At 66.4% G+C, this 115343-nt stretch carries 87 protein-coding genes and 17 pseudogenes (2 of these 104 cut by a window edge); 59 read left to right on the forward strand and 45 right to left on the reverse strand.

Features of this window, described 5'->3' with window-relative positions; translation table 11 throughout:
• On the forward strand, window positions 1–952 hold the 3' portion of the coding sequence (locus PIB19_RS21545; RefSeq protein ID WP_271238969.1) for an AtzE family amidohydrolase. 428 nt of this gene lie to the left of the window's left edge; the window shows 952 of its 1380 coding nt (coding positions 429–1380); its start codon lies off the left edge, out of view; its stop codon occupies window positions 950–952.
• 57 nt (window positions 953–1009) lie between these two features.
• Window positions 1010–2367 (forward strand): annotated as a pseudogene (locus PIB19_RS21550) (NCS2 family permease).
• Here the strand turns inward: PIB19_RS21550 and PIB19_RS21555 are convergent.
• On the reverse strand, window positions 2364–2993 hold the full coding sequence (locus tag PIB19_RS21555; RefSeq protein ID WP_271238970.1) for a TetR/AcrR family transcriptional regulator: 630 nt from the start codon (window positions 2991–2993) through the stop codon (window positions 2364–2366). The pseudogene PIB19_RS21550 and the gene PIB19_RS21555 overlap by 4 nt on opposite strands.
• Before the next feature lie 141 nt (window positions 2994–3134).
• Here PIB19_RS21555 and PIB19_RS21560 point away from each other — a divergent pair.
• The 14 genes and pseudogenes from PIB19_RS21560 (at window position 3135) to PIB19_RS21620 (ending at window position 17479) form a co-directional block, all read left to right on the forward strand.
• Window positions 3135–4702: pseudogene (locus PIB19_RS21560) on the forward strand (gamma-glutamyltransferase family protein).
• The gene (locus tag PIB19_RS23345; protein WP_336297218.1) at window positions 4699–4920 is read left to right on the forward strand and encodes a hypothetical protein; all 222 of its coding nucleotides are present in this window, start codon (window positions 4699–4701) and stop codon (window positions 4918–4920) included. The pseudogene PIB19_RS21560 and the gene PIB19_RS23345 overlap by 4 nt, the downstream one beginning before the upstream one ends.
• The gene (locus tag PIB19_RS21565; RefSeq protein WP_336297219.1) at window positions 4869–5930 is read left to right on the forward strand and encodes an allantoate amidohydrolase; all 1062 of its coding nucleotides are present in this window, start codon (window positions 4869–4871) and stop codon (window positions 5928–5930) included. The genes PIB19_RS23345 and PIB19_RS21565 overlap by 52 nt, the downstream gene beginning before the upstream one ends.
• On the forward strand, window positions 5920–7149 hold the full coding sequence (locus PIB19_RS21570; RefSeq protein ID WP_271238971.1) for a pyridoxal-phosphate-dependent aminotransferase family protein: 1230 nt from the start codon (window positions 5920–5922) through the stop codon (window positions 7147–7149). Before PIB19_RS21565 ends, PIB19_RS21570 begins: the two co-directional genes overlap by 11 nt.
• Complete coding sequence (puuE, locus tag PIB19_RS21575) at window positions 7146–8015, forward strand: allantoinase PuuE (RefSeq protein ID WP_271238972.1); 870 nt, start codon at window positions 7146–7148, stop codon at window positions 8013–8015. The genes PIB19_RS21570 and puuE overlap by 4 nt, the downstream gene beginning before the upstream one ends.
• Entirely contained in the window at window positions 8012–8392 is a 381-nt protein-coding gene (gene hpxZ / locus PIB19_RS21580; RefSeq protein WP_271238973.1) for an oxalurate catabolism protein HpxZ, read from the forward strand. The genes puuE and hpxZ overlap by 4 nt, the downstream gene beginning before the upstream one ends.
• Complete coding sequence (uraD, locus tag PIB19_RS21585; protein ID WP_271238974.1) at window positions 8389–8868, forward strand: 2-oxo-4-hydroxy-4-carboxy-5-ureidoimidazoline decarboxylase; 480 nt, start codon at window positions 8389–8391, stop codon at window positions 8866–8868. Before hpxZ ends, uraD begins: the two co-directional genes overlap by 4 nt.
• Window positions 8865–10255 (forward strand): annotated as a pseudogene (locus PIB19_RS21590) (FAD-dependent oxidoreductase). The gene uraD and the pseudogene PIB19_RS21590 overlap by 4 nt, the downstream one beginning before the upstream one ends.
• Window positions 10252–10584, forward strand: a complete 333-nt coding sequence (uraH, locus tag PIB19_RS21595) for a hydroxyisourate hydrolase (RefSeq protein ID WP_271238975.1) — start codon at window positions 10252–10254, stop codon at window positions 10582–10584. The pseudogene PIB19_RS21590 and the gene uraH overlap by 4 nt, the downstream one beginning before the upstream one ends.
• A 1-nt stretch (window position 10585) precedes the next feature.
• Window positions 10586–11995 carry a xanthine dehydrogenase small subunit gene (xdhA, locus tag PIB19_RS21600; protein ID WP_271238976.1) on the forward strand — a complete coding sequence of 470 codons (1410 nt, stop codon included), beginning with the start codon at window positions 10586–10588 and terminating at the stop codon, window positions 11993–11995.
• Window positions 11988–14297 carry a xanthine dehydrogenase molybdopterin binding subunit gene (gene xdhB, locus PIB19_RS21605; RefSeq protein WP_271238977.1) on the forward strand — a complete coding sequence of 770 codons (2310 nt, stop codon included), beginning with the start codon at window positions 11988–11990 and terminating at the stop codon, window positions 14295–14297. Before xdhA ends, xdhB begins: the two co-directional genes overlap by 8 nt.
• Entirely contained in the window at window positions 14294–15226 is a 933-nt protein-coding gene (gene xdhC / locus PIB19_RS21610; protein WP_271238978.1) for a xanthine dehydrogenase accessory protein XdhC, read from the forward strand. The genes xdhB and xdhC overlap by 4 nt, the downstream gene beginning before the upstream one ends.
• A pseudogene (gene guaD / locus PIB19_RS21615) lies at window positions 15223–16502 on the forward strand (guanine deaminase). The gene xdhC and the pseudogene guaD overlap by 4 nt, the downstream one beginning before the upstream one ends.
• A gap of 3 nt (window positions 16503–16505) precedes the next feature.
• Window positions 16506–17479, forward strand: a pseudogene (locus tag PIB19_RS21620) (bile acid:sodium symporter family protein).
• Here PIB19_RS21620 and PIB19_RS21625 read toward each other — a convergent pair.
• On the reverse strand, window positions 17476–18402 hold the full coding sequence (locus tag PIB19_RS21625) for a 5'-methylthioadenosine/S-adenosylhomocysteine nucleosidase (protein ID WP_271238979.1): 927 nt from the start codon (window positions 18400–18402) through the stop codon (window positions 17476–17478). The pseudogene PIB19_RS21620 and the gene PIB19_RS21625 overlap by 4 nt on opposite strands.
• A 303-nt stretch (window positions 18403–18705) precedes the next feature.
• On the opposite strand from PIB19_RS21625, the pseudogene PIB19_RS21630 reads away from it, so the two are divergent.
• The 11 genes and pseudogenes from PIB19_RS21630 to PIB19_RS21680 all read left to right on the forward strand — a co-directional run bounded on the left by PIB19_RS21630 (window position 18706) and on the right by PIB19_RS21680 (window position 33956).
• Window positions 18706–19673: pseudogene (locus tag PIB19_RS21630) on the forward strand (purine nucleoside permease).
• 72 nt (window positions 19674–19745) lie between these two features.
• Window positions 19746–23051 carry a TonB-dependent receptor gene (locus tag PIB19_RS21635; protein ID WP_271238980.1) on the forward strand — a complete coding sequence of 1102 codons (3306 nt, stop codon included), beginning with the start codon at window positions 19746–19748 and terminating at the stop codon, window positions 23049–23051.
• Between the two features lie 244 nt (window positions 23052–23295).
• A pseudogene (locus tag PIB19_RS21640) lies at window positions 23296–24471 on the forward strand (aminotransferase-like domain-containing protein); the annotation flags it as partial.
• 307 nt (window positions 24472–24778) lie between these two features.
• Window positions 24779–25411: an FMN-binding negative transcriptional regulator gene (locus tag PIB19_RS21645; protein WP_271241055.1), complete on the forward strand. Its 633-nt coding sequence runs from the start codon at window positions 24779–24781 to the stop codon at window positions 25409–25411.
• Window positions 25408–27096: an amidohydrolase gene (locus PIB19_RS21650; RefSeq protein ID WP_271241056.1), complete on the forward strand. Its 1689-nt coding sequence runs from the start codon at window positions 25408–25410 to the stop codon at window positions 27094–27096. The genes PIB19_RS21645 and PIB19_RS21650 overlap by 4 nt, the downstream gene beginning before the upstream one ends.
• A gap of 88 nt (window positions 27097–27184) precedes the next feature.
• Window positions 27185–29419, forward strand: coding sequence for a TonB-dependent receptor (locus PIB19_RS21655; protein WP_271238981.1), 2235 nt, complete (start codon window positions 27185–27187; stop codon window positions 29417–29419).
• A gap of 68 nt (window positions 29420–29487) precedes the next feature.
• Window positions 29488–30150 carry a TolB family protein gene (locus PIB19_RS21660; protein ID WP_271238982.1) on the forward strand — a complete coding sequence of 221 codons (663 nt, stop codon included), beginning with the start codon at window positions 29488–29490 and terminating at the stop codon, window positions 30148–30150.
• On the forward strand, window positions 30039–31034 hold the full coding sequence (locus PIB19_RS21665; protein WP_271238983.1) for a hypothetical protein: 996 nt from the start codon (window positions 30039–30041) through the stop codon (window positions 31032–31034). Before PIB19_RS21660 ends, PIB19_RS21665 begins: the two co-directional genes overlap by 112 nt.
• A 50-nt stretch (window positions 31035–31084) precedes the next feature.
• Window positions 31085–32689: an amidohydrolase family protein gene (locus PIB19_RS21670; protein ID WP_271238984.1), complete on the forward strand. Its 1605-nt coding sequence runs from the start codon at window positions 31085–31087 to the stop codon at window positions 32687–32689.
• A complete protein-coding gene (locus PIB19_RS21675; protein WP_271238985.1) occupies window positions 32686–33792 on the forward strand; it encodes a PepSY-associated TM helix domain-containing protein in 1107 nt (368 codons plus the stop codon). The genes PIB19_RS21670 and PIB19_RS21675 overlap by 4 nt, the downstream gene beginning before the upstream one ends.
• Window positions 33789–33956: a hypothetical protein gene (locus PIB19_RS21680; RefSeq protein ID WP_271238986.1), complete on the forward strand. Its 168-nt coding sequence runs from the start codon at window positions 33789–33791 to the stop codon at window positions 33954–33956. The genes PIB19_RS21675 and PIB19_RS21680 overlap by 4 nt, the downstream gene beginning before the upstream one ends.
• A gap of 131 nt (window positions 33957–34087) precedes the next feature.
• Here the strand turns inward: PIB19_RS21680 and PIB19_RS21685 are convergent, their stop codons facing one another.
• The 3 genes from PIB19_RS21685 to PIB19_RS21695 form a co-directional block, all read right to left on the reverse strand.
• Complete coding sequence (locus PIB19_RS21685; RefSeq protein ID WP_271238987.1) at window positions 34088–34591, reverse strand: SRPBCC family protein; 504 nt, start codon at window positions 34589–34591, stop codon at window positions 34088–34090.
• On the reverse strand, window positions 34575–34931 hold the full coding sequence (locus PIB19_RS21690) for an ArsR/SmtB family transcription factor (RefSeq protein WP_271238988.1): 357 nt from the start codon (window positions 34929–34931) through the stop codon (window positions 34575–34577). The genes PIB19_RS21685 and PIB19_RS21690 overlap by 17 nt, the downstream gene beginning before the upstream one ends.
• Window positions 34932–35234: 303 nt before the next feature.
• A complete protein-coding gene (locus tag PIB19_RS21695; RefSeq protein ID WP_271238989.1) occupies window positions 35235–37388 on the reverse strand; it encodes a TonB-dependent siderophore receptor in 2154 nt (717 codons plus the stop codon).
• Between the two features lie 93 nt (window positions 37389–37481).
• Here PIB19_RS21695 and PIB19_RS21700 point away from each other — a divergent pair, with 93 nt between their 5' ends.
• The 3 genes from PIB19_RS21700 to PIB19_RS21710 are packed head-to-tail and all read left to right on the forward strand — an operon-like array spanning window position 37482 to window position 39659.
• A complete protein-coding gene (locus PIB19_RS21700) occupies window positions 37482–37784 on the forward strand; it encodes a hypothetical protein (RefSeq protein ID WP_271238990.1) in 303 nt (100 codons plus the stop codon).
• Window positions 37785–37807: 23 nt separating this feature from the next.
• The gene (locus tag PIB19_RS21705; protein WP_271238991.1) at window positions 37808–39349 is read left to right on the forward strand and encodes a PepSY-associated TM helix domain-containing protein; all 1542 of its coding nucleotides are present in this window, start codon (window positions 37808–37810) and stop codon (window positions 39347–39349) included.
• Complete coding sequence (locus PIB19_RS21710) at window positions 39339–39659, forward strand: DUF3325 family protein (protein WP_271238992.1); 321 nt, start codon at window positions 39339–39341, stop codon at window positions 39657–39659. The genes PIB19_RS21705 and PIB19_RS21710 overlap by 11 nt, the downstream gene beginning before the upstream one ends.
• A gap of 57 nt (window positions 39660–39716) precedes the next feature.
• Here PIB19_RS21710 and PIB19_RS21715 read toward each other — a convergent pair whose 3' ends face one another.
• Both PIB19_RS21715 and PIB19_RS21720 read right to left on the reverse strand, forming a co-directional pair.
• Entirely contained in the window at window positions 39717–40841 is a 1125-nt protein-coding gene (locus tag PIB19_RS21715) for an enolase C-terminal domain-like protein (RefSeq protein WP_271238993.1), read from the reverse strand.
• A 148-nt stretch (window positions 40842–40989) separates the two neighbouring features.
• Window positions 40990–41730 (reverse strand): FadR/GntR family transcriptional regulator, encoded by a 741-nt coding sequence (locus PIB19_RS21720; RefSeq protein WP_271238994.1) that lies wholly within the window; start codon window positions 41728–41730, stop codon window positions 40990–40992.
• A gap of 175 nt (window positions 41731–41905) precedes the next feature.
• Here PIB19_RS21720 and PIB19_RS21725 point away from each other — a divergent pair, with 175 nt between their 5' ends.
• The 5 genes from PIB19_RS21725 to uxaC are packed head-to-tail and all read left to right on the forward strand — an operon-like array spanning window position 41906 to window position 47573.
• On the forward strand, window positions 41906–43855 hold the full coding sequence (locus PIB19_RS21725; RefSeq protein ID WP_271238995.1) for an MFS transporter: 1950 nt from the start codon (window positions 41906–41908) through the stop codon (window positions 43853–43855).
• Window positions 43852–44172 (forward strand): SAF domain-containing protein, encoded by a 321-nt coding sequence (locus PIB19_RS21730; RefSeq protein ID WP_271238996.1) that lies wholly within the window; start codon window positions 43852–43854, stop codon window positions 44170–44172. Before PIB19_RS21725 ends, PIB19_RS21730 begins: the two co-directional genes overlap by 4 nt.
• Complete coding sequence (locus tag PIB19_RS21735; RefSeq protein ID WP_271238997.1) at window positions 44165–45115, forward strand: UxaA family hydrolase; 951 nt, start codon at window positions 44165–44167, stop codon at window positions 45113–45115. Before PIB19_RS21730 ends, PIB19_RS21735 begins: the two co-directional genes overlap by 8 nt.
• On the forward strand, window positions 45088–46143 hold the full coding sequence (locus PIB19_RS21740; protein ID WP_271238998.1) for an SDR family oxidoreductase: 1056 nt from the start codon (window positions 45088–45090) through the stop codon (window positions 46141–46143). The genes PIB19_RS21735 and PIB19_RS21740 overlap by 28 nt, the downstream gene beginning before the upstream one ends.
• A gap of 5 nt (window positions 46144–46148) precedes the next feature.
• Window positions 46149–47573: a glucuronate isomerase gene (gene uxaC / locus PIB19_RS21745; RefSeq protein ID WP_271238999.1), complete on the forward strand. Its 1425-nt coding sequence runs from the start codon at window positions 46149–46151 to the stop codon at window positions 47571–47573.
• A gap of 131 nt (window positions 47574–47704) precedes the next feature.
• On the opposite strand, the gene PIB19_RS21750 is transcribed toward uxaC, so the two are convergent.
• On the reverse strand, window positions 47705–49072 hold the full coding sequence (locus PIB19_RS21750) for a glycoside hydrolase family 28 protein (protein WP_271239000.1): 1368 nt from the start codon (window positions 49070–49072) through the stop codon (window positions 47705–47707).
• On the opposite strand from PIB19_RS21750, the gene PIB19_RS21755 reads away from it, so the two are divergent.
• The 3 genes from PIB19_RS21755 to PIB19_RS21765 all read left to right on the forward strand — a co-directional run bounded on the left by PIB19_RS21755 (window position 49043) and on the right by PIB19_RS21765 (window position 53560).
• Window positions 49043–49852 (forward strand): TonB-dependent receptor plug domain-containing protein, encoded by an 810-nt coding sequence (locus PIB19_RS21755; RefSeq protein WP_271239001.1) that lies wholly within the window; start codon window positions 49043–49045, stop codon window positions 49850–49852. The two genes, PIB19_RS21750 and PIB19_RS21755, sit on opposite strands and share 30 nt — an antisense overlap.
• A complete protein-coding gene (locus PIB19_RS21760) occupies window positions 49837–52074 on the forward strand; it encodes a TonB-dependent receptor (RefSeq protein WP_271241057.1) in 2238 nt (745 codons plus the stop codon). The genes PIB19_RS21755 and PIB19_RS21760 overlap by 16 nt, the downstream gene beginning before the upstream one ends.
• Before the next feature lie 79 nt (window positions 52075–52153).
• Window positions 52154–53560: an alpha-L-fucosidase gene (locus tag PIB19_RS21765; RefSeq protein WP_271239002.1), complete on the forward strand. Its 1407-nt coding sequence runs from the start codon at window positions 52154–52156 to the stop codon at window positions 53558–53560.
• On the opposite strand, the gene PIB19_RS23875 is transcribed toward PIB19_RS21765, so the two are convergent.
• The 3 genes and pseudogenes from PIB19_RS23875 to PIB19_RS21780 form a co-directional block, all read right to left on the reverse strand.
• A complete protein-coding gene (locus PIB19_RS23875) occupies window positions 53557–53907 on the reverse strand; it encodes a glycoside hydrolase family 95-like protein (protein WP_443018761.1) in 351 nt (116 codons plus the stop codon). The two genes, PIB19_RS21765 and PIB19_RS23875, sit on opposite strands and share 4 nt — an antisense overlap.
• A pseudogene (locus tag PIB19_RS23880) lies at window positions 53896–55916 on the reverse strand (glycoside hydrolase family 95 protein); the annotation flags it as partial. The gene PIB19_RS23875 and the pseudogene PIB19_RS23880, both read right to left, overlap by 12 nt.
• A complete protein-coding gene (locus PIB19_RS21780; protein ID WP_271239005.1) occupies window positions 55913–57310 on the reverse strand; it encodes a hypothetical protein in 1398 nt (465 codons plus the stop codon). The pseudogene PIB19_RS23880 and the gene PIB19_RS21780, both read right to left, overlap by 4 nt.
• 169 nt (window positions 57311–57479) lie before the next feature.
• Here PIB19_RS21780 and PIB19_RS21785 point away from each other — a divergent pair, with 169 nt between their 5' ends.
• The 3 genes from PIB19_RS21785 to PIB19_RS21795 all read left to right on the forward strand — a co-directional run bounded on the left by PIB19_RS21785 (window position 57480) and on the right by PIB19_RS21795 (window position 61483).
• Entirely contained in the window at window positions 57480–57998 is a 519-nt protein-coding gene (locus PIB19_RS21785; protein WP_271239006.1) for a hypothetical protein, read from the forward strand.
• 115 nt (window positions 57999–58113) lie between these two features.
• Complete coding sequence (locus PIB19_RS21790) at window positions 58114–58713, forward strand: alpha/beta hydrolase family protein (RefSeq protein ID WP_271239007.1); 600 nt, start codon at window positions 58114–58116, stop codon at window positions 58711–58713.
• A gap of 4 nt (window positions 58714–58717) precedes the next feature.
• Window positions 58718–61483, forward strand: a complete 2766-nt coding sequence (locus PIB19_RS21795; protein WP_271239008.1) for a glycoside hydrolase family 2 TIM barrel-domain containing protein — start codon at window positions 58718–58720, stop codon at window positions 61481–61483.
• Window positions 61484–61515: 32 nt separating this feature from the next.
• Here the strand turns inward: PIB19_RS21795 and PIB19_RS21800 are convergent, their stop codons facing one another.
• The 6 genes and pseudogenes from PIB19_RS21800 to PIB19_RS21825 form a co-directional block, all read right to left on the reverse strand.
• The gene (locus PIB19_RS21800) at window positions 61516–61872 is read right to left on the reverse strand and encodes an L-rhamnose mutarotase (RefSeq protein WP_271239009.1); all 357 of its coding nucleotides are present in this window, start codon (window positions 61870–61872) and stop codon (window positions 61516–61518) included.
• Window positions 61869–62596, reverse strand: a pseudogene (locus tag PIB19_RS21805) (SDR family oxidoreductase). The gene PIB19_RS21800 and the pseudogene PIB19_RS21805 overlap by 4 nt, the downstream one beginning before the upstream one ends.
• 14 nt (window positions 62597–62610) lie before the next feature.
• On the reverse strand, window positions 62611–62736 hold the full coding sequence (locus tag PIB19_RS21810; protein WP_271239010.1) for a hypothetical protein: 126 nt from the start codon (window positions 62734–62736) through the stop codon (window positions 62611–62613).
• The gene (locus PIB19_RS21815; protein ID WP_271239011.1) at window positions 62733–63620 is read right to left on the reverse strand and encodes an aldo/keto reductase; all 888 of its coding nucleotides are present in this window, start codon (window positions 63618–63620) and stop codon (window positions 62733–62735) included. The genes PIB19_RS21810 and PIB19_RS21815 overlap by 4 nt, the downstream gene beginning before the upstream one ends.
• A gap of 48 nt (window positions 63621–63668) precedes the next feature.
• Complete coding sequence (locus PIB19_RS21820; RefSeq protein WP_271239012.1) at window positions 63669–64475, reverse strand: amidohydrolase family protein; 807 nt, start codon at window positions 64473–64475, stop codon at window positions 63669–63671.
• A 44-nt stretch (window positions 64476–64519) separates the two neighbouring features.
• Window positions 64520–65260: a FadR/GntR family transcriptional regulator gene (locus PIB19_RS21825; RefSeq protein WP_271239013.1), complete on the reverse strand. Its 741-nt coding sequence runs from the start codon at window positions 65258–65260 to the stop codon at window positions 64520–64522.
• Window positions 65261–65405: 145 nt separating this feature from the next.
• Here PIB19_RS21825 and PIB19_RS21830 point away from each other — a divergent pair, with 145 nt between their 5' ends.
• From PIB19_RS21830 to PIB19_RS21840, 3 genes are all read left to right on the forward strand, one after another.
• Window positions 65406–66560 (forward strand): mandelate racemase/muconate lactonizing enzyme family protein, encoded by a 1155-nt coding sequence (locus PIB19_RS21830; RefSeq protein WP_271239014.1) that lies wholly within the window; start codon window positions 65406–65408, stop codon window positions 66558–66560.
• Window positions 66557–67813 (forward strand): MFS transporter, encoded by a 1257-nt coding sequence (locus PIB19_RS21835; RefSeq protein ID WP_271239015.1) that lies wholly within the window; start codon window positions 66557–66559, stop codon window positions 67811–67813. Before PIB19_RS21830 ends, PIB19_RS21835 begins: the two co-directional genes overlap by 4 nt.
• A 76-nt stretch (window positions 67814–67889) precedes the next feature.
• On the forward strand, window positions 67890–70640 hold the full coding sequence (locus PIB19_RS21840) for a TonB-dependent receptor (protein WP_271239016.1): 2751 nt from the start codon (window positions 67890–67892) through the stop codon (window positions 70638–70640).
• Window positions 70641–70650: 10 nt separating this feature from the next.
• On the opposite strand, the gene PIB19_RS21845 is transcribed toward PIB19_RS21840, so the two are convergent.
• Together PIB19_RS21845 and PIB19_RS21850 are read right to left on the reverse strand one after the other, a co-directional pair.
• Window positions 70651–71715, reverse strand: a complete 1065-nt coding sequence (locus PIB19_RS21845) for a glycoside hydrolase family 28 protein (RefSeq protein ID WP_271239017.1) — start codon at window positions 71713–71715, stop codon at window positions 70651–70653.
• Window positions 71658–72272: a glycosyl hydrolase family 28-related protein gene (locus PIB19_RS21850; protein ID WP_271239018.1), complete on the reverse strand. Its 615-nt coding sequence runs from the start codon at window positions 72270–72272 to the stop codon at window positions 71658–71660. The genes PIB19_RS21845 and PIB19_RS21850 overlap by 58 nt, the downstream gene beginning before the upstream one ends.
• A gap of 115 nt (window positions 72273–72387) precedes the next feature.
• Between PIB19_RS21850 and PIB19_RS21855 the strand changes: the two genes are divergently transcribed.
• Both PIB19_RS21855 and PIB19_RS21860 read left to right on the forward strand, forming a co-directional pair.
• Window positions 72388–73002, forward strand: a complete 615-nt coding sequence (locus PIB19_RS21855) for a hypothetical protein (RefSeq protein ID WP_271239019.1) — start codon at window positions 72388–72390, stop codon at window positions 73000–73002.
• Entirely contained in the window at window positions 72999–74417 is a 1419-nt protein-coding gene (locus PIB19_RS21860; protein ID WP_271239020.1) for a hypothetical protein, read from the forward strand. Before PIB19_RS21855 ends, PIB19_RS21860 begins: the two co-directional genes overlap by 4 nt.
• Window positions 74418–74476: 59 nt before the next feature.
• On the opposite strand, the gene PIB19_RS21865 is transcribed toward PIB19_RS21860, so the two are convergent.
• From PIB19_RS21865 to PIB19_RS21905, 8 genes and pseudogenes are all read right to left on the reverse strand, one after another.
• Window positions 74477–75286 carry a kinase gene (locus tag PIB19_RS21865; RefSeq protein WP_443018662.1) on the reverse strand — a complete coding sequence of 270 codons (810 nt, stop codon included), beginning with the start codon at window positions 75284–75286 and terminating at the stop codon, window positions 74477–74479.
• Complete coding sequence (locus PIB19_RS21870; protein ID WP_271239021.1) at window positions 75270–76226, reverse strand: 2-hydroxyacid dehydrogenase; 957 nt, start codon at window positions 76224–76226, stop codon at window positions 75270–75272. Before PIB19_RS21870 ends, PIB19_RS21865 begins: the two co-directional genes overlap by 17 nt.
• Entirely contained in the window at window positions 76223–77389 is a 1167-nt protein-coding gene (locus PIB19_RS21875) for a fumarylacetoacetate hydrolase family protein (protein ID WP_271239022.1), read from the reverse strand. Before PIB19_RS21875 ends, PIB19_RS21870 begins: the two co-directional genes overlap by 4 nt.
• A gap of 2 nt (window positions 77390–77391) precedes the next feature.
• Entirely contained in the window at window positions 77392–78162 is a 771-nt protein-coding gene (locus PIB19_RS21880; RefSeq protein WP_271239023.1) for an enoyl-CoA hydratase/isomerase family protein, read from the reverse strand.
• The gene (locus PIB19_RS21885; RefSeq protein ID WP_271239024.1) at window positions 78159–79277 is read right to left on the reverse strand and encodes an extracellular solute-binding protein; all 1119 of its coding nucleotides are present in this window, start codon (window positions 79275–79277) and stop codon (window positions 78159–78161) included. Before PIB19_RS21885 ends, PIB19_RS21880 begins: the two co-directional genes overlap by 4 nt.
• A pseudogene (locus PIB19_RS23885) lies at window positions 79274–80463 on the reverse strand (CaiB/BaiF CoA transferase family protein). The gene PIB19_RS21885 and the pseudogene PIB19_RS23885 overlap by 4 nt, the downstream one beginning before the upstream one ends.
• A 14-nt stretch (window positions 80464–80477) precedes the next feature.
• Complete coding sequence (locus tag PIB19_RS21900; RefSeq protein ID WP_271239027.1) at window positions 80478–81224, reverse strand: SDR family NAD(P)-dependent oxidoreductase; 747 nt, start codon at window positions 81222–81224, stop codon at window positions 80478–80480.
• Window positions 81221–82402, reverse strand: a complete 1182-nt coding sequence (locus PIB19_RS21905; RefSeq protein WP_271239028.1) for an aldose 1-epimerase family protein — start codon at window positions 82400–82402, stop codon at window positions 81221–81223. The genes PIB19_RS21900 and PIB19_RS21905 overlap by 4 nt, the downstream gene beginning before the upstream one ends.
• A 153-nt stretch (window positions 82403–82555) precedes the next feature.
• On the opposite strand from PIB19_RS21905, the gene PIB19_RS21910 reads away from it, so the two are divergent.
• Window positions 82556–84133, forward strand: a complete 1578-nt coding sequence (locus tag PIB19_RS21910; protein ID WP_271239029.1) for a DUF5060 domain-containing protein — start codon at window positions 82556–82558, stop codon at window positions 84131–84133.
• 33 nt (window positions 84134–84166) lie between these two features.
• Here the strand turns inward: PIB19_RS21910 and PIB19_RS21915 are convergent, their stop codons facing one another.
• The 3 genes from PIB19_RS21915 to PIB19_RS21925 all read right to left on the reverse strand — a co-directional run bounded on the left by PIB19_RS21915 (window position 84167) and on the right by PIB19_RS21925 (window position 86744).
• Window positions 84167–84934 carry an IclR family transcriptional regulator gene (locus PIB19_RS21915; protein ID WP_271239030.1) on the reverse strand — a complete coding sequence of 256 codons (768 nt, stop codon included), beginning with the start codon at window positions 84932–84934 and terminating at the stop codon, window positions 84167–84169.
• Window positions 84931–85929 carry a sugar phosphate isomerase/epimerase family protein gene (locus PIB19_RS21920; RefSeq protein ID WP_271239031.1) on the reverse strand — a complete coding sequence of 333 codons (999 nt, stop codon included), beginning with the start codon at window positions 85927–85929 and terminating at the stop codon, window positions 84931–84933. The genes PIB19_RS21915 and PIB19_RS21920 overlap by 4 nt, the downstream gene beginning before the upstream one ends.
• A 71-nt stretch (window positions 85930–86000) precedes the next feature.
• Window positions 86001–86744: a DeoR/GlpR family DNA-binding transcription regulator gene (locus PIB19_RS21925; protein WP_271239032.1), complete on the reverse strand. Its 744-nt coding sequence runs from the start codon at window positions 86742–86744 to the stop codon at window positions 86001–86003.
• A gap of 501 nt (window positions 86745–87245) precedes the next feature.
• On the opposite strand from PIB19_RS21925, the pseudogene PIB19_RS21930 reads away from it, so the two are divergent.
• The 4 genes and pseudogenes from PIB19_RS21930 to PIB19_RS21945 all read left to right on the forward strand — a co-directional run bounded on the left by PIB19_RS21930 (window position 87246) and on the right by PIB19_RS21945 (window position 90351).
• Window positions 87246–87931: pseudogene (locus PIB19_RS21930) on the forward strand (transketolase).
• Window positions 87928–88884: a transketolase family protein gene (locus PIB19_RS21935; protein ID WP_271239033.1), complete on the forward strand. Its 957-nt coding sequence runs from the start codon at window positions 87928–87930 to the stop codon at window positions 88882–88884. Before PIB19_RS21930 ends, PIB19_RS21935 begins: the two are co-directional and overlap by 4 nt.
• Window positions 88884–89546: pseudogene (locus PIB19_RS23890) on the forward strand (FGGY family carbohydrate kinase); the annotation flags it as partial. The gene PIB19_RS21935 and the pseudogene PIB19_RS23890, both read left to right, overlap by 1 nt.
• Window positions 89547–89619: 73 nt before the next feature.
• The gene (locus tag PIB19_RS21945; RefSeq protein ID WP_271239035.1) at window positions 89620–90351 is read left to right on the forward strand and encodes an FGGY-family carbohydrate kinase; all 732 of its coding nucleotides are present in this window, start codon (window positions 89620–89622) and stop codon (window positions 90349–90351) included.
• Between the two features lie 3 nt (window positions 90352–90354).
• Here PIB19_RS21945 and dld read toward each other — a convergent pair whose 3' ends face one another.
• On the reverse strand, window positions 90355–92064 hold the full coding sequence (dld, locus tag PIB19_RS21950; RefSeq protein ID WP_271239036.1) for a D-lactate dehydrogenase: 1710 nt from the start codon (window positions 92062–92064) through the stop codon (window positions 90355–90357).
• A gap of 132 nt (window positions 92065–92196) precedes the next feature.
• Here dld and PIB19_RS21955 point away from each other — a divergent pair.
• Together PIB19_RS21955 and PIB19_RS21960 are read left to right on the forward strand one after the other, a co-directional pair.
• Window positions 92197–92718 (forward strand): annotated as a pseudogene (locus PIB19_RS21955) (MFS transporter); the annotation flags it as partial.
• Between the two features lie 178 nt (window positions 92719–92896).
• Window positions 92897–93487: an MFS transporter gene (locus PIB19_RS21960; protein WP_271239037.1), complete on the forward strand. Its 591-nt coding sequence runs from the start codon at window positions 92897–92899 to the stop codon at window positions 93485–93487.
• 78 nt (window positions 93488–93565) lie between these two features.
• Here PIB19_RS21960 and PIB19_RS21965 read toward each other — a convergent pair whose 3' ends face one another.
• The gene (locus PIB19_RS21965; RefSeq protein WP_271239038.1) at window positions 93566–93796 is read right to left on the reverse strand and encodes a hypothetical protein; all 231 of its coding nucleotides are present in this window, start codon (window positions 93794–93796) and stop codon (window positions 93566–93568) included.
• A gap of 262 nt (window positions 93797–94058) precedes the next feature.
• Here PIB19_RS21965 and PIB19_RS21970 point away from each other — a divergent pair, with 262 nt between their 5' ends.
• A complete protein-coding gene (locus PIB19_RS21970) occupies window positions 94059–94382 on the forward strand; it encodes a hypothetical protein (protein ID WP_271239039.1) in 324 nt (107 codons plus the stop codon).
• A 149-nt stretch (window positions 94383–94531) separates the two neighbouring features.
• Here the strand turns inward: PIB19_RS21970 and PIB19_RS21975 are convergent, their stop codons facing one another.
• Both PIB19_RS21975 and PIB19_RS23895 read right to left on the reverse strand, forming a co-directional pair.
• Window positions 94532–95950: a TonB-dependent receptor domain-containing protein gene (locus PIB19_RS21975; protein ID WP_271239040.1), complete on the reverse strand. Its 1419-nt coding sequence runs from the start codon at window positions 95948–95950 to the stop codon at window positions 94532–94534.
• A 1132-nt stretch (window positions 95951–97082) separates the two neighbouring features.
• Window positions 97083–97586 (reverse strand): annotated as a pseudogene (locus tag PIB19_RS23895) (TonB-dependent receptor plug domain-containing protein); the annotation flags it as partial.
• A gap of 323 nt (window positions 97587–97909) precedes the next feature.
• Between PIB19_RS23895 and PIB19_RS21985 the strand changes: the two are divergent.
• From PIB19_RS21985 to PIB19_RS22010, 5 genes and pseudogenes are all read left to right on the forward strand, one after another.
• The gene (locus tag PIB19_RS21985; RefSeq protein WP_271239042.1) at window positions 97910–99313 is read left to right on the forward strand and encodes a glycoside hydrolase family 140 protein; all 1404 of its coding nucleotides are present in this window, start codon (window positions 97910–97912) and stop codon (window positions 99311–99313) included.
• 56 nt (window positions 99314–99369) lie between these two features.
• A pseudogene (locus PIB19_RS21990) lies at window positions 99370–102050 on the forward strand (family 78 glycoside hydrolase catalytic domain); the annotation flags it as partial.
• 3 nt (window positions 102051–102053) lie between these two features.
• Window positions 102054–102440, forward strand: a complete 387-nt coding sequence (locus PIB19_RS21995) for an alpha-L-rhamnosidase C-terminal domain-containing protein (protein WP_271241059.1) — start codon at window positions 102054–102056, stop codon at window positions 102438–102440.
• Window positions 102441–102451: 11 nt separating this feature from the next.
• Window positions 102452–103120 carry an aspartate/glutamate racemase family protein gene (locus tag PIB19_RS22000; RefSeq protein WP_271239043.1) on the forward strand — a complete coding sequence of 223 codons (669 nt, stop codon included), beginning with the start codon at window positions 102452–102454 and terminating at the stop codon, window positions 103118–103120.
• Between the two features lie 62 nt (window positions 103121–103182).
• Window positions 103183–104375 (forward strand): annotated as a pseudogene (locus PIB19_RS22010) (MFS transporter).
• A gap of 179 nt (window positions 104376–104554) precedes the next feature.
• Here PIB19_RS22010 and PIB19_RS22015 read toward each other — a convergent pair.
• The 11 genes and pseudogenes from PIB19_RS22015 to PIB19_RS22065 all read right to left on the reverse strand — a co-directional run.
• A complete protein-coding gene (locus PIB19_RS22015) occupies window positions 104555–105838 on the reverse strand; it encodes a four-carbon acid sugar kinase family protein (protein WP_271239046.1) in 1284 nt (427 codons plus the stop codon).
• Window positions 105839–105958: 120 nt separating this feature from the next.
• Window positions 105959–106864 (reverse strand): RuBisCO large subunit C-terminal-like domain-containing protein, encoded by a 906-nt coding sequence (locus tag PIB19_RS22020; protein WP_271239047.1) that lies wholly within the window; start codon window positions 106862–106864, stop codon window positions 105959–105961.
• A gap of 80 nt (window positions 106865–106944) precedes the next feature.
• A pseudogene (locus PIB19_RS23900) lies at window positions 106945–107232 on the reverse strand (ribulose 1,5-bisphosphate carboxylase); the annotation flags it as partial.
• A complete protein-coding gene (locus tag PIB19_RS22030; protein WP_271239049.1) occupies window positions 107232–109055 on the reverse strand; it encodes a beta-L-arabinofuranosidase domain-containing protein in 1824 nt (607 codons plus the stop codon). The gene PIB19_RS22030 and the pseudogene PIB19_RS23900, both read right to left, overlap by 1 nt.
• A gap of 280 nt (window positions 109056–109335) precedes the next feature.
• Window positions 109336–110340, reverse strand: a complete 1005-nt coding sequence (virB11, locus tag PIB19_RS22035) for a P-type DNA transfer ATPase VirB11 (protein ID WP_271239050.1) — start codon at window positions 110338–110340, stop codon at window positions 109336–109338.
• Complete coding sequence (locus PIB19_RS22040) at window positions 110337–110951, reverse strand: TrbI/VirB10 family protein (RefSeq protein WP_271239051.1); 615 nt, start codon at window positions 110949–110951, stop codon at window positions 110337–110339. Before PIB19_RS22040 ends, virB11 begins: the two co-directional genes overlap by 4 nt.
• A gap of 183 nt (window positions 110952–111134) precedes the next feature.
• Window positions 111135–111320 (reverse strand): hypothetical protein, encoded by a 186-nt coding sequence (locus PIB19_RS22045; protein ID WP_271239052.1) that lies wholly within the window; start codon window positions 111318–111320, stop codon window positions 111135–111137.
• An 82-nt stretch (window positions 111321–111402) separates the two neighbouring features.
• Window positions 111403–112041, reverse strand: coding sequence for a TrbG/VirB9 family P-type conjugative transfer protein (locus PIB19_RS22050; protein ID WP_271239053.1), 639 nt, complete (start codon window positions 112039–112041; stop codon window positions 111403–111405).
• Between the two features lie 38 nt (window positions 112042–112079).
• A complete protein-coding gene (locus PIB19_RS22055; protein ID WP_271239054.1) occupies window positions 112080–112898 on the reverse strand; it encodes a virB8 family protein in 819 nt (272 codons plus the stop codon).
• The gene (locus PIB19_RS22060; protein WP_271239055.1) at window positions 112895–114043 is read right to left on the reverse strand and encodes a type IV secretion system protein; all 1149 of its coding nucleotides are present in this window, start codon (window positions 114041–114043) and stop codon (window positions 112895–112897) included. The genes PIB19_RS22055 and PIB19_RS22060 overlap by 4 nt, the downstream gene beginning before the upstream one ends.
• 55 nt (window positions 114044–114098) lie before the next feature.
• Window positions 114099–115343, reverse strand: partial view of a VirB4 family type IV secretion/conjugal transfer ATPase gene (locus PIB19_RS22065; protein ID WP_271239056.1) — the 3' portion only. Its footprint extends 1128 nt past the window's final position; 1245 of the gene's 2373 nt are visible here — the last part of the coding sequence; its start codon lies beyond the right edge, outside the window; its stop codon occupies window positions 114099–114101.

Raw genomic sequence — 115343 nt, forward strand, 5'->3', positions numbered from 1 at the left:
TTACGGTTTCGCGACGATCAACGCGGCGTTCGGCACGACGCGCAACCCGCACGACCGGGACCGGATCGCGGGAGGATCGTCCGGCGGATCGGCGGCGGCGGTCGCGGCGGGAATGCTGCCGCTGACGCTGGGATCGGATACCAACGGGTCGATCCGCGTTCCGGCCGGACTTTGCGGAGTCTATGGTCTCAAGCCGACGCATGGCGGCCTGCCGATGGACGGCGTGTTTCCGTTCGTCGACAGCTTCGACGATATCGGTCCGTTCGCGAAGTCGGTTGCCGACCTGCGGCTCGCCTGGCAGGTCCTGGGCGGATCGGCGGAGCAGGCAAATCCGACGCCGCGCGTGGCCAGGCTGGGCGGATGGTTCGCCCGCAATGTCGCGCCCGAGCTTGCCGGGGGCATCGACGCGATCGGCGCCCATCTCGGCGGCGTGCCCATTGTGGAACTGCCCCAGGTCGACACCGCGCGCTCGGCGGCGTTCCTGATGACGGCAGTGGAAGGCGGGACGCGGCACCTGCCCGAACTGCGCCGCCGCGCGAGTGGCTTCGATCCACAGACGCGCGATCGGCTGATCGCGGGTGCGCTGATGCCCGGTTCGGCCTATCGAGCCGCCGAGCGGTTCCGCGCGTGGTTTGGTGCCGAGGCGGAGCGGCTGTTCGAAGCATATGACGTCCTCATTGCTCCCTCGGCGGGCGTCGAGGCGCCGTTGGTCGATGATCCGATGATCGAGGTGGACGGCGCGCGCGTGCCGGCGCGCGCGCATCTGGGCATCTACACCCAGCCGCTGAGCTTCATCGGACTGCCGGTAATCGCCGCGCCGTTGCTGCGCCCCGGCAAGCTTCCGCTCGGCATCCAGCTCATCGGCAAGCCCGGCGCCGAGGGGACTCTGTTTGCCTTTGCCGAGCATCTCGAGGCCGCGGGCCTGACAGGATTTTCGCCGCCGCCATCGTGACGCTTCCGTTACGCGCGCTTCCGGTTATGCTGCACTGCGAAACAACCGGGGGCGCAAATGACCAGCGAAGCAGCCGACGACCGAACGGAGCAGGCGGGCGGCGTGCTCGAACGGCATTTCGGGCTCGCCGCGGCCGGCACGAATCTACGCACCGAGGTGCTTGCCGGCTCCACTACCTTCCTGACCATGGCGTATATCATCCTGGTCAACCCGGCGATCCTGGGCCAGGCGGGAATGCCGATCGCGGCCGTCGCGGCGGCGACGTGCCTGGCTGCGGGTATAGCCAGCATCCTCATGGGGATGTTCGCAAACATGCCGCTGGCGCTGGCTCCAGGCATGGGACTCAACGCTTATTTCAGCTTCACGGTGGTCCAGGCGATGGGCGTGCCCTGGCCGGTGGCGCTGGGCTGCGTGTTCGTCTCGGGCGTGGCCTTTCTGGTGCTGACCGTTGCCGGGATCCGCCAGATGATCATCGCGGCGATTCCGCAATACCTCTTCGCGGCGGTAGCGGGCGGGATCGGGCTGTTCATCGCGTTCATCGGCTTGCGCAATGCCGGGATCGTGGTGTCCAACCCAGCCACGTCGGTCGCGCTCGGGGACCTGCGCGCACCCGGCGCGGTGCTCGCGCTCATCGGGCTGGTGCTGGTCGCCGCGCTTTCGGCATGGCGCGTGAAGGGTGCCATCCTGATCGCCATCCTCGCCACCACCGGCCTGGGCTGGGCGATGGGCATCGTCCAGTTCGCCCCCAGCCTTATGATCTCGGCGCGATCGCGCAGACCGCTTTCCAGCTCGACCTTGGCGGCGTGTTCGGTTTCTCGGGGCACGGGCTTGCGCTGTTCGAGATCCTGTTCGTGTTCCTCTTCGTCGATCTGTTCGACAATATCGGCACCCTGGTCGGCGTCACGCGGCGTGCGGGGCTGATCGACGCTGACGGACGCATCCCACGCCTCAACCGCATCCTCGTCGTCGACTCCTTCGCGACGATGTTCGGCGCGCTGGTGGGGACGAGCACGGTCACCTCCTATGTCGAGAGCGCCGCAGGCGTGCAGGCGGGCGGGCGCACCGGGCTGACCGCGATCGTCACCGGCGTGCTGTTCCTCGTCGCGATGCTGGCCGCACCCTATGCCCAACTGATCCCCCTGGCCGCGACGGCCCCGGCGTTGGTGCTGGTCGGCGGGTTGATGATGGCGCCGCTCGCCGATGTGCCGTGGGACGAGCCCGAAATCGGGCTACCCGCCTTCCTGACGTTGATAATGATCCCGCTGACCTTCTCGATCGCCAACGGACTGGCGTTCGGGATCACGGCGCACGCGCTGCTCAAGCTGGTCCGCGGCAAGATCTCGAAGAGCGACTGGCTGCTGCTGGTGCTGGCCGCGTTGTTCGTCGGCCGCTTCGCCTGGCTGGCCGGCGGCTAAGGCGTAAGCCAGGCGCGCAGCATCGCGGCGCAATGCTCGAGCCGCTCGGCGCGCCACGCCGGGCTGGTCAGATCCTGGTCGAGCCCGATCGCCAGCGACCAGGCATTGCCGATGTGGAAACGGCTGAGCGCCGCGATCGTGACGTAGAGCTGGAGCGGGTCGATGCCGGGCCGTATCGTGCCCTGCTCGGCGCCGGCGGCGAGCACCGCCTCGATCCGCGTGTGCAGCCCCGCGCCCTCGCCATGGACCTGGCGCGATTGCCGGATGAAGCGTCCCTGAAGGGCGTTCTCGGCGCGGAGCAGGCCGTCCAGATCCGGGTTGCTCTCAAAATAGGCGAAGGTGAAGCGGAGCAGCCGGTCGATGCAACCGAGCGGATCGGCAAGATCGAATTCCAGCGCGGCCTCGCGGTGACGGAGGTCGGCATACGCTGTCTCGATCGCGGCGCGGTACAAGCCCTCCTTGCTCTCGAAATGATGGTAGAGCAGCCGGATGTTGCACTTGGCGGCGGCTGCGATGCGCTCGGTGCGCGCGCCTGCGAAGCCGTGCGCGGCGAAATCGCGCGTCGCCGCCTCGAGCAGTGCCGCGCGGGTGCGGGCCGGATCGCGCTTTGCCGTCTCGCTCGCCATCCCGAACGATGTAGCGCGGCCATGCTCCGACGGTAAGTAAGTAATTACTGAATCCTATGTTGCGCTGCGGAAACGACGTGTTAGGCTGCTCGCCGGAGGTTCGATGCGACACGCCGACGCCAATGCACCGGGGAGCTGTTGATGCTGCACAGCGTCCGGGCGCATCGCGGCATGGTGACGGCGCCGCATCATCTCGCGGCCCAGGCTGGTCTCGGCGTGCTCCAGGACGGCGGCAACGCGATCGAAGCGACCGTGGCGGTCGCGGCCACGCTGGCGGTGGTATATCCCCATATGACCGGGATCGGCGGCGACGGCTTCTGGCTGGTCGCCGAGCCCGATGGGACGACCTGGGCGATCGACGCATGCGGTGCCGCTGCCGCAGCTGCGGACCTGGCGCTCTATGCGGGGCTGGACGCGGTGCCCAATCGCGGACCGCTGGCGGCCAACACCGTGGCGGGTACCGTCTCCGGATGGCAAGCGGCGTTGGCGCGGAGCGGCGGCACGCTGCCGCTTGCCCGGCTGCTGCGCGACGCGATCCACCACGCCGAATGCGGGGTCGCCGTGACCAAAAGCGGCGCGGACATCCTCAGCGCCAAGGGTGCCGAGCTGCGCCACCAGCCGGGGGCATGGGCCGCGACCTATGATGGCTGCGCGGAGGGCGCGCTGCTCCGCCAGCCTGCGCTTGGTGCGACGCTGCGGCGGCTGGCGGAGGAGGGTCTCGACGCCTTCTACCGCGGCAGCCTCGCGGCCGATATCGCGCGGGAGCTTCAGGCGCTCGGCAGTCCCGTAATGCTGTCGGATCTGCAACTTCACGCGGCGGCTATGTCCGATCCCTTGCATGTGCGCGTCGGCGATGTAGCGCTGTTCAACACCGCGCCGCCGACGCAAGGAATAGCCTCGCTGCTGATCCTCGCGCTCGCGCATCGGCTGCCGACGGCGCAGGCGGAAAGCTTCGCGCACGTCCACGGCCTGGTCGAAGCGACCAAGCAGGCCTTCCTGTATCGCGATCGGCATGTCGGCGATCCCGCTTATATGCAGGTCGATCCGCAGGCGCTGCTCGGCGATGCCGCAGCGCTCGACGCGATGGCCGCGCGGATCGACGGCGAACGCGCACTGCCCTGGCCGCATCCGCCGCAGCTCGGCGACACGTGCTGGTTCGGCGCGGCCGATGCCGCGGGGCGCGTGGTCAGCTGCATCCAGTCGACCTATTTCGAGTTCGGGTCGGGGTGGTGCTCCCCGAGACGGGGATCACCTGGCAGAATCGCGGCAGCAGCTTCCGCCTGATTCCCGAGGGCTGGAATGCGCTCAAGCCTGGCCGGAAGCCCTTCCACACGCTCAACCCGGCGCTGGCGCGGTTCGATGACGGGCGCGTGATGGCCTATGGCACGATGGGCGGCGAGGGCCAGCCGCAGACGCAGGCGGCGATCTTCAGCCGCTATGCCTGGCACGGCGTGCCGCTGCAGGAAGCGATCACGCGGCCGCGCTGGCTGCTCGGCCGGACCTGGGGCGAGGAGAGCATGACGCTCAAATTCGAGGATCGGTTCGATGCAGCGCTCTACGCGCAGCTGCGCGAGGCGGGCCACCAGGTCGAGCTTGTCGACGCCTTCACCTCGATGATGGGCCATGCCGGCGCGATCGTCCGCCACGCATCGGGGGCGCTCGAAGGCGCGACCGACCCGCGCAGCGACGGGCAGGTGGCGGCATGGTGAGCGGGGCGCGGGCAGTGTCGCGCTGCGACGAACTCGGTGTCGCCCCGTACAGCGATGCGCCCGACATGCTGTTTCGCGCCTATCTGACCCCCGGCTTCGCCGCTGCTCAGCGCGCGATCGCGGAGTGGATGCACGAGGCGGGGATGCGCACGCGGATCGACGCGGCGTGCAACCTGATAGGCCGCTACGAGGAGCGCGGCCCGACGCGCCGCCGCTGATCCTCGGCAGCCATATCGACAGCGTCCGCGACGCCGGCCGCTACGATGGCCCGCTCGGCGTGATGCTTGCGATCGAAGCGGTCGCGGCGCTGCATGCAGCGGAGCGGCGGCTGCCCTTTCCGATCGAAATCTATGCGTTCGGCGACGAGGAGGGATCGCGCTTCCCCGTCGCGATGCTCACCAGCCGGGCGGTGGCGGGAAGTCTCGATCCGGCGATGCTCGAAAGCGAGGACCGAGCCGGCCTGTCGCTCGACGAGGCCCTCGCCCCGTTCGAGCTCTCGACACTGACCTATGCCGAGGCGCGGCATCCCGGCGCGCTCGCTTATTTCGAGGTGCATATCGAGCAGGGGCCCGCACTCGAGGCGGCAGGCCTGCCCGTCGGGATCGTGACCGGCATTGCCGCGCAACTGCGCTACATCGTCACCGTTACCGGGACCGCCGGGCATGCGGGGACCACCGCGATGGGCCTGCGCCGGGATGCGCTGGCCGCCGCCGCCGAGATGGTGCTCGGGGCCGAGACAGTGGCGCGAGACGATGCATCCGATCTCGTCGCGACGGTTGGCAAGCTCGATGTCGCGCCAGGGGCCTCCAACGTCATTCCCGGGCGGGTGTGCTTCACGCTCGACATCCGCGCGGGGGATCAGGCACGTCGCGATGCTGCCGCAGAGGCGATCCTGGATCGGATCCATGAGATTGCCTCTGCGCGTGGCGTCGACTTTGCGGTTCAGCAGACCAACGACCTCGCCGCCTCGCCTTGCGACAAGCGCCTTTCCGCCTTGCTGGAGCAGTCGGTCGCCGCGCAGGGCATCGCACCGTTTCGCCTGGTCAGCGGCGCGGGGCACGACGCGATGATCATGGCCGCGCTCTGCCCCACGGCGATGCTGTTCGTCCGCTGCAAGGGCGGCGTCAGCCACAACCCCGCCGAGCATGTCGAACCCGAGGACGCCGATGTCGCGCTGCGGGTGATGCTCGGTTTCCTCGATCGCCTGGGAGAGCGACATGACGCCTGACCTTTTCGGCGAGATCGATCCGCCGCACCGGCTGCTGATGGGCCCGGGCCCGGTCAACGCGCATCCGCGCGTGCTGCGCGCGATGAGCGCGGATCTGCTCGGCCAGTTCGACCCCGAGATGACGGGGTATATGGAGCAGGTGATGGCGCTCTATCGCCCCATCTTCGGAACGGAGAATCGCTGGACCTTCCTGGTCGACGGCACCGCGCGCGCAGGGATCGAGGCGGCGCTCGTTTCGCTGCTCGCGCCCGGCGACACGCTGCTGGTGATCGATTTCGGCCGCTTCGGGCTGCTGCTGCGCGAGATCGGCGAGCGGATCGGCGCGAAGATCGAGATGCTCTCGGCGCCCTGGGGCGAGACCGTGCCGATCGACCAGATCGCCGCGGCGATCGAGCGCGTCGGGCCCAAGGTCGTCGCCTGCGTCCATGGCGATACCTCGACCACGATGGCGCAACCGCTCGACGGGCTGGGCGCGCTGTGCCGCGCGGCCGGGGCGTATTCCTATGTCGATGCCACCGCGACGATCGGCGGCATGGCGATCCGAGCCGACGAATGGGGGATCGACGTGGTTACCGGCGGGCTGCAGAAATGCCTGGGTGGGCCCTCGGGCTCGGCGCCGATCACGATCTCCGACCGCGCAGCCGAATACATCCTGTCACGCCGCCACATCGAAAAGGGCATTGCGCGCGCCGATCTCGCCAACGGCTCCGGCGCGCGGATCGGCTCGAACTATTTCGATCTGGCGATGGTCATGGACTATTGGTCCGACAAGCGGCTCAATCACCATACCGAAGCGACGACGATGCTCTACGGCGCGCGCGAATGCGCCCGCGTGGCGCTGGGCGAGGGACTCGAGGCGCGCTTCGCCCGCCACGCCGCGGCGGGCCGCGCGGTGACCGCGGGGGCGCGGGCGCTGGGGCTGCAGGTCTATGGCGACGATCGTTTCCGGATGACCAACGTCACCGGCATCCTGATCCCCGAAGGGATCGACGGCGAGGCGGTGCGCCGCCGGATGCGCGAGGATTTCGAGATCGAGATCGGCACGGCCTTCGGCCCGCTCGCCGGCACGATGTGGCGGATCGGCGCGATGGGATACAATGCGATGAAGCACAAGGTGGCGATCACGCTGAGCGCGCTCGAGGCGGTGCTGCGCGCCGAGGGCTTCACGGCGCCGGCGGGGGCGGGGGTCGACGCGGCGCTGGAGGCCTGGGCGGCATGACGCGCGACCTCATCGGCTACGGTGCGACGCCGCCCGATCCGCAGTGGCCCGGAGGCGCGCGTGTGGCGGTGAACTTCGTGATCAATTACGAAGAAGGGGCGGAGAACAGCGTGGTCAACGGGGACGCGGGAAGCGAGGCGTTCCTGTCGGACATGGTGGGGGCGGCGAGCCACCCGGCGCGGGCGATGGCGATGGAAAGCCTGTACGAATACGGCTCGCGCGCCGGCTTCTGGCGGCTGCACCGGTTGTTCGCCGACCGCGGCGTTCCGGTCACGGTGTTCGGCGTCGCAGCGGCGATGGCGGCGAACCCGGCAGCGGTGGACGCGATGCTGGCGACCGAGTGGGAAGTCGCCAGTCACGGCTATCGCTGGATCGACTATCAGAACGTCCCCGAGGCAGTGGAACGCGAGCATATCGCCCGCGCGATCGAGATCCACCGGCGGCTCACCGGTGAGCGTCCGCTGGGCTGGTACCAGGGCCGCACCTCGCCCAACACCGGCCGGCTGGTCGCGGAGGAAGGCGGGTTCGTCTACGATGCCGACAGCTATGCCGACGACCTGCCTTATTATGCAGGCGGCCAGCTGATCGTGCCCTACAGCCTCGACGCCAACGACATGAAGATGGTCGCGCTCAACGGCTTCACCGAGGGAACGCAGTTCTTCCGCTACCTGGTCGATACCTTCGAGCAGCTGCGCGAGGAGGGCGGGCGGATGATGTCGATCGGCCTGCACGGCCGCATCGCCGGCCGACCCGGGCGAACGATCGCCGTCGCCCGATTCCTCGACCATGTGCTCCAGAGCGGCGATGCGTGGATCGCGCGCCGCATCGACATCGCGCGCCACTGGATGAAGGTCCACCCGCAATGATCATCGACGATCCGCAGGCGCTCGCCGAGGTGACCGCCGCGTTCCACGAATATGAGCGCGCGCTGATGGCCGACGACGTCGCGGCGATGGACCGGCTGTTCCACGACGCGCCTACCACGGTGCGCTATGGTGTCGGCGAAACACTCTACGGGATCGAAGAGATCCGCGCGTTCCGCAAGGGCCGCGGCGGATCGCCGCAGCGCCGCCTCGGCCGAGTCGCGATCACGACGTACGGGTCCGACCTCGCCAGCGCCAACGCCGAATTCTTCCGCGAAGGGACCGAGCGGCGCGGACGCCAGAGCCAGATTTGGGTCCGGTTCGCCGATGGCTGGAAGGTGGTGGCCGCCCACGTCTCGCTGGAAGGAAGCACCTCGTGACCGGGAGCGCCGAGCGTGCAGCCTTCATCGCGCGGCACGGCGCATTGTTCGAGCACAGCCTTTGGGTGGTGGCGCGCGCTGCCGAACGGCTGCCCTTGCCCGATCTCCATGCCGGGCTGATGCAGGTCGTCCGCGACGCGACGCACGACGAGCAACTCGCATTGATCCGCGCGCACCCCGAACTCGCCGGCAAGGCCGCGGTCGACGGCAGCCTCACCGAGGCTTCCGCCGCCGAGCAGGCGAGCGTGGGCCTCGACCGGCTGACCCGGGACGAGTTCGATCGCTTCCACGCGCTCAATCGCGCTTATGTCGACCGGTTCGGCTTTCCCTTCATCCTCTGCGTCCGGCTGACCGACAAAGCGGGGATCCTCGCCGCGATGGAACGCCGGCTGGGCAATGATCGCGACACCGAGATCGCCACCGCGATCGAACAGATCGGCGAGATCGTCCGGTTCCGGCTGGAGCTGGCGCCATGAGCCTCGCGCAGCTCGAAGCGCGCGTCGCGCACGACCTCGCCTGCCTCAACTTCGGCGAGCCCGACTGGCTGGTGCCGCGCAGCCACGCCGAGGGGCACGTCCATGACGTCGTCATCATCGGCGGCGGGCAATCGGGACTCGGCGCGGCGTTCGGACTGCTGCGCGAGCGCATCTCGAACCTGCTGATCCTCGACGAGAACCCCGCCGGCTTTGAGGGGCCGTGGGACACTTATGCGCGGATGGCGACCTTGCGCACCCCAAGCATCTCGGCGCGATCGAGCAGGGCGTCGCGTCGCTCAGCTTCCGCGCCTGGTGGGAGGCGCAGCACGGCGCCGGGGGCTGGGAGGCGCTGGGCAAGATCCCGCGGCGCGAATGGATGGCGTATCTGCGCTGGTACCGCGGCGTGCTGCGGCTGCCGGTGCGCAACGACGCGCGCGTGGCGCTGATCGAGCCGGTCGACGGCATCCACAAGCTCCATCTGGCCGGCGGGGAGACGCTGCTGGCGCGCAAGGTGGTCCTCGCCACCGGAATCCAGGGCGGCGGGCATTGGCATACCCCGCCGATGATCGAGGAAGCGCTCGCCCCGCACCGTTACGCGCATACCGCAGACGCGATCGACTATGCCGCGCTGGCGGGCAAGCGCATCGCGATTCTCGGCGGCGGCGCCTCGGCATTCGACAACGCGCAGGCAGCGCTGTCCGCCGGGGTAGAGGTCGCGCACGTCTTCATGCGCCGCAAGCGGATGCCGCGGATCAACCCGATCCGCTTCATGGAGCGGGCCGGGATCATCCCGCGCTATCCGGTGCTCGACGATGCGGCGAAGTACCAACTGATGGCGGCGTTCTTCCGCCACAACCAGCCGCCGACCATCGACATGTTCGAGGCGGCGGCAGCCTTTCCAGGGTTCGAGCTGCATCTCGGCAGTCCGTGGCTGGCGGTCGAGGAGACCGGCGACTCGGTGCGGGTCAGCACGCCGCACGGGCGCCATGACTACGACTTCCTCGTGCTCTCGACTGGGCTCGTCACCGATCCTGCGCTGCGCCCGGAACTGGCGCTGGTCCAGGATCGCATCGCTCGCTGGGGCGATCGCTACCCTGCACCCGAGCCCAACCCGCTGCTCGATGCGCACCCTTATCTCGGCCCGGGTTTCGAGCTTCTCGCGCGCGATCCCGACGACGTGCTTCTCCACGGGCTGTTCGCGTTCAATTATTCGGCGCTGATCAGCCTGGGGCTTTCGGCATCGGCGATCTCGGGGCTCAAGCACGCGCTGCCTAGGCTGGTGAGCGGCGTCGCCGACCAGCTCTTCCGCGATGACGAAGCCGCGATCCTCGCCGACTTCCACGCCTTCGCCGAACCCGAATTCACTGTCGAATGGCCCCGCGCATGACCAGCCTCAGCACCCATGTTCTCGACACCACGCATGGCCGCCCCGCCGCAGGCATCGCCGTTCGATTGCTCCAGGGCGACACGCCGCTGTTCGAGGGCGTAACCGATGCCGATGGCCGCTGCCCGGCGCTGCGCGACCTTACGGTCACGCCGGGCGCCTACCGCCTCGAATTCGCCGTGGCCGATTATTTCCGCGCCGCGGGCCTGACCCTGACCGAGCCGCCTTTCCTCGATCGCATCGGCCTCGATTTCGGCATCGCCGACAGCGGGCATTATCACGTGCCGCTGCTCGTTTCGCCGTTCGGCTATTCCACCTATCGGGGCAGCTGAGATGGACGATTCCATCCGCTTCCTGCTCGACGGTGAAGTGATCGAGATCGCCGCGCCCGATCCCACGGGCACGCTGCTCGACTTGCTGCGCTATCGGCTCCGCCGTACCGGCACCAAGGAAGGCTGCGCCGAGGGCGATTGCGGCGCCTGCACCGTCGCGCTGGGGACCCTGGACGGAGAGATGGTGCGGTGGCGCGCGGTCAACGCCTGCATCCTGTTCCTGCCGATGCTCGACGGCAAGGCGCTGATGACCGTCGAGAGCCTGTCCAGAGGCGGCGCGCTCCATCCGGTCCAGCAGGCGCTTGTCGACGGCCATGGATCGCAATGCGGCTTTTGCACGCCCGGCTTCGTGATGTCGCTCTACGCGCGCAGCATCGCCGCGGAGGGGACCGAAGACCTGCCGGTGGGCGACGTGCTCGCGGGCAATCTGTGCCGCTGCACCGGCTATGGTCCCATCCTCGCGGCGGGCGAGGCGAACCCACCCGTTGCCTCGGTGGCGGACCCGGCGATGGTGGCGACGCTCAAGGGCCTCCAGCGCAGCAAAGCGCTGTCGCTGCCCGGCATCTTCGTGCCGCGTACCGCCGACGAGCTTTCGGTCTTCGTCGCGGCCAATCCGCAGGCACGGATCGTCGCGGGCGCGACCGATATCGGACTCTGGGTAACCAAGCAGTTGCGGGAGATCGACAGCCTCGTCTTCATAAGCGACGTCGCCGATCTCAAGGTGATCGAGGAGACGCCCGAGGGTCTCACGCTCGGCGCCAATGTCCGCTACAGCGAGGCGCGCGGGGCCCTGGTGCGGCTCCACCCCGAGCTCGGCGAACTGATCCGCCGGATCGGCGGGCTCCAGGTGCGCAACGCCGGGACGATCGGCGGCAACATCGCCAACGGCTCGCCGATCGGCGACATGCCACCCGCGCTGATCGCGCTCGGTGCGACGCTGACGCTGCGCCGCGGCGACACGCGCCGCACCCTGCCGCTCGAGGACTTCTTCCTAGCCTATGGCAACCAGGACCGTGCACCGGGCGAATGGGTGGAGCGCATCCATATTCCGCGACCGGCGCCCGACACGCTCGTTCGGATCGTCAAGCTGTCGAAGCGTTTCGACAGCGACATCTCCAGCCTGTGCGCGGCATTCGTGCTGCCGATCGTCGATGGCGTGATCGGCGATGCGCGCATCGCGTTCGGCGGGATGGCGGGCATTCCCTCCCGTGCGCCTGCCTGCGAGGCGGCGCTGCGCGGCAGGCGCTGGACCCCCGAGACGCTCGATGCCGCGGCGGAGGCGCTGCGTGCGGATTTCACGCCGCTCGACGATTTGCGCGGATCGTCCGAATATCGTCTCGCGGCGGCGGGCAATCTGCTGCGCCGGCTATGGCACGAGCAAGCGGACGCGCCGGACCTGGCGCATGTCTGAGGTCGATCCGATCCGCCCGGGCGCAGTGCACCAGTCGCTGCGCCACGACAGCGCCGACCTGCATGTCGCGGGCACTGCCGCCTATGTCGACGATCTGCCCGAGCCGCCGGGGCTACTCCATTGTGCGTTCGGGCACGCGGACGACGGCCATTCGCGGATCGTCTCGCTCGATCTCGAAGCGGTGCGCGCAACGCCCGGCGTGGTCGCGGTCTACACCGCCGCCGACATCCCAGGCGCGAACGACGTCAGCCCGGTGGCGGGCGATGACCGGCTGCTGGCGGAGGAGGTCGTGCTCTACCCGGGCCAGCCGCTATTCCTCGTCGCCGCGACCAGCACGCGTGCCGCGCGGACGGCCGCGCGGGCGGGAAGGGTGGTCAGCGAGCCGCTTCCCGCGCTCGTCACGATCGCCGATGCCGTCGCGGCCAGGTCGCTGATCGAGGCGAGCCAGGTCATGCGCCGCGGCGATGCCGATGCCGCGCTCGCCGCCGCGCCGCACCGCCTTTCGGGTCGTGTCGAGATGGGCGGGCAGGAGCATTTCTATCTCGAGGGCCAGGCCGCGCTCGCCACGCCCGGCGAGCACGGCCAGATCCACCTGTTGAGCTCGACCCAGCATCCGAGCGAGATCCAGCATCTCGTCGCCAAGATGCTCGGGCGCAGCCATGCCGAGGTGACGGTCGAGGTCCGCCGGATGGGCGGGGCCTTCGGCGGCAAGGAAACCCAGGCCGCCGCCTTTGCCGCCGCCGCCGCGCTCGTCGCGAGCAAGACGGGCCGCCCCGCCAAGTTCCGCGCCGATCGCGACGACGACATGGTCGCCACCGGCAAGCGCCATGAATTCGTGATCGACTATGACGTGGGCTTCGACGACGCGGGCCGGATCGAAGGCATTCGCCTCGAGCTCGCCTCACGCTGCGGCGCCACTGCCGATCTGTCACCTGCGATCAACGACCGGGCGATGTTCCATTCGGACAATTGCTATTTCCTTCCCGCGGTTGAGATCGTCAGCCACCGGTTGAAGACGCACACGGTGTCGAACACCGCGTTCCGCGGTTTCGGTGGGCCGCAGGGGATGCTGGGAATCGAGCGCGTGATCGATGCGATCGCGACGCATCTCGGGCGCGATCCGCTCGATGTCCGCCGCGCCAATTTCTATGGCCCCGGGCGGGACGTCACTCCCTATCACATGCGGGTCGAGGACAATGTCGCACCCGACCTTGTCGCCGAGCTCGCCGAGCGTGCCGATTATGCGCGGCGCCGCGACGAAATCGCTGCGTTCAATGCCGCGAGCCCGGTGGTCAAGAAGGGGCTGGCGCTGACTCCGGTCAAGTTCGGGATCAGCTTCACCACCACGCACCTCAACCAGGCCGGCGCGCTGGTGCTGGTCTATGCCGACGGTTCGATCCATCTCAATCATGGCGGCACCGAGATGGGGCAGGGTCTCCACACCAAGATCGCCCAGATCGTAGCCGACGTGTTCGCGGTGCCGGTCGAGACAGTGAAGATCGCGGCGACGCGCACCGACAAGGTGCCCAACACATCGGCAACCGCCGCCTCTTCGGGCGCCGACTTGAACGGCATGGCCGCGTACAACGCCGCTGTCACGATCCGCGAGCGGCTGGTCGCGTTCGCCGCAGGCAGGTTCGGTGTGCCGCCCGAGGCGGTGCGCTTCACGCAGGGCGAAATGGTCGCGGGCGCGGAGACGATGCCCTTCGCCACGCTTTGCCGGATGGCGCATCTCGGCCGCATTTCGCTGGCGTCGACCGGCTTCTACGCCACCCCCGACATCCATTACGATCGCGCCACCCACACCGGCCGCCCGTTTCTCTATTTCGCCTATGGCGCGGCGCTGAGCGAAGTCGCGGTCGATACGCTCAGCGGCGAGCATCGCGTGCTCGCGGTCGACATCCTCCACGATGTCGGGCGCTCGCTCAATCCGGCGATCGACCTGGGCCAGATCGAGGGAGGGTTCATCCAGGGCATGGGCTGGCTGACCACCGAGGAGCTGGTCTATGACACGCGCGGCCGGCTGCGCACCCACGCCCCCTCGACCTACAAGATTCCCACCGCCAACGATCGCCCGCGTCGCATGCAGATCGCGATCTGGGAACGCGGGCGCAATGCCGCACCGACGATCCACCGGTCCAAGGCGGTGGGCGAACCCCCGCTCATGCTCGCGATCTCGGTGTTCAGCGCCCTGACCCAGGCGGTCGCTGCCGCGGCGCCCGGCAAGGGGCTGCCCAGCCTCGACGCGCCGGCCACCCCCGAGCGGATCCTCGCGGCGATCGCCGAGTTGCGCGCGCGATGAGCGAGTGGCTGGCGGCCTTGCGCGCGGCGTGGCGGCACGAACCGGTCGCGCTGGTGACGATCCTCGCCACCGAAGGCTCGTCGCCGCGCGGCGCGGGCACGCGGATGGCGGTGACTGCACACGAGGCGGCCGGCACGATCGGCGGCGGCGCGCTCGAACTGCGCGCGACCGAGCAGGCGCGCGCGATCCTCGCCCAGCCGCCGGGCACGTGGCGGGTGCAGGATTGGCCGCTGGGGCCGCTGCTCGGGCAATGCTGCGGCGGGCAGGTGCGGCTGCTGGTCGAGCATTTCGCGGCGCCCGAAGCCGGCGCGTGGGACTGGACCGAGCATGTCGCGCGCGGCGAGCCGGTCGCCGCCTGCTTCGACGGAGAGGCGGCGCCGATCCGGCGGGTTCCGGCGGAAGATGCCGCGGGGATCGCCCCGCCGCTGCCGCCGCGCAGCCCCAAGCCTGGCGCCGGCATGCATTTCCTGGAGCCCGACGAAGGCCGCGCATACCGTCCGCTGCTGATGTTCGGCGCGGGGCATGTCGGCATCGCCATCGCCGAGCGGTTGCCGCGCTTGCCCTTCCGCCTTTCCTGGTTCGATACTCGCGCGGATCGGGGTCTTCCGGGCGTGTCGGTGCAGGAGGAGGACGCGCTGCTTGCTTGTGCGGGCGAGGCAGGGCCCGACGCGGCGGTGCTGATCTTCACGCACGATCATGGGCTCGATTACCGCCTCGCTTCCGCGGCGCTGCGTTCGCAGGCGCGGTTCGTCGGACTGATCGGATCGGCGACCAAGCGCGCACGCTTCCTCTCGCGGTTCGCCGCCGACGGCGTCGATGCCGCGCGGCTGACCTGCCCGATCGGAATCCCGGACCTCGCCGACAAGCACCCTGACGTGATCGCGATCGCGGTGATCGCGCAGTTGCTGCTGCTGGATAGCGATCGATGAAGGCCTTTCGCGGCGAAATCCTCAGCGTGCCCCAGGATCCCGCGACCGCCGGGCCCGAAGCCGTCCGCCATTTCGCCGACGGACTGCTGGTAATCGAGGACGGACTGGTGGTCGCCTGCGGGGCGCATGCCGATCTGGCGGAGCGCTTCGCCGGGGTCCCGATCAAGGCGCTGCCCGGGCTGATCGTCCCGGGCTTCGTCGACGCGCACGTCCATTATCCGCAGACCGAGCGGATCGCCTCGCATGGCGAGCAACTGCTGCAATGGCTCGACCGCCACATCTTCCCCGCCGAACAAGCCTTTGCCGACCGCGCGCATGCCGACGGTATCGCCGCATTCTTCCTGGACGAATTGCTGCGCAACGGCACCACCAGCGCGCTGGTGTTCGCTACCGTCCATGCCGCGTCGGTCGATGCGCTGTTCGAGGCGGCGCTGTCGCGCGACATGCGGATCGTCTCGGGCAAGGTGCTGATGGACTTGGGTCCGCCGGGGCTGGCCGACACGCCCGCGCAGGGACGCGCCGAAACCGAGGCGCTGATCGCGCGGTGGCGCGGGCGCGGGCGGCTGGGGTATGCGGTCACCCCGCGCTTCGCGTTGACCTCGTCCGACGCACAGCTCGCCGGCGCGGGGAAATGCTCGCCGCGCACCCCGACGTGCTGATGCACACGCATCTTTCCGAGAATCTCGGCGAGATCGCCGCGGTGGGCGAGCGCTTCACCGAGGCGTGCGACTATCTCGACGTCTATGACCGTTTCGGGCTGGTCGGGCCGCGATCGGTGTTCGCCCACTGTGTCCATATGGACGATCGTTCGCTCGGCCGCATGGCGGAGGCCGGGGCGGGGATCGCCTTCTGCCCGACGAGCAACCTGTTCCTCGGCTCGGGGCTGTTCGACCTGACCGCCGCCGATCGCCACCGAGTGAAGATCGGGATCGGCACCGATGTGGGGGCGGGCACGAGTTTCAGCGTGCTCCACACGTTGGGCGAGGCGTACAAGGTGTGCCAGATGCGCGGCTGCAGCCTGGATCCGTTCCGCGCGCTTTACTTCGCCACCGCGGGAGGCGCTGCGGTACTGGGGATCGCCGATCGCGTCGGCGGGCTGCTGCCGGGCCAGGAGGCCGATTTCGTCGTACTCGATTGCGCCGCGACACCCCTACTCGCGCGCCGCACCGCAGGGGCAGACCTCCACGACCGGCTGTTCGCGCTCCAGATCCTCGGCGACGACCGCGCAGTCGCCGCGACCTGGCTGCGCGGCCGGCGCGCGCACGCGAGGAGCTGACCGATGCTGCGCCGTTTCCTCGCCGTCTTCGAGCCGTTCATCCTGATGCTGCTCGGCACCGTGTTGCTGGCGTCGTTCCTGCCGCCGCGCGGAGCGGGGTGCAGGCGTTCGGCGTCGCCGCCGACGCCGGGATCGTGCTGCTCTTCTTCCTGCACGGCGCCAAGCTGTCGCGCGAGGCGATTTTCGAGGGATTGCGCAACTGGAAGCTGCACCTCGCGGTGTTCGCGGCGACCTACGCGCTCTTCCCGCTGCTTGGGCTCGCGATAACCGCGCTGCCGATCCTCGACGCGTCGATGGCAGCGGGGCTGCTGTTCCTCACGCTGCTGCCGTCGACGGTGCAGTCCTCGATCGCGTTCACTTCGATCGCGCGCGGCAACGTCGCCGCGGCGGTGTGCAGCGCTTCGTTCTCCAACCTGATCGGGATCGTGCTCACCCCCGCGCTGGTCGCGCTGCTGATGCATTCGGCTAGCGGCGGGCCGCAGGCGGGCGTGTCGCTCGCCTCGATCGAGGCGATCCTGCTGCAGCTGCTCCTGCCCTTCGTCGTCGGACATCTCCTGCGCCCGGTGATCGGCGGCTGGGTGTCGCGCCACAAGAAGCTGGTGACGCTGGTCGACCGCGGATCGATCCTGCTGGTGGTCTATACCGCGTTCGGCGCGGCGGTGGTCGAGGGGCTGTGGCGTCGTGTCTCGGCACCTGATCTGATCGTGCTGCTGCTGGTCTGCACTGTGCTGCTGGCGATCGTGCTCGCCGCGACCTGGGGCGCCGGCAAAGCGCTCAGGCTGTCGCGCGCCGACATGATCGTGCTGTTGTTCTGCGGCTCGAAGAAGAGCCTAGCTTCCGGCGTGCCGATGGCCGGCGTGCTCTTCCCCGCCGCGCAGGTCGGGCTCATCATCCTGCCGGTGATGCTGTTCCACCAGATCCAGCTGATCGCCTGCGCGGTTATCGCGCGCCGGCTGGGTGAAACGCCCGAGGCCTAGCGGGGCATCTCCACCGCGCCGATAAAGGCCACCACCACCTTCGCGGTGTTGTCCGAAGCGATGCGGTAAAAGGCCGGCGCCTGGTTCTCGCCCGGATCACCGCCGGCGAGATCGGACAGCGCGCGAAAGGCAATGTACGGCACCTTATTGGCATAGGCCACCTGGCCGACCGCGGCGGTCTCCATGTCGGTCACTTGCGCCTGGAAGGTCTGAAACGCGTATTGGCGGAACTCGGCATTGTCCATGAACACGGGACCCGAGATGCCGTTGCCGCCCACCACCACCTTGGGAGTCGCGCGGAAGCACAGGGTGCCCGAACATCTGCTCAGCGCCACCTGCGGCGCGAGCTTGCGCGCCGTTGCGAGCAGGCCGGGATCGACCTCGAACCAGAAGCGGCGATCCTTTCCCGTCTCGTCGCCGGTGCGGCGGACGCGCACGCCATTGGGATAGATCATCCCGAAATTGGCGAAGTTCTCGCCCGTCGCGCGCTGGATCGGCGGCGCGAAGCCGGTACCGTCGGCACGCGCGAAGGCCGATTCGAGATACTGACCCCAGCGATCGGGCACCACGACGTCGCCCACGTCGAGCGCCGGATCGAGCCCGCCGGCGACGCCCGAGAAGACGATGCTGCGGATCGTGAATCGGTCGAGCGCGAGCTGGGTCGTCATCGCCGCATTGACCATCGATACGCCGCTCAGGAATAGCAGCACCGGCCGCCCCTTCATCGTGCCGCCGACGAACCTGACGCCGTTCACGATCCACTCGCGGCGATCCTGCACGTCGCGGTTGAGTGCGATCCACTCGGGCTCGAACGCGGAGATTATCGCGATGCGCGGCTGGCTATCGAGCTTGCCGGAGGTTTCGCCGGCATGTGCCGCGAACGGCATGGCCAGCAACGCCAGCACGAACAAAACAAACCGCATCGACACCCCCGATTGTGCACCGCAACAAGTGCAAATTGCGCCAATGTTCTGCCGTGCGTCCAGCGCAAAATTACTTTCTCACCTTCCGAAATGCTGCGCGTGCGTAAAGCCGCTTGCAGCGCAGCAACAATGTGTTAGCCTTTCCGGCCAGCTTCGCGGGGAAGGGAGCGGCGGGGAGAGGCCAGGTCCACCTGTCGGAGCCGGCCCTTGCAGTTCTTGCGTCGTAGCTTGCTGATCCTGGCGATCGGCTTTTCGGTTCTTGCACCTGGCGCGTACGCGCAATCGGCGCCCATCGAAATCCGCATGGTGGTGGTCACCGCGTTCGAAATCGGCGCGGACACCGGGGATCGCGCCGGCGAGTTCCAGGCCTGGGCCGAGACGATGCCCGAGGTCGTGCCGTTCCCGGCGGGCTTTCGCGACCTGCGCTACGATGCGAAACGCGGGGTGCTGCTACTCCATACCGGCATCGGCACCAATCGCGCCGCCGCGTCGGTGATGGCGCTCGGCATGGATCCGCGCTTCGACCTTTCGCGTGCCTATTGGCTGGTCGCGGCGATCGCCGGGGTCGATCCGGCCGCGGCTTCGGTGGGCTCGGCAGCGTGGATCGGCGACGTGGTCGACACCGATTACGGCTATGCGGTCGATCCGCGCGAGGCGCCGAAGGGTTGGACCAGCGGCATGTTCGCCCGCGGCCGCAACGCACCGTACGAGGCGCCGCGGCCGGACGCGCAATATAATCTCTTTCCGCTCAACAAGCCGCTGCGCGACTGGGCCTATGCACTGACCAAGGATGTGCCGCTCGCGGACGGCGACGCCCTGCGCCAATTGCGCGCGCCTTTGCGAAATTCCCGGCCGCGATCCGCCCGCCGCACGTGCTCAAGGGCGCCGAGGCGACCGGGCAGACCTTCTGGCACGGCACGCTCCTCAACGAGCATGTCCGCAAGTGGGTGCGCTACTGGACCGACAATGGCGAGCCGTTCGTGATGACCGCGATGGAAGATAGCGGCGTCGCGGGTGCGCTCGACATGCTGGGCCGCGCCGGCCGTGCGGACCCGGCGCGGCTGCTCGTGCTGCGCACCGGCAGCAACTATTCGGTCCAGCCGCCCGGGGTCGGCGCGGCGGAAAGCCTCACTGCCGAATCCAAGGGGCTTTCGGCACTCCAGCCCTCGCTCGACGCGGCCTTCCTCATCGGTGGACGCGTGGTCGACGAACTCACCGGCAACTGGCCGCGCTATCGCGACCGGGCGCCCGGGGAGGCGCCGCGACCGTAAACGCACGTCCGCATCAGGAACAACGACAGATCCACCCGCAAAAGCGGGGGTAGAAAAAACAGGGAGCACCACATGCGCAACATCTTCTACGCCAGCACCATCGCCATCGCGGCGTGCATCGCCGCTCCTGCGGCCTTTGCCCAGGAAACCACATCCTCGATCCGCGGCGTCGTGTCGGGCGAAGCCGGACCCGTATCGGGCGCCGAGGTGACGATCACGCACGAGCCCTCGGGCACCGTCTCGAACACGTCGAGCAATCCGGACGGCACGTTCAGCGCCTCAGGCCTGCGTGTCGGCGGCCCCTTCTCGGTGCGGGTCGTCGCCGACGGCTATTCGGACACGACGATCACCGGCATCCAGCTGACCGCCGGCCAGCCGCTGCGCCTGCCGATCGATCTGGTCGGTGCGGGCCAGGAGATCGTCGTCACTGCGCAGAGCAGCGGTGCTACCGAGCTTTCACCGGGCCCGATCACCTCGCTCAACCGCGAGGACATCGAAGGCGTGGCCAGCGTCAGCCGTGATATCCGCGACATCGTCCGTCGCGATCCCTTCGCCACGATCGATCCGGGCCAGAGCCGCGGCGTGATGATCGCTGGCCAGAATGCGCGGCTCAACAAATTCTCGGTCGACGGCCTTCGCTTCTCTGACAATTTCGGCCTCAACGTCGGCGGCCTGCCTACTGCGCGCGGCCCCGTGCCGCTCGATGCGATCGAACAGCTCTCGGTGAAGATCGCGCCGTTCGACATTTCGGAAGGCGATTTCCAGGGCGGCGCGATCAATCTCGTGCTGCGCTCGGGCACCAACCAGATCCACGGTTCGGCCTTCTACACCTATTCGAGCGACAAGCTGACCGGCGACCGGACGCGCCCGGGCATCGCCAACGCCACCGGCAAGATCAATCTCGACTTCACCAGCAAGAACTGGGGCGGGTTCATCTCGGGGCCGATCATCAAGGACAAATTGTTCCTCGCGCTTTCGTACGAGCGGCTCGAGGAAGGCACGCCGATCTCGATCGGAACCGCCGGCTTCCCTAATGTGGTCCCCAACCTAACCCAGGCGCAGATCGACCAGATCGGCTCGATCGCGGAGTCGGTGTACAATTACACTGCCGGTGGCGCGCAGAGCTCGACGCTGGAGACCGACGAGAAATATACGATCAAGCTCGACTGGAATGTCACCGACGGCCAGCGCCTCGCGCTGACCTATATCAGCAACGACAGCGCCAACGCATCGACCGCCGGCTTCTCGACCACCGCCGCGGCGTCGCCCGCGCTGGGGCTCGAATCGAACAACTACCGCCGCCCCGAAAAGGTGCGGTCGTTCGTCGGCCAGCTCAACTCGGACTGGTCGGACAATTTCCACACCGAGATCCGCGGCAATTATCGCGACTATGACCTGACCCCCGTGCCGTTCGGCGAGTTCGGTTTCAGCCAATTCCAGGTGTGCCTCGATCCCACCGCCGCCACCCAGCAGAACGGCGCGGCGAACACCAGTGCGATCGCCTGCTCGCAGGGCAGCTCCGCGGCGCCGGGCGCGGCGCGGCTCTATTTTGGTCCCGATCGCTTCCGCCACTTCAACTATGTCCGCACCAAGCAATATGGCGCCGACGTCGCGCTGCGCTGGGAACATGGCGACTTCTCGAACAAGCTGACGGCGGCCTGGAGCCATCTCGACGTCGCCAACGCATTCGCCTCGGACGCGCTCGGCACCTATTATTTCGACAGCATCGCCGACCTGCAGAATCGCCGCGCCAGCACGTTGACTCTCGCCGGCTCGATCACCGGCGATCTCAACGACGTGCTCGCCAGCTTCGCTTATGATCAATACACATTCGGCCTGCAGACCAGCTGGGATCCCACCGAGACGTTCAACATCACGCTGGGCGGCCGGGTCGATCTCTATGGCGGGCTGACCCCGCCGCCGCTCAACCAGTCCTTCTTCGACCGTTACGGCTTCAGCAATCGCGAGGTGATCAACGGCAAGTCGGTAATCCAGCCGCGGCTTTCGGCCATCTGGTCGCCTGCGCCCGAGTTGCGCATTCGCGGCGGCGTGGGACTGTTCGCGGGTGGCTCGCCCGACGTGTTCCAGGGCAACAGCTATTCAGTTGCCGGCGTGTATGGAAACTCGATCACGATCAACCGCAATGCCAATGGAACGTGCACGCTGCCGACTCCGACGATCTGCTCGGCGGCGCTCGACAATGTCGACGGGCGCAGCTTCTCGAGCGTGATCACCGACTATCTGGCGAACAACACCGGCTCGCTGAGCCTCGCCAACGTCAACGCGATGGATCCCGATTATCAGATGGAATCGACCTGGAAGGCGACGGCGTCGGTCGATTACAGTCCCGATCTCGGCTGGTTCGGCCGCGGTTGGAACATCGGCGCCGACTTCTATTACGGCTGGGTCAACAACGCGCCGATATATTACGATCTGCGCCTGCGCCAGATCGGTACCACGCCCGATGGCCGGCCGCGTTATGCGTCGCTGACCAGCGGTGGCAACACCGACCTGTATCTGACCAACACCAGCCGAGGCCACTCGCTGGTCGCGGTCGCACGCGTCGACAAGAGCTTCGACTGGGGCCTCAATCTCGGCGCGAGCTACACCTTCCAGGACGTGACCGACGTCAGCTCGATGAACGGCACCACCGCGTCGGGTACCTATGGCCAGAACGCGATGGTCGACCCCAACGTGGCCGCCTACGGCACCTCGATCTACCAGATCCGCAACAGCTGGAAGTTCAACGTCGACTTCGACCATGCATTTGTCGGCGACTACAAGACGCGGATCAGCCTGTTCGGCGAATTGCGCTCGGGCATTCCGTACAGCCTGACGATGAACGACCCCAATCTGCCGAACAGCCACTCGTCGGTGTTCGGCACCGCGGGCTCGTCGAACCGCTACCTGCTCTACGTGCCGGTCGCGGGCACCGATCCGATCGTGACCTATGACAGCGCGGCGACGCAGGCCGCGCTCGACAATTTCATCGCCGCCAATGGCCTCGAGGGTTATCGCGGGCAGATTCTTCCCAAGAACAGCCAGCGCGGCAAGAACTGGTTCAAGGTCGACCTCCACGCCGAACAGGAGCTCCCGTTGCCGGGCATCGACAGCATCGCCAAGGGCGCGCGCGTCAAGCTGTTCGGCGACATCGAGAACGTGCTCAACATGATCAACAAGGATTGGGGCTCGCTGCGCCAGGTCGCATTCCCGTATCTCACTTCGGTAGTGAACGTCGCCTGCGTCGCCGGGACCACCAACGGCGTGGCCAACCCCTGTGCGCAATACCGCTATTCGAGCTTCTCGAACCCGGCGGAAGACGTGCAGGGCCGTCCGTCGCTCTGGGCGGCGCGCGTGGGCGTGAAGGTCCAGTTCTGACGGATCGGGGCCTCCGCCGGCCACTCCGGCGGAGGCCGCCGACACCGCTGCGACCTTCGAGGGGCGCTTCTGAGCCTCGTCACGCAACGGATATCTGGCCGTTCGGAAAACGGTGGCCGCTTGACGGATCAAGACTGGACCCCTGATACAGTGCGTTCAGGCAATCCGGAGGGGCCAGATGCTGCGTCCGTGGAAATTGATGCTGGCGCAGCGGCTGCAGCCCGACAGCCCGACGCCGCTCTATATGCAGATCGTGCATGCGCTCATCCACGAGATTCAGCGTGGACGACTGCAACCCGGTGCCTTCCTGCCGAGCACGCGCGAGCTGGCGGAGGTGCTGGGCGTCAATCGCAAGACGATCGTCATCGCCTATGACGAACTCGTCGCGCAGGGCTGGCTCGAATCGCTGGGCCGCAAGGGTACGATCGTCACGGCGTCGCTGCCGGAGAGCGAAATGGTGGCCAGCGCCGGCGCGGCTCTGCCGACCACCTTCGAGCCCGAACGGCCGATCGCCTATCCGTTCCGCCAGCCGCCGGAACGGCCGATCGCCGTGCCCCCGGGGACTTGGCTCAAGCTCGATGAGGGCGCACCCGACGGAGGGATATTTCCCGCGGAACTGCTCGCGCGCGCCTATCGCAGCGCCGCGCTGCGCGCCTCGGCCGGGCGGCGGCTGCTCTATCGCGACCCGCGCGGCGCACCGCGCCTGCGCGAGAGCATTGCGGCAATGCTGCGAGGGCAACGCGGGCTGATGGTAGGACCGGAGAATATCTGCATCACGCGCGGCAGCCAGGCGGGCATCTTCCTTGCCGCGCGCATCCTCGCCCGTCCGGGCAGCGTCCTGCTTGTCGAGGAGCTTACCTACGAGCCCGCAATGGCTGCATTCCGCGCCTGCGGTACCCCGGCAGTGGCGGTACGGATCGATGCCGACGGGCTCGATGTCGAGGATGTGGAACGTCAGTGCCGGAGACAACGTGTCTGTGCGATCTTCCTCACCCCGCACCACCAGTTCCCGACCACCATCTCGCTGCGTCCCGATCGGCGGCTGCGGTTGCTCGAGCTGGCGCGGCAGTTCGGCTTCGCCATCATCGAGGACGATTATGACCATGAGTTCCGCTTCGAATCACAGCCGTTGCTGCCGATGGCGAGCTACGCGCCCGAGCATGTCCTCTATGTCGGTTCATTGTCGAAGCTGCTGCTGCCGGCGCTGCGCATCGGTTATATCGCCGCGCCTGAGCGCGTGATCGACTCGCTCGCTTATGAGGTCTCGCTGATCGACGGAATGGGCAACACGCTCACCGAGGAAGCCGCCGCCGAGCTGATCGACAGCGGTGAAGTGCGCCGCCACGCGCGCAAGGCGACGCAGATCTATGCGGGGCGGCGCGATGCCTTTGCGCGCGTCGTGCGGGAGCAGTTCGGCGACCTGGTCGACATGCGGCTGCCGCAGGGAGGGCTGGCGCTGTGGCTGAGCTTTCGCGACCATGCCGCGCTCGACCGAATCGAGCGCCGGGCTCCGGGTCTTGGGCTCAGCTTCGCCCCTCGCATTCTTATATGGCGCGTCCCGAGGCGGATCGCGGGCTGCGGCTCGGCTTCGCGAGCCTCGATCAGGCCGATGCCGCCGCGGCGATCGTCGCGCTGCGTCAGGCGGCGCTGCCCTGAGCAGCGCTGGACCCCTCGACTTTACAATTCTGGAGGTTTTGACCGGCTCAGTGCTGCGGGAGCATGTAATCATGCAATTCCCATCCGGCACCATCGAAGACCTGCGCGACCTGATCGCTCAATATCCATTGGCCTGGCTCGTCACCAGCGGAAGCGGAGTATTCGACGCTGTGCCGCTGCCGCTGCTCGCGGAAACCGATGCGGACGGCAGGCTCATGGCGCTGTTCGGCCATTGCTCGCGCGGCAATGCCCAGGTGGACGCGCTGCGTGCCGATCCGCGCGCGCTGGTGCTGTTCATGGGGCCTCAGGGCTATATGTCGCCCGGCCTGGTATCGCAGCCGCGCTGGGTGCCCACCTGGAATTTCGCGGTCGCCGCGATTACCGTCGATGTCGAGTTCGTCGAGGAAGAGACGCTCGACTCGGTCGAGCGGCTGACCAATATGGTGGAGGCGGACAAGCCCCGACCCTGGACGCTCGCCGACGCCGGCGACCGTATCGGCTCCCTGCTTCCGCGCATCATCGCGTTCCGCGCGCATGTCCGGGAGATCGACGCTCGCTTCAAGCTCGGGCAGGAGGAAAGCCCGGCCGTCGCCGCCGATCTCATTGCCGGAACGGCCGACACGGGACTGTCGGCATGGATGTGGCGGATGAACGCCGACCGACTGACCGGCCCCGCCGGAACAGTGCAGGAGAATTCGCAGTGACGACACCGGCATTCTCACGGCGGACCGTCCTCGGTGCCGGGCTCGGTGCGGGAGCGGCGATGCTGATGACCCGCGCTGCCTGGGCCGCCGCGACCGAGCTGGACCTGGCCTATGTCAACGCCCGCGTCTGGACCGGCGTGAAGGGCGCGCCACGCAGCGATGCGATAGGACTGGTCGGCAATCGCATAGCTTCATTGGGCAGTGCAGCGGTACGCGCAGGCACCGGGCGCAAGACGCGGACGATCGATCTGGGCGGCGCATTTCTGATGCCCGGGTTCATCGACAACCATACCCATTTCCTGCGCGGCTCGGCGACGCTGTCGCAGCCGAGCCTGCGCGACGCCGCCACACCGAAGGAGTTCACGCGCCGGATCGCCGAGGCGGCGAAGGCGTTGCCTGCGGGCGAATGGCTGCTCGGGGGCGCGTGGGACGAGCAGCTCTGGGGCGGCGAGCTTCCGAAGCGCGAATGGATCGACGCGGTGACGCCGAATACGCCGGTCGCGGTCGCGCGGCTCGATCTGCACATGTATCTGTGCAACGCGCTCGCGCTCAAGCTCGCGGGGATCACGCGTGACACGCCCGATCCTCCCGGCGGTGTCATCGTGCGCGATGCGAAGGGCGAGCCGACCGGCATCGTCAAGGATGGCGCCAAGGATCTGATCGAGCGCGCGATCCCGGCGCTCACCGACGCGCAGATCGACCGTACACTCGATGAGGGTGCCGCTTATGCGCTGTCGAAGGGAGTGACGCAGGCCCATGTCACCGAGCTCGATTGGATCACGCACAAGGCGCTGCGCCGCCGCCATTACAGCAGCCCATTGCCGATGCGCTTCTACTCCTTCGTACCGCTCAAGGACTGGGAGAAGATGGCGGCCGAAGTGAGGGCCGACGGCCGCGGCGACGACTGGGTGCGCTGGGGCGCGATGAAGGGGTTGATGGACGGCTCGCTCGGCTCCCGCACCGCCTTGTTCCGCGAGCCCTATTCCGACGATCCCGCCACGCATGGCATCGCGCTGGATACACCCGAGAAGATGGAGGAATGGATCAGCGGTGCCGACGCCGCGGGGCTGCATTGCACCACGCATGCGATCGGCGATCTCGCCAATTCCGAGCTGCTCGACATCTATGCCCGCGTGGCCAAGGCGCATGGAGTCCGCGACCGCCGCTTCCGCATCGAGCATGCCCAGCATCTCTCGCCTGCTGACATCCGGCGCTTCGCCGCGCAGAATGTGCTCGCCTCGGTCCAGCCCTATCATGCGATCGACGACGGCCGCTGGGCGGTCAAGCGCATCGGCGAGAAACGGCTGCGCGGCACCTATGCCTTCCGATCGCTGATCGACAGCGGGGCGCATGTCAGCTTCGGTTCGGACTTTCCGGTAGCGCCGATCGATCCGCTCACCGGCGTAGCCGCGGCAGTGCTTCGCGAGACGATCGACGGTGCCAATCCCCGCGGATGGCTGCCCGAGGAGCGCGTGACGATGGAGCAGGCGCTCCACGCCTATACCGCGGCCAATGCCTATGCCGGATTCCAGGAGGATCGGCTGGGCACGCTCGAGCCGGGCAAGATCGCCGATTTCGCCGTGCTCGATCGCGACCTGCTGGCCGAGGATCCCGAGAAGACCACGAGCACCAAGGTGCTGCGCACCGTGGTGGACGGAAAGCAGCGCTTCGGCGCCGAGGACTGAAACCGGAGCCCGGGGAGGGGCCGAGGAACACAATGAACGGGATGGACGCGAAAGCGCGGCATCTCTCAGGGACGGAAGGGGTAGATCAATGCGGGATCATTTGTTTCGCGCGGTGCAAGTCTCGTCGCTCGCGCTTGCTTTAGCGGGCACCGCCGGGACGGCACGGGCGCAGAACCAGGAAGTGCAGGCCGGGGCAAACGAGGAAATCGTCGTCACCGCGACCAAGCGGGAAGAGAATATTCGCCAGACTCCGCTCGCGATCAGCGCCGTCACCGGCGATCAGCTTGCCGCGGCCAATGCCAACAGTCTGGCCGACTATATCACGCGCATGCCTGGTGTGGTGTTCAACGACTATCAGCCCGGCATCTCGGAAGTCGTGATCCGCGGCATCGCGGCGACCACCTATCACGAGCAAGGCCAGACCACGGTCGGCTATTATCTCAATGAGATTCCGCTGGTCGAACCGGGTTTCCCGATCGGCATTCCCGACGTCGACACGTTCGACATCGAGCGCGTCGAAGTGCTGCGCGGTCCGCAGGGAACGCTGTTCGGATCGTCGACGCTCGGCGGTCTGGTCAACTATGTCGTCAAGACCGCGGATACGAGCAAGTTCGACGCTGCCGCCGAAGGTCTGGTCGGCTATACCAAGAATGCCGGCGAGGCGAACTACGCCGCCAAGGTGATGGTCAACGTGCCGGTGATCAAGGACATGCTCGCGGTGCGCGTGATGGCGCTGCAGCGTTTCGACGCCGGCTATCTCGACAATCCCGGCACTGGGGTCGACGGATCGAACGATTTCCGCACGCGCGGTCTGCGCGGCTCGATCGTGTTCACGCCCGGCACCTCGACGAAGATCACCTATCTCTCGACCTACCAGGACACCAAGCTCGACGATCAGACCTATCTCGATCTCGACCATCCCTATATCCGCAACACGCCGCGCGCCGAGCCGCAGGAAACCGACTTCTGGCTCAATTCGCTGCGGCTCGATCAGGAGCTTGGCTTCGGCAGCCTGACAGTGCTGGGCTCGATCATCGACAAGAACAATACGACCGTCTTCTCCTATCCCTATCCCTATGTGACCGGAAACGTGACCGGCGCCGGTGCAGCCTATTCGCTGGGGGACGCCGAAGCGCACATCAAGACGGTCGAGGCGCGGCTCGCGTCGGAAGACAGGGGCATGTTCCGCTGGCTGATCGGCACCAGCTACATGCGTGCGACCAAGTCCAGCTACGACCAGATCTTCCAGAAGGGCGCAGCGGCGTACATCAACGCGCATCCGGCCGATTTCGGCGGCTTTTCAGGTACGCAGCTCACGCCGGGCGATCGGCTCTACGGCTATCTCTCGGATACGGTGAATGAGGATTTCGGTGTGTTCGGCGAGCTCTCGATCCGACCGATCGACGCGTTCGAGATCAGCTTCTCGGGCCGCTATTATTCGAACCGCTATGAGGCGAGCGTGGTGAATCAGGCCGGCGCGCTGGGCGGCTATCCCGGTGGCTTCACGCCGACCGACAGCAGCGGCCATGTCAAGCATAGCGAGGACGGCTTCACCCCCAAGGTGACCATCACCGCGCGCCCGACCGGCGATTTCATGGCCTATATGACCTTTTCGCAGGGCTATCGCGTCGGCGGCATCAATCCCAATGCCGGATTGCTGCCGACGATCCCGGTCTCCTATGACAGCGATACGGTCAACAATTACGAGGCGGGCATCAAGTTCTCGGCCTTGCGCGACATGCTCTACATCGACGCATCGGTGTTCAGCATCGACTGGAAGGATATCCAGGCGCGCCTGTTCGGGCCCGGGCCGAGCTATTATTCCTATGTCACCAATGCCGGCGGCGCCAATGTCTCGGGCGTGGAATTCTCGGCGACGCTCCAGCCGACGCGAAACCTCTCGTTCGGCACCAACGTGACCTATCAGGACGCCAAGCTCACCGAGTTCCTGCCCGATACCTTCGCGGTGGGCGGGGGCTACGCCTCGGGTACGCCGCTGCCCGGCGCGTCGCGCTGGTCGGTGGCGAACAACGTCAAGTTCGAGCTTGCCGAGGTGCCGCTCCAGCCGAGCTTCGAGATCGCGCACCGCTATCTCTCCTCTGCGCTGGTCGCATTCGGCAATCCGAACACGCGCGGCAATTTCAACATCGTCGACATTCGCGCGTCGATCCTGGCATTCGACAGGCTGCGCATCCTCGCTTTCGCCAACAATGTGTTCGACAAATATGGGATTCTCAATGCGCCGTTCACGGCGCAGACAGCACCCGCCGGCTCCATCGTGCGGCCGCGCACGGTGGGCGTCCGGCTCGACTGGTCGCTCTGACCGCTCCTGCCTCCGCAAGGTGCCGCCTTGCGGAGGTTTCCTTCGCGCCGCATGATGGACGCTCGCCAATGAAGCGACCTTGCCTCTTCCTCGCCCTGGCGGCGGCCTGCCTTGCCGTCAGCTCTGCCGGGGCGCAGGAGCTTCCGCTCCAGCCCAGCCGCACCCTCGTCTTCACCGCGCGTGAGGCGACCTGGATGCAGCTCGACTTATCGCCTGACGGCAGGACGATCCTGTTCGATCTGCTCGGCGACATCTATGCGCTCGATGCTGCCGGCGGGGTTGCGCGGCCGGTGCTCACCGGCATGGCGTTCGAGCGAGACCCGGTATTCTCGCCCGACGGCAAGCAGTTCGCCTTCATCAGCGATCGCTCGGGAGTCACCAATCTCTGGGTGGCGAATGCCGACGGGACCGGCCTGCGTCAGATCTCGCAGGACACTTCGCTCACGCTTTATGCCGCGCCTGCCTGGTCGCCGGACGGCAAGAGCCTGTTCGTCTCGCGCGCGGTGCATGCAGTGCTGGCGTTCGAGCTGGTCAAATTTCCGGCTGCCGGCGGGGCGAGGAGACGATCGTCAAGGCGCAGCCCAACGGCAACGACGATTGGGACAATCGCGTCAACGCGATGGGAGCGGCGATCTCGCGTGACGGCCGCTATGCTTATTACGCCACTAAGCTCGGCCATACGTGGACCGAGAAGGACCCACCGCAATGGACTATCTCGCGGCGCGACCTGACCACGGGCGCCGACGAACCGTATCTGAAGCCGCTGGGCGGGGCGATGATGCCGGCGCTGTCGCACGACGGCCGGCTGCTGGCCTATGCCACGCGCGAAGGGACCAAGACCGGTCTTCGCCTGCGCAATCTCGAGACCGGCGAGGATCGCTCACTTGCCTTCCCGGTCGATCGCGACGGGCAGGAGGGCGGCTATTATGACGATTTGCTGCCGCGCTTCGTCTTCACTCCCGACGACAAGGCACTGGTGCTGAGCGTGGGCGGCGGGATCGCGCGGCTGGACATCGGCGGCGGCGCGGTAACGAGGATTCCGTTCGAAGCGCCGGTAAGGCTCGGCATCGCTGCCAATACCCGCGTCGAGCAGCGTGAGGAGATCGGTCCGGTCCGGGTCCGCGTGATCCAGGCGCCGCGCCTCTCGCCCGACGGCAAGCGGGTCGCCTTCACCGCGCTCGGCGGGCTCTATGTCCAGCCGATTGACAGCAAGGCGCCCCCACGCAAGCTGGTCGCCGCCGACGCATTCCAGCCGAACTGGTCGCCTGACGGGAAGACGCTCGCTTGGGTGAGCTGGACTGCAAGGGATGGTGGCGCGCTGTGGGTGATGCCGGCGAGCGGCGGCAAGCCGCGCCGATTGACCGAAGTGCCGGCCTTCTACACCGAGCCACTGTTCGCCGCGGACGGGAAGAGCCTGCTCGTGCTTCGCGCCAGCCAATATGATCGCAATCGCGTTTTCACCGAGATCGCTGCCGATCGGCCGACGGACATCATTCGCGTACCGCTGGCAGGCGGCGAGGGGGCACGATCGCGCACGCTTATGGTGCCCGCTCGCTGCAACAGACTCGTGACGGCCGCATCTGGTTCTACGGCCCCTCGGGTCTCCGCTCGGTAACGCCCGAGGGCGGGGCGATCCGGGATGAGGTTGCGATCGTCGCGCGCGCGATGGGGCAATATGTCGGCGTTCCGCTGCCGGTCGAGGATGCGCGCATCAGCCCGGCGGGAAACAGCATCCTCGTCAAGGCTGCGTCGCAACTCTATTTGGTCGACATGCCGGCCAGGAGCGACAAGACGCCCGTGGTCAATGTCACCACCGGCGGCGCCCGTGCACGGCTGACCCGTGAGGGTGCCGATTTCGTCGCCTGGTCGCCCGATGGCAAGACGATCACCTGGTCGGTCGGTTCGACCTGGCGGGAGGTATCGACTGCGGCGGCCGAGAGCGGCGGCACCGGTGCCGCCGAAGCGGCGGCGCACCGCATCGAGCTGCCGGTCGAACAGCCGCGTGACGTGCCGCAGGGCAAGCTGGTGCTGCGCGGCGCGACCGTGTTGCCGATGGAGGGTGCCGAAGCCATTGCGGATGCCGATGTGGTGGTCGACAAGGATCGCATTGTCGCGGTCGGCTCGCGCGGTACCGTGCCGATCCCGGCCGGCGCCACGATCCGCGACGTGTCCGGCAAGTTCATCACGCCGGGCTTCGTCGATACCCATGCCCATTTCTTCGGGATCCGCCGCGGTGTGCACGAGCGCGGCTATTGGGAATTCGCTGCGAACCTCGCCTTCGGCGTCACCTCGTCCCTCGAGGTCCAGCCCTTCACCACCGACGTCTTTGCCTATGAGGACATGATCGATGCCGGCATGATGGTCGGCCCGCACCTCTGGACCACGGGGCCCGGCGTCTTCGTCAACAGCGAGATCCGTTCGAAGGCGGACGCGCTCGACGTGCTCAAGCGCTATCGCGACCATTACCGCACGCGCAACATCAAGGCGTATATGGTGGGCGACCGCGCCGCGCGGCAGCATGTCATCCAGGCCTCGCAGGAGCTCGGCATGATGCCGACGACCGAAGGGGCGAGCGACCTGGTGCTCGAGCTCACCCATGCGATCGACGGTTTTTCGGGCAATGAGCACAGCATGCCGGTCACGCCGCTGCGCGACGATGTCGTCCGGCTGATGGCGGCGAGCGGCATCTCGTACAACCCGACCCTGTCGGTGCTCTATGGCGGCGGACCGGCGCTGTTCGACTTCATCATCACCAAGCGTCCGCAGGACAATCCCAAGCTGCGCGCCTTCACCCCGCCCGCTGTGCTTGCCGAGAAACTGCGCAACCGCCACTGGATGCCGGCCGAAGGTCAGTCCTATGCTCTGTTCGCTGCCGACGCGTCGCGGCTGCAAAAGGCTGGCGTGCTTGTTGGCATCGGCAGCCATGGCGAGATGCAGGGGCTCGGCTTCCATTGGGAGATGGAAGCGCTGGCGAGCGGCGGGGCGACGCCGATGGAGGTGTTGCGCGCCGCAACGATCGATGGCGCGAGGATCATCGGCCATGCCGACGACGTCGGCAGCATCGCGCCGGGCAAGTTTGCCGACCTGCTGATCCTCGATGCCGATCCGCGCATCGATATCCGCAATAGCCAGCGGATCGAGGCAGTGATGAAAGCCGGGCGGCTCTACGACCCCGATACGCTCTCCAGCAGCTGGCCCGACATGCGGCCCGCACCCGAAAGATGGTTCGCCCGCGAGGCTCCATCAGTGACGCCCGGCCTGGCATCATGATCTCGTCGCGCGCGCTCGGGAAATGGTGCCTGGTGCACAAATGGAGCAGCCTCGTCTGCACATTATTCCTGCTGATCCTGTGCTTGACCGGGCTGCCGCTGATCTTCCACGACGAGATTGACGGCCTGGCCCGGAGCGGACAGGCGCGCATCGCGGCGCGGCCGGGCGAGTCACTGCTTGCCCTCGACGAGATCGTCGCGGTGGCGTTGCGCGAGAAGCCCGGCGACGTGCCGCTCTATATGAGCTTCGACGAGGACCGGCCGGTGGTGAACATCACCACGGGCCCTGAGCCGCATGCGCCCGAAAGCCGGATGTCCTTCTTTCCGATCGATCGCCGCACGGGCAAGGTCGCCGAGGCCGAGCGTGGCGGCGGCATGATCGATGTGCTGCTCCATATCCACAAGGACCTCTTCCTCGGCATGCCGGGCATGTTGTTCCTCGGGCTGATGGGGCTGCTCTTCTTCACGGCCGTGATCTCGGGCGTGGTCATTTATTCGCCCTTCATGCGCAAGCTCGATTTCGGCACGGTGCGGCGGAGCAAGTCCGTGCGCATCAAATGGCTCGACTGGCATAATCTGCTGGGCGTGGTCACGCTTGCCTGGGCCGGGGTCGTTGGGCTGACCGGCACGATCAACACGCTCGCCGATCCGATCACCGCCTGGTGGCGGGCCGACGAACTGGCGGCGATGACGCCGCGCGCCGACGGTCCGGTCGAGATCTATCGTCCCGGCGTTGCGGGCCGGGCGGTTGCCGCCGCGATGACGGCGGCGCCAAATATGCGGCCGCAGTTCGTGGCGTTTCCGGGCGCGGCGTTCAGCAGCAACGGCCATCTCGCGGTGTTCCTGCAGGGCGCGACGCCGCTTACCAAGAAGCTGCTCACGCCCGTGCTGGTCGATGCGCGAACCGGCAAGGTCGATGCGATCGCCCCGATGCCCTGGTACATGAAGGCGCTGCTGCTTTCCCAGCCGCTGCACTTTGGCGATTATGGCGGCATGCCGATGAAGATCCTGTGGGCGCTATTCGATCTGGTGACGATCGTGGTGCTGGGCAGTGGGCTCTATCTCTGGCTGGGCAAGCGCAAGCGGCCCCGCGCGGCGACATGATCGCCCCATACAGACCGCTGCTGGTCCCGCTGCTGCTTGCGATCACAAGCCTTGCCGGGCTCGTCGCGGGGCTGCTTGGCGAAGGCCCGTGGGACATGGCTGCATGGTTGGGCCTTGCCGCGCCACTCGCCGCGATCGCATGGAGCTGGCGGCGCTCGCGCTAGAAGGTCGTGGTCCGCGGAGCTTCACGGCATTCCGCAAGCGTGGCCGTCAAGCGCCCAGCTCCGGCCGGAAAGGCCGGTGGAGTCACTTCCCAAAAGCGGACGTTCCCCTGAGGCGCGTTTCTCGTTCCACGCTACGCGCTTATGCTGGAAAGCAATTCGTCGAGCTGATCCAGCTGCTCCGGCAATCCGGCCGCCGAGCCCTGCAATGCCTCCTCGAGCGCCTCCCTGGACGGATAGGCTTCGTGGAAATTCACCAGCGTCTTCCCGCCCTGGTCCTCGAAGGTCACGGTCGTGATCGCGCCTTCTTCGCCCTCGTCGTTGGTCCAGACGATGCGCTCGTTCGGGATTACCTCGAGATACTTGCCGTGGAAGGCCATGGTGTCCGACCCGCCGGCGGCGAATTCCAGCCGGTATTTGCCGCCGGTCCGGACGTCCATGTCGCACGCTACGAGCGAAACGCCGGATAAGGATTTCGGCATCCACCAGCGCTGGAACAGCTCGGGCTGGCTCCACGCTTTGTAAACCACGCTCGGCGGCGCATCGAATGTCCGCGTTACGACGAGTTCGCGATCCCCTATGCGCTCGACGGACGTGCGGTTCTGCGCATCACCTGCATTGCTAGCTTGCTGATTCATCGTTTCCCTCCTGTTTCATTTCGCTGATGATTTCGTCCAGTACCTCGAAGCGGGCCTCGAAGAGCTTGCGATGCGCCTCGATCCACTCGGCCTCCGCCTTGAGGCCGCTTTTCCCAAGCTTGCAGGTTCTCACCCGTCCGACCTTCTGCGTGACGACGAGTCCCGCCCGCTCGAGAACCTGGACGTGCTTCTTCATGCCGGTCAGCGTCATCTGGAACTTGTCCGCGAGACTGGTGATCGACGCGTTCCCTCGTCCAAGCTGATCGATGATCCCGCGCCGGGTCGCATCGGACAGCGCCGCAAATGAGAGATCGAGGGGAGGGCTTGAATACTGAACCATATAGTTCAGTGTCTAACCTGCTCGCGCAGAAAACGCAAGCCTCCCGAACTTTCTCTGCCGTAGACCGGTCATTCGAGATCAGATGTCGCGAGAACGGGTGCCGGGGCTCGCAAATGAAGTCCCGGCCTTGGCAGGGCTCACCACTTGAAGCGCAGTGATCCCGTCACGGTGCGTGACGCTCCGAAATAGCAGGAATTGGAGAAGGGGCAGGCGCTGATGTAGCGCTTGTCGAGCAGGTTCGCTGCGTTGAACGCCGCGCTCCACCCCTCAGCGAGTTGCCGAGAAACGACAGGTCGTACCCGATCAGCGCATCGACCAGGGTGAAGTCGTCGGTCGTGAACGCCTCGAACGTGGTGACGTTGTTGACCACCTTGTAGCTGGTCGATCCCCCGATCCGCTGACGTAACGTACGCCCGCGCCCAGCGAGAGGCCGCCGATGGCACCGCCCGCGCCGCCGCGGCCGAGGTCATAAGAGAGGAATCCCGTCGCCTGCCATTCCGGCGTGCCGAGCTGACGCGTGCCGGTGGTGGTCGGCGTGCCGCTATTGGTCGCCGTCGGCCGCACCGCCGGCGAACCCTGCGTGATGATCGCGTCGGTATAGGCGCCCGCGAGGATCACGTCGAAGCCCGGCGTCACTTCGCCGCGGCCCTCCAGTTCGACGCCGCGCACGCGCACCTCGCCGATCTGCACCTGCGAATTGGCCGGAATGGTGCCGGTGCCAGCCAGTGGGTCGGGCGCGGGCACCTTCTGACGCTTCAGCTCATAGACCGACAGGGTAAACAGCGCCTTCGCGCCCCTGGGCTGGAACTTCAGTCCGCCCTCGATCATCTTGCCGGTCACCGGGTCGAACGGCACGCCGAGATAGGTGGTGCCCGTCTGCGGCTCGAACGATTCCGAATAGGAGACGTAAGGAGACAGGCCGATCGCGGTTTCATAGAGCGCGCCGACCCGCGCAGTGAACGCGGTCTGCGACAGCAACGTCACGTTGTTCGCCGCCAGCTTCTTGTTGATCGAGGTCTGGTGATACCAGTCCCAGCGGCCGCTCGCGATCAGCTGCAGATTGCCGAGTGATAGCTGATCCTGGAGGTACACGCCCACCTGATCGCGCTTGCTGTAGGTGTTCACATAGGCGGCGGAGAGCGCCTTCAGGTCGAGGCTGGGCAGCGTTCCGCCATAGACCGGGTTGAACAGGTTGAGGTTCGGAATGCTGGTGACCGGATTGGCGGTCACGCCGGTGTTGAACTGCTGGAAATTCTCACCCGAGATGAACTGATAGTCGACGCCCACCAGCACATTGTGCTCCAGCGGCCCGGTCGCGAACTTCGCGTTGAAGTGATTGTCGATCGTCAGCGTGTCGAAATCCTCGTCCGCGCCGCCGCCGCCGCGGGAGATATTGCTGTAATCGGTATTGCGGTTCACCCCTGTGCCGGTGGTCAGGAAGCCCGCGACATAGAGCTGGCGGTAGCTCAGATTGTTGTTCTGGAAGCGGAAGTTCGAGCGGAAGCTGAGATGTTCGTCGAAATCGTGGCGAAACAGCGCCGTGATCGACTGCGCCTTGTGGTTATAGCGCTCATAGCCCGGATCACCGGTATTGATATGCAGCGGCACCTTGCCCGCCGGGTTGGGCAGCACGGTGCCATAAGCCGGAACGCCCGAATAACCGCCACCCGAGGGCGAATGCTGGTAGTTGGCGATCAGCGTCAGGCTGGTGTCCGGCCCCGGCGCGAAGGTCAGCATCGGACTGATGTGATAGCGTTCGCTGAACGTGTCCCAAGTGAAGCCGTCGCTCTTCTGCCAGCCGCCGACGATGCGGGCCAGCAGCTTGCCGTCGCCGGTGAGCGGCTGATTGACGTCGGCCACCGCGCGAACCGCGTTGTAATTGCCGACCTGCAATTCGGCGCGTCCGAACGCGTTGGCCTCGGGAATCTTGCTGGTCAGATTGACCAGGCCGCCGGGAGTCGAATTGCCGTAGAGAACCGAGGCCGGCCCCTTCACCACATCGACCTGGTCGATGCGATTGAAGTCGATCTGCGGGGTTGAATAGGGGCCCGCGAGCAGCCGCATCCCATCGAGGTACACGCCCGGTGCGAAGCCGCGCAGCAGCAGCTGGTCGTAGCGGGTCACGGTGCCGCCGCGCTGGTTCGCCGCCACGCCGGCGACATAGCCGAGCGCCTGATTGATCGACAGCACGTTGCGCCGCTCCAGCTCCTCGCCGTCGATGACGGTGATCGATTGCGGCGTCTCGATCAGCGAAGTGTCGGTCTTGGTGCCGGTGCCCGTGCCCTTTTCGCGCAGGCCGGTGACGACGATCGTGTCATGGGGTGATGCCTGCGTCTCCTCCGCCGTCGCATTCTTGTCCTCCTCCGCCGCGAATGCCGTCGGTGCGAGCGCCAGTCCGGCCGCCGCCAGAGTGGCGCGCGAAACGGACCACAGGACTTGATTGAACGAGCGGCGCATGCTTCCCCTATTTGCTATTGATAACGATTCGCAGCGGCTGGTAGGGACGACGTGCCCATATTGCAAATGCGAATCAACATCAGAGGAGTCGGAATGAGCGAGGCGAGTGCGACATCGAAGCGAGGCGGGGCCCCTGCGGCGATGGCGCTGCGCTGCGTCACTGCATTGCTGGGTGGGTACGCCGCCAGCGCGGGCACCGCTGCCCTGGTCGCCCGCATCCTGCCGATCGCGCGTGTCGAGGCCACCAGCTGGGCGATTATCCTCAGCTTCCTCTTTTATGCGTGCGTGGCGCTCTGGGCCTTTCACGAGCAACGGCTGCTGCGCGTCTGCATCCTTATCTGGGGCATTGCGGCGGTGACGATCGGCCTGGCGCTGCTGATCGGCGTGCGTCCGTGAGTGCTCCGTCGCTCCGCAAGTCGATGGCATGGATCCATGGCTGGATGGGCCTGCTCGCCGGCTGGATCCTGTTCGCCATGTTCCTGACCGGTACCGCCAGCTATTTCCGTCCCGAGATCACCCGCTGGATGCAACCCGAGCTGCGCCCGCAGCCCGTTGCCCCGGCGGACGCCGCTTCCGCCGCCGTCCGCTACCTCCAGCGCACCGCGCCCGCCGCCGAGCAATGGTATATCTACCTGCCGGACGCGCGCACGACCTCCACCCGCGTCGTCGTACGCGACAAGCCCACGACGCCGCCCGCGCCGCGCCGCCCGGAAATCCGCCTCGATCCCGCCACCGGCGAACCGCTCCGCGCCCGCGAAACGCGCGGCGGAGAACATTTCTATCGCTTTCATTTCCAGCTTCAGTTGCCGCATCCCTGGGGCCGCTGGCTCGCGGGCCTGTGCGCCATGTTCATGCTCGCCGCGATCATTTCCGGGGTGATCACTCACAAGCGGATCTTCATGGATTTCTTCATGCTGCGCTGGGGCAAGGGACAGCGCAGCTGGCTGGACGCGCATAATGTCTCGGCAGTGCTCGCGCTGCCCTATCACGCGATGATCACTTATACCGGGCTGATCACCCTCGCCCTGATGTACATGCCCTGGCCGATCGCCGCCAATTACGCCAAGCCCGCCGCCTTTGCCGCCGAGGCATATGGCATCGAACCCGACCCGCCCGCTATCGGCCGTCCTGCCCCGCTCGTCTCCGTCGCGCCGCTGGTTCGGTCCGCCATCCAGGAATGGCAAAGCGAGCCGCCCGGCCGCATCGTCATCCGCAACCCCAATGACGCCACCGCGCGGATCACGATGCTGCGCGAAGGGACGGCGAGCCTCAGCACGCGTCAGGGCGCGATCACCTGGTCCGGCAGCGACGGCCGCCGCCTTTCGGTTTCGCCACCGCCCGGTCCCGCCGTCCGCACCGCCGCAGTGATGCTCGGCCTGCATCTCGGCTGGTTCGCCGATACCGGACTGCGCTGGGTGCTCTTCGCGCTGGGGCTCACCGGCACCGCGATGGTCGGCACCGGCCTGGTGCTGTGGACCGAAAAGCGACTGCGCAAGACCGCCTCGCCGATCGGCCATGCCGTGGTCCAGCGGCTCAACATCGGCACGATCGCCTGCCTGCCCGCCGGCATGGCCGCCTTCTTCCTCGCCAACCGCCTGATCCCGGTAGCGATGCCCGATCGCGGGGCGCTCGAGGTGTCGGCGATGTTCTACACTTGGTTCGGCCTTGCCGTGCTCACGTGCCTGCGCCCGGTCCGCCGCGCCTGGCCGGAAGCGCTCGGCATAGCCGCTGCGGCCTTTCTCGCCGTGCCGCTGGTCAACATGGCCACGACCGATCGCGGCCTGCCGCAATCGATCGCGCAGGGCGATGGCCTGTTCGTCGCTTTCGATCTCGTCATGCTCGGCAGCGCAATTCTGCTGGGATTTGCCGCCCGGCAGGCGAACCGTATCGCGTACCGCGTGTCCCAGCGAGAATCGGCCCCTGTCGGGCTCGATCAGGAGCGGCTTGCCCATGCCGCTTGATATTGTCGCAGCCGCTTATGTCGGCTTTCTCTGCCTGGCCGTCGCCACGCGTCGGATCCGCCCTGCGATGCCCTTGTTGCGCGCGATCACACCGCGGGCGCTGCGCATCGGCGGCGGCCTGCTGCTCGCCTTGGCGCTCCTGAGCGGCGCGGCTCGCCTCGGTGTGGCCATCGGGATCGTCGCCTGGATAGCGGCGCTCGCCATCGCGGCAGTTGCGCTGGTCCTGCTGCTTTCGCGCTCACCCAACATCGCGTTCGTGGCAGCTGCACCGATCGCCCTAGCGGGGCTGGCCGCAAGCCTGATCGGATGAGCCTTACGAGAAATTGCCCGAGCCCTTCATGAAAATGGAGGAGCGGTCGATATCGCCTTAGGCGGTGAACCGGCGTTTCGACACGCAATTGTCGTCGACCAGATCCCAATCCACGTCGATTCCGAGCCCCGGCCCAGTCGGCGCGTGGATGTTGCCGTCGGCATCCATGAAGTCGCGAAGGCTCTGCTTCATCGGCACCTGAAAGGTATCCTCGGGCACGAACAGCTCGAAATATTCCGAATTGCGCACCGCGCAGGCGACATGGACATTGGCCACGTCCATCGGGCCCATCGTCGTGGTGTGCAACTCGCAGTTCATGCCATGCGCTTCGGCCAGATGGCAGACCTTGAGCGTGCCGGTGATGCCGCCCTTCCACGATACGTCGGCGCGGACCATGTCGACGGCATTGTCGCGTATCGCCTGCGCCACGCCCCATGGGCCGCCGCGCGTGGTTTCGGTGCCGACGATCGGGATGTCGACCGCGGCGCTGAGCTTGGCATATTTGTCGAGCTCGTAATCGCGGAACGGCTCTTCGAGCCAATAATAATCGAGGCTCTCCATGTGCCGGGCGACCTTGATCGCTTCGTGGAGCGTGTATTCGGCGACGGGATCGCTCATCAGTACCATGTCGGGGCCGACTGCCGCGCGGACCGCGGCGTGGATTTCCATGTCCATGCTGCTCGGGCCGCACGGATGGACCTTGTACGCCTTGAACCCGCGCGCCTTGTAGGCCAGCGCCTCCCGCACATAATCTTCGACGCCGGGCAGCCACAGGCTGCTGGCATAGACCGGCAGGCTTGTCCGGTAGCTGCCGATATATTGGTGCAGCGGCAGCCCGGCGGTGCGCGCCGCGGCGTCCCATAGAGCCACGTCGATCGGGCCGGGGAGGAATATCGGGAAGAAGGCGCCGTGGCGGTCGATATTCCAGAAATCGTGCCAAATCCTCTCACGATCATGGATGCTGCGGCCGAGGATCACCGGCGCGATCACGTCGGACAGGTAGGCATCGGTGACCGCGCCCGACCGCGCCGCCCAGAAAGTGGCCACGCCTTCGACTCCGTCCGAAGTGGTGATTTTGCCGACACCATAGCTCCACGGCATCGGCGCGGCGCCCTGCCGGTCCTCGTCGAACAGGCCCTTGGGACGATTGCAGATCCACGTCTCAAACGTCTCGATGTGCATCGCGCCTTCGTCTCCGATAAACTTGTCTTACAGGATAGGGCGGCTACATCCGGGTCACAACATCAAAATTAGGGGAGGACGGAGTGGGCGCGTCGCCATTGCTGCTGGCTAATGCGCGGGGGTGACGGCAGGAAATACGAGGTCAGATCTAATCGGCCGGCCCATCGTCAACGATCGGGCCGAGGATCGCGTTGATCGCGTCGTCGAAATGCTGCTCCATCGCTTGCGCAGCCCGGCTCGGATCCTTGTCGATCACTGCCTTGGTGATTTCGACGTGCAGGTCCTGGACGCGCTGGAGCTTGGGCGTGGCCGCCCAACGTTCGAGCCCCTCGAGCATCGACGCCTGGATCAGCTGGCGGAACGCCTCGATCAGCAGGGGATAAAGCGGGTTGCCGGTCGCCTTGGCCAAAGTCATGTGCAGCCGCATGTCGAGCTCGGCGTAACGATCGGCATCGCCGAGCAGCCCGGCCATCTCGTCGATGATCGCCTGAAGCGCCGCGGCGTCCGCATCGGTCCGGCGCGATGCGGCGAGAGCGACCATCGTGATCTCGATCCCGCGACGCATTTCGAGAATGTCGGGCGCTCCGGCCTGGCCGATCAGGACGGCATTCTCGATCACGCGCGAGATCATCTCACCGTCGACCGAGACGATCGTCGCCCGCTTGCCGACCGCCATCTCGACCAGACCGGTCGCGGCCAGCGCGCGCATTGCTTCGCGGACCACCGGGCGGCTGACGCCCAGCGTCGTGCTGATCGCAGTCTCGCTCGGCAATTTCGATCCGGGGCGCAGGCGCTGGGTCGCCACGTGATCGCGGAGATATTCGATCACGAGATCGACCAGCCCGCTTTTCGAAGCAATGATCACGGGTTCATTCGCGATTGCCGGCAAATCATCTCTCCCCAGAGCGCGCCGTGTGCCCAGCCTGTCTTACCGCATTTAGCAGCGGCTCGACGCGCGGAAAGCAAAAACTGGCTTGCCTTGCCACTTCAAATGCTCCAAACCTGTAATACAGGATGGCAAACGCGTCGTGCGGAAATTGCGGTCCCGGAGAGGAAGCGACCCCATGACCCCCATCGTCAGCGCGCCCGCCGCGACGGTTACGGCGCCGGTCGCTAAACCCGTCGGTCGCTATCGCTGGGTAGTGGTGGCCTTGCTCTTCGCATCGACCACGATCTGCTACGTGGACCGCCAGATCTTCGGGCTGCTGAAGCCCACGCTCGACGCCGAACTCGGCTGGTCCGAGACCGAATATGGCGACATCGTCGCGGTCTTCTCGCTGATGTACGCCTTCGGCTATCTGTTCGGCGGGCGGATGATGGACCTGATCGGCGTGCGGCGCGGGCTCGGCCTGGCAGTCGCCGGGTGGAGCGTCAGCGCGGCATTGCACGGACTGATGTCGAGCGTGATCGGCTTCAAGTTCGCGCGCGGCGCGCTCGGCCTCGCCGAGGGCGGCAATTTTCCGGCGTCGATTAAGGCGGTGCGCGAATGGTTTCCCGCCAAAGAACGCGCCTTCGCGACCGGATTGTTCAACGCCGGCAGCAATATCGGTGCGATCGTCACGCCGATCTCGCTGCCGTTCGTCGTGGCGGCGGTCGGCTGGCGCGCAGCGTTCCTGATCGCCGGCGCGCTCGGACTGATCTGGCTGGTGCTCTGGCTTTACTTCTACGAGGCGCCCGAACGGCAGCGCCGTGCCTCGGCCGAGGAGCTTGCCTATATCCGCAGCGACGGTGCGCCGAGCCCTGAACGCGCGCCATGGCTGTCGCTGTTCCGCTATCGCGGCACCTGCGCCTATGCTTTGGGCATGCTGCTGACCAGCCCGGTCTGGTGGTTCTACCTCAACTGGGTGCCCGGCTTCCTCCACACCCGCTTCGGCATGAACATGATGGCGTCGATCGCGCCGCTGGTGACGATCTATCTGGTTGCCGATGTCGGCAGCATCGCCGGCGGCTGGATCTCCTCGCGGCTGGTGCAAAGCGGAATGGCCGCGGTGCGTGCGCGGATCGTGGCGATGGCGTTCATGGCGGCGTGCACCGTGCCGGTGGCGTTCGTGTCCGGCGTGTCGAACATGTGGAGCGCAGTGCTGCTGATCGCGCTCGCGGCCGCCGGGCATCAAGGGCTGTCCGCCAATCTCTACACGATCGTATCGGATACGCTCCCCGCACGCGCCGTCAGCTCCGTCATCGGCATCGGCGGCTTCGCGGCCGGCATCTGCGGGATGTTCGTCGCGATGGCCGTGGGGCGCATCCTCGACGCGACAGGCGGCAATTACATGGTCCTCTTCATCGGCGCGGGGTGTGCATACCCTCGCCGTATTGCTCATGGCGCTGATCCTGCGCCGCTCCTTCCGCATGGAAACCCGATGACCGACGACGCGCTTTTCGACCTGTTCCGATCCGAGCTGTACACCCCGGTGGTCGGGGACGTGCTCGATACGCTCGGGCTCGTTCACCAGTTCCTGCCGCAGCCGGTCCAGCCGATGCTGACGGGCATGAAGCTGGTCGGCCGGGCGATGCCGGTGCTGATGATCGACGTCTATGGCATGCAGGCGCAGCCGTTCGGCAAGCTGACCGAGGCGCTCGATCAGCTCGAGCCTGGCGACGTCTACCTCGCCAGCGGCGGCGCGATGCGCTGCGCCTATTGGGGCGAGATATTGACCGCGACGGCGCGACGGCGCGGAGCGAACGGCGCAGTGATCAACGGCTATCACCGCGATACCCCGCAGGTCCTCGAGCAGGACTGGCCGGTGTTCAGCCGCGGCCGATATGCGGCGGATTCGGGGGTGCGGACCAAGGTGATCGACTATCGCTGCCCGATTGAAGTGGGCCAGGTGACGATCCAGCCTGGCGATCTCGTGTTCGGCGATCTCGACGGCGTGCTGGTCATCCCGCGTGCAATCGAGGTGGAAGTGGTCGAGCGCGCGCTGGAAAAGGCGCGTGGCGAGAAACTGGTGCGCCGGGCGATCGACGCCGGCATGTCGAGCACCCAAGCCTTCGCGAAATACGGCATCCTGTGAGCATCGCCTTCCAGATCCACGCGGCCGACAATGTCGCGACCTTGCTCGGCGATGCCGAGGATCGCGTATCGCTGCGCGGCGAAGCGGCGGGCGATGTCGTGTTGCTCCGGCCGATCGCACTGGGACATAAGGTCGCGGTCGCCGATATCGCGGCGGGCGCGGCGGTGGTGAAGTTCGGCATTCCGATCGGCACCGCCAGCACCGCAATCGCGCGCGGCGACTGGGTTCATCTGCACAATTGCACCAGCGGCTTCGACGAGCGCTCGGGCGATTTCGACGTGATCACCGGCGCCGGGAAGGACATGCGCTATGACTGAGCCGTTCGATCGCAGCTGGACCGGCTGGCTGCGCCCCGACGGGCGCAAGGGCGTCCGCAATCTCGTGCTGGTGATCTACACCGTCCAGTGCGCCGCGCATGTCGCCCACGCCATCGCCGCGGGCGAGGACGACGTCCAGGTCATCGGCTTTCCGGGCTGCTACGACAATCAATATGCCATCCGGCTGGTGCTTTCGCTGGCGCGGCATCCGAATGTCGGCGCGGTGCTGTCGGTCGGGCTGGGGTGCGAATATACCCAGCCGGCGCGGATCGCCGAGGCGGTGGAGAGGAGCGGGCGCCCGGCCGACGCCTTCTTCATTCAGGATGTCGGCGGCACGCGCTCGTCGACCGAAAAGGGCAAGGCGATCGTGCGGGGCTTGCGCGATCGTATCCACCGCGAGACACCGCGGGTGCCGATGGGGTTCGCCGATCTGATCCTCGGTGCCGAGTGCGGCGGATCGGACGGGACCAGCGGGCTGGTCGGCAATCCAGCGGTGGGGCGGCTGTTCGATCGCGTCGTCGACGCCGGCGGCTCGGCGATCTGCGAGGAGATCGTCGAGATGATCGGCCTGCGCGAAATCATCCTCGCCCGCGCCGCCGACGATCGCGCCCGCGGCGAGCTGGAGGCTGCCTATGCCAAGGCCGAGCGTTACTGCCGGGAAGTGCGGCAATATTCGGTGTCGCCGGGCAATTTCGCCGGCGGGCTAACGACGATCGAGGAAAAGAGCATGGGCGCCTTCGCCAAGAGCGGATCGCGCCCGCTGCAGGGCGTGATCAAGGTCGGCGAGACCCCGCCCTGGCCGGGCATGTGGGTAATGGATTCAGTGCCCGACGATCACTTCATGCAATTCGGCTACACCAATCCCAACGACACCGAGGGGATCATGGACCTGATCTCGGGGGCAGCCAGATCGTCTTGTTCATCACCGGGCGGGGCAGCGTAATCGGATCGCCGGTGTCGCCGCTGATCAAGGTGACCGGCAACAGCCGCACGTTCAGCCGGATGCACGAGGACATGGATTTCGACGCCGGCCGGGTGCTGGCGGGCGAGATGACGCTCGATCAATGCGCCGACGAGCTCGGCACGATGGTCGCCGACGTCGCTGCCGGCACGCCGAGCAAGCCGGAAGCATTGGGGCACAGGGAGTATTTCGTGATGTACAAGCACCAGGACACGCCGGATCTCGATCGGGGTGCCGCAGTGCCGCTTGATCCCGCATCGGCATTCCGCCTCGACGGCGAAGTCGCACTGATCACCGGCGGCGGATCCGGGCTGGGCCTCGGCATGGCGCGCGCGATGCACGGCGCCGGCGCGCAGGTCGTGCTGGTCGGGCGCCGGGCGGACATGATCGAGAGCGCGGCGGAGGAGCTGGGCGAAGGCGCATTCTGGGAAGTCGCCGACGTCACGGCCTATGACAGCATTCCCGCGCTCATCGAGCGGATCCGCGAACGGGTCGGGCCGATCTCGATCCTCGCCAACAATGCCGGGCACAATTTCAAGAAATTGGCGGTCGACACCAGCGTCGAGGAATTCAGCGGCATGCTCGACACGCACGTGCTCGCCGCGCACAATCTGACGCGGCTGGTGCTGCCGGGGATGCTCGAGGCTGGGCATGGCAGCATCCTGTTCACTGCGTCGATGACCTCGCTGCTCGGCATGCCGGGCGTGATCGCCTATTCGGCGGCAAAATCAGCCTATGTCGGCATGGTCCGCGCGCTGTCGGTCGAAGTCGCGGGGCAGGGCGTGCGGGTGAACGCGATCGCGCCCGGCTGGATCGAATCACCGATGTTGCGCAAGGCGCTCGACGGCGATCCCGCGCGTTCGTCGCGCATCCTCCAGCGCACCCCGATGGCACGCTTCGGCGAAGCCGAGGATATCGGCCTCGCCGCGGTCTATCTCTGCTCGCCCGCCGCAAAGTTCGTCACCGGTGTCTTGCTGCCGATCGACGGCGGCGCATCCCAGGGATTCTAACAATCATGACCACCGAAGCGCCCTTGGCGCCGCATCCCGATCGCCTGCTTCCCGCCGATCCCGAGACCCGCGCGATCGCTCGCGAACTCTATCGCTCGGTCAAGGATCTGCCGATCATCAGCCCGCACGGGCACACCGATCCGTCATGGTTCGCCGAGAACCAGCCGTTTCCGGATCCCGCGTCGCTGTTCATCATCCCCGATCACTACATCTTCCGGATGCTCTACAGCCAAGGCGTGCCGCTCGAAGAACTGGGCGTGCCGCGGATCGACGGCGGCTGGACCGAGACCGACATGCGGAAGATCTGGCGCCGCTTCGCCGAGAATTTCCATTTGCTGCGCGGCACGCCCAGCCGGATGTGGCTCGATTATGCGTTCCACGAGATACTCGGGATCACCGAACGACTGTCGCCGACCAATGCCGACCGGATCTACGACCAGATCGACGTCCAGCTGAAGCGGCCCGAATTCCTGCCGCGGGCCTTGTTCGAGCGGTTCGGGATCGAGGCGATCGCGACCACCGAGAATCCGCTCGACGATTTGCGCCATCACAAGGCGATCAAGGCGAGCGGCTGGAGCGGCCGGGTGATGACTGCGTTCCGCCCCGACAATGTCACCGATCCCGAGCATCCGCGCTTTCGCGAGGATCTGCCCGAACTCGGCCGGATCACCGGCGAGGATGTCGGGACCTGGGAAGGCTATCTCGCGGCATTGCGCCAGCGGCGGCGTTATTTCATCGAGCATGGCGGCGCGACTTCGACCGATCACGGCCACCCGACCGCACACACCGAGAATTTGCCGCAGGAAGAGGCCGCCGTGCTCTACAGCCGTGTCGTCTCGGGCACGGTCAGTGCCGGGGAAGCCGAGCGGTTCCGCGGGCAGATGCTGACCGAAATGGCGCGGATGAGCCTGGACGACGGGCTGGTGATGCAGATCCACCCGGGCGCGCTGCGCAGCCAGAATCCCGCGGTCACCGGCACTTTCGGCGAGGCCAAGGGCGACGACTGGCCGTCGCCGACCGAATATGTCCGCGCGCTCAAGCCGCTGCTCAACGCCTATGGCAACGAACGCGACCTGACCATCATCCTCTTCACGCTCGACGAAAGCACCTATGCCCGCGAGATCGCGCCGCTCGCCGGCCATTATCCCGCGCTCCGGATCGGGCCGGCCTGGTGGTTCCATGACAGCCCCGAGGGGATGATGCGCTTCCGCGAGCAGGTCACCGAGACCGGCGGCTTCTACAACACCGTCGGCTTCAACGACGACACCCGGGCATTCTTCTCGATCCCCGCGCGGCACGATCTGAGCCGCCGCGTCGATTGTGCGTTCCTCGCCCGGCTGGTCGCCGAACATCGCCTGGAGCGCGACGAGGCGTTCGCAGTGGCAAAGGACCTTGCGTATAATCTGGTGAAGGCGGCGTATCGGCTGTGAAGGCTGACAATCCTCCCCCGCCAGGGGGAGGTGGCGCCGAAGGCGACGGAGGGGAGGACTCCCGACAGAAGTTGCTGCCGTCCTCCCCTCCGTCAGCTGCGCTGACACCTCCCCTTGCGGGGAGGATTACGTCAAGTCTCCACCACCACCGGCGCGCCGTTCACCCGGACATTCTCCAGCTTCAGCCCCGGCACGCCTTTGGCGATCAGCTTCATCCGTTTCGGGTCGGTCAGCGTCACGTCCACATCGCGCAGCGTGAAGTTGGAGACCGCCGTCGTCGCATTGCCGCTGATGTTGCCGAAGCCGCGCGTCGTGCCCTTCACATCCTCTATGACAATGTCGCGGATGATCCCGCCCGGCGGCTTGCCCGGCACCTTGGTGCCATGGGTCAGGCGGGCGTTGACGATCAGCCCGATCGCGGGATCATCGGCACCGAAATTGGGCTTGTTGTAGCCGTAGAATATTTCCCCGCGGTGCCAGAAGCTGACCGGCTGCGGCGCTTCCTGTAGGCGCACGCCGCGGACGTGGAGCCGCTCATAGACCTGGCCCGGCGTGTCGGGGCGGATCTTGAAGCGGATGGTGGGGATGTCGCCGACATTGACGATCCGCTCGACCTTGATGTCGCGCATCACCGTGCCGTTGCTGCCGAAGGTGACGCAGCCCAGGCCATATTCGAAGATGCAGTCGTGGATGTGGATGCGCTCGACCGGCGGCGCCTCGCTATAGGCCGCAGCACCCGGTCCCTGCGTGCCCTTCAGCGCGATGCAATCGTCGTCGACCGAGAAGCGGCAGCGGCGCACGGTGATGTCCTGGCAGCTGTCGAGGTCGATCGCGTCGCTGCTCGGCGCGCGAATGACGTGCGGCACTTCGTACGAGCAATCCTCGATGATCGAACGGCGGCAGCGATACATGTGCAGGTTCCAGAACGCCGCATCCTTGAACGTGACGCCGCTGATCAGCACGTCGTCGCAGTCCTGGATGAAGGCGATCTGCGGGAAGGGATAATAGACTTTGGTCGTGCCGACATGCTCCTCGGGCGCGTTGAAGAACATCCGCCAGAACGGATCGCCATTGCCGTCGAGCGTGCCCGGACCGGTGATACGCAGGCCGTGATTGCCGGTCGCGTTGATCAACGCCATGCGTAGCGCTTCCGGATAGGCTTCGCAGAAGCGGCGCAGCACCAGCGGATAGTCCGCGAGACTCGCCGATCCCTTGAGCACCGCGCCTTTGCTCAGCTCGAGGCCGACGCCGGGTTTGAGCACGATCGATCCGGTGAGGAAGACCCCGCGCGGCACGACGATCGCGCCGCCGCCCGCCGCGGCGCACGCGTCGATCGCCTTCTGGATCGCGACGGTGTTCACCGTGACGCCGTCCGCCACTGCACCATGGCGGCGTATGTCGACCCGGCGTTTCGGCGCGGCGAGTGCAGGCAAAGCGGGCAATGCGCAGAGCAATGCGCCCGATGCCAATTGCAGCGCTTCGCGACGCGTCGGATCCATATTCCACTCTCCCTGCTGATGGCCCTGCACGGGGCAAATTTGTATGTTGTCTTACAGGTTAATCTGTCTTACAGGTTTGTCTACCGAGAACTTAAATCAAAACATATCGGGGAGGATTTCGGGATGATTTCGCGTAAGGATTCTGTGCGCGCAACGGTGTCGGCCACAGCGCTGGCGATCGGGCTTGCGCTGTCTTTTCCGGCGCTTGCGCAGACGGATACCACGCCTCAGCCGGATGCGAACGGCGGCCAGCCAGCCGAGGCCGAGCAGGACGAGATCGTCGTTACCGGCTTCCGCGAGTCGCTCAGCGACGCGCTGGCGATCAAGCGCAAGGAAACCGGTGTGGTCGACACGATCACTGCCGAAGACGTCGGCAAATTCCCGGATTCGAACCTCGCTGAATCGATGCAGCGTCTGCCCGGCGTCGCGATCACCCGCGGTGACGGCGGCGAAGGCAAGACGATCTCGGTACGCGGTCTCGGTGCGCAGTTCACCCGCGTCAGGCTGAACGGCATGGAGGGCACCAGTTCGGCAGGATCCTCCGACATCCGCTCCGGCTATGTGTCGTCGCGCTCGTTCGACTTCAGCACCTTCGCATCGGAATTGTTCAGCTCACTGACGGTACGCAAGACCATGTCGGCGGACATCGAGGAGGGATCGCTCGGCGCGACGGTGGATCTCCAGACACCGCGGCCGCTCGAATCCGCTCAGGATTTCACCTCGCGGCCAGCGCCCAGGGTACCTATGACGATCTGCGCCGCAAGATCAGCCCGCGCGTGACCGGGCTGATCTCGAAGAAATTTCTCGACGACACGTTCGGCGTCGCCGCTTCCGTCGCCTGGACCAAGCGCTACACGCGCGAGGAAGGCTGGTCGGCAGTCGACGTAATCAGCGGACGGCTGAACCGCTTCTGCTCGCCGGCCGGCTACGCGCCGCAGAGCCCCGGCAACAGCGCGCTGAACGGCACGAACGCCGCCAACTGCTCGACCGGCAATCCGCGCTTGCCCAACTCGTCCACCAATGTCGCCAATTACGAGCTGGTCGACAATCTCGGCACCTTCATCCCGCGCAGCCCGCGCCTTGTCCGCTCGGACCAGGATTATTCGCGTTTCGGCGCGACCCTGACTCTGGAGGCGCGACCGGACGACAATACGCACTTCGCGCTCGACGCCCTGTTCTCGCGTTATGACGTGACCCGCAGCGACCAGACGATCACCGCGATCTCCTTTTCGCGCAACGCCGGCCAGCATGGCAGCGCCGAAACCTCGGTGCTGGAGGCGGAGCGCGATCCGAACGGCACGTTGCTTTATGGCCGCTTCAACGGCGTCGATCTGACCAACGATCTGACCTACAGCAAATACACGACGACGTTCAGCCAGGTGAATCTGTCGGGGTCGCGTGATTTCGGCGGCTTCGTGCTCGATGGCTATGTCGGCATGTCGCGCACCATCTACGACAAGCCGGTGCGAACGCAGATCGCGACGTTCGCGAACAACGTGAACAACTTCTCCTTCGACTTCCGGGGTGACCGCCGCTTCCCGACGATGAACTGGGGCGTGGACGTCGACAATCCGGCCAATTTCGTGTTCGGGCCGCCGTCCGCCGACGGCACGGTCAACGGCACGCTGGCGATGCAGCGCAGCCGCGACGAATCGAACAACCTGACCGCAGAGCTCAACGGCACGCTGGATCTGATCGAAGGCGTCAAATTCCGCGCCGGCGGATCGTACCGCGAGGCCGAATATCAGCGCTGGAGCCGCGACCGCGTGACGCAGAATCTCGCGCCGAGCCTTCCTGCCGGCACGACGATCGCGCAGCTGACCACGCCGATCGGCGACTTCGGCCGCTCGCTGCCGGTGGAGACCATCTCCAGCTGGGCCGCGCCGGACTATGCGAAGTTCAACTCGGTGTTCAACTTCGAGAGCCAGACCGGTGCCTATGCGCTCAATCCGCCGCAGCTGGGATCGCTGAAGGAGACGGTGAAGGGCGGCTACGCCATGTTCGACTTCACCGGCGATCTGTTCGTGCCGGTGCGCGGCAATCTGGGCGTGCGGTACGTTCACACCACGCAGCGCGGATTCGGCGCGATCAACGGCGTACCCACCACGCTGACCCGCGATTATGAGGATTGGCTGCCCTCCGCGACTCTGACCTTCGACGTGACCGACAAGCTGATCTTCCGCCTGGCCGCGGCGAAGGTGATGACCCGGCCCGAACTGGGCGACCTGATTCCGGGCAACGTATCGATCGCGCAGAACACGCGCACCGTGTCGGCGGGCAATTTCCTGCTCAACCCGATCCGCGCCAAGACCGCCGATGTCAGCCTGGAATATTATTTCGGCAAGACCGGGATCATCGCGGTCGGCGGCTTCTACAAGGACATCGACAGCTTCATCCAGACGCGACAGGTCAATGTCCCCTTCAGCCAGACGGGCCTGCCGCTGTCGCTGCTCGCCGGATCGGGCAACACCGGGGATACCGAATTCACCTTTTCGACCAAGAACAACACCCCCGGCGGCCCGCTGAAGGGCGTCGAGGTCAACATCCAGTCGGGCTTCGAATTCCTGCCCGGCTTCCTGTCGCATTTGGGGGCGTTGGCGAACTTCACCTACGCCGAATCCGACATCTCCTATTGCAACGATGCCGCGTGTCAGGCGCCGATCGAGGCGGCATTGGTCAACCTGTCCAAATACACCGCCAACGGCACGCTCTATTACGAGGACAGCAAGTTCAGCATCCGCGCCAGCGGATCGTGGCGCGACAAATTCCTGCTGCGCGTGCCGTCGGGCCGCGCGGGCAGCGACGTGCAGGGCAACAACTCGGCATTCTTCGTCGACGCCACGGCGTCCTACCAGTTGACGCCGAGCGTCCAGCTGCGCGTCGAGGCACAGAATCTCACCAATCAGGAACTGGGCTTCTACGTGGATTCGGTGCGCCAGGACTCGCTCTACAGCACCTATAGCGGGCGCAAATTCTCGGCCGGCGTCGCGGTCAAATTCTAGGCCCTCGGGAAGCGCCAGAAGAGCAGAGCCCGGTCCGTTCGTCGGGCCGGGCTTTGCCAATTCAGGGACGGAGAGCGGAATGGCTCATCGAGTCGGACGTCGTAACTTTCTGGGCGGTGCGACGGGCGCGGCGGCGGCATTGTCGTTCGTTCCGTCTGCGCTGGCGCAGGAGCATGCGGCGCCGCAGACGGCCCAGGGGCCGACCCTGCTCCCCTATCAGGAGCGCACGCGGGCCGATCGCATGCGCTGGTGGCACGAGGCCAAGTTCGGGATGTTCATCCACTGGGGGCTGTACAGCGTCATCGGTCACCAGGAGTGGGTGCTGGAATCCGAGGGGATCCCGATCCCGCAATATGAACGGCTCGCCCGGCACTTCAACCCGAAGCCCGGCTGCGCGCGCGAATGGGCCCGCCTCGCGAAGCGCGCCGGCCAGAAATACATGGTGCTCACCGCCAAGCATCATGAGGGCTTCTGCCTGTGGGACAGCAAGCTCACCAATTACAATGCGGCGAAGCAGGGTCCGCGCCGCGATCTCGTTCGCGAATTCGTCGAGGCGGCGCGCGCCGAGGGGCTGAAGGTCGGGCTCTATTATTCGCTGATGGACTGGCACCATCCAGACGGCGAGACCTGTGCGACCGATCCTGCCGCGCGCGAACGATTCGTGGCGTACACGCACGGGCTGATCCGCGAGCTGCTGACCAATTACGGAACGATCGACATCCTCTGGTACGACGTCACCTTGCCGCTCACGCCCGAGCAGTGGCGCGCGGAGGCGATGAACGCGATGGTGTTCGATCTCCAGCCGCAGATCATCGTCAACAACCGCAACGGCCTGCCCGGCGATTTCTCGACCCCCGAGCACAAGGTCGCGGCGGACAAACGCGCGTGGGAGACGTGCGAGACGATGAATTTGGGCTGGGGGTACCAGCGCACCGACGACGAGTGGAAAAGCCCGAAGCGGATCGTCAACGACCTTACGTTATGCGTCCAGCAGGGCGGCAATTATCTGCTCAACATCGGCCCCGACGCGGCGGGCGAGGTGCCGGCGGAGTCGGTGCGCGTGCTGGAGGCGGTGGGCGACTGGCTGAAGACCAACGGTGCGGCGATCTGTGGCGCGCACGGGCGCGCAGCCGATGCGTTCGGCAACTACGCCAATTTCACTGCCTCGGGGAACACGCTCTACGTCCATGTCTATTTCTGGCCGTCGAAGACGCCGGCGGCAGCGTGGCTCGATTTCTTCGGACCCGGGACAGTGGTCGCGGTGGGCGGCGTGCGCGCCCGGGCGCTGTCGGCACGATTGCTCGGAACCGGCCAGCCGGTGCACTTCACTCAGGACGCGGTATCGCTGCGGCTGACCCGCCTGCCCGAGGTAGCGCCGGATTCGCCGACCACCGTGATCGCCGTCGAATGCGACGGGCCGGCCTTTGTCGATCACCATCTGATCCGGCCGGAGTGGAAACGGTACGGAGTCGGTACCGTCGCCTAGCCGCGGGAGAGCCGGGTCGCGCGCAGCCCGGCCGGCCCACGAGTGAGCCGAACTCGGTCGCCCTTACGTAGCTTCACATCGAGGATCGCATCGCCCGATCGGACGCGGACATCGCCGTCGCTGCCGGCGGTCAGCACCGCTTCTTCCAGCGCGCCGGCGGACCAGACGATATCGACGCCGATATTGCCGCGCGCGCGCAGGCCCGACGCGCGGCCGCTGGGCCAGAGGCGCGGCAGCGCGGGCAGCAGATGGATCATGCCCGAATGGCTCTGCACCAGCATCTGGCCGATCCCGGCCGCGCCGCCGAGATTGCCGTCGATCTGGAACGGCGGGTGGGCGTCGAACATGTTCGGATAGGTTCGGCCCGGCTGCAGCAGCATCTTGAGCACCTTGTACGCCCGTTCGCGTTGCTCGAGCCGCGCCCAGAGGTTGATCCGCCACGCAAGGCCCCAGCCGGTAGCGTCGTCGCCGCGGATCTCCAGCGAACGCTGCGCCGCCTTGGCCAGCGCCGGGGTTCGCTGCAACGAGATCTGGTCGCTGGGATATAGCGCGTAGAGATGGCTGACGTGGCGGTGGTTGATCTCGGGTGCCTCGACATCCCAGTCTTCGAACCATTCCTGCAGCTGCCCGGCCTTGCCGATCTTGTCGGGCGGGAGCTTCGCCAGCGCGGCCGCGATCTCGGCGCGCAGCCCGGCGTCCTTGCCGAGCAGGTTCGACGCCGCGATCGTCCGGCTGAATAGGTCGCGCAGCAATTGGCTGTCCATCGCCGGCCCGGCGCAGATCGACACGCCGGGATGGTGCGAATTTTCGGGCGAGTTGGACGGGTTCATCACCAATTCGCCGGTGCGCGGATGCGGCGTCAGCGCGTCGAGATAGAAAAGGCACGACGATGTCATCAGCGGATAGAGCCGCGCGAGGAAATCCCGGTCGCGTGAATAATCCCAATGATCCCAGAGCGTGTTGAGCAGCCACGCGCCGCCCATCGGCCACATGCCGTGGAGCGCCGCCGAGTTGACCGTCGCCTGCCGAAACAGATCGGTGTTGTGGTATGCCACCCAGCCGCTGGCGCCCCAATCGTTGCGCGCAGTGCGTTGTCCGGTGATCGCCAGATCTTCGGTCATGCGCAGGAGTGGTTCGATCAGTTCGCCGAGATTACCGCTATCGGCGAGCCAGTAATTCATCTCGGCATTAATGTTGAGCGTCCATTTGGATTCCACGGCGGCGCAGTCCGCTCATTCCAGATGCCTTGCAGATTGGCGGGCTGGGTGCCGGGACGCGACGAACTGATCAGCAGATAGCGCCCGAACTGGTAATAAAGCGCGGCGAGCGCGGGGTCGTCGAGGTCGGCGGATCGGGCGATGCGCTGGTCGGTCGGCAGGTCCGCCGCCGGACTGCGCCCGAGATCGATCGAGACGCGGCGGAACAGTCGCCGGTGCTCGGCCTGATGCGCGGCGAGCAGATCCGGCCAGCTCTTCGTTTTGGCGTCCGCGATATGCGCGCGTGCGATGGCCGACGGATCGGCGCCCACGTCATCGAAGCGGCGAAAGCTGGTGGCGGTGGCGACCAGCAATATGACTTCGTCGGCGTCCTCGATGCGGATGCCGTCGCGCCCCATGGTCTGGCGGCCCCCGCTGCGCCGGACATGGACCCGCGTCTCGAAGCGGATTCCGCCGGGGACGCCATGCTGCGCGGGGCCGATACCGCGCAGGAAGATCGTGTCGTCGCCCTCGACCGTGATCTCCGCATCCTGCGGCGTCGACAAGGCAAGGGTGACGTTTACCGAGCCGCTCGGCGCATCGGTGGTCAGGCGCAGTGCGATCACGCGATCGGTGGCGGACGCGAACGCCTCGCGCAGATGGGTGACGGTGCGGACCTTGAATCGCGTGCTTGCGATCGCCCCGTCGACGTCGAGTGACCGCCGATAATTCTGGGCATTCTCGATCCCGGGAAACAGCAGCAGCAGGTCGCCGATCGGTTGGTACGACATCTGGCGCCTAGGCCGCGCGACCAGCACTTCGTCGGCAAGGTCCTGCGCTTCCTTGTACCGCCCTGCCAAGACCAGTTCGCGCACCCGCGGCAGACCGGCGCCGGCCTTCGGATTGGTGCCGTCATAAGGCGACCCGGCGAAGAAACTGTCTTCGTTGAGCTGGATGCGTTCGTTGGCGATTCCGCCGAACACCATCGCGCCCAGCCGACCGTTGCCGATCGGTAGCGCCTGTACCCACTCGGTCGCGGGGGCATCGTACCATAACAGGTTCGAATCCTCGGCCACAGCGGCGTGGGCGGGCAGGGCAGTCGCCAGCGCGACACCGGTGCCGGCCTTGATCGCGGCGCGGCGCGAGAGAAGCGGTGTCATCGGCCCTGTCCGAGCGTGAACAACATCGCCGTCAAGGGCGGGATCGTCGTTGTGCGCGCTGGGCGCCGCGACTGCCTGGTCAGCATCGTCGCATCCCTCGCCGTGGCCGAGGGTCCGGTCAGCACCGTCAGCTTCGCCTCGGGCAAAGTGGGTAATTGCACTGTCACTGGCACATCGCGCTTGTTGATCACCACGATCCGCGTTCGACCCGCCTGCCGCAGCGCGTAATAGCCCAGATACGGATCGGCGGGCGTCGCGCTGGTGTCGAGGAAAGTCGCGCCGTCGAGCAACTGCGCGAACTGCGTGCCGTAATAAAGCGGTCGCCGGGTGAAGCCTTTCGAGGGCGTGCCGACAATCGGGGAGTAATTGCCGTTGCCGCCGCCGTGCCAGTTCACGCCGATCCAGCCGCGCTGCGCGAAGCGCAGCATCGTGTCGGCGCCCCAGATCGCCGCGGCGTGGACGTCCGAGACGCCGATCTTGCCGCCATCCCAGCAGCTGTTCCCCTCCGCCATGCGATAGGGCAGGTCTGCGGTCCGCACCGCCTGTTGCACGATCTCGACGCCCGCCAGCTTGAGCGTCGTCGTCCGGGGTTCGGGATCCATCAATTGGTCGAGCGTCGCCTCGGGCGAACCGGCCGGCCCCATCGCATAGTAATGGCCGGTCAGCATGATGACATCCGGATAACGGTGCGCGACCCCGGCGAACGCCGTCAGATAATCGAGCTTGTTCGAGATGTCGGGTCCGGCGAATTTCACGCCGGGAGCAGCGGCGGCGATCGCCGCGTGGAAGCGATCCCATTCTGCCAGGAAATCCCGCGGTCCCCATTCGGCAGGGCGAAAGCGGTTGCGGAAGGCGTCGGGCTCGTTGCCGATCTGCAGTGCGAGCAGGCGCGGGCCGAGGATGCGCTGGACATCCGCCGCCTCGCGCGCCGCCTGCTCGGGCGTCGCATGGGCGAGCTTGAGCCCGTACAGACAGATCCAGCCGGTGGCATCGAGGAACCCGCGCAGCGTGCGGAGCGCGGCGGTCGAGACGAACATGCCCTGCTTGATCGTCTTGTTGTGCTCGGGACCGAAAATCTCGAACGGCGGCCGCCGTGTCTCGTCGCCGATATAATCGGTATGCTCGCCAGACGACCCGCCGAGGCGCAGATTGCCGGCAGGTGAGAGCCCGCGGACCAGCCGGACGAGTTCCTTGTTGTCCGCCGAGAAATAGCCGGGGTTGGAGAGCTGGGCGCGCTCGAAGGACAGGCCGACGAAATCCTGGGATATGGTCGCGCCGGTGCGGTCCGGGTCGAATTCGAGTTGCACGACAGCACCGCTTGCATAAGCGGAACGCGGCAAGGTGGAGATCACACCTGCAGCCGCCATCATCCGGACGAGATCGCGACGCCGCATGCTTCCTCCCTTGCTCTAATTCATATGATCATCGTATGAATGATCGACTGCAATGACAACGAGATTAATCGATGGGCAAGCAGTCAATCCTGTATTACAGGTTGCGCGAGAGGATGAAAAGCTGAAGTTCTGGACAAGCCCCTTCGCGTTTGGCCTTGGTCTTGGCGGCATGGCTCTGGGTGCGATGCCGGCGTCCGCCCAGCTTGACGGAAATTCCGACGAAGTACGGGTCGGCGCCTATACGCTGCCACCGGTACTCACCATGGCGAACGGGCGGCCGGTAACCGATGCGCGCGGCTGGCGCGAGCGGCGGGCCGAACTGGTGCGGTTGTTCGAACAGTCGATCTACGGCGTGGCGCCGGCGCCTTTGCGGCAGCAGCGCTATGTGATCGACGAACAGGGTGCGGCATTTGGCGGGTTGGCGGTGCGGCGGCAGGTGACGATCCTGCTCGACGGACGCCGCGACGGGCCGCAGATGCGCGTGCTGCTCTATCTGCCCGCGCATATGACGGGCCGGGTGCCGGTGTTCGTCGGCCCCAATTTTCACGGCAATCAGGCGGTCGCCGCCGATCCCGCGATCGCCATCACTCCGAACTGGGTGACCCCGCCACCGGCATCCGCAAAGGCAGCGCCACCGTGCAGTCGCGCGGGATCGACGCGGCGGAATGGCCGATCGAGACGATCCTGAAAGCGGGTTACGGCGTCGCCACGTATTTTACCGGCGACCTTTATCCGGACGACGAGAGCAAGCGCGGCGACAGCATCCAGCCTTATTTCCGCACCAGCGCTTCCGATCCCGCGCATTGGGGGCGGTCTCGGTCTGGGCCTGGGGACTCAGCCGGGCCTACGATTATCTGGCGACCGACCGCGGCGTCGACCCGCGCCGGGTGATCGTGTTCGGCCATTCGCGCTACGGCAAGGCCGCGCTCTGGGCCGGTGCGCGCGACGAGCGCTTCGCGCTGGTGATCGCGAACGATTCGGGCGAGGGCGGCGCGTCGCTCTATCGGCGCAATTTCGGCGAGACGATCCGCGTCATGAACAACTATTGGTTCGCGCCGCGGTTCAAGACCTGGGCCGGACGCGAGAACGAGCTGCCCGTCGACGCCCATGAACTGATCGCATTGGTGGCGCCGCGTCCGGTCTACATTGCCAGCGCGAGCGAGGATTGGTGGAGCGATCCCAAGGGTGAGTTCCTCGCCGCCAAGGGCGCCGACCCGGTCTACCGCCTGCTCGGGGCGAGTGGGCTCGACAGCGCTGGAATGCCGCCGCCCGATCACTCGATCCAGTCGCGGATCGGCTACCATATCCGGACCGGACCGCATGCGCTGACTGCGTCGGACTGGGGCCATTTTATCGCCTTCGCCGATCGCTGGCTCGGCCCTCGCGCCCATGAACAGGAGTAGAGTGATGCTGAACCGGGTCATCGCGATCGCGTTGCTGTTCCTGCTCGCGTTCGGGGCGTCGCCCGCCGCTGCTTCGGGCCGCGCCGAGACGATTCTCGCCGATGGCTGGCGCTTCCATCTGGGCGAGGTGCAGGGCGACGCGACGGCGGCGGATTTCGACGATGCGGACTGGCAGTCCGTTTCGGTGCCGCACACCTGGAACAAGGTCGGTAATTACGGCGTCACGCGCCGCCCGGATGCAAACACGACGCGTGGAATCGGCTGGTACCGGTTGCGATTCACGCTCCCGATGACCGCGGCGGGCAAGCGCGTGTACCTGCAGTTCGACGCGGCGAGCATCGTCGCCGATGTGTGGGTCAACGGCCGCAAGCTCGGGGGGCATGAAGGCGCGTTCAGCCGCTTCCGCGTCGACGCGACCGATGCCCTGCGGCCGGGCGAGAACGTGCTCGCGGTGAAGGTCGACAATTCGAAGCCCGATCCCGGCAGCCCGACGGAGTTCGTGGTGCCGATCTCGGGCGACTTCTTCATGTATGGCGGACTCTATCGCCCGGTGTCGCTGATCGTGACGGGGCAGGCGCATATCGACCTGCTCGATCATGGCGGGCCCGGAATTTATGGCCGCGTCACGGCGCTCGACGATACCGCCGCCACGGTCGCTGTGCTGACGCGGCTGCGCAATTCGGGCCGAACGGGCGCGGTCACCTTGCGCACCAGCATTGCGGACGGCGAGGGCCGGCAGGTTGCGCGCAGCGAACAGCGGCTGAACCTCGCCGCGGGCGCGACCACCGAGCGCGAGACGGCGTTGACGATCGCCAATCCGCGGCGCTGGAACGGGCTCGATGATCCCTATCTCTATCGCACCACAGTGGAGCTGGTCGGCCGCGGCGGCGAGCTGCTCGACCGGGTCGAGCAACCGCTCGGGTTGCGCACGGTGGCCGTCGATCCCGACAAGGGCTTCATCCTCAACGGCCGCCCTATGCGGCTGAACGGCGTCAATCGCCACCAGGATCGGCAGGAGAAAGGCTGGGCGCTGACCCAGGCTGATTACGAGCAGGACATGGCGCTGATCAAGGAGCTCGGCGCGAATTCGATCCGGCTGGCGCATTACAATCACGCCACACCTTTCTTCGATCTCGCCGACCGCAACGGCATGGTGCTGTGGGCCGAGCTCGGACTGGTCAACCTCGCCTCGATTCCCGGCAAGGCCGACACGCCACCGGCGATGAAGGCCAATGCCGAGGCGCAGATGGTCGAGCTCATCCGTCAGAACTACAACCATCCGTCTGTCGGCGTGTGGTCGATCGGCAACGAGATCACCAACTGGTCGTCGAAGGGCCTGACCCCTTCGAACGCGCGTCCGCTGATGAATGCGCTGAACGCGGTCGCCAAGCGCGAGGACCCGACCCGGCCGACGACGATCGCCGCATGCTGCGAAGTACTGCCGGGCGAGAAGGACGATGGCCGCGACCGCACTGCGGGGACGGCCGATACGGTGGCCTATAATCTCTATTATGGCTGGTACACATCGGGTCGGGTCGCCGATGCGGCACGGCTGGGCGCGGTGATGCAGGGCTATCACCGTGAGAATCCGACCTTGCCGGTCGGGGTCGGCGAATATGGCGCGGGCGGTGCGATCGCGCAGCACACCGACAATGTCGATGGCGGCAAGATCGAGAGCATCTATCGTCCCCAGGCCGAGGAGATCCAGGCGGCCGTCCACGAGCTGTCGTGGAAGGAGCTCAAGCCGCTCGATTTCCTGTGGGGAACCTGGGTCTGGCAGATGTTCGACGCGACCAGCGACCTGCGCGAGGAAGGCGACAGCACCGACATCAACACCAAGGGGCTGGTGACCTTCGATCGCAGCGTGAAGAAGGACGCGTACTGGTTCTACAAGGCGGCGTGGAGCAAGGCGCCGGTGCTGTATCTGGCTGGACGGCGCTATGCCGACCGCGCCTATCCGGTGATCGACGTGCGCGCTTATTCGAATGCTCCCGAGGCGCAATTGAGCGTCAACGGACGCGCGCTGGGTAAGGCGGCGTGCGCGGACTTCGTCTGCGTCTGGCCGCGCGTGCGGCTGGCGCCCGGTGAGAATGCGATCGTGGCGACGGCCGCGGGGCAGACCGATCGGATGGTGTTGCGCTACAGCGGCCCCGAACGCGCAATCCATGTGCGCACGGGCACACTGGAGGGTGTGACCCTGGCTGATGGCACCCGCTACGGTTCGGACAATTTCTTCGACGGCGGCCTCGGCTTCACGCTCAACCCGTATCAGCGCGAACTCTATGCGGCGAACCAGCGGCGCAAGGCTGCGAAGGTCGTCGCCGGCGCTCGTGAGCCGCGGCTGTATGCGAGTTGGCGGGCGGGCAAGGCGTTCCGCTATGCGCTGCCGCTGCCCGACGGCCGCTACCGAGTGACGCTCCATCTGTTCGATCCGGTTGAGACCGCGTCCGGCAAGCGGGTCTTCACCGTTACCGCGAGTGGTGGCGCCCCGGTTCGCATCGATCCGGTCGCGCGGGCCGGGGCGGGGATGACGGCGACGACAGTCGAGCTGCCGGCGACCGCGCGGAACGGTGCGCTAACGCTTGAGTTCACCGGGGTTGTGGGGAAGCTCTGGTGTCGGCGATCGACGTGGTGGCGCGGTAGGCTGAGGACTCACCTTCTCAATCGTCACCCCCGCGAAAGCGGGGCCCCATCTCCTGAGCGAGCGGCAGAATGCGCCGGCGCGCTCGCGGGTCACGTGGAAGATGGGTCCCCGCTTTCGCGGGGATGACGGAATGGGGGCTGGTCCGTGTACCAGTGACCTCAGAGCCCCGGATGCTCGGTGAGGCGGAAGATGCGGTCCATCGGATGCCAGCTGCCGTCGGCACCGGCGGCCGGGATCGGCTGCTGGAAACGCTTCATTTTCGCCACCCAGGCGATCACCGCGAGGTTCGCGGCATCGGCTTCCGCCTTGCTCGCGGATGCGTAGCTTTCGTTCGCGTCGATGATCATGAACAGCCGATTGCCCGCGCGGTAGATCTCCATATTGTCGATGCCGGCGTCACGGATCGATTGCGTCACCGCGGGATCGGTGTTCCCGACGCGGTGCCAATGCTCATATTCTGCGATCAGCCCGGCGTCGTCGACCAGGTCGAGCGCGAGGCAGATGCGCGCGCTCATGCGTTGCTCCAGCCGCCGTCGATGACGTTGATCGTGCCCGTGGTGTAAGAGGAAAGGTCGCTGCCGAGGTAGAGCGCGAGCTCGGCGATCTCCTTGGCCGATCCGATCCGGCCCATCGGCTGGCGCGCGACGAATTCGAGCGGGCCCTGTCGGCATCGCCGGTCGCCGCGAGCCGCTCGTCGAGCGACGGCGACTGGACCGTGCCGGGGCAGATCGCGTTGCAGCGGACGCCATTGCCCACATAGTCCTGCGCCACCGACTTGGTCAGACCTACCACCGCCGCCTTCGAAGCGCCGTAGACGAAGCGGTTCTGGACGGCGATCACCGATCCGGCGACCGACGACATGTTGACGATCGACCCGCCGCCGCGCGCGATCATGCCGGGCAGGAAGGCGCGGATCATTCGGTAGGCGGACTTCACGTTCAGATCGAACGAGAAGTCGAAATCCTTTTCGTCGGTGGTCAGGATCGTTCCGGCGTGGACGAAGCCCGCGCAGTTGAACAGGATGTCGATTTCGCCGACCTTCTCGCCGAACGCCGCAATCGCAGGGCCGTCGAGCAGGTTCAGCACATGCGTTTCGCACCCCTCGATCGTGGCGAGCGCTTCGGCGTTGATGTCGGCGGCGATGACGCGGGCGCCCTCGCGCGCGAACAACTCGGCGCTGGCGCGGCCGATGCCCTGGGCGGCGGCGGTGATGACGGCGGTCTTGCCTGCTAGGCGCATCTTTTCGTCTTTCCTCAAACGGTGGGGATGGGGGTGTCGGCACGGATCAGTCCGTGATCCTTGAGGTCGCGCCACAATGCCGGCGGGATGTGGGTTTCCATCAGCGCCACTGCCTGTGCGACCTGGCGCGGACTGTTCATGCCGGGAATGACCGAGACCACCTGCGGGTGGGCGAGGGGAGCTGCAATGCGGCCGCGGCGAGTGGCACGTCGTGCGCGGCGCAGATATCCTCGATCGCGCCGACGCGTGCGACGATCGCGGGCGGGGCGGGCTCGTAATTGTAATGGAGTTCCCCACCGCCGCGCACGCCCTTGGCGAGGATCCCGGAATTATACGGCCCGCCGAGCACAATCCTGACGCCGCGTCGCTCGCACAGCGGCAGGAAGGTCTCGAGCGCTTCCTGCTCGAGCAAAGTGTAGCGGCCGGCGAGCAGGACCAGGTCGATCTCGCCGACCGCCATCACTTCTTCGCACACCTGCGTTTCGTTGACGCCGAGCCCGATCGCGCCGACCGCGCCGCTGTCGCGCAGTTCGCGCATCGCGCGGTAGCCGCCTTCCATGAATTCGGCGAAGCGGCGCGGATGATCGTCGCCATGGGTCATGCGGCCGATGTCGTGCGCATAGAGGATATGGATCCGGTCGCGGCGCAACCGCGCGCGGCTGGCTTCGTACGATCGCATCACTGCGTCGTAGCTATAGTCGAACACGCTTTCGAATGGTTCGGGGGTGACGAACGCCTGTCGCGGCACCGACAAATCGGTGCCGGGCGGGACGGGATCGAGGCGGCGGCCGACCTTGGTCGAGACAATCGCGCGCTGCTCCGGATTCACCTCGGCGAGCGCACGGCCGAGGCGCTTCTCGCTCAGGCCGAAGCCGTAATGCGGGGCGGTGTCGTAATAATGCAGGCCGGCGTCCCAGGCACTGCGGACGGTCGCGGCGGCATCTTCGTCGCGCATCGCGCGATAGAGATTGCCGATTGCGCCCGCGCCGAAGCCGAGGCGGCCCAAAACATTGAGATCGACCATGGTATTCGGCTCCGGCGGACTGACGCGTCAGCTAAAGCTTGTCATACGTCATACGTCAATGGCGTAGAAGCTCCTGGCGGCGCCTTCGAACAGCCGCGCGAGTTCCGCGGGCGTCGTGGGCCCGACCAGTTCGCGGGTCGCGTCGACCCAGTCTTCGTAGCTGTCGCCGGCGTGGCGCAGCACCGGCCAGTCGCTCCCCCATATCAATCGTTCGCCGAAGCATGCCACCAGATGCGTGACATAGGGACGCAACGCTTCGTACGGTTGGCCCTCGGCCTGTTCGGTGCGCAGCCCCGACAGCTTGCACCAGATATTCGGAAGCGTCGCCAATGCGGCGATCTCGTCGCGCCACGGATCGAGTTCGCCCCGCGCCGCGTAGGGTTTGGCGGCGTGATCGATCACGATCGGAAGCTCGGGCCAGCGCGTGGCGAAGCGGTGCAGCGTTTTCAGGTGTCGCGGCTGGACCAGTGCGTCGAAACGCAGGCCGTGCGCGAGCATCGCCTCGATCGCCGGGTCCAGGCCAGGTTGCAGGATCCAGTCGGTATCCGTGATCCCCTGGAGCATCGGGCGCAGGCCGCGAATCCTTGGCTGGCGGGCCAGTTCGGCGATGCGGCCCGGTGCTTGCGGGTGCGCGAGGTCGACCCAGCCGACGATCGCGCGGATGAGGGGATCGTCGAGCGCGAGCATCCAGTCAGTATCGCGGTCGTCGCCCTGCGACTGGACGAGCACGCCCCCGATCAGGTCCAGGCCCGCCGCCTCGGCGCGCAGGTCATCCGGCAGGAAGTCGCGATGGATAAGCGGCCAGTCGGCGTCGGGCCATGAATGGCCGGGCCCGCCGATCTGCCAGAAATGCATATGCAGAATCGAGGATGCGCATCGTGCCGCCGCCTGCCTGCCGGTTAGCGGCGCGGATGGCGCGCGGCGCGGCGGCGCGCCCAGGACGATTCGATGTGATCGCGCATCGCACGGCACGCGCGATCGGCATCGCCGTCGACGATCGCGCCATAGATCGCTTCGTGGGCGGCATGGGTCGCGCGGACATGCTCGACGTTGAGCTTGCCGCTATAGCCGTGATTGCGCAGCGCCTCGGCCTGCACGCCGTCGATCACTGCCTTGCTCAATTTGTCGCCCGAGATGCGCATGACGATGTCGTGAAAGGCGATGTCCTCGTGCACATAAGCGGCGGGATGCGGGATCAGTTTCTCGAGCTTCGCCATCTGCGCGGTGAGCTCGGCGATCGTCTCGGGCGTGCGTCGCTCGGCAGCCTTGGCGGCCATGGCGCCTTCGAGGAGCGAACGGATCTCCGACAGATTATCGAGATAGGCCAGCCCGTCCTCGCGCTTGAACAGCGCCGCGAGGATCATCGGATCGAGCATGCCCCACGCGCTCGAATCACGGACGATCGTGCCGCGGCCCTGCTGCGACACGACGAGTCCCTTTTCGGTCAGCGCCATCGTAGCCTCGCGGATCACCGTGCGACTGACCCCGTACATTTCGCCCAGCATGCCTTCCGGCGGTAATGCCGTGCCTGCCGGATAAGTCTCGGTCACGATGGCGTTCACCAGATCCTCGACCACCGCTTCCGCGAGGCGCGGACGGCGGCGGATGCGCATCGGCTCGACGGTGGGACGGTCGTTCATTGCAGGTGCGTCTCGTTCATAAAGGCGTTCGCCGGCACGTTGAGCGCTTACCGGGGGCTTCGTCAACGCCTTGCCAAATGGAAAAGATAATACATAATACGTATTCTGCATCGCGTGAGCTGGCGAGTGCAGGGAAGGGGCATGAATGAAAGTAACCGGCTATCGCAGCCTGGTCACCTCGCACGATTGGGGGCGCCCGGTCGGTGACGCGAACGGAGTTATCGCGTCGGGCATCACCGAGGTGCCGATCCTGATCCTCGAAACCGATTCGGGTCTGGAAGGCGTGGGGCTGGGCCAGCATGCGGATATCGATCGGGTATTCGGAGCGGTCGCGGGGCAGGATCCGCGCGCGGTGCCGGCGCTCTACGACAGCATGCTTTCGCATGTGTTCAAGAGCGGCCATGCCGGGCTGACCTATGGCGCGATCGCTGCCATCGACATGGCCTTGTGGGACCTGAAGGCGAAAATGGCCGACGAGCCGCTGTGGCGGACGCTGGGCGCGCTCGATCGCTTCGTCCGCGGCTATGCCTCTGGCCTGTGCTACGGCCTCGACGATGGTGCATTCGACGCGTTGTATGCGCGCTGGGCGGAACGCGGCTTCACTTCGGCCAAGATCAAGGGCGGCAAGGACTTGGCGCGCGACATCCGCCGGTTGAAGCGGGTGCGCGACATCATGGGAAGCAACACGCCCGCGCCCGCTTTGATGCTCGACGTCAACGAAAGCTGGAACCGCAAGCAGGCGATCCGCCATCTGGCCGAGATCGAAGCCGCGGGCATCGACCTGACCTGGATCGAGGAGCCGGTGCGGCGCTGGGATGCCGCCGGCCTCGCCGCGATCAGCCGTGCCGCGCGCTGCGCGGTGGCAACCGGCGAGAATTTGACCGGGCTCGAGCAATTCGCGCCGTTGCTCGATGCCGGCGCGGTCGACGTCGTCCAGGCCGGCAGCGTCTGGGGGATCACCCATTTCCAGCGCGTCGCGATCGCCGCGCATGTCCGGGATCTGCCGGTGTCGCCGGTCGGCTATGACGGCAATCCGATCGCGCATGCCGCCGCGGCGGCGCCCAACATGATCGGCATCGAGGTGCAGGACATGGCCTGGCCGCTCGGCCTAGACGTCGATCAGGAGATCGCCGACGGCGGGATCGTCCTCGGAGATCGACCGGGCCTGGGGATCATCGTCGACGAGACGCGGATCGAGCGCGATCGTGCCGATGGCAGCTGGGCGTCGAATGGTGGGCCCCATCGTCGCCCGCGTGAGGCGGGGCTGCGGCTGGTTCCCGACGAGGGGCCGGTGCATTGAGCGCGACGATGCACGCGCCGGATTATGTCACCGGACGTCAGCGGACTCGGCTGCAGGTCTCGCTGATGGTCAATTTCTTCCTGCTCATGGCGCTTTACAGCGGCGTGCTGGGAGTGCTTCTGCCCAACCAGATCGCCGAGCTCGATCCGGGCAACAAGGCGAACAACCTGGCGCTGCTGTTCGCGATCACTTCGATCTTCTCCACACTCGCCACGCCGATCGCGGGAGCGCTGTCGGATCGGACGCGCAGCCGCTGGGGCCGGCGCACGCCGTGGATCGCGATCGGATCACTGATCGGCTCGCTCGCTCTGTTCGGCGTGTCGCTGATGACCAGCTTCTGGTCGTTGATCGTGTTGTGGGTGATGGCGGCGGTCGCCTATAATTCGATGCAGCCGGCGATGACGACATTGATCGCCGATCGCTTCGCGCCGGAAGTGCGCGGCGGGATATCGGGAATCGTCGGCGCGGGGATGACCGCGGGACTGACCGCAGGCACGGTGGTCGCGGGCTATCTCGCCGGCGATGCCATGCTAGCTTACGGCCTGTTCGCCGCCGCCATAGCAGTATCGTGCCTCGCGTTCATCGGGCTCAACCGGGAACCGTCGAGCGCGGCCTTGCCGCGGCGCCCGATCGCGTGGGGCGAATTCCTGCGCGGCTTCTGGATTAGCCCGCGCGAGCATCCCGATTTCGCCTGGGCGTTCCTCAGCCGGTTCACCATCTACATGGGATATCAGGCGGTCGCGGCGTATCTACTCTACATCCTACGCGACTATATCCGGCTGAGCGACGGCGCTTCCAACATCGCGATCGCCAACATGGCGATCGTCACTTTGATCTGCCTCGTCGCATCGTCGCTGCTCTCGGGCTGGTGGTCCGATCGCATCCAGCGCCGCAAGCCGTTCGTCGTCGCCGGCAGCCTGATCATGGGCTGCGCGATGATTGCCCCGCTCGCATTGCCGTCGATGTCGGGGATGTGGATCTACGCGGCGGTGATCGGCGTGGGCTACGGCATGTTCATGTCGATCGACATCGCGCTGATGACGCAGGTGCTGCCGCAGAGCGCGCTTGGGGACGAGGGGCGCGACCTGGGCGTGCTGACCACGGCCGTGAACATCCCCCAGATCCTCAGCCCGGTGATGGCCGCGGCTTTGCTGGGCGCGACCGGCGGCGACTATCGGGTGATCTTCTGGGCCGCGATTCTCTTCGTCTTCGGTTCTGCGCTGTGCGTTCTGCCGATCCGCTCTGTCCGTTAGACATAATACGTATGATCATCATTTGACATGCGATATATTTTATGGTGCACAGGGGAAAATAATCGGAGGGGATATCATGGCGTTTCTAGCCCGTAATATGCGCGCCGCGTTGCTCGCGACGCCGGCACTGGGTGCCTTGCTCTGGAGTGGCGCCGCGTTCGCGCAGGCAGCCGACCCGGCCACGCAGACCACGGAGGCTCCTGAACCCGCATCCGAACAAACCGACGAGATCGTCGTCACCGGCATCCGCGCCGCCGAGCGCGCGGCGATCGACATCAAGCGCAATTCGGTCGCAGTGGTCGACTCGATCGTCGCCGAGGATCTCGGCAAGCTCCCCGACGGCAACGTCGCCGAATCGCTTCAGCGCGTCACCGGCGTCACGATCGAGCGCAATCGCGGCGAGGGACGGTTCGTCACCGTCCGCGGCTTCGGCCCCAAATTCAACGCAGTCACGGTGAACGGCCGCACGCTCGCCACCGACAATAACGGGCGCGAATTCTCGTTCGACGTGCTGCCGTCCGAAATCATCTCGGGCGCCGACGTCTACAAATCGCCGCAGGCCAACATCAACGGCGCGTCGATCGGCGCCACCGTCGACGTCCGCACGCTGCGCCCGCTCGACCAGAAGACTGGGTTCAAGCTGGCCGGCTCGGCGGCGGGAATGTGGTCTGAACTCGCCGACAGCTGGAACCCCGAATTCTCGGCGGTCGCCAGCTGGAAGAACGACGCCGGCACCTTCGGGGTGGCGCTCTCGGGCGTCTATTCGAAGCAGGAAAACCGCGACGACGAATTCACCATCGGCGCGGGTCACGTTCGCCGTTCGAGCACCGATTCCTATTATAATCTCGGCGCCGTTCCGGGCGGCCGCATCGGACCGGGCGTGGCGCCGTTTTCGCGCGTATCGATGCCGTCGAACCTGTCGCCCTTCTTCTTCGAACGCGAGCTGACCCGTTGGGGCGTGAACGCATCGGTCCAGATGCGGCCCAGCGACAAGTTCACCGTCACGATCGACGGACTGTATTCGAAGGCGCGCTTCGTCGAGCAGCAGACCGGTCTCGCTTATGACTTCGCCGGCGGTATCCTCGCCGAGCAGGTCGTCGAGGGCGGCGAGGCAGTCTATCAGCGCTATGTCGGCGGCTTCGTCGATCAGATCATTCAGTATGACGATCGCGACGTCGCCACCGATCAGTTGGGCATCAACGTCGACTGGCGCCCGACCGACGACTTGCGGATCCGTCTCGACGGATCGGTCTCCGATGCGCGCCGTCGCGGCAAGGAGAACAATCTGTTCACGACGATCCGGCGCAAGAACGTCGATCTTTCCTTCGATCGGCGCAGTGGCAGCCCGATCTACGATTACAGCTTCAGCAGCCCGAATTACGCCAATGCGGCGACCAATCCGCAGGGCGTGACTGCGCATTATTACATCTGGGGCGGCGGTGCCGACATCGACGACGAGATCGAGGAATATCGCGGTGACGTGGAATGGAAGCCGGGTGGCGGCGCCTTCACGCTGAGCGCGGGCGCAATGGCGCAGAGCCGGATCAAGACGATCACGGCCGACGAAACGCCGTTCGGCGAGCAATGCGCCTATTGCGATTCAAACCGCGTCTTGCCGACATCCCTGTTCCAGCCGACCGATCGCTATTTCTTTTCCGGCGGTGGCGGGGACATCATCCGCGACTGGCTGATCTATGATCCGCTCGCGCTGGTGCACACGATCGACCAGTTCGCGACGCAGGACGGCAAGGCGTTCAATCCCGCGGTGTTCTCGCCATCGGCATCGTCGGTGGTGAATGAGAAGGTCAAGGTCGGCTATCTGATGGGGGCGCTCGACACGCGGATCGGCGGCATGCCGCTCGCGATCAATGTCGGCCTCCGCTACGAGAACACCGACTACACCTCGTCGGGCGCTTCGCGCACGGTCACCAGCGCACGGCCCAACGGCGCGGGCCAGAACATCATCGTCGTCTCGCCGGTGATCCCGGTCAGCTTCCGGGGCAAATATGATGACTGGCTGCCGTCGCTCAACGCCCGGCTGTCACTCACCGATAATCTGCTGCTGCGTTTCGCCGCGTCGAAGGTGCTGACGCGGCCGACCCTGTCGGACCTGTCGCCGCGTCAGTCGATCCAGACCAACCCGGGCAACGAGACGATCCGTCGCGGCAATCCCGATCTCCAGCCGTTCCGCGCCAAGCAGGTCGAACTGGGCGCCGAATGGTATTTCACGCAGGATTCGCTGCTCAACGCCGCCGTTTTCTACAAGGACATCGAATCGTTCGTGACGCTCGTCACGACGCCGCAGGTGGTCGATCAGGTCACCTTCCAGGTTACCGTGCCGGACAATGGCAACGGCGCGACGGTGAAGGGTTTCGAGATCGGCTATCGCCAGTCGTTCGCGTCGTGGCTGCCGGCACCGTTCGACGGCTTCGGCGTGCAGACCAGCTTCAATTATACCGAGTCGAATGCGAACTACACGAACGCGGTCGCCAATGTGTCGTTCGGGCTCGAGGGGCTATCCAAATATTCGTACAGCCTTGTCGGCTTCTACGAGAAATACGGCATCTCGGCGCGCGCCGCCTATACCTATCGCGACAATTTCCTCCAGGTCGCCTCGGGGCGCAACGGCGAGCCCGAATATTTCGATGCCTATGGCCAGCTCGACGTCAGCCTGGCGTACGACGTGGGGTCGCACTTCACGGTCTTCGCCGACGCAGTGAATTTGAACAACGCCAAGGAGTTCATCTACTCGGTCACTCCGGACCGGACCAAGGAGTTCCGCAAGACCGGACGGCGCGTCTCGGCGGGCGTCCGCGTCCGGTTCTGAAGCGAGGTTTTCAGTCTTCCCAGGCCGTGACGTCGCCCAGCGCGACGTCACGGCTGTCGCGGCTGTCGAGCACGGCATCGCGCCGCATCTGCGAAGCGATGCGATCGACGATTGCACCCTCGACATTGCGCAATGCGACGACCGGCCGGGCATCGGGGGCGGCGGTGCGTAGGCTGACGTCGCGGATCGTGAGCCGGCGGGCGTGGCGCGCGTAGAAGCCGGCGGCGGGCAGGGTGCCGAGATAGCTGACCTCGAGGCTGGTCTCGCGGCGATATTCGGGTACGCGCGCCGCGTCCTCGCGCGTGCCGCCGCCCGCGGCAGCGATATCGATATTGCGGAAGCTGACGTCCTCGACCGGGGCATCGGCGATGCCTTCGACTCCGCAGGGAAAGCGCGGATGCGCGCCCGATACGGTCACATCTTCGAACCGCACGCGGCGGATCCTGCCGATAGGCGTGCCGCGCGGCGCGCGCATCCGGGCGCCGTGATGGACGAACAGCGGGTGATTGACCGGATCGCGCAGGATGATGCCCGATACCGATACGTCTTCCAGCGTGCCCCCATCGACGATCCCCATCAGGATCCCCCGGCTATTGGTGCAGATGCAATCGCTGATCCGGATGTTGCGGAAGCCGCCATTGGTCTCGGTGCCCAGCTTGATCCGGCCGAGCGGCCCAAGCTTGTCGGGAGCGGCGTAGTCCGACGGAAGATAGGTGCCGTCGAGCAGCGATCCCATCGCGTAGCCGCTGGTCTTGCAGCCGGAGATCAATATGTCCTCGCACATCACCGCGCGGCCGAGCGCGTAGCTGCTCTTGAGCACGATCGCGTCGTCCTTCGGCGCGTTGACCGTGCAGTTGATCACGCGCACGTCGCGGCATGCGTCGATGTCGATGCCATCGCGGTCGGTGTCGACCACCAAGCCGTCGATCTGCATGTTGGTGCAGCCATGCGCGATCACGCCGAAATGTCCGGCCTGCAGGATCGTGAAACCGTGGAGGCGAATGTTGCGGCAGTTCATCAGCCCGATCGCCTTGTTGGCGCGGCCGATCGGTGCGCGCTCCTTCGCGTCGCGCAACGCGAGTTCGCGCGGCGCGATGCCGAGCGCCGCCGCGGACTGCCAGCCCGGACGGGCATGCCAGCGATCCCCGGACCCTCGCGATCGAGCCCGAGCCCGTGGAGCATGCCGGGACCGAGGATCGCGACGTTGGACACGCCGTCGCCGCGGATCAGGCTGTTGTGGACATGAGTGATCCCGAAATCCTGGAACTGCTCCTCCATGTAATTTTCCGGCGGATCATAATGGGCGCCGTGGCTGTCGGGATCGGCGGCCACGATCGTCGCGCCGGCGGACAGCACGAGCGCGATATTGTCGCGCAGTCCCAGCGTGAAGCACAGATAGCGGCCTGCGGGGACGACGACGGTGCCGCTGCCGCGTTTGGCCGCCGCTTCGATCGCGCGATTGATCGCCGGGCTGTCGATAGCCACGCCATCGCCGCGTGCACCATGGCGGCGCACGTCCTCGAACACGCCTGCGGCGACGGCTTGCGCCTGGTCCGAAAGGCCGGCCGCGAGCAGCACGGCGCCAGTGCCGAGCAGGGTGGAGCGACGATCGATCATGGCAGCCGAAAACATGCGCTCTCCCGACGATAGCGCGCTTGCATGCGCATTAAACATAAGACATCATACGTCTATCGCGAGCGCTGTCCACAGCGTTTGATCCAATGAGAAACCACCAGGAGCAGGATCGATGAACGCTGGCGCCCTACGATCGCCGATCGGCGCGACCGTGCGAATGGCCTTGGCGGTGTCGTCGCTGCTCGCGGCGACGAGTGCCTTCGCACAGGCAGTGATCCATGTCGCGCCGAACGGCGACGATCGCGCGCCCGGCAGCAAGGCGCGCCCGGTCCGTTCGCTCGAGCGCGCACAGGCACTGGTGCGCGCGGCTAACGCAGGCGGCGATGTCATCGTAATCCTCGCCGACGGCACCTACAGCCTCGATCGGCCGCTCCGCTTTGGTGCTGCCGACGGTGGCCAGCGCGGCCACCACGTCGAATGGCGCGCGGCCGACGGGGCCCGGCCGATGCTGTCGGGTGGCCTGACCGTCGACGGTTTCCGTCCCTATGACGAGGAGCGGCGGATCTGGGTCGCCGACGTGCCCAAGGAGTCGACGCGCGTCAGCTCTGGGTCAACGATCAGCTTGCCGAGCGGTCGTGGATCGAGATCAAGGCGTCCGACCTCGCATTCAACGCCACCGGTTTCGACATCGTCAATCCTGACCTTGCCTATGTCGCCGCGATCAAGCGGCCCGACCGGCTGGAAGTCGAGGCGACCGGATTTTTCACCGATCGCTATTCGCCGGTGAAGTCGATCGCCGGGCGCACGGTGACGATGCAGCAGCCGGCATGGGACAATAACAGCTGGGGCTACGACACGATCACCAAGCCGATCTTCCCGGCGGATTCGCGGCTGTTCCTCGTCAATGCGTTCGAGTTCATCGGCAAGGCGAACGATTGGCACGCCAAGCCCTATCAGTGGTTCCTCGATCCACAGGCGGGCAAATTGTATCTCCGGATCGCGCAGGATGACGACATCACGCGGCTGAAGGTCGTCCTGCCGCGGCTCGATGCGCTGCTCTCGATCGCGGGAATGCCGGCGGCGCCGGTCGAGCGGCTGGCGTTCCGGGGCCTGCGCTTCTCCTACACCAGCTGGATGGGGCCGTCGCAGCCGACCGGCTATGCCAACCAGCAGAGCGGCGCCTTCCTGTCCGAGGTCTCTCCGATCCGCCCGAAAGCGGCGTGGCAGAGCTGCGGCTGGGGCTGCGTCGAGTTCGAATCGATGCGCCAGCGCTGGAACCAGATGCCCGCTGCCGTCCAGGTCGCCGCGGCGCGCGACGTCACGTTTGAGAACAATCGCTTCACCCAGCTCGGCCAGATCGCGCTCGGGATCGGCAACGATTCGAACGCCAACCTGAGCGGCACCGGCCTCGCCACCGCGCGGATCCGGGTGGTGCGCAACCATTTCGCGGTGCTGTCGGGCAGCGCGATCATGGCGGGCGGCATCCGCGCCGACGCGCACCATCCCGGTGACCCCGCGCTGATCAACCGCGACCTCGTCATCGAGGACAATCAGGTCGCGACCGTCAGCCAGGATTACAAGGACAATGCCGCGATCCTGACCACCTATATCAGCGGCGCACGGATCGCGCACAACGACGTCAGCGACGCGCCGTATGACGGCATCGCAGTCGGCTGGGGCTGGGGCTATAACGACGCCGGCGGCAACCCGAATTACGACGAGAACCAGAAGGGCTACGTCCACAATACCCGCTACACCACGCCGACGACGCTGCGCGATACATTGGTCGAGAACAACCGCATCCACGGCGTGAAGACATGGTTCATGGATGGCGGCGCGATCTACAATCTCTCGGCCAATCCCGGCGCGGTGATCCGCGGCAACCACATCTTCGACATCGACGACAAGATCGCGATCTATCTCGACGAAGGCAGCAAGCATTTCCGGGTGACCGGCAACGTCGTCGAGACGCGTGGCAAGTGGCTCAACATCAACACCGCCGGCAAGATGTTCCGGCGGCGGATCTCGACCGACAACCTCGCGACCGGCAATTGGCACAGCTCGGCCGCTACCGGCGGACGCTGGCTGCCCGAGATCGGCAATACCGCGCGCGACAATATCCTGGTGCCCGACCGCGACTGGCCGGCCGAAGCCAGAGCGGTAATCGCCAATGCCGGCGTCCGCCCGGATCCATCGCGATAGCCGGAACCCCTCCCCGGTTTTCCTCGGCCGCCGCGTCCCGATGGCCCGGCGGCCGATTTTCAGGTAAGCAAGCGTCGGTCGGCGGCGAGACGCAGCACCAGATCCGCGCGCGCCGGCATCTCTGCGAGGATCCAGCGTGTCAGCCGCTCATAATGCGCAACGAAGCGCGCGATAGCACCTGCATCCATCAGGCCTGTCGTACTGCGACCCTGTGTTTCGAGCGTTCGCCGTAGCGCGTCCTCCTGCTCGGTTCGCCAGCGCTCGACGATCTCGAAGCCGGGTGCGGCGAGGAGGATGAGTCGGTCGATACGCGCGAACAGATCGGCATAGTCGGTCCGCAGCGCAGCGTTTACTGCGCGCCGCCAGATGCCGACGGGATCCTCGTCGCGTTCGAGCGCATTTGCCGGCGCCGTCAGCGCGTCGTCGTCCTGCGCACGGGCACCGACGCACCAGCCCTCGAAGATCAACAGATCGAGACCTGCCGGGACCGGCTGCCAGCGCGCCTCCGGCTCGGGTTCGTCGTGGGCCTTGTCGAAACGGGGCAGGGACACGGCATGCCCTTCGCGGATCGCATCGAGCAGCGCGATCCCGTGCGCGACGTCATGCGTCAGCGGGACGCCGCGCGTGCGCAACAAGGGATGGATGTCCCGCGCCAGCGCAGCGCGGGCGTTGCCGGCGAGATACAGGTCATCGAGAGACAGGATCGCAGTGGCGATGCCATGCGCTACCATCCGGTCGCGCAGTCCCGCCGCGAGAGTCGATTTGCCCGATCCCTGCGCGCCGCACAGGCCGAGAATCAGCGGCCGACCGGTCCCGGAATCGAGCCAGCCGCGAACGGCGCTCTCGACGCGGTCAAGCGACTTGGTCACGCGGCGGAGTGCCCGCGAAGAAGGCGTCGAGATTGTCGGCCACGCGCATCCCCATCGCGACCCGCGTCTCGCGCGTCGCGCTGCCGAGGTGCGGCAGCAGCACTGTATTGGGACAGGCGAGCAGTGCCGGCGCCACCTGCGGCTCGCGCGCGTAGACGTCGAGCCCCGCGGCCGCGATGCTCCGTGCCGTCAATGCCGAGGCGAGTGCTGCCTCATCGACCAGGGTGCCGCGCGCAGTGTTCACCAGCACGGCCGTCGGGCGCATCGCCGACAGGAAAGCGGCGTCGACCATGTGCCGCGTCGCCTCTCCGCCGGGCGCATGGAGCGACACCACATCGGCGTCGGCGGCGAGCGCGGTGGGAGTCGCGCGATACGCCTCGGACGGCATGTCGTCGACGCGATTGCGGCTGTGATAGATCACCTTCATCCCGAACGCCCGCGCACGCTCCGCAGTGGCGCGGGCGATGCGGCCATAGCCGATCAGCCCGAGCGTCTTGCCGCCGAGGCTGGTGCCGAGCAGGTGCGTCGGGCGCCAGCCGGACCATCTCCCGGCGCGCAACTCGCGCTCGCCTTCGGAAGCGCGGCGGGTGGCCATCAGGATCAGCATCATTGCGATGTCGGCGGTCGCATCGGTGAGCACATCGGGGGTGTTGGTGACGACGATCCCGGCTGCACGCGCGGCATCCACGTCGATATGCTCGAAACCGGCGCCGTAATTGGCGATGATCCGCGCACGGCGATCCTCAGCCAGGACGACGTCCCGCGGCAGCCGGTCGGTCACCGTCGGGCAGACCGCGTCATAATACCGCATCGCGGCGGCCAGCGCGGCGGCGTTCGGCGGAACATCGTCGAGGTTACGCGTCACGTCATAGCGTTCAGCCAGCCGGTCCTCGACCGCTTCCGGCCAGCGCCGGGTCAGCAGGATGCGCGGACGGGTCATAGCAGCCCGCGCGCGGCGAGGTTGCGCATCAGGGCCGCCGCGCCGAACGCCCATGGCGCGCAGAGGTCGGTCGCCGTGACGCGGTTGACCAGCGCGCCGAGCGGATCGCAGCTGATCCGCACGACATCGCCCTTGTGGTGGGTGAAGCCCTTGCCCTCGGCATCGCGATCTTCGGTCGGCGCGAACATGGTGCCGAGATAAAGCACGAGCCCGTCAGGATAGCGATGGTGCGCATTGATCGCCTGTGCGACGAGATCGGCGGGCGGCCGGCTGATCGCCGACATCGCCGATCGCCCCTCGAGCACGAAGCCGTCGGTGCCGGTCACGGTCAAGGCCACGTCCGCCGCTTCGATATCGGCGAGCGTGAAGCGGTGGTCGAACAGCCGCACGAACGGCCCGACCGCGGCGGCGCCTTCATTGTCCTTGGCCTTGCCGAGCAGCAGCGCCGATCGCCCCTCGACGTCGCGCAAATTGACGTCGTTGCCCAGGGTCGCGCCGATGGTTCGGCCGGTGGAGGCGATCACCAGCACGATCTCGGGCTCGGGATTATTCCAGCTGGAGGCGGGATGAACGCCGATCTCGGCGCCGACACCGACGGTCGACAGCGGCTGGGCCTTGGTGAAGATCTCCGCGTCCGGGCCGATCCCGACTTCGAGATACTGGCTCCACGCGCCCGCTGCGATCAGCGCCTCCTTGAGCGCCATCGCCTCGGGCGAGCCGGGGCGCAGCCGGCGAAGATCGTCGCCGACGAGTGCGCGGACCTGTTCGCGAATGCCCGTCGCGGCGTCGGCATCGCCGCGCGCGCGCTCCTCGATCACGCGTTCGAGCATCGATGTCGCGAAGGTCACGCCCGCTGCCTTCACTGCCTGGAGATCGATCGGGGACAGCAGCCAAGGGCGGCTGTCGTCGCGATCGCGCGGGTCGGTGTTGGCGAGAATTTCGGCGAGCGTGCCGATGCCCTCGCCGGGCGCTTCGCGCAGCGCTGTGGCGGGATCGGGCGCTTCGCAGACATCGCGCGCGGTGGGGAAGGCCGCACTGATATCGATCAACCGGTCGCCGTCGACGCGCACGGGTGAGGGGCCGCCGCGGTCGGGACGCCAGACGCGGCCAAGCAGTAACGCGTCGCGATCGTTCGGCAGGATGTCGTCGGGATATAGGGGCATCGTCAGCGCCTCTTGAAATCGGGTGCGCGCTTCTCGGCAAAGGCGACCCGGCCCTCGCGGGCGTCGTCGGTCGCGAAGCAGATCGCCTGCAGGTCGCGTTCATATTCGATCGCCTTGTCCCACGGCATTGTAAACGCAGCGCGCAGATTGAGCTTGGCAGTCTCCGCGGCGATCGGCGCGCGCGAGGCGATCACGTCTGCGATCTCGTGCGCGCGCTCGACGAGGCGATCGGAGGCGAGGACTTCGCTGACCAGCCCCCATGCCAGCGCGCGATCGGCGTCGATCATGTCGCCGGTCAGCAGCAGCATCGCGGCGTTCGAAGTGCCGACCGAATAAGCCAGCCCCGTGGCCATGCCGCCGCCGCCGATCCAGCCGAGCTTGATTTCGGGCGCGGCGAAGCGGGCGTTGGTGGAGGCTATGCGGATGTCGCAAGCCATCGCGGTTTCCAGTCCGCCGCCCAGCGCATAGCCGTTGATCGCGGCGATCACCGGCTTGCGGCATGCGCGCAGGGCGTCGCAATAATCGGCGCGGTTGCGGAAATCCCAGGCAGTCGCATAGCCGTCGAGCGCCGTGATGTCCGATCCGGCGCTGAATGCCTTCTCGCCCGCGCCGGTGACGACGACGGCGCGCACCGCATCCGAGGCGTTGCACTCGGCGACGGCCGCGACCAGCGCGTCCGCCATCGCCGGGGTCATCGCGTTCAATTTGTGTGCGCGATCGATCAGGATCGTCGCGACGCGATCCTGGATCGTGAAGCGCAGGTCGTCGGTCATGTTTCCGCTCCGGGCGTGTGATGTCGGGAATAAGCGGCCTCGACGGCATCGAGCACCGAATCTGTCGGCGTTTCGTCGAGCAGGCCGGCGCGCAGCAGCGCCGAGGCCTCGGTCTGGAAGGCGATCGCGTGGTTGTGCCGTGGACGGATCAAGGCCGCCTCGATCGTCGCGCGCGTCGCGCTGTAGAAGCCCCCGGCGGCGGCATCGATCCGCGGATCGGTCCAGGCGGATCGCAGCGACGGCTGGCCGTCATGCGCGGGAATGAAATCGCGCTGCACGGCATCAGACATCAGCCAGCGCAGATGATCGAGCAATTGCGGCGTCACCTTCGCGCGGCGCGACACGGCGATGCCGGTGCCGCCCAGTGTCGATCCGATCCGGCCACCGGGCCCGCGCGGCGCGTCGGCATAGGCTATCGCCCCGCGTGCGGAGTAATTCACGTAGCCGTAGATCAATGGGCACAGCGCTGGCCCGTCGCCTGATGCCATCGCTTCAAGCATCGCGATCGGATTGAGTCCCGCCGCGGCGCGCGTGGTGTCACTGGTGAGACGCATCAGGATCGCATAGGCTTCGCGGGCGATTCCGCGGTCGATGAAGTGGTCCCGTGGTTGCGGCGGTTCGGCGTCGAGCGCGCCGCACACCGACTGGAAGCTGAGCGCTGCGTGCGGGCCGGCAAGCGACAATGCGACCGGCACGCGTTCGGCGAGCGCGATCACTTCCTCCCAGCTGGCCGGCGGCGCTTCGGCGAAGTCGCGGCGACAGGCCATCACCTGCGTCGCGGCATCGAGCGGCAGCGCCCAGTGCCGGCCTGCATAAAGATAGCTCACCAGCGACCGGCCGATCGCCGCGTCGCTCAAATGCACGAATTCTTCCGCCGCGAAGAGGTCCTCGAGTGGGACGAGGCAATCGGCCGCGACTGCCTCGCCGACATGCGGATGATCGAGCACGACAAGGTCGTAGAGCGCGCATTGCTCGGCGATCGATCGTGACTCGAAGCCTTCGAGCGAGTGCTTGTCCCACACGATTGCGACGTCGCGCGCAGCTTCCGCCGCTGCGGCGAGCGCATTGTAGCCGCGCGGGTGATCCCAGGTCAGACCGCGATATTCGGAGGTCATGCGTGCTGGCGGACCACACCCGATTCGACCAGCCGATCGATCGCGTCGCGGTCCAGCCCCAGCTCGGCCAGCACCTCACGGCTATGCTCGCCGACCAAGGGCGCACCGCGGTCGATCTGCGACGGAGTTTTCGAAAAGCGGATCGGGAAGCCCGGCGTCTTTACCCGGCCTTCGGTCGGATGGTCATATTCGACGAAGGTGCCGTTGTGCTTGATCTGCGGATCGTCGACGAGCTCGGCATAACCATAAACCGGGCCGGCCCAGATATCGACTGCGCGAAAGCGTTCGAGCCATTCTTCGCTGGTTGCCGTCAGCAACTTCGCCTTCACGTGGGCGAAGATCGCGTCGCGATGCGTCCAGCCATCGGTCTGGTCGTCCATGTCGGCGAAGAACGGGTCGTCGAGCAGCGCACCGAGCTTGGCGAGCGGGGCCATCGCCAGGGTGACATAGCCGTCGCTCGTCTGGAACACGCCGTACGGCGCGCGGATATAGCTGTGGGCGTGCGCCTCGGCCGAGCGCGTCTGTGGCTTGCCGCCGACCGTGAACACCGACAATTCCTGCATCTGGATCGTCGTGATCGCATCGAGCATGTTGATCTGGACCAACTGACCCTCGCCCGTACGTTCGCGGTGAAACAAGGCGGCGAGCGCGCCTTCGAACGCCGAGTAGGCAGTCACCGCGTCGACCAGATATTGCCCGGCCGGGGAGGGGGCTGCCCTTCCGCGCCCGCCGACAGCATCGCGCCCGACATGCCCTGCAGCAGCAGATCCTGCCCGGGATAGCTGCGATAGGGGCCGTCTTCGCCATAACCCGACATCGAGATGTAGATCAGCCGCGGATTGATCGCCGACAGCGTCGCATAGTCGACGCCCAGCCGCTCGGCGACGCCGGGGCGGTAATTCTGCAGGAAAACGTCGGCGGTCTTGACCATCTCGACCAGCAACGCCTTGCCCTCGGCCGCCTTGAGATCGACCGCGAGCGAGCGCTTGTTGCGGTTGAGCGACAGGAACGAGACGTTGATCTGGTTGCCGGTCGCGCCGCCGGCGGCGGCGTGGCGCTGCCATTCGCCCGAAATCGGCTCGACCTTGATGACGTCGGCCCCGAGATCGCCCAGCCGCTGCGCGGCGAACGGTCCGGCCATCGCGATCGAGCAGTCGAGCACGCGGATGCCGCTGAGGATATTCATGTATCGTTGGTCCTTCAGGCCATGACCCAGCCGCCGTTCACGTGCAGCGTCTGGCCGGTGATGAAACTCGCCTCGTCGGAGGCGAAGAAGGCGATCGCCGCGGCGATGTCCTCGGCCGATCCGCGGCGCTTGATCGCCTGCGCGTCGAGCACCATGCGGTTATAGCCTTCGGGATCGGGGTGGATTTTCTCGGCGTCGGTGGGGAAGGCGCCGGGCGCGATCGCGTTGACGGTTACGCCGTACGGACCGAATTCGCGCGCCCATGCCCGGGTCAGGCCGATCAATGCGCCCTTCGACGCGACATAGGGTGACAGGTTCGCCCAGCCGCCCGAGATGGTGATGCTCGATATGTTGACGATGCGCCCGAACCCACGCGCGCGCATTCTCGGCAGCGCGGCCTGCACCGCGACGATCCCGGCATCGACGTTCACCCGCTGGACGAGCTGGTGCTCTTCGATCGAATAGTCCTCGAACGGTTTCGAGGGATAGATCGCGGCGTTGTTGACCACGACATCGAAGCCGCCGAGCTCGGCGATCAGCCGGTCGAGCTCTGCTCGGAAACCCGCAAGGTCCGACAGGTCCGCGGTAGACACGACGAGCCGTCCGGTCTCGATCGCGGCCGCGGCTTCGCGCAGTTTCGCGACCTTGGCCGGGTCGTTGTCGATCGCGACCACCGTCGCCCCCCGCCGCATCAGCAACAGGCTGGTATCGAGGCCGAGACCGCCGGCCGCGCCGGTGTAGAGGATCGTGCGGCCCTTCATGCCGTGCGTCCGGGAATCGCGGGGAAATTGCCGGTCGGCTGGGGATATTCGTCGTCGGGCTGGCGTGCGATGCGTTCGATCCGGGCGACGGCGTCGGACACGGCTGCGGCATCGGGCAGGATGCGCAGAACCGTGTCGTAGCGGCGCTCGTCGCCATGCTCGAGCCAGATCAACTCGCCGCGCTCGCGCGCGAATTCCTTGCCGAGGACGTGATTGGTCGAAGGCTCGATCCCCATCGCATAATGGCCGGCGTGGAAGTTCTGCCACTGGTACATTGCCGGGAACTGGCTCTTGAGCGTCTCGACCTCGAAGCCGAAGCCGAGCCGCTCGTTGACCAAGGCTACGTTGACCCGGCCATCGCCGTCGGCGGCCATGTCGTGCTGCCAAACCTGCTCGTGGAAATTGACGATCGGAGCGGGCACGGTGCGATAGCCGACGGCCTGCGCCTCATACTGATCCGCATGCGCCGCCCACAAAACCTCGCGGATCGGCGCGACGTAGCGCGATCCTTCGGCGAGCACCGGATGGCTGACATTGATGTGATAGCAATACATGTGCGGGGTCCGGTAGAAGCCGTGATTGACCACGCGATCGTGCATGCGGATCTCGTCGCTGCCGACACTTGCCTCGATGCGGCGGATCAGGTGCAGGTCCTCGCCGAACACCGTCGATTGCTGGACCACGCCCTCGGCCCACAGCACGCACTCGTCGCCGTCCCAGCGCTCGCCATAGCCGGTGAGGCGCGCGGGAATCGTGCCGACACGGCCGTGCAGCGACGAGGAGACGGTCTTGCGCGGACCGTAGAAATAATGGCCTGCGGGGTCGTCGTGCATGAACAAAGTGTGGTCGAGGCCGCAGGTGATGTTGAGGCCGGACATCGAGCGGAACCAGCCGAGCCCGCCTTCGCCTTCATAATCGTGGAGTCCGGGGTTGCGGAAACCCGATGGCGAGTGCCAGCCGATCGCGCGGCCGGCGTGTTCGCATTCGGCGATGTCCATCGCGCGATCGACCAGCACAGTGAAGCGCAGGCCGGTGCCGGTGCGGAATTCGAGCCGGCGGACGCCGCGCTCGACCCCGTCGCCAAGCGTCGAAAGCTGCACGCCGGCGAATTGCGACAGGCTGCCGGTCCGCTCGGCGAGCGCCCGCCGCGACAATGTCTCGCCGAACAGCGTGACCACCAGCCCCTCCAACGCCAATTTATAAGACGTATGATGTCTAACCGGCGATACCGTGGCCGTCAATCGGGAGCCCGTACACCTTGTTCTATGACGACATATGATATTATGTTTGGCGCCGAATGCAGCTCATAAAGATGTGTCGGGGAGAGAATCGTGGCGGTTTCGCGCAGGACGATGTTGGGAGCGACGCTGGGAACGGGTGCGGCGGCGCTGATGCCGCAAGCCTCCGCCGCGCCGGCCGCGACCGTCGAACGCTGGGGCCTGTACGAGATCCGGCTGGACGGGCCCGACGCTGGCCATCCGTTCGACGACGTCCAGCTCACAGCCACCTTCGAATCCGCGAGAAAACGGATCACGATTCCCGGCTTCTATGATGGCGGCGGCGTGTATCGCATCCGCTTCAGCCCGCCGGAGCTCGGCGGCTGGACTTGGCGGACGACGAGCAACGCGGCTGCGCTCGACGGTCGCAGCGGCGCCGTCGAAAGCATTGCGCCCCGACCGGGCAATCGCGGCCCGGTCCGTATGACGCCGGACGGCTATCACTTCGTCTACGCGGACGGCACGCCCTATCGGCCAATCGGCACCACCGCTTATTCGTGGGCGCTGCAATCCGACGCGCGCTGCGCCGAGACGCTCGCCACCCTTAAGGCGGGGCCGTTCAACAAGATCCGCATGTGCGTGTTCCCCAACGTGCCGTCGGTCGCGACCGATCCGTTCGTGCGCACGGGGAGCGGGTCGAAGGACTGGGATCCGACCCGGCTCGACCCTGCTTATTTCCGGCGCTTCGAGGACCGCATCCGGCGGCTCGGCGAGCTGGGCATCGAGGCGGACGTCATCCTGTTCCACCCCTATGACAAGAAGCGCGGCTATTCGGGCATGCGGCGCGCCGACGACGAGCGGTACCTGCGCTACGTGGCGGCGCGCTTCGGGGCGTTCCGCAACGTCTGGTGGTCGATGGCCAACGAATATGACATCGTCGAAGGCAAGGTGGTCGCCGACTGGGATCATCTCTTCGAGGTGCTGGTGGCGGCCGATCCGCACGACCGACTGCGCTCGATCCATCAGCTCGACGTCTATTACGACCATCGCAAGCCGTGGATCACCCATGCGAGCATCCAGCATGGCGCTGCGGTGCTCGACGACGGCCGGGTCCATCCGCACCGCAACTTCGCGCAGAAAGCAGTGATCTTCGACGAGGTGATCTACGAAGGGAATTCGGACAAACGCTGGGCGCGGTTGACCGGCGAACAACTGGTCGAGCGTTTCTGGTGGGGAACCGTGGGCGGCGCCTATGTCGGGCATGGCGAAGTGATCACCGACAGCGGCGACCCCGATCATTCATGGCTGGGGCAGGGCGGGCGCCTGCGCGGCACGAGCCCGCCGCGCCTGGCCTTCCTCCGCCGCATCCTCGAAAGCGGGCCGCTGCCTGGCATCGATCCGATCCAGCAATTCTGGGACTATCACCTCGGCGGGCGCGATTTCAGCTGGTATCTGAAGTATTTCGGCAGCGCGCAGCCGACGGAGTGGGCAGTCGTCCTGCCGACGCGTGCCAAGGATCCGCACAACAGCTTTCGCATCGACGTGATCGATACCTGGAACATGACGATCACTCCGGTCGACCGGGTGTTCCGCATGGCCCAGCTCAACGAATATGACGTGCACGACCCGCAGCGCCCGACGATCACGCTGCCGGGCAAACCCTATATCGCGGTTCGCGTGACCAAGGTTTGACGCACCGTTACCCGGCGGCGCAATTGGATGCGTTCAGGCAATTTCCTTTTGACCGGCGAAGCCCATGGCAGCGCTCGCCTGCTTCGCTGCGTTTTGGACATGGGGCATCAGCATCTCGAGCCGCGCGTCATCGACATATTGCGCGACACTCGCCACGCTCAACGCGCCGACAATGGCCCCGCTGGCATCGCGAATGGGGGCGGCGACGGCCCGGATCATGTCGGGCGGCGGTCCATGATGGACCACCACCCCCACGGCCGCGTGCCGGCGCATTTCCGCTTCGATCTCGCTCGTGAAGGGGATGTCGGCAGCTTCGAAGTGCTTCTGCCAACTCTTCGCGTCCTCATCGAGCATCAACGTCTTGCCAAGGCTGGTTTCGGCAAGGCGGCGCCGGGTGCCTGCCGGGGTCGATACGATCACGCGCTGTTGCCCCGGATTCCGAAGCAGATGGAGCGACTCGTCGCCCTCCCGCCGGCCGAGGAACGAGCAAAGTCCGGTCTCTTCCGAAAGTCGCTCGAGCACCGGCGCAGTCGTGGAGATCAGGTCGATCTTCCCGCGTGCGGCGGAGCCCAATTGCATCAGCTTGGGCCCCAGCCGCAGCATTCCGGACGAGGAGATCAGGAACCCCCGGGACAGCAGGGCCTGCACCATCCTGGCGGTCGTGCTTCTGGTAAGGCCGCTTTGCTCCGACAGGTCGTGAAGCCGCATGGGCTGGCGGGCAACGGCGTCGAGCAGGCTCAGCCCGCGCTCCAGCGTCTGCGCGCCATGCTTGTTGCTCGGGCCCGGCTCAGCATCGATCATCGCGCGTGGCCCGGCCCCGACTGGAACAAGGCGGCGCGCGCGAGATCGAGGGCGGCAACCGCGTCCTGCTTCGCCTGGGCCGCGCGCATTGCGTCGAAGTCGAGACGGTCGAGTGCGCCCTCGATATGCTTGAGGAAGCCGATCGCGCTTTTCGCGGCGCCGACGCAATCCTCGCGGAACGGGAACTGGTCGAGCTGCCAGACGCCTTCCCATTTGTTCTTGCGCAGCGTGTAGAAGAATTCGAACAATTCGATCGGATGCACCGAGCCGGCGATCATGTCGTCGTCCCAGCCACGGAGGTTGTCGTTGACGTCCATGCCGAACAGCCGGCCATGGTCGATCGCCAGCTGGGCCGCGTCGGCCGGGGATTCACCGCCGTAGAGCGAATGGCCGAAATCGAGCAGGATGCCGACATTGGGAAGGCCGATCTTCTCGATGCCCAGCAAGGTGCGCGCCACGCTGTCGAAGCTCATATGGTTGCGTGGCTCGCGCGGCTTATATTCGATGACGAACTGCAGGTCGGGATTGGCCTGGGCAAGCTCGCCCACCCCGTCCATGCTCATCCGCCACAGATCGCCGTGATCGACCTGGAAGGGATAGTCCCAGCCGTCCTGACCCGGCCAGAGCTTGACGTATTTCGCGCCGAAGCGGCGGACGACATTGGCGGCGTCGGTGATCAATTCGTTGGCGCGGCGGCGCACGCCCGGATCGGGATTGGTGAAGGCGCCGCGCACGAATTCGCGGGTGTAGATCTCCGGGGTGATGCCGATCACGTCGAGCTTGTTGCGCTTGAGCGCGGCTTCGACGGCGGCGAAATCGGTCTCTCCGCCCGGGAAGGGATAGTTGATGTCGACCACCGAGAGATCGCCCACCTGCCCGGCGAGGTCGATCATCTCGATCAGCGAGCGCGGCGGGCCATAGCCGTCGGTCGCATAGCGATCGACATAGGTCGCGAAATGCCAGATTCCCGCACCAAATTTCTGCTCGCCCGTCATTATTCGTCCTCTTGATTGACGCGCTCAGTGCTGGCCGAGCGCCGAATTGCCTGGCCGGCGTCCGATCCGGCTCACGAAGCGATCACCACCTTCACGCCCGCATCCTCGAACGCGGCGCGATCCTCGTCGCGGATCCCCTCGTCGGTCACCAGCGCATGGACGAGCTCGATCCCGCCGAGCGAAGAGAAGGAGCGGCGGCCGATCTTGCTGCTGTCTGCGACGAGGATGACTTCGCTGGCCGACGAGATCATCGCGCGCTTCACCGAAATGTCGGACAGCGAGGGGAAGGTAAGGCCCGCCTCGATCGAAACCGCCGCGGTGGCGAGGAACAGCTTCTGCGCGAACAGGCCATGGAAATAGTCGGCCGAGCGCTCGCCGCTCAGCGACAAAGTCGGCGCCTTGAAATGGCCGCCCGGCATATGGACCTCGAAGGTCTGGAGCCCGCCGAGCACCAACGCGATGTTGAGCGCATTGGTGATGATGGTCAGCCCTTCGCGATCCGTGAGGTGCGTAGCGATTTCGGTCACCGTGGAGCCCGAATCGAGGATCACGGTTTCTCCGTCCGCCACCATCGCGGCGGCGGCGCGTCCAATCCGGCGCTTGGCGTCCATGTGGATCATGTGATGCAGCGCCATCGCCTGGACCTGCTGAGTCACCGACTTGAGAAAGGCGCCGCCATGCTCGCGCACGATATGGCCTTCGATCTCCAGCTTCTCGAGGTCCTGCCGGACCGTAACCTCGGATACGCCAAAGGCTTCGGCGAGGGTGCGGACCCGCGCGGTCCCTTCCTCTTGCAGCCATTCGAGGATCTTCATGCGGCGTGCTTCGCCAAGCAGACCGTGGGTCGTCGGCCGCGCCATCATTCAGTTCTCCAACAGCGTCGCGCCATGCGATGCCGGAGCTGGTCTAGCATGACCGCGCCGAGGGTCATCCCGGCATTGACGCCGAATAGTGGCACGCCTCTTACCCTCTTCCCGAACAGGCGGCTCAAGGCGGCCGCCGCCGGCTCTTTGCTACGCCGCACGCATCGGAATAGTCAAATGCATGCTTGTCATTTTCGTGAAAAAAGAAATAAACGAAGAAAATCGCAATACCTCGTAAGCGCATTGCAAGCGCCACGGGCCAGCATCACGACGTGAGGACATGGTGGGCAGAGAAACCGACACTTTACTATCGGCGGAACAGGCCGCGCATGTGAAGGAGCGCGCGAACTGGATCCGGCGGCAGGCTCTGCTCATGGCGCATCGTGCTGGGCAGGGGCATCCTGGGGAGACCTGTCGGCCGCCGATATCCTCGCGTCGCTCTATTTCGGCGTGATGCGCATCGATCCGGCCGCGCCGGATGCGCCCGATCGCGATCGTTTCGTGATGAGCAAGGGGCATTGCACCGGCGCGCTCTATTCGGCGCTGGCGCGGGCGGGCTTTTCCCGGTCGAGGAGCTGAAGACGTATCTGCAGCCGGGCTCGCGATTGAACGGCCATCCCAACCGCACCTATCTGCCAGGGGTCGAGACCAATACCGGGCCGCTGGGCCATGGCTTGCCGGTCGCGGTCGGTGTGGCGGTGGCGGGGCAGATCGATGCCGCGGACTATCATGTCTTCGCGCTGACCGGTGACGGCGAGCTGCAGGAAGGTAGCATGTGGGAGGCCGCGATGTTCGCCGGCCATCGCGGGCTGGGTAACTTGACCGTGATCGTCGATCGCAACGGGCTGCAACAGGGCGCGACGACCGAGGATACCAATGCATTGGAGCCGCTCGCCGATAAATGGCGCGCGTTCGGGTGGGATGTGGAAGAGGTCGACGGGCACGACCCGGCGGCATTGCTTTCGGTCCTTGCGGTTCCGGCCAGTCTGCGCGCACGACCTTTGTGCGTGATCGCGCGCACCACCAAGGGAAGGGGCGTCAGCTTCATGGAAAACCAGGTGGGCTGGCACCACGGCGTGCCGAGCGACGCGCAGCTGGCGCAGGCGTTCGCCGAGCTCGATGCGGAGCTGCAGGCATGAGTGCGGCGACTATAGTTACGGGCATGTTCGATTGCCGCAATGCCTATGTCGAGGCGCTGGAGGCGCTGGCGGCCGAGGATCCGCGGATCGTCGCGGTGGTCAACGATTCGGTGGGATCGAGCAAGCTCGGCAAGTTCCGCGAGCGCTTCCCCGAGCGGCTGATCAACGTGGGCATCGCCGAGCAGAACATGGTCGGCGTCGGCGCAGGGCTGGCCAATGGCGGCAAGGTGCCGTTCGTCAGCGGCGCCTCCTGCTTCCTCACGGCCCGCGCGCTCGAGCAGATCAAGGTCGATTGTGCCTATAGCGATGCCAATGTGAAGCTGTGCGGCATCTCAAGCGGCGTCGCTTATGGCGAGCTCGGCGCGACGCATCACAGCATCGAGGACTTGGCCTGGCTGCGGGCGCTGAAGGGCCTGACGGTGATCGTGCCGTCCGATCCCTGGGAAACCGCCGAGGCGATCCGCTGGGCGGCGGCGCATCAGGGGCCGGTGTTCATCCGGATCAGCCGCATGCCCGTGCCCGCATTGCCGCGGCCCGCGGATGCGCGCTTCGAAATCGGCAAGGCCGAGCTGCTGCGCGACGGCGACGACATCGCGGTCATCACCTGCGGGACGCTCGTCCACCACGCTCTTGCCGCTGCCGAGCTGCTCGCTGCCGAGGGGATCGCGGCGCGGGTGCTCAACATGGCGACGATCGCGCCGCTCGACGTGGAGGCGATAGTCGCCGCGGCGGGCACGGGCGGGATCGTCACTGCCGAAGAGCATGTTGTCCGCGCCGGCCTCGGCGGCGCGGTGGCGGAATGTGTCGTCGCCGAACGTCCGGTGCCGATGCGGATGCTCGGCTTCCCCGGCTTCCTGCCGACCGGATCGGCCGAATGGCTGATGGAGCAGCACGGCCTCAGCGCCGCCGGCATCGCCTCGGCGGCGCGCGACCTCGTCGCCCGGCGCGGCTGATGGCGCGCGTGGCGATCCTCGCGGTCGACCAGGGAACGACCAACACCAAGGCGCTGCTGATAGCCGCCGATAGCGGCGAGGTGCTGGGCCGGGCTTCGCATCCGCTGGGCGTGACGGTCCCGCGGCCGGGATGGGCCGAGCAATCGGCCGAGGCGATCTGGGGCAGCGTGGCGGGCGCGATCGCCGAAGTGCTGGCGACGACGCCCGGCGTCGAGGTCGCGACCATCGCCATCGCCAACCAGCGCGAGACGGTGTTGCTCTGGGATGCGGCAAGCGGCGAGGCGGTCGCCCCTGCGATCAGCTGGCAATGCCGCCGGACCTCCGATCGCTGCGCCGCGCTGCGCCCGCACGAGGCGGCGATCGTCGCTGCGACCGGGCTCGGCGTGGATCCGCTGGCGTCGAGCACCAAGCTCGCCTGGCTCCTCGACGAGACGCCGGGCGCACGCGCACGTGCCGAGGCCGGCGAACTGCGCGCGGGAACGGTCGACAGCTGGCTGCTGTCGCGGCTGACCGGCGGGGCTGCGCATGCCACCGATCCGAGCAACGCGTCGCGGACCCAGTTGATGTCGCTCGATACGCTCGATTGGGACCCGGCGATGCTGGCGTTATTCGGTATTCCGGCAGCGGTGCTCGCCACGATCCGGCCGTCGGACTCGCGCTTCGGCGAGACGCGGGCGGCGGGCGTGCCCTCCGGACTGCCGATCCACACGATGATGGGCGATCTCGCACGCCGCCTTGCTCGGCCATGGCTTTGCCGATGCGGGGCAGGCCAAGGTGACCTGCGGCACCGGATCGTCACTGATGGGCGTGACGCCGGGGCGCGTCCATTCGTCGCACGGCCTGTGGAGCACGATCGCGTGGGTAAAGGGCGATCAGGTCTTCCATGCGCTCGAGGGCAATGTCGCGGTGTCGGGCCACGCGGCGGCGTTCGCGGTGCGGCTGATGAATCTCAAGGACGAGACCGAGCTCGGCGCGCTCGCCGCATCGGTGGAGGGCAGCGAGGGCGTGACCTTCGTGCCCGCGCTTGCCGGGCTCGGCGCGCCGCATTGGCGCGATGCGGCGCGCGGATCTCTGACCGGCATGTCGCTCGGCACGCGGCCGGCGCATATCGCGCGCGCAGTGCTCGAAGGGATCGCGCTGCAGATTTCCGACATCGTGTTCGCGATGGACAAGGATCTCGGCACGCCGCCGGCGACGTTGTCGGTCGACGGCGGCGCGGCGGGCAACGACCTGCTGGTCCAGATCCTCGCCAATGCGATCGGGCGGCCCGTGCTGCGTCCGCACCAGCTCGATCTCGGCGCCCGCGGCGTCGCGCGCTTGGCGGCCGAGGCTGCCGGGCTGGTCGGCGATCCGTGGCCCGAAGGCCTGCGCGATCGGTTCGAGCCGATGATGCGCGAGGCCGATCGCGACGCGATGCTGGGCCGATGGCGCGCGGCAGTGGAAGCGGCGGCGCGGCCTGTGGGCTGAGGGTCAGCGCATCGCGTCGCGGCTGGTGTGGCCGATCCCGGGATTGAAGACGTTGCATGGATCGAGTGCTTCGTAATGCGCGCGCAATGCCGGCTTGGCCGGATACAGGTGCCCGACATTGTGCTCGGCCGGATATTCGGCGCCCCGGCGATCGAGCAGGTCCCACATCGCATGCTCAAGCGCCAGCGGGTCGGTGCCCTTGCGGACGATATAGTCCTGGTGGAAGACGTGGCAGAGGAAGTGCCCGTAATAGAGCTTGTGCAGGATTGGGGCGGATAGATCTTCGGGCAGCCGCTCGAACCAGTCGGTGGTGTTGCGCGGCAACGCGATGTCGAGCGCGACGATGTCCTCGACGGCATCGCCATGAACCTGCCGATAGCGCACCGCGGCGCCGGCGGCGGCGAAGCGATGCAGAAAGGCGGCATCGCCCTCGGCCGGCGTGCATTCGAACCAGTCGCCGGTGGCCGAGGGAAAGCGCGTGGCGAGCGCTTCCTGCGCCTCTGCTACCCCGTCCGCGGCGATCCGCAACACCAGATGATGCTCGTAACGATCGCGCCACTCACGCATCCGTGCCGGGAGATGCCCGGGCATCCGATCGGCCAGCCATTGCAGCAGCCGGTCGGCGAAATGCGCACGCAAGGGCAGGCGGGCGGCCAGCGAATCCACCCGTGCCTTCGCCGCGTACAGCAAAGGCAGCCGATCGGTGCCGAGGTGGCGGATCGCGAGATAGGTGTCCTTGCCGTAGCGTGCGGCCACGTCGAACGCCTCGCGGTGCATATATTCGGCGGCGATCGGCAGATGGGCGAAGCTGCCGAGGATCGTCCGGCGCAGCTCCGTCAGCTCTGCCGGATTGTTCGTCCCGATGTAGAAGACGCGGGTCCCGGCTTCCTTCGGGAACGTATCGAGGCGGACCGCGAACACCATCACCTTGCCGGCGCTTCCCGAGGCTTCGAACAGCCGCGACGGATCGGCGTTGAACCGGGCCGGCGTATCGGCATGGATCGAGCGGACATGGCTGCCATAATGCGGATCCGATGCCGCGCGATCCGGCGTGGCTGCCACGTCCGATTCCCCAAAGGCGCCGTGATCGAGCCGATCGAGCATCGTCTCCGGATCCTCGCCGAGCGCGATGCCGAGATGATTGACCAGCGACAGCACGCCCTGCGCATCGACCCGCGCATAGAGCGCCAGCTCGGTGTAAGCCGGCCCCCGCCGAACCAGCGCACCGCCCGAATTGTTGCAGACCCCGCCCATCACCGACGCGCCGATGCACGACGATCCGATCACCGAATGCGGCTCGCGCCCGAGCGGCTTCAACCGTGCCTCGAGCTCGTACAATGTCGTGCCGGGCAGCGCGATCACCTGCGCGCCGTCGCGGATCAGGTGCAGCCCCTTGATCCGCAGCGTGTTGATGACGATTACCGGACGATCATAAGCGCCGTGCGGCGTCGATCCGCCGGTGAGGCCGGTGTTCGCCGCCTGCGGGATCACGATCACGCCAGCCGCGATACAGGCCTGCAGCACGCGCCATTGCTCGACCAGCGTGCCCGGGCGTACCACCGCCAGCACCGGGCCGCTGCCGAAGCGGAATCCGGTGCGGTGGCGAAGCGTCTCGCGGTCCCCGGCGAGCACATGGCGCCGCCCGACGATCCCCCGCAGATCATCCAGCAGCGCTATGGCGCCGGTTTCGGAAGAGGGAAGCGGTGCGGGCATCAATGCGGGTTCCTGAGGCCGGCATCGCGTTTCGAGCAGCTGCCACGCCGGATGGACTTTCGAATTTCTTCGATATACTCCTGATCGCAAATCCGCGGCCTGCCGGCAAGCGGGATCGGGAGAGCAATCACCATGACAGCGACGATCGCCGGGCAGCCCGCTGGCACCAGCAGTCGTGAGGATTGGAAGAACACCATCCTCGCGGGGCTGGCCAATTATATCGATTCGGGCTCGATCGTCGCGGGGTCGGCGGCACTGGCATTGTGGGTGGAAGCCTATCATCTCGGCAACACGACAGTCGGACTGCTCGGCGCGTTCGGCCCGAATGCGATCGCCGCGGGTATCGGGGCGCTGATCGGCGGGCGGCTGTGCGACCTGTTCGGCCGCAAGAAGATCTACCAATACGACATGCTGTTCTACGCGTTCGGCATGCTGTGGCTGATCTTCGCGATGAACGCTTGGATGATCGTGATCGGCTTCTTCCTCGTCGGCCTCGCGGTCGGCGCCGACATTCCCGCCTCCTGGTCGCTCATCCTCGAAATGGCGCCGGATCGCGAACGGGGCAAGCATAGCGGCATCGCGCAGGTGCTCTGGTATCTCGGGCCGGTCGTCGTGCTGCTGATGTTCCTCGCGTTGTCGCCGCTCGGCCTCCTCGGCGCGCGCATAGTGTTCGCGCATCTCGCCATCCTCGCAGTGGCGCTGACCTTCCTGCGCTCGCGAATGTCCGAGATCGGTACGATGGCTCGAGGCGCAGGCGGGCGCGCAAGCCGGCGGGCCGGCCCCGGAGAAGTCGCGGCTCCGCGACCTGTTCACCCGCCAGCACATTCGATCGATGGCGTTCCTCGCCGGCATGTACGTGTTCTGGAACCTGTGGGCGGGGACCAACGGCTTCTTCTTCCCCTATATCCTGCGCACGGTGGGCAATCAGAGCCAGGTCGTCTCGGTCGCGATCCAGGCGCTGAGCTTCCTGATCGGCATGCTGTCGATCTGGCTGATCTTCATGCGGTTCTCCGATCGGGTGAACCAGCGGATGATGTTCCTCGCCTCGGCGGTGATCCAGATCGTCGGCATGGCACTGCTCGCGATATTCCCGCTGACCCTGCCGGTGGCGCTGATCCACGTGTTCCTGATGGCGTTCGGCCAGGGCTTCGGCGCGCAGTGCTTCTTCCAATTGTGGAGCGGCGAGATGTTCCCGACCATGCTGCGCAGCACCGCGCAGGGGGTGATGTTCGCAGTGGTGCGCGTGACTTTGGGCGTGTTCAGCTTCTTCGTGCCGATGCTGACGGCGACCGGGTTCACCACGCTGGCGTGGATCCTCACCGGCTTCCTCGTGCTCAGCGGATTGATCGGGTTCCTCGGCGCCCCACGCAACGAAGGCAAATCGCTGGAGGAACTCGACCGGGAGCGCGGCGCAGCGGCGTGACGGGGGCCGGCAGCGCAGTCCGCTTGGTGGAGCCCGTCGGGAATCGAGACCCTCAACCATTGGAAGGTCACACCAAGGTCACACTGCTGCGAGGTCCTTTTCCGCTTGCGCGACTGTCGCGGGCAGGAGCTGGATCCGCGACTGCACGCTTATGCCCGGCGCTTTTGCATAGAAATTTGTGCCCGGAAAAATCGGGCATTGTTGTGCTTCGTCGTCGGAAAAGTGGAACATGACGACGCCGAAGTTGACACGGTGGATGGCTTGTTCCGGGTTGCCGAGGACAAGGGCACTTTGCGGAACGGCGAACACGGTTGCCGGTGTTTCGGGTCGAGGCCTGGGACGCGCATAGGGACTGCACGAGGAACATCTGCGACGGGCGCAATACGGACGATGTCAAAGAGCGGGCGACGCGGCCGACCGATTCAGGCAAGCAGACGAAATCCTACATTGCAAGGGGTGGTTGAGCCCCGGAGTGACGGTCGACTGACGAATTTGGGAGGCGTGCCAGATCTTGTCTTGAAGCAAAGCCTGTGATTGAAATCCGAGTGAGAGAATCAAGGGGGAATGGACAATGGATATCTATGACATATCTCTGAGAAGCGAAGGCTGGTTCGTCGCGCGGATGCAGATCCTCTATCAGCATGGCGACGACGAGGAAAAGGTCATCGAAATCGGCGGTGATCTCCTCATGGGTCAGTACAGGGAAGCGGGACTCCGGAAGCTCAGCATTCCAGAGGGGTCGAAGCTGAAGCTGCGCGCGCGAGTCATCGCCGGGAAGGACAATACCGTCGATCACGGATTCACCTTCCGGTCGAAGTCCAATACCATGGCGCAATATCAGCTCAACGGCACGACCTTCCACAACAGCTTTGACCTGCACCGGCCGCGATTGTGAGGCATTGCCAGCGAGGACTTCAGCTTCGAAGACGTTGAACACGTCGCGACCTTATGCGTTCACGACTTGCCCGCCCCCGCCGCAGGGGCGCGGGCAAAAGGCGACGCCGCAGCGCCGCCCCAGATGGAGGCCAAAATGGCCGGGGAACATCAGAACTTCAGGCGCACGCCCGAATAATAGCGGCGGCCGATCGGGTCGTAGGTGCCGGCTGCGGTCTCCGTTCCCGTCACGCTGCCGGTCAGTCCGGTGATCACGGGCGGCGGCTGGGTGTCGAGCAGGTTGTTGACGCCCGCGAAGAATTCGAACGCCTTGTCGACATTCCACCGCAGCTGCATGTCCGCATAAAAGGCGGAGTCGACACGGAAATACTTCTTGTCGGGCAGCGAGCCGTCGGCGAGCAGGAAGCGCGCGCGATATTGGTCGTCGAGATAGGACGCGCCGATATATTGGCCGTTGAAGTTGATCCCGAACGTCTCGGTGTCGAAGCCGACCGAGAAGCTCGCGCGATCCTTGGGCGTGTTGATCTCGCCGTCCGATCGATCGAACGCCGCGCCCGCCACGGGCACGCTGCCCTGCCGGATCAGATGGCTCCAGCTCGCCGCGAAGTTCGCCGTGCCGCCGGCCACGGGCAGGCGCCACGAGAGGGTGGTGTCCACACCCTCGGTCGATGCGCCGCCGCTGTTGATCAGCTGCGAATTGACCAGCTGGATCGAGCCGGGGCTGTACGGCCCCGACGCGATCGTCCGCCGCGAGATCAATGCGCAGAAGTCCGGATCGTTGTTGAGATAGCATTGCTGGAGGATGAAATCGCGGCTGGTGCGGGCGATCGCGTCGTCGAGCTTGATGTTGTAATAATCGACGGTGAGCGTGAGATTGCGCAGCGCCTGGATCGAGATCGGGTTGATCACCGCGCCCAGCGTCCAGGTCCGCGCCGATTCCTCCTGGATGTTCGGGTTGCTGACGTTGAGCCCGCCGACGCCCTGGAGATCCGACTGGTTGAGCGTGAACACGCCGTTGGCGGCGATGTTCGCGGCGACGCCGGCATCGGCCCGGCACGTCGTGCTGGTCGTGCCGGTGCTCGTCGCGGTGACGCCGGCGCAGGGATCGTTGACCGACGAGATGCTGATCGCCGGCGCCGCGAACAACTCGCCGATATTGGGCGCGCGGACCGCATGGGCATAGACGCCGCGGAAGCGGATGTCGGGGATCGGCGCCCATTCGACGCCGGCATTGTACGCGTAGAAGGTGCCGACCGTGGAATAGTCCGACAGGCGCGCGGCGCCGCGGAGTGTCAGGCTGTGGATGAACGGCGTGTCGTGGATCAACGGCACGACGACTTCGCCGAACAGCTCCTTGACGTCGAAATGCCCCGAGGTGTTGGTCTGCTGGACATAGGCGTTGCGCGCGGCGATCGAGAGCGGATCGAAGATCTCGCTGCTCGATTCCTTGCGATATTCGCCGCCCAATGCGACCTGCACCGGGCCGGCGGGCAGATCGAACAAGGATCCCGAAAGATTGGCGGCGGCGACGTCGAGCGTCTGCACGGCGTTGCGCGTCGAGATCAACACCTAGCCAGGCGACCGATGCCGCCGACGCCTTGCCCGCGCCATAGACGTCCCATGGCACGCAGCCTTGTGCGCGGGCCTCGGCGCTGGCGCAGATCCCCTCGGCGGTGTTGCCGTTGCCGTTCGCGTCATAGACGTCCTGAATGACGTTGAGCGCCTGGACCGCGCGATCCTGGTTGATCAGTCCGGTCAGCCGGCTGTCGGCAGTGGTCTTGCCCCAATTGTACGAGACGTCCCAATTCCACTTGTCGCCGAGCTTGCCCTCGGCGCCGACGACCATGCGCAGATTGGTGCGATCGAAGATCGCGAAGCGCTGGCCGAACTCGGTGAGGCGGCGCGACACCGCGACATCGCGGAAGCCGTCGCCATTGGTGTCGGTGGCGACATTGTAGAGGCCGAGCGGCACCAACGGGTTGCGCACGATCTGCGACTGCGCGGCATTGGCGGGATTGGTGACGCGCTGTTCGATATTGTAGCGGCCATTGCCCTGGCGGAAGAGGCCGAGCGCGCCGGTCGGCACCAGAGGCGAAGGCTCGAGCAGGCCCTTCGACGTGGTGTTGGCATAGCTGCCCTCGGCGAAGAAATTGATCCCTTCGCTGACCTCATAGTTCGCCCGCGCGGCGAAGTTGCGGCGCTCGATCGGCACGGAGATATTGTCGAACGGTGTCCGGTCGAAGCCATCGGTCGCGCTGCTGAACGGGCGGACGATGCCGGTGGAATCGACGATATAATTGCCGGTGCCGGCGTTGAACGTGCTGGCCGGGACCACTGTCGAGAAGTTGCGCTGCGCCTTGAACAGGTTCTGCGCGGCGGTGAGGTTCGCGTCGGTGCGGTTGTTGCTGCGCTGGAGCGCGCCGATGCTGGTCTGGTCGGAGCGGCTGCGCGCGCGGCTGGCGGAAGCGACGGCACCCTGCTTGGACCAGCCGGCATACGCGATGACATTGCCGCGCCCATCGGCGAAGTTGCCGCCGGCGGTGAGGTTCGCCGAATATTGACTGTCGTCGCCCTGCTCGGAAATGCCCGTCTGGGCATTGAGCTGCACGCCTTCGAAATTCTTGCGGTAGATGAAGTTGACCACACCGGCGACGGCATCCGAACCGTATACCGCCGAGGCGCCGCCGGTCAGCACGTCGACCCGCTCGATGAACGAGCTCGGGATCATCGACAGGTCGACCTGCGCCGAGCCCGGCACGCCGGCGACGACGCGGCGGCCGTCGATCAGCACCAGGGTACGATTGGCGCCAAGATTGCGCAGATTGACCGTCGAGAGGCCTGCACTGACCGCGCCGTAGTTCGATGTATTGCGCGATTGGCCGGGCAGGCCGAATGCGGGGTTGGTCTGCAGGACTTCCTGGATGTCGAGGCGGCCCGTGTGCTCGATATCTTCGGCGGTGACCGCCTGCAGCGGCGATGGCGAAGTGAGCGTCGGGCTCTTGATGCGGCTGCCGGTGACGACGATGTCGCCGACGGGCTCGGCCGCGTCTTCGGCCTGGGCGCTTGCCGGGGCGTCGGCGGTTGCCGTCGTGCCGTCCTGCGCATGTGCCGCGGAAGCCGCGAAGATCGCGGCCGCGCTGGCGCCGGTCAACAGCGCTCCTCGCATCAGCCGCTCGATGCCCTTTGGATTTGCGATCGCCTTCATTTTCTCTCCACCCCTAGATTGTTCTGTTTTCAGGAAATCAGGAGAAATCGGGCGCGGGCAGGCGCAAGGCGTCGGGGCCCTCGCGAGGGCGCCGTCGTGGGAATTGCGCGCGTGTTCCCGCGCTGCACCTTCAGCCCCATTTGTCTCTCTCCTGAAAGGAAGGCTAATGCGATTTTTATCGAAACTCAACCGATCTCTTTCGATTGCTTTCGAATAGAAACGAATCGGCCTTTCTAATTGACAGCGGTCGAAGCTGGCCGGTACCGAGTGAAGCGTGCCAGGGCGAAAATACGCCGGGCCGGGAGCCAAAGGAGAGGTCACCGATGAAGCCGTTGCTCGCGCTGCTCGCCGCGCTCGTCGCTCCGACTGCGCTGGCCGCTCCCGGCCCGACGCCTCCGCTCACCGTGTCGGCCAACGGCCATTATCTTGAGGCGGGCGGCAAACCCTTCTTCTGGATGGGCGATACCGGCTGGCTGCTGCTGAGCCGGCTCGATCGCGACGAGACCGAACGCTATCTGGCGACGCGCGCGCGGCAGGGCTTCAACGTGGTTCAGGTGATGATCCTGCACACCCCGCAAATGACCAGCCGCTATGACGCGCCCGCATTGATCGACGGCGATCCCGGCCGGCCGCGGGTCACGCCCGGCGCTGATCCGCAGCGTGTCGGCGAATATGATTATTGGGACCATCTCGACTGGGTGCTCTCGCGCGCCGAGGCGCACGGCATCTATCTGGCGCTGGTGCCCGCCTGGGGCAGCCTGGCCGAGGACAAGCAGCTCAACGCGAAGACCGCGCCCGTCTATGGCCGCTTCCTCGCCGAGCGCTATCGCAACCGGCCGAACCTGATCTGGCTCAACGGGGGTGATACGCGGGCGGAGAACAACACGCTGGTGTGGGAAAGCCTGGGGTCGACGATCAAGCGCATCGATCCCGATCATCTGATGACCTACCATCCGATCGGCCGCACCGATTCCTCCTGGCAGTTCCACGAGGCGGCGTGGCTCGACTTCAACATGGTGCAATCGGGGCACCGCTCCTACGCCCAGGACGGGCCGAGCGTGCGCAGCGAAGACAATTGGCGCTACATCGCCGAGGATTGGATCAAGCTGCCGACCAAGCCGGTGATCGACGGCGAGCCCTCCTACGAGAACATCCCCCACGGGCTGCACGAGCCCGGCGCGCCGCGCTGGGGCGCCGCCGACGTGCGCCGCTATGCGTGGTGGGCGGTGCTCGCGGGTGCTTTCGGGCACACGTACGGCGAGAACAACGTCATGCAGATGTTCGTGCCGGGCAAATACGAGCCGAGCTTCGAAGCCGACCAGCGCTGGGACGCGACGATCGACGCGCCCGGCGCCAACCAGATGCGGCATCTGCGCGCATTGTTCGAATCGCGGCCGATGCTGGAGCGCGTGCCCGACCAGTCGCTGATCGCCGACAACGGAATCCGCTACAATCGTGTGCTGGCGAGCCGCGGGCGCGGCTATGCAATGGCCTATAGCTATACCGGCCGCCCCTTCACCATGCGGTTGGGCGCGGTCTCGGGCCGGCAGGTGCGGGCGCATTGGTATTCGCCGCGCGACGGCAGCCTTACGCCGATCGGCACCTTCGCCAACAAGGGTGTGCGCCGCTTCAATCCGCCGGGCGATACTGCGCCCGGCAATGACTGGGTGCTGCTGGTCGAGGATGCCGGTGTGCGTTTCCCCGCCATAGAGGTGCGGACGCGGTGACTCTGCGCATCCTCGATCTGCGCGCGGAAAATGTCGCGGGGCTCCTCGGCACCGAGGTGCCGCAGCCGCGGCTTTCATGGCGCCTCGAAAGCGAGGGGCGGGGGCAGGTGCAGGCGGCGTACCGCATCCGCGCCGCGCGCAGCGTCGAGGCGTTGAACAGCGGCGAATTGCTGTGGGACAGCAATGAGGTCGAGAGCGATGCGAGTCTCGACGTGCCTTATGGCGGACCCCCGCTCGAGCCGATGCAGCGTGTCTGGTGGTCGGTCGAAGTGCGCGATGCCGATGGCGCGACGGCGCATTCCGCAGCCGCATGGTTCGAGGCCGGGCTGCTCGCCCCCGAGGACTGGCGGGCCGACTGGATCGAAGCCGAGGACGAAGCGGCCGCCGCGGATCGCGCCGCTGGACTGGCGTGGATTTGGAGCGAAACCGCGCTCGATCCGCGGCTGCATGCCTTTCGCCTCGATTTCGACGCGCCCACGGATCTGACGCGCGCCGAGATATTGCTCGCGGGCAAGGACCATCTGCGTGGCGTCTGGGTGAATGGCGAAGCGGCGCCGCTCGACCGGCATTTCGATTGGGACACCTATCTGCCCTTCTGGGGCACGCTTGCGCCTTATGCGGGTGTGGTCCGGCCCGGGCGCAACTGCATCTGCGCGCTGGTTGAGGCGGACACGGCGGGCTTCTTCCCCGTGGATGGCGGCGCGTTCGCCGCGCTCGTCCGCCTGCATCGCGCCGACGGATCGGTCGAGCGGATCGTCAGCGGGCCGGCGTGGCGGCTGATGCCCGATCCGCCGTGGAGCTGGACCGATCCGGGCTTCGACGCCTCCCGCTGGCAGGTGCCGGTCGCGAGCGGCGCGAACGTGCACAACGATCCGCGCCCGGCGGAACCGGCGATGCTGCTGCGCACCAGCTTCACGCCGCGCGGCCAGGTCATAGCGGCGCGGCTCTACGCCACTGCGCTCGGCGCCTATGCGCCGCGGATCAACGGTCAGCCCGTGTCCGGCGCGGTGCTCGCACCGGAGGTCAGCGTCGCGCACGACCATGTGCTCTATCAAATCTACGACGCGACTGCGCTCATCCGGCCCGGCGAGAATGTCCTCGGCGCGATCGTCGCCGACGGATTCTATGCCAGCGCGTTCGGCTGGCGGATCGAGCGCTATGGCTTCGGCCCCGCGCCCCGCCGGTTCCGGGCGCAGCTGCGGCTCGATTATGCCGACGGCAGTAGCGAGTGGGTTACGACGGGACCCGACTGGCGGATCGCAACCTCGGAGATCCTCAGCTCGGAAATCTATGACGGCGAAGTGGTGGACGCGCGGCTGGCGCGGACGGGCTGGGACATGCCGGGCTTCCACGCCTCCGACTGGGCGCCGGCGAAACGCGGGGACACTCCGAACACGCGGCTGGTCTCGCAGACATCGCCGCTGATCGAACGCACCGGGCGGCGTCGCGCGATCTCGGTCAGCGAGCCGGCGCCGGGGCGCTATGTCTTCGATTTCGGACAGAATTTCTCGGGCTGGGCCGCCATCCGCGCGCGCGGGTCCGCCGGCACCACGATCAGCGCGCTCTACGCCGAATTGCTGACCCCCGACGGCACCGCCGACCTCGCCAATCTCCGCCTCGCCCGCGCGACCGATCGCTTCACGCTCGCGGGCACGGGGGAAGAGCGGTTCGAGCCGCGCTTCACCTATCATGGCTTCCGCTATGTCGAGATCCAGGGCTATCCGGGCGTGCCGACCGCCGACGATGTCGAGGGGGTGATCGTCCACAGTGCGTGTCGCGAAACCGGCAACATGACCTTTCCCGATGCGCCTCTGCTCCAGCGCATCTGGGAAAACGCGCTGTGGAGCCAGCGTTCGAACTTCTTCGCCGTGCCGACCGATTGCCCGCAGCGCGACGAGCGGATGGGCTGGACGGGCGATATCCAGGTGTTCCTCGATGCCGCCGCGTTCAACATGGAAGTCGACCCCTTCATCCGCCGCTTCCTGCTCGAGATGCGCGCGGCGCAGCGGCCCGACGGGGGTACCCGATCGTGGTTCCCCAGCCGCTTTCCTTCCCCGATGTGGTGACCGCAGGCTGGAGCGAGGCGGGGATCATCCTGCCGTGGCAGCTGTGGCAGCGTTACGGCGACACCGCGGTGATCGACGAGAATTGGGACGCGATGCAGCGCTGGCTGGCGCATGTCGCGCGGGGCAATCCCGACCATGTCTGGCGCAACGACCGCGGCCTCGATCTCGGCGACTGGCTCTCGGTCGATGCGATCAAGCCCGACGACGAGACGACGCCGCGCATCCTGTGCGCGACGGCCTATTGGGCCTGGTGTGCCGAGTTGATGGCGCGGATGGCCGAAGCGACCGGCCGCGACGCCGATGCCCGGAGATACCACGCATTGCGCGCGGCGATCGGCGCGGCGTTCGCCGCCGAGTTCGTCGCGGCCGACGGCAGTTGCGGCAATGGCAGCCAGACCAGCCAGATCCTGTCGCTGTTCATGCGGCTGGTTCCCGAAGATCGCCGCGCGCCCGCCGCGCAGATCCTCGCCGCCGATATCCGCCGTCGCGGGATGAAGCTGTCGACCGGATTCCTCGGCACGCCCTATCTGCTCGACGTGCTCGCCGATGCCGGGCTTTGGGAGGAAGTCAGCGGGCTGCTGCTCCAGACCGGCTATCCCAGCTGGGGCTATATGCCCGAGCAAGGCGCGACGACGATGTGGGAGCGCTGGAACGGCGACACCGGCGATCTGTCGATGAACAGCTATAATCACTACGCATTCGGCGCGGTGGTCGGCTTCTTCTACCGCCGCCTCGCCGGCATCGCCCCCGCGGCACCGGGCTTCCGCAGGATCGCGGTGCGGCCGGTCTGGCTGCCGGCGGTGGGCCGGGTCGCCGCGCGCTTCGAGTCTCCGGTTGGGCTGATCGCCACCGCTACCGATGGCGACGCGAACGGCCTGACTCGTCTGACGCTCACGGTCCCCGCAAACACCGTCGTCGAAGTGGAACTCCTCGCGCGCGAATGGCGCGAAGGCGGCACCCCGATCGACGCACATCCCGACATCCGCGCTTTCACGCGCGCCGGCGATCTCGTCCGCTTCGAGGTGGGCTCGGGCGCCTATGAATTCTCGATCTTGCCCTGAGAGGACCCGCCGTGCCCACGCTTGGACTGATCCACAATTCGCCCGTGCTCGCGCCGATCTTCAACGAAATCGCCGCCCGGATCATGCCCGATGTGCGGATCCTGCACTTCGTCGATGAGACCACGATCAAGAACACCATCGCCGCCGGCCGGCTCGAGAAAGCGACAATGCGGCAAGTGATCCGCCTGGTGGGTTCGACCTTCGACGCAGGGTGTGACGCCGCGCTCGTCACGTGTTCGTCGATCGGCCCGGCCGTCGACATGGCGGCCGAGCTCTACGACCAGCCCGTCCTCCGGGTCGATCGGGCCATGGCCGAAAAGGCGGTAGCCACCGGGAGCCGGATCGGCGTGGTCGCGACGCTCGCCACCACGCTGCGCCCGACGGCCGACCTGGTGCGCCGCGTCGCCGCGGAGCAGGACAAGCAAATCGAGATCGTCGAACTGGTGTGCCCCGGCGCATTCGACGCAGTGATGGCCGGCGACGGCGCGACGCATGACCGCATCGTCGGCGAGGGGCTGATCGAGGGGATGAAGGGCGTGGACGCGATCCTGCTCGCCCAGGCCTCGATGGCGCGAGTGGTGGCGAGCCTCCCCGAAGGCGCGGTTCCGGCCCCGGTCTTCTCGAGCCCCGAACTCGGCATGATACGGGCTGCGGATGTGCTTCGGGGCCTCGCCAAGTGAAGAAACGCCACGGCGTCCTCGCGCTGCTGGGCGCCCTCTCGGTCATCACCTTCATCGATCGCATGGCGATCGCCGTGACCGGCCCGACGATCCAGAAGGATCTCGGCATCACCCCCGATCAATGGGGCTGGATCCTGAGCGCCTATGTCATCGCCTACGCCGTGTTCGAAGTGCCCTCGGGCGCGCTCGGAGATCGCTATGGCTATCGCAAGGAGCTGACCCGGATCACGGTGTGGTGGTCGTTCTTCACTGCGGCCACGGCGCTGTGCCGCAACTTCTGGCAGTTGACCGCGGCACGGTTCCTGTTCGGACTCGGCGCCGCGGGTGCCTATCCCAATATGTCGGGCGTGCTCTATCGCTGGCTGCCGGCGCGCGAGCGGGCGCGGGGGCAGGGCGTGATCTGGGCTGCGAGCCGGTTCGGGGCGCGCTGGCACCGCTGCTGCTGGTGCCGATGAACAAGCATTTCGGCTGGCAGGCGGTGTTCGTGATCCTCGGCGTGATCGGCTTTCTCTGGGCGTTCGCCTGGTGGTATCTCTATCATGATCGTCCGGCCGATCACCCCCGCATCACCGCAGCAGAAGTCGCCGAGATCGGCAGCGACGAAGGCGCGGGCCATTCGGGCACGCCGTGGAAGCAATTGCTGAGCCTGCCGCAATTGTGGCTGATCGCACTGGCTTATTGCTTCTACGCATTCGGCAGCTGGTTCTTCTTCGGCTGGTTCCCGACCTGGCTGGTGAAGGGCGCGGGTTTCACGGTGGCCGAGATGGGCCTGTACGGCTCGATCCCGTTCCTGCTCGGCATCGTCAGCAATCTTGCGGGCGGATTGCTCTGCGACCGGCTGGCGCAGCGGATCGGCATCCGCAACGCCTATCGCCTGATCGCCGGCATCTGCCTCGTCGGCACGGCTGCCCTCCTGTTCGCGATGAGCCTCGCGACGGGCAAGCTCGCGATCGTGGTGCTCGCGGGCGCCGCCTTCGCGGTGATGGACCTGATGCTGCCCGCCGCCTGGGCGATGTGCATGTCGATCGGCGGCCGCTACGGCGGAACCGCGACCGGCGTGATGAACACCGCGGGCAATCTCGGCGGCTTCATCTGCACGGTGACGATCGGCTATGTCATTGCCGGAACGGGCAATTACGACGTGCCGGTGCAGGGCGTGGCGGTGATGGTGCTGATCGCGGCGGGGCTGTTCGCGCTGATCGACTGCACCAAGGGATTCGATCACAAGGTGGCGCCGGAACTAGCGGCGAGCTGACACTTTTCCTCTCCCGGTGGGAGAGGTAGCGAAGCTTGGCAGCTTGCTGCCTAGCGGAGCTAGGTGAGGATCTCACGCTATCGATGGGGTGATCCTCACCCAGCTCCGACTAGGACCCGCTGAAGAAGCGGGCCCAAGTCTGCGCAACCCTCTCCCGACGGGAGAGGGAAGAGGTTCGTTTAGCCGCCCAATCGCACCGTCTCGAAGAAATCCTCGCCGCCGATCTGGCCGCCCTTGAGCACCAGCTCGAGCCTGTCCACCACCGGGTCGGTGGCGTGTGCGCGTACCAGCGGTGCGCCGGACTCGATCGGCGCGGCCCAGGTCAGCGCGTCGATGCCGAGCTCGGCGACACCATGGCTGGATGTGTCGCCGCCGGCGAACAGGAGCCGGCGAAGGCCTGTCCGACGGATCGCCGCTGCCGCGACACGGCCCAGTGCCGCGCCCAGCCGGTCGCCTGCCGCGGTCGCGCCTTCGCCAAGGGGGCCCTGCGCCGAGTGCACGATGCAATTTCCGCCTTCGGCCAGCGTGGAGCAGGCGGTCTCGACCAGCCGGCTCTCCTCCGCGTCCTCGCCGCGCAGCAGCGCCGGCACGTCGGCTTCGAGCGCGACATAGCCGTTGGCGGAGGACCGGATGATCTGCCGCGCAGTGACCGGCGAACAGCTGCCGCTGACGACGAGCAGGCGTTCCGATGCGGACGCGCGAACCGCCAGGGTGACTGAGTCGATCAGGCCGGCATCGCGCCAGCCGAGCACCAGCGCCCGCGTGACGCCCGAGCTGCCGACCGCAAAACGGACGCGGTGCGCGAGCAGCACGGCACCGGTCGCCGCAAGATCGGCCATCGAAACCCCGTCGAACAACACGGCATCGGCTTCGCTTTCGGCCTCGCGCCACGCCGCATCGGCTTCCCCTGCCTGGATGCGGTCGAGCGGAACGAGGACAATCCGTGCGTCGGTCTGGTCGGCGAGATGCCGGATCAGATCGGCCTCGCGCATCGGCGTTACCGGGTGACGCGACATGGTCGGGTGCCGGTCGATGCGATAGATCTCGGCGCCCGCCGCGGCGAACAGATTGCCGAACGCGACATAGCGGCGCAGATGCGGCGCCCCCACCACGATCGCCGCCGCACTGCCGCCGAAACAGGCGCGGCCGATGTCGAGCGCCCGGCCGATCGATCCGGTGTGCGGGCTCGAATCGAAGGTCGAACAGGTCTTGTAGTGAACGGTCGCCGCGTCGCCGAGCGCGGCGAAGGCGTCAGGAAGATGCTGCTCCATCCAGTCGGGCGCGCGGCTGCGGCTGTCGCCGGCAATGCCGATCGCGCGGACCTGCGGGAACCGCGCGCGCAGCGCCGCGTCGGGCTGGCGCAGGAAGAGCACGGCGGGAACGCCGCCCTCGGCGAGCTGTTCGAGTACGTCGGTCGATCCGGTGAAATCGTCGCCGTAAAAGGCGTAGAGCAAGGCCGACACCATCGACCCCTTACCCGTCATCCCGGCGAAAGCCGGGATCCAGAGCCTCTAGCGACGTCCTGCTTGACCCTGGATCCCGGCCTTCGCCGGGATGACGAATTGCGGCGTGGTTTGAAACGCTCACCCGCCGAACGCCGCCATTGCCGCATGCAGTTCGGGGGCGTCCTTTGCGGCATCGGAAAGAGGCACGCCCGCGACTGCCGCGTCCCACGCCAGCCGCAGCGCGCGCACGCCGGCCGTGGGACCGTCGGGATGCGCCATGATCCCACCGCCGGCGGCGAACATCAGGTCGACCGTGCCGAGCGCCTGATAGGTCGCGGCGGCCTGCATCACCGATTGGCCCGAAGAGAAGACCGGCATGATCTCGCAGCCGGGATGCGGCGGATCGAACATCGGCGTCAGGCATTCGCGGGCCGAGGCGATCACGCTCTCGTTGGTCTCGCAGAACTTGTTGTCGATGCCGTTGACATGGGTGTGGTCGATCCCGGCGAGGCGCCACAATTTCTGGAAGGCGATGTAGCTCATGCCCAGCGCCGGCGAGCGGCCGAGCATGCCCCAGCCGTTGCGATGGCCGTGGATCGGCAGCTGCGAATGCGCGCGCAAAACCTTCATCGCGGGGAGGCCGATCGCGTTCATGCTCGCCATGATGCAGGTGCCACCTTCGGCCAGCACATGATCGTGGCGGGCGAGCATCTCGTCCATGTCGCCGGTCAGGTTCGCGGCGTACATCACTTGTCTGCCGGTGCGATCGGCGTGGTCGCGGATCACCCGCATCACCGCGGAAATCCGCGCGTCGAAAGGACAATGCGGGCCATCCGCCTGCAGCTCGTCGTCCTTGATGAAGTCGACGCCCGCTTCGATGAGGACGCGTACCTGCTCGGCGGTGGCTTCGGGCGAGAGGCCGACGCTGGGCTTGATGATCGTGCCGATGATCGGCCGATCATGGACGCCGGCCAGCCTGCGCGTGCCCGCAACGCCGAATTGCGGCCCCTGATAGCGCTCGAGAAATGCCGGGGGCAGGTGCAAGTCGACGAGCTTGAGCCCGGAAAAGCCTTCAGCTCGGAGAGATTGCCAGCGATCGCCGCCAGCAGATTGGGCAGCGACGGGCCGAAATTGGCCAGCGGCCACGACAAGGTGACGCGCGCAGTACGCCGGCGCCCGTCGCCGCCGCCCTTCGGCAGGCCCGATCCGGGCAGCGAAGGCGTGGCGACATCGCCGAGCTCGACCAGTTCCTCGACCCGTGCGGCATGCGCTTCACGCAGCGCATCGGTCTCGCCCGGAACGCGAATGAAGGTGCCGGTCGATTGCTCGCCCGCCATGGTCGCCGCCGCCTGTTCGAGCGGGAAGGCGGTTTCGATGATGTAGGTCGCGGTGACCCGATCGCTGCTGGTCATCACGCAGTCTTGAAATAGGTCGCGGTGCGTTCGGTATCGACCGCGTAATAAGGCACGAACACGAGGTCGCGGCCGCCGACATGGGTGCGATAGGCCTCGGGCTGGCCCGGCATCGGCTGAAGACCGCGCGGCAAGGCGACCGCCTCGTTCTCTATCCCCTCCCAGGGATTGATCCCGACATACATCACCGCGCCGCGCATCAGCGCTTGCAAATTCGGGTTCTGATCATCGATCGCCAGCCCGCGCAGCGGTTGAGGCAGATTGAGCTCGACTGTGTCGCCGGCTTTCCAGACCCGATCGACCAGCGCCAATTGTCCGGCCGCAGCAGGCCGCGCCTTGCCGTTGACCGAAACCGTCGCGCTTTTGCTCCACGCGGGAATGCGCAGCTTCATCGCGAAGCGGCCATTGCCCGGCTTGCGCACGGTCAGGCGGACCTTGTCGGCCGCCGGATAGTCGGTTTCCTGCACGACCTCGACTGTGCCGCCGGGACGGTTCCAGGTCACTTCCGACGGCGCGTACAAATTGACCAGCAGTGCGTCGTCGTCGTGGAAATAGAGGTTGAGCACGTAATCGGCGACGCCCTGCACCAAAGTGCCCGAGCAGCACGGCCATTTCTGGTGATAATAGCGCTTCTCGCCCTTGCTCCCGTAATCGGAATAATAGGGATAGCCGCCGTCGCTGTCCGGGGTGCGCGTGGCGAGCATCGTATTGTAGAGCGTGCGTTCGAGCCCGTCGCCATAGACCGGATCGCCGGTGAAGCGGATCAGATAGCGCGCGAGCTTGAGGTCGGCGAAGGCGCCGCACGGTGTTTCGAAATGCGCCTTCGAGCTTTGCAGGCTGGCGGCGAGCTTGCCCTGGTGCAGATGGACGAACTGTTCCTCCGGCCCCCAGCCGCCGCTGGCGAAGCGCTGCGGCTCCATGAACTTCCAGGCGTTTTCCAGTGCCTTGCGGTATTTGACGTCGCCGAGATGGAGATAGGCCTGCGCGCCGGAACTGAGGGCGATCGTGTGACTGTACGCATGCTTTTCCGGCAGCACGTCCTGCCCCGCGGCGAGCGGATCGAACCATTCCTTGTCGAGCAGATAGTGGACCGCCATCTGCCGGTACTTGTCGTCGCCGGTGATGTCGGCGACATGGAACAGGTTCTCCGACATGATGTACGTCTCGTCGTACGGCGGATTGACCTTGCCGATCCGGTCGCGTGAGACCGGCGAGATATAGGGGCGGCACTTCTCGATGATGATCGACAGCAAGGGCTTCGCCTGCTCGACGCCGCTCAGGCGATAGGCGTCGATCATCCCGACGACGTATTTGTCCATGACATAAGCGGCCCACTGCTCCTGTGCCTTCGGTCCGGCGTACGGGTTGGAGGCTTTGACGAACGCCTTGCCAAAACCGTCGACCAGCGCCGCGACCTTGACGTGCGCGGCCTTGTCCCCGGTCGCGGCGCCGATACGGGCGAGGCCGGAGATGTACTGGCCGATCGTCAGGCCGGGAACGAAGCCGTCGCGATCGTACCAGCCGCCCATGTCGGGCCCGGGCGCCGGAAGCCCGGCATTCTGGCGGAAGGCCTTGAGCACGCGATCATTGTCCAGCGCCATGTAGTGCGCATGGACCTGATCGTATTGGCGCTTGATCCGTCCGCCGGTGAGCCGCACCGCGCCATAGGGAAATTCGTGGATCGCTTCCTTGCCCGGCAGCGCCGGAGCGGCTCCGGCGGCGTGGGCCGCGAACGCAGTGGGAAGCGCGCCTGCCGTGCCCGCGCAAGCTGCGCAGTGCAGCACCGCGCGGCGAGAGAAAATCCCACTGTGTGAGCCGGTCATATCGATCCTCTGCCTGCTGGTTCGCTGATATCGGCCTGGCGCCCCGAACCCCGGTTCCGAGTGTTCTACCATCCTATCGATTATTTTCGCAATGCGTCTAAAGCGAAGCTGTTCGAAAGTTCGTTTAGTGCGGCGATGGTCGCTGCGGTGCACCTACATCCGCAAGAGATATGATATTATTTTTTGCGTTTGAGCGGGAGCGGGGCCTTCGGCTTGGCACGCTGCCCCCACGATTGGTCACCCTCGGGCGAACTGTTCTGGTGAAACTTCCCGGCGAAGTTCAGCGGAACGTGTGCGGCAGCACGATGTCGGTCACGCGGCGCCGGCCCGCGACGCGGTCGAGCTGGACGTACATGCCGATGCAGCTCCGCACATAATGCCGGACGTCCTCACGATTGAGCCGAGTGCCGCCTTGCAGGACCAGCAGGACGATCTGCTCGATTGCCCGCTCCGGGCTGTCGGCGTGGACAGTGGTCATCGATCCCGGATGCCCGGTGTTGACGGCGCGCAGAAACGCATAGGCTTCCGGACCGCGAAGTTCGCCGAGGATGATCCGGTCGGGACGCATGCGCAGCGAGGCGGCGACGAGATCGTCCGCGGTCACCTGAGCCTCGCCGAGCTCGCTGCGCGACGCCAGCAATCCGACCGCGTTCGCGTGGCGCAGGAGAAGTTCCGGCGTGTCCTCGATGAGGATCAGCCGCTCTTCCGCCGGGATTTCGCGCATCAATGCATTGAGGAACGTGGTCTTGCCCGTGGAGGTGCCACCCGAGACGAGGATGGTCTTGCGGGTGCGCACCGCGGCGGCAAGCGCACCCGCCATATCGCCGCGCTTCAGCAGTTCCGCCAATGTTTCGTCCTGCGTGTCTTCGGTCAGCGCGTCCCGCGCGCGCGCCGTATCGAAAATGCCTTGCTCGACATAATCGGCAAGCGTCAGATCGGGCGAGACATGCTTGCGGATGGCGAGCGCGGGAAAGCTCCTCGTCGCCGGCGGAGCAATCACCTGGACCCGCGCTCCATCGGGTAAAGTGGCCGAGAGGAGTGGATGCTCGCGGCTGATTCCCTGATGCGTGAAAGCGGCGATCTGCGTTGCGAGCCGTATCAGCCACGCTTCGCTCAATTCCGGTATCTCGTGGCGTTCGACCGTGCCGTGGAGGGTCTCGGCCCAGAGCTCGCCGGCGCGGTTGACATAGATGTCGGTCACTTCGCTGCGCGCCAGCACCGGCCCGAAGGGAGCGAGAAAGCTGCGGAGATAGACGCCGCTTTCCCCGAGGGCGGCGACGCTCATTTTGGAATCTCGACCTCGGTGAAATCCAGGTCGCGCGCGACGAAGATGCTGATCGAGGTGCCGGGCTTCACCGTCAGGGTCGGAACCACCCGGGTCGGCTGGGTGATCTGATTGACGCCGTTCAGCGACCCCTGCACCGGCACGATTATGGTGCCGTTGGCCTGGCGCGATGCGAGGTTGACGCCGACGTCCAGTGCCGACTGCAGGATCGCTCCGGAGAAGCGTTCCCAGAAATGGCTGTTGACGTCGGCGCGGATGCCGGTCCGGCCCATTCGGTCCGCGGCCGGCGAGCCGATATTGATCGTTGCACCGTCCGGACGGATGAGGCGGGTCCAATTGATCAGCGCCCGGTTCTGACCCGGGCCGGCATCCGAGCGATACTCGCCGATCAATCGGCTTCCTCTGGGAATCAGCACGCGGGTGCCGTCGAATCCCACCACGTTGCGCGAGACGATCGCACGCGCGAAGCCGGGACGAGTCGAATCGAACCCCGTTTCCAGCACCGCGGGGATGATCGTCCCCTGCATGACGGTGGTCGCGCGATTGGCGAACATGCCGGCACGGGCGCGATCGGTGTCGCTGCCGGGCTGCGCGGGCAGGGCCTGCGGCAACGGGCGCTGTGGGCCGCGCAGTCGCGGTCGAATTGTCGATGACCAGCGGCGTGCCGCTCGCGTTCCGCGGCGGCGCCGGCGGCGGGTTCTGGAACTGTGGCGGCGTGTAGGGCACATAGGCCGGAGGTGCGGGCTGCGGCTGTGGCTGGGGCGCGGGCGGTGCCGGGCGTTCGACATATTGGATCAAGGGCGCGACCGGCGCGGGCTGGGGTTCGGGGGGATCGAGAGCGCCGGCAAGCTTTCCGGCGAGCGCACCGCGTCGACGGGCCGAACGTCCACGCTGGGCGCGGTCAGCGCCTGCCGCCGGGCATTGAGGACGCCGAACAACAGCACTCCGCCCAGTGCCGCGACGATGAGCACGGCGAGCATCGACGGCCCGCCTCTCGGCCGCGCCACGATCGGCAATACCGAACCCGTCTCGACGGGCGGTGGGGGAGGGGAGTGGTCGCCATTATTGCTTGCCGCTCTCCAGCTGCCGCTCGGCCCGCGCGACATTGTTGTCGATCCGGAAGACGAGCCGTGCCGCCACCGAATCGATGACCAGCCGGTCGTCGCGCATCATCCCGTTGACCAGCGTTTCCTTGCCGTTGGCATCCAATGCGAAAACCGCGGGCAGATCGGCGCCCTTGGGCCATTCGATGAACGTGCGTTCGCCGTCGTCGCCCATCGACGAGGGCCAGAGCGTGCGCGTACCGCTTATCTTGTAGCGGTTGATCAGGCCCGATGGCGACGGTGCCGATGCGATGGTCGGCGGCGGCGGCGGGTAGCGAAACCGCAGCGTATATATTGTGGGTGCGGAGGCCGGCGCCAGGTCGAAATGATAGACCCGCACGTTGGTGACCACGGTCATGTTGGTGGCGACTCCGCTCTGGATCGCCTTGAGGATCAGATGCGTGCCGGCGCGGTTTGCCGTCACCTGCCAGGCGCTGCTGTCGCCGACGGCCACGCTGGTGGTCTCCTCGTCGGGCGCCAGCTCGATCATCAGCTCATATCCCGGCGCGCCTTCGATCCGTATCACCTGATCCGCAGTATATTCGACGGTGCGGACGCGGGGATCCGGTAGCGCGTCCTGTGCCGCGATCGGCGACACGGTCCCCAGCGCAGCCGCAAGGAAAGAAGCGCGCAGGATCATAGCTCGACTGCCGGCTTGGCCGGGCGCGGAGGCGGAATGACGACCCCGTTCGCTCCCGGCACGGGCGAGGCGCCCGGAGTTCCGGCGGGCGTGGTCGCAGCAGGTGTGGGCGACGAAGCGGGAGCCGGTTCCGGCGGGAGTGCCTCCGCGCTTCGGCGATAGGTCCGGATCTGGAAGCCGAGCGGATTGACGTAGCGGTCCTCCACCGACATCGGCGCATTCGAATAGTCGTAGCGGACGACCGCCACCCATGGCCGTGCCGCTTCGGGCTGGCGGCCGGCGTCGTGACGGATCGTATCGAACCGCACCAGCGCGCTCTTCTGCCCGATCGCGGAAACGCTCTTCACCCGCACGCTCACCACCGTCGACCGCGGATAGGTCGCCAAGGGACTCGCCGGGTTAGAGGCGGGCATCATCGTGAGATAGTCGGCACGTGCCTGACCCGCCGACCACAGCCCGACCTTGCGATAGTCGGTCTGCAGCGAACTGACGTCGAAGCCCTCGCGCGCGATGACATATTGGACGAGGAACGACTGGGTCAAAGCGGTGTCGCTCGACACCAATTGTGGATCCAGCGGCTTCAGGGCCTGCACATAGCCGGTCTGCCGATCGACCAGCAGCGTATAGGGTTCGACGCGCTTGAGCGGCATCAGCATGATCAGCGCCAGGGCTTCGAAAAAGGCGATCGCCACTGCGACGGCTGCAATTATCCAGGCGACGCGGCGGGATGCGCGCAGCGCGTCCTGGCGATCCTGCGCCCAGCTTTGCGCCTCCTTGAAATAGGCGTCGAGGGACTTGGAGGCTTCCTGTTTCATGCTGAACGATCCCGTCGGCGGGCGCTGGTCGAGATCCGGGCCGTCGTTCGCCGACGCGCGGATCCGTCGCGTGTGCCGGCTGGTGGCTGCACGATGCCGGCTAAGGGCTGATGCACTGCATGTCCCGGCGGAGCGCCAGCCATTGTCCCGCCGCCGCGCACGATCGCCGCGGTCTCGCGTCGCTGGTTCGCCGCTACTGCATCGACGATGGCGGCGGCACGCGAGCGCGTGTCGATCGCCGTCCGGGAACCCTGATGCTCGAAAGCGGCCGTGCCGCGCGTCTCCCGGATCAGGCTATGCTCGCGGAGCGGAACGAGCAGCGTCTCGGGCAAGCGGAGTGCCCAGGCCAAGCGCGCCGTTCCGGCCAGCATCGCGATCAATGTGATCCCGAACACCAATGTCGCGGCGAACAATTGCGCGGGCGCGCCGGGGATCGGTTGTTCGGCCGCGCGCCGCGCCAGCAGATCGGTGAGCCAGGGCTCGAGCAGCGCAAGCTCGACTCCCAGCGTGATCGCGGTCGCCAGTACCCCGAGCACGGTTCCGAGGAGGACCCGTATCCAGCCCGCGAACAGGCCGCGCGTGGAATCGAAGAGCAGGAATCCGATGAACAAGGGCCCCAGTGCCAGCATCAGCCCGGCAAGCAGCCGGAGCCCGGCGAAGGCGCCCATCGCGCCGACGAGGAATACCACCCGCGACGCGCCCAGAGCGAACACGTCGAACCCGCCGAACATCGGCGGCGGCACGCGCTGCACGCTCGGATCGGGAGGCGGTCCCACGCCCTCTATGGCCAGAGCCTCGAAGCCGCGGTCGAGCCCGTCGAGTCGTCCGACCAGCCCTCCATTGGCCCCGGGCACCCCCGCGGGTGCGCCCACAGCCGAGGCGAGTTCGGCGGGCGCATAGAGCGTCACGTCGTAAAGCAGCGTCCGATAGGCCTGCCAGTTGCTCGCCAGCGCCAGCACCAGGCCGATCTTGACCAGCGCGAGCACGCCGCCTCGCACGCCGGGCACTTCGCCGAACAGCATCCGATAGCCGATCAATGCGACGAACAGCGTCAGCACGGACGTGAGGAACAGCGATCCGGTAGACCCGGGCACGGACAGCGCGAGATAGCCTTGCTCGCCGATCGTGCGGGCCTGGCAGTCCATGAAGCCGAGGATGCTCCGGAGATAGCCCGTGTCGGGGGGTAATAAGGACAGGCCATCAGGCGCGCTGCAAAAGGGGTTCGAGCCAGTCTTCGGGCGCGTCGCCGCGTTCCGCGCGAATTTCATCCAGCAGGCGCACGGTGCGCTCGCGCCCGGAAAGGATCGTCAGCAAGTCGCGTTCGCCGGTGAGGTTGAGTCGCGCGACGACGCTCTCGGCGCCATGCTTGATCAGGAAGCAATGCGCATTGTCGGGCAGCGAGCGGATCAGTTCGAACTCATGGTTCGAAAGGCCGAAGCCCTGGATGTAATCCTCGGCGCGGGCGCGTGGATTGGCCATGAAGATCTGCGTCGCAGCCTGCTCGATGATGGCGCTCGCGATCCGGCTCTCCAGCGCGTCCTGCGCGCTCTGGGTGGCGAAGCCGATGATCCCGTTGCGCTTGCGGATCGTCTTTTCCCAGTCCTTGATCCTGCGGACGAACACGTCGTCGTCCAGCGCTTTCCAGCCTTCGTCGATGACGATGATCGCCGCCGATCCGTCGAGCCGCTCTTCCACGCGGTGGAAAAGATACATCATCGCGGGCGTCCGCAACGTCGTGTCGTCGAGCACCTGCGTCATGTCGAAGCCGACCGATTCGGCGGCGAGATCGGTGCGATCGTCGGCATTGTCGAAGAGCCAGGCGCGCTCGCCTTCACCCCACCACGGCGCCATTCGCGACCACAGGTCGCCGGCGGTGGCGCGGTGCGCGCCGCGAAAGAGTTCCACCAGGAAGCGCAGCCGGCGATGCTCGATCGGCTGGCGGTAATTCGCGTCGACTGCGTCCTTGATCCGCGCCAGTTCCTCGACATCGGCGGCTCCGGCGAGTTGCGTCAGCCAGTCGATCAGGAACTGCCGGTTCGCAGGCGTGTCCGGCAGGCGAAGGGGATTGAGTTCCGAAGCCGTTCCCGGCCGGAGCACGTCGTATCGTCCGCCGATCGCGCGGATGAAGAGTTCCGCGCCGCGATCCTTGTCGAAGAAGATGATCCGCGGAGCATATTTCCGCGCCTGCGCCAGCAGGAAATTGAGCACGACGGTCTTTCCCGATCCGGACGGGCCGATGACCGTGAAGTTGCCGAGATCCCCCTGGTGGAAATTGAAGAAATACGGACCGGCTGCAGTGGTTTCGAGCAACGTCACCGCATCGCCCCAATGGTTGCCGACCGGCTGGCCGATGGGGAAATTATGTCCGCTGGCGAAGCCGGCGAAATTCCCGGTCGAAATCAGTCCGCGCCGGGCAATGAACTTGAAATTGCCCGGAAATTGGGC

Origin of the sequence: Sphingomonas sp. 7/4-4 (assembly GCF_027941955.1) — a bacterium.
Lineage (GTDB): Bacteria > Pseudomonadota > Alphaproteobacteria > Sphingomonadales > Sphingomonadaceae > Sphingomonas.

What these genes read in the sequence shown, in the direction of transcription:
- PIB19_RS21555 (WP_271238970.1), bottom strand. Translation starts at nt 2,993, where the DNA reads ATGGCGAGCGAGACGGCAAAGCGCGATCCGGCCCGCACCCGCGCGGCA.
- PIB19_RS21570 (WP_271238971.1), top strand. Translation starts at nt 5,920, where the DNA reads ATGACGCCTGACCTTTTCGGCGAGATCGATCCGCCGCACCGGCTGCTG.
- puuE (WP_271238972.1), top strand. Translation starts at nt 7,146, where the DNA reads ATGACGCGCGACCTCATCGGCTACGGTGCGACGCCGCCCGATCCGCAG.
- hpxZ (WP_271238973.1), top strand. Translation starts at nt 8,012, where the DNA reads ATGATCATCGACGATCCGCAGGCGCTCGCCGAGGTGACCGCCGCGTTC.
- uraH (WP_271238975.1), top strand. Translation starts at nt 10,252, where the DNA reads ATGACCAGCCTCAGCACCCATGTTCTCGACACCACGCATGGCCGCCCC.
- xdhA (WP_271238976.1), top strand. Translation starts at nt 10,586, where the DNA reads ATGGACGATTCCATCCGCTTCCTGCTCGACGGTGAAGTGATCGAGATC.
- xdhB (WP_271238977.1), top strand. Translation starts at nt 11,988, where the DNA reads ATGTCTGAGGTCGATCCGATCCGCCCGGGCGCAGTGCACCAGTCGCTG.
- xdhC (WP_271238978.1), top strand. Translation starts at nt 14,294, where the DNA reads ATGAGCGAGTGGCTGGCGGCCTTGCGCGCGGCGTGGCGGCACGAACCG.
- PIB19_RS21625 (WP_271238979.1), bottom strand. Translation starts at nt 18,402, where the DNA reads ATGCGGTTTGTTTTGTTCGTGCTGGCGTTGCTGGCCATGCCGTTCGCG.
- PIB19_RS21635 (WP_271238980.1), top strand. Translation starts at nt 19,746, where the DNA reads ATGCGCAACATCTTCTACGCCAGCACCATCGCCATCGCGGCGTGCATC.
- PIB19_RS21645 (WP_271241055.1), top strand. Translation starts at nt 24,779, where the DNA reads ATGCAATTCCCATCCGGCACCATCGAAGACCTGCGCGACCTGATCGCT.
- PIB19_RS21655 (WP_271238981.1), top strand. Translation starts at nt 27,185, where the DNA reads ATGCGGGATCATTTGTTTCGCGCGGTGCAAGTCTCGTCGCTCGCGCTT.
- PIB19_RS21660 (WP_271238982.1), top strand. Translation starts at nt 29,488, where the DNA reads ATGAAGCGACCTTGCCTCTTCCTCGCCCTGGCGGCGGCCTGCCTTGCC.
- PIB19_RS21665 (WP_271238983.1), top strand. Translation starts at nt 30,039, where the DNA reads ATGGGAGCGGCGATCTCGCGTGACGGCCGCTATGCTTATTACGCCACT.
- PIB19_RS21670 (WP_271238984.1), top strand. Translation starts at nt 31,085, where the DNA reads ATGGGGCAATATGTCGGCGTTCCGCTGCCGGTCGAGGATGCGCGCATC.
- PIB19_RS21675 (WP_271238985.1), top strand. Translation starts at nt 32,686, where the DNA reads ATGATCTCGTCGCGCGCGCTCGGGAAATGGTGCCTGGTGCACAAATGG.
- PIB19_RS21680 (WP_271238986.1), top strand. Translation starts at nt 33,789, where the DNA reads ATGATCGCCCCATACAGACCGCTGCTGGTCCCGCTGCTGCTTGCGATC.
- PIB19_RS21685 (WP_271238987.1), bottom strand. Translation starts at nt 34,591, where the DNA reads ATGAATCAGCAAGCTAGCAATGCAGGTGATGCGCAGAACCGCACGTCC.
- PIB19_RS21690 (WP_271238988.1), bottom strand. Translation starts at nt 34,931, where the DNA reads ATGGTTCAGTATTCAAGCCCTCCCCTCGATCTCTCATTTGCGGCGCTG.
- PIB19_RS21695 (WP_271238989.1), bottom strand. Translation starts at nt 37,388, where the DNA reads ATGCGCCGCTCGTTCAATCAAGTCCTGTGGTCCGTTTCGCGCGCCACT.
- PIB19_RS21700 (WP_271238990.1), top strand. Translation starts at nt 37,482, where the DNA reads ATGAGCGAGGCGAGTGCGACATCGAAGCGAGGCGGGGCCCCTGCGGCG.
- PIB19_RS21705 (WP_271238991.1), top strand. Translation starts at nt 37,808, where the DNA reads ATGGCATGGATCCATGGCTGGATGGGCCTGCTCGCCGGCTGGATCCTG.
- PIB19_RS21710 (WP_271238992.1), top strand. Translation starts at nt 39,339, where the DNA reads ATGCCGCTTGATATTGTCGCAGCCGCTTATGTCGGCTTTCTCTGCCTG.
- PIB19_RS21715 (WP_271238993.1), bottom strand. Translation starts at nt 40,841, where the DNA reads ATGCACATCGAGACGTTTGAGACGTGGATCTGCAATCGTCCCAAGGGC.
- PIB19_RS21725 (WP_271238995.1), top strand. Translation starts at nt 41,906, where the DNA reads ATGACCCCCATCGTCAGCGCGCCCGCCGCGACGGTTACGGCGCCGGTC.
- PIB19_RS21735 (WP_271238997.1), top strand. Translation starts at nt 44,165, where the DNA reads ATGACTGAGCCGTTCGATCGCAGCTGGACCGGCTGGCTGCGCCCCGAC.
- uxaC (WP_271238999.1), top strand. Translation starts at nt 46,149, where the DNA reads ATGACCACCGAAGCGCCCTTGGCGCCGCATCCCGATCGCCTGCTTCCC.
- PIB19_RS21750 (WP_271239000.1), bottom strand. Translation starts at nt 49,072, where the DNA reads ATGGATCCGACGCGTCGCGAAGCGCTGCAATTGGCATCGGGCGCATTG.
- PIB19_RS21765 (WP_271239002.1), top strand. Translation starts at nt 52,154, where the DNA reads ATGGCTCATCGAGTCGGACGTCGTAACTTTCTGGGCGGTGCGACGGGC.
- PIB19_RS23875 (WP_443018761.1), bottom strand. Translation starts at nt 53,907, where the DNA reads ATGTTCGACGCCCACCCGCCGTTCCAGATCGACGGCAATCTCGGCGGC.
- PIB19_RS21780 (WP_271239005.1), bottom strand. Translation starts at nt 57,310, where the DNA reads ATGCGGCGTCGCGATCTCGTCCGGATGATGGCGGCTGCAGGTGTGATC.
- PIB19_RS21785 (WP_271239006.1), top strand. Translation starts at nt 57,480, where the DNA reads ATGGCTCTGGGTGCGATGCCGGCGTCCGCCCAGCTTGACGGAAATTCC.
- PIB19_RS21795 (WP_271239008.1), top strand. Translation starts at nt 58,718, where the DNA reads ATGCTGAACCGGGTCATCGCGATCGCGTTGCTGTTCCTGCTCGCGTTC.
- PIB19_RS21800 (WP_271239009.1), bottom strand. Translation starts at nt 61,872, where the DNA reads ATGAGCGCGCGCATCTGCCTCGCGCTCGACCTGGTCGACGACGCCGGG.
- PIB19_RS21810 (WP_271239010.1), bottom strand. Translation starts at nt 62,736, where the DNA reads ATGAACAGTCCGCGCCAGGTCGCACAGGCAGTGGCGCTGATGGAAACC.
- PIB19_RS21815 (WP_271239011.1), bottom strand. Translation starts at nt 63,620, where the DNA reads ATGGTCGATCTCAATGTTTTGGGCCGCCTCGGCTTCGGCGCGGGCGCA.
- PIB19_RS21820 (WP_271239012.1), bottom strand. Translation starts at nt 64,475, where the DNA reads ATGCATTTCTGGCAGATCGGCGGGCCCGGCCATTCATGGCCCGACGCC.
- PIB19_RS21825 (WP_271239013.1), bottom strand. Translation starts at nt 65,260, where the DNA reads ATGAACGACCGTCCCACCGTCGAGCCGATGCGCATCCGCCGCCGTCCG.
- PIB19_RS21830 (WP_271239014.1), top strand. Translation starts at nt 65,406, where the DNA reads ATGAAAGTAACCGGCTATCGCAGCCTGGTCACCTCGCACGATTGGGGG.
- PIB19_RS21840 (WP_271239016.1), top strand. Translation starts at nt 67,890, where the DNA reads ATGGCGTTTCTAGCCCGTAATATGCGCGCCGCGTTGCTCGCGACGCCG.
- PIB19_RS21850 (WP_271239018.1), bottom strand. Translation starts at nt 72,272, where the DNA reads ATGTTTTCGGCTGCCATGATCGATCGTCGCTCCACCCTGCTCGGCACT.
- PIB19_RS21855 (WP_271239019.1), top strand. Translation starts at nt 72,388, where the DNA reads ATGAACGCTGGCGCCCTACGATCGCCGATCGGCGCGACCGTGCGAATG.
- PIB19_RS21870 (WP_271239021.1), bottom strand. Translation starts at nt 76,226, where the DNA reads ATGACCCGTCCGCGCATCCTGCTGACCCGGCGCTGGCCGGAAGCGGTC.
- PIB19_RS21875 (WP_271239022.1), bottom strand. Translation starts at nt 77,389, where the DNA reads ATGCCCCTATATCCCGACGACATCCTGCCGAACGATCGCGACGCGTTA.
- PIB19_RS21880 (WP_271239023.1), bottom strand. Translation starts at nt 78,162, where the DNA reads ATGACCGACGACCTGCGCTTCACGATCCAGGATCGCGTCGCGACGATC.
- PIB19_RS21885 (WP_271239024.1), bottom strand. Translation starts at nt 79,277, where the DNA reads ATGACCTCCGAATATCGCGGTCTGACCTGGGATCACCCGCGCGGCTAC.
- PIB19_RS21900 (WP_271239027.1), bottom strand. Translation starts at nt 81,224, where the DNA reads ATGAAGGGCCGCACGATCCTCTACACCGGCGCGGCCGGCGGTCTCGGC.
- PIB19_RS21915 (WP_271239030.1), bottom strand. Translation starts at nt 84,934, where the DNA reads ATGATCGATGCTGAGCCGGGCCCGAGCAACAAGCATGGCGCGCAGACG.
- PIB19_RS21920 (WP_271239031.1), bottom strand. Translation starts at nt 85,929, where the DNA reads ATGACGGGCGAGCAGAAATTTGGTGCGGGAATCTGGCATTTCGCGACC.
- PIB19_RS21925 (WP_271239032.1), bottom strand. Translation starts at nt 86,744, where the DNA reads ATGAAGATCCTCGAATGGCTGCAAGAGGAAGGGACCGCGCGGGTCCGC.
- PIB19_RS21935 (WP_271239033.1), top strand. Translation starts at nt 87,928, where the DNA reads ATGAGTGCGGCGACTATAGTTACGGGCATGTTCGATTGCCGCAATGCC.
- dld (WP_271239036.1), bottom strand. Translation starts at nt 92,064, where the DNA reads ATGCCCGCACCGCTTCCCTCTTCCGAAACCGGCGCCATAGCGCTGCTG.
- PIB19_RS21960 (WP_271239037.1), top strand. Translation starts at nt 92,897, where the DNA reads ATGGCGTTCCTCGCCGGCATGTACGTGTTCTGGAACCTGTGGGCGGGG.
- PIB19_RS21970 (WP_271239039.1), top strand. Translation starts at nt 94,059, where the DNA reads ATGGATATCTATGACATATCTCTGAGAAGCGAAGGCTGGTTCGTCGCG.
- PIB19_RS21985 (WP_271239042.1), top strand. Translation starts at nt 97,910, where the DNA reads ATGAAGCCGTTGCTCGCGCTGCTCGCCGCGCTCGTCGCTCCGACTGCG.
- PIB19_RS21995 (WP_271241059.1), top strand. Translation starts at nt 102,054, where the DNA reads ATGAACAGCTATAATCACTACGCATTCGGCGCGGTGGTCGGCTTCTTC.
- PIB19_RS22030 (WP_271239049.1), bottom strand. Translation starts at nt 109,055, where the DNA reads ATGACCGGCTCACACAGTGGGATTTTCTCTCGCCGCGCGGTGCTGCAC.
- virB11 (WP_271239050.1), bottom strand. Translation starts at nt 110,340, where the DNA reads ATGAGCGTCGCCGCCCTCGGGGAAAGCGGCGTCTATCTCCGCAGCTTT.
- PIB19_RS22045 (WP_271239052.1), bottom strand. Translation starts at nt 111,320, where the DNA reads ATGCTCGCCGTGCTCATCGTCGCGGCACTGGGCGGAGTGCTGTTGTTC.
- PIB19_RS22055 (WP_271239054.1), bottom strand. Translation starts at nt 112,898, where the DNA reads ATGAAACAGGAAGCCTCCAAGTCCCTCGACGCCTATTTCAAGGAGGCG.
- PIB19_RS22060 (WP_271239055.1), bottom strand. Translation starts at nt 114,043, where the DNA reads ATGGACTGCCAGGCCCGCACGATCGGCGAGCAAGGCTATCTCGCGCTG.